Source organism: Oculatella sp. FACHB-28, from assembly GCF_014696015.1.
Lineage (GTDB): Bacteria > Cyanobacteriota > Cyanobacteriia > Elainellales > Elainellaceae > JAAUTN01.
This window is the reverse complement of sequence record NZ_JACJPJ010000099.1, coordinates 172,618-277,662: the sequence shown is the minus strand read 5'-3', so window position 1 is coordinate 277,662 and position 105,045 is coordinate 172,618. Positions and strand designations below refer to the sequence as shown.

At 50.1% G+C, this 105,045-nt stretch carries 95 protein-coding genes, 1 tRNA gene and 1 pseudogene (1 of these 97 only partly in view); 51 read left to right on the top strand and 46 right to left on the bottom strand.

Going from position 1 to position 105,045, the window contains the following annotated elements; all coding sequences use genetic code 11:
* Positions 1–270 precede the first annotated feature (270 nt).
* Complete coding sequence (locus H6F88_RS29245) at positions 271–750, top strand: GNAT family N-acetyltransferase (RefSeq protein WP_190646324.1); 480 nt, start codon at positions 271–273, stop codon at positions 748–750.
* A 101-nt stretch (positions 751–851) separates the two neighbouring features.
* Here H6F88_RS29245 and folE read toward each other — a convergent pair whose 3' ends face one another.
* From folE to H6F88_RS29210, 7 genes and pseudogenes are all read right to left on the bottom strand, one after another.
* A complete protein-coding gene (gene folE / locus H6F88_RS29240; protein WP_190646323.1) occupies positions 852–1,577 on the bottom strand; it encodes a GTP cyclohydrolase I FolE in 726 nt (241 codons plus the stop codon).
* A 62-nt stretch (positions 1,578–1,639) separates the two neighbouring features.
* Positions 1,640–2,365: an SDR family oxidoreductase gene (locus H6F88_RS29235; RefSeq protein WP_190646322.1), complete on the bottom strand. Its 726-nt coding sequence runs from the start codon at positions 2,363–2,365 to the stop codon at positions 1,640–1,642.
* A gap of 413 nt (positions 2,366–2,778) precedes the next feature.
* Positions 2,779–3,762, bottom strand: coding sequence for an acetyl-CoA carboxylase carboxyl transferase subunit alpha (gene accA / locus H6F88_RS29230; RefSeq protein ID WP_190646321.1), 984 nt, complete (start codon positions 3,760–3,762; stop codon positions 2,779–2,781).
* Positions 3,763–3,966: 204 nt separating this feature from the next.
* Positions 3,967–4,986: a long-chain acyl-[acyl-carrier-protein] reductase gene (locus tag H6F88_RS29225; RefSeq protein WP_190646320.1), complete on the bottom strand. Its 1,020-nt coding sequence runs from the start codon at positions 4,984–4,986 to the stop codon at positions 3,967–3,969.
* Between the two features lie 203 nt (positions 4,987–5,189).
* Complete coding sequence (locus tag H6F88_RS29220) at positions 5,190–6,923, bottom strand: ABC transporter ATP-binding protein (protein ID WP_190646319.1); 1,734 nt, start codon at positions 6,921–6,923, stop codon at positions 5,190–5,192.
* 101 nt (positions 6,924–7,024) lie between these two features.
* On the bottom strand, positions 7,025–8,224 hold the full coding sequence (locus H6F88_RS29215) for a Coenzyme F420 hydrogenase/dehydrogenase, beta subunit C-terminal domain (RefSeq protein WP_190646318.1): 1,200 nt from the start codon (positions 8,222–8,224) through the stop codon (positions 7,025–7,027).
* A gap of 198 nt (positions 8,225–8,422) precedes the next feature.
* Positions 8,423–8,728: pseudogene (locus H6F88_RS29210) on the bottom strand (Uma2 family endonuclease); the annotation flags it as partial.
* A 55-nt stretch (positions 8,729–8,783) separates the two neighbouring features.
* Between H6F88_RS29210 and H6F88_RS29205 the strand changes: the two are divergent.
* From H6F88_RS29205 to H6F88_RS29180, 6 genes are all read left to right on the top strand, one after another.
* Positions 8,784–9,293 carry a hypothetical protein gene (locus H6F88_RS29205; RefSeq protein ID WP_190646317.1) on the top strand — a complete coding sequence of 170 codons (510 nt, stop codon included), beginning with the start codon at positions 8,784–8,786 and terminating at the stop codon, positions 9,291–9,293.
* 90 nt (positions 9,294–9,383) lie between these two features.
* Positions 9,384–9,815 (top strand): DUF2358 domain-containing protein, encoded by a 432-nt coding sequence (locus tag H6F88_RS29200; protein ID WP_190646316.1) that lies wholly within the window; start codon positions 9,384–9,386, stop codon positions 9,813–9,815.
* Between the two features lie 235 nt (positions 9,816–10,050).
* Entirely contained in the window at positions 10,051–11,367 is a 1,317-nt protein-coding gene (codB, locus tag H6F88_RS29195) for a cytosine permease (protein ID WP_190646315.1), read from the top strand.
* A gap of 68 nt (positions 11,368–11,435) precedes the next feature.
* Complete coding sequence (locus H6F88_RS29190; RefSeq protein ID WP_190646314.1) at positions 11,436–12,083, top strand: DUF3386 domain-containing protein; 648 nt, start codon at positions 11,436–11,438, stop codon at positions 12,081–12,083.
* Between the two features lie 60 nt (positions 12,084–12,143).
* Positions 12,144–12,386: a NifU family protein gene (locus tag H6F88_RS29185; protein ID WP_190646313.1), complete on the top strand. Its 243-nt coding sequence runs from the start codon at positions 12,144–12,146 to the stop codon at positions 12,384–12,386.
* Positions 12,387–12,541: 155 nt separating this feature from the next.
* A complete protein-coding gene (locus H6F88_RS29180; protein WP_190646312.1) occupies positions 12,542–14,776 on the top strand; it encodes a glycoside hydrolase in 2,235 nt (744 codons plus the stop codon).
* Between the two features lie 123 nt (positions 14,777–14,899).
* On the opposite strand, the gene H6F88_RS29175 is transcribed toward H6F88_RS29180, so the two are convergent.
* Both H6F88_RS29175 and H6F88_RS29170 read right to left on the bottom strand, forming a co-directional pair.
* Positions 14,900–15,106 (bottom strand): hypothetical protein, encoded by a 207-nt coding sequence (locus tag H6F88_RS29175; RefSeq protein ID WP_190646311.1) that lies wholly within the window; start codon positions 15,104–15,106, stop codon positions 14,900–14,902.
* Positions 15,107–15,437: 331 nt separating this feature from the next.
* Positions 15,438–15,713, bottom strand: a complete 276-nt coding sequence (locus H6F88_RS29170; RefSeq protein WP_190646310.1) for a hypothetical protein — start codon at positions 15,711–15,713, stop codon at positions 15,438–15,440.
* Between the two features lie 1,026 nt (positions 15,714–16,739).
* Here H6F88_RS29170 and H6F88_RS29165 point away from each other — a divergent pair.
* Both H6F88_RS29165 and serS read left to right on the top strand, forming a co-directional pair.
* Complete coding sequence (locus H6F88_RS29165) at positions 16,740–17,690, top strand: pentapeptide repeat-containing protein (protein ID WP_190646309.1); 951 nt, start codon at positions 16,740–16,742, stop codon at positions 17,688–17,690.
* A 123-nt stretch (positions 17,691–17,813) separates the two neighbouring features.
* Positions 17,814–19,091 carry a serine--tRNA ligase gene (gene serS / locus H6F88_RS29160; RefSeq protein WP_190646308.1) on the top strand — a complete coding sequence of 426 codons (1,278 nt, stop codon included), beginning with the start codon at positions 17,814–17,816 and terminating at the stop codon, positions 19,089–19,091.
* A gap of 76 nt (positions 19,092–19,167) precedes the next feature.
* Here serS and H6F88_RS29155 read toward each other — a convergent pair whose 3' ends face one another.
* Together H6F88_RS29155 and H6F88_RS29150 are read right to left on the bottom strand one after the other, a co-directional pair.
* Positions 19,168–19,926: a carbonic anhydrase gene (locus tag H6F88_RS29155; RefSeq protein ID WP_190646307.1), complete on the bottom strand. Its 759-nt coding sequence runs from the start codon at positions 19,924–19,926 to the stop codon at positions 19,168–19,170.
* A 303-nt stretch (positions 19,927–20,229) separates the two neighbouring features.
* Positions 20,230–20,664, bottom strand: coding sequence for an HHL1-like protein (locus H6F88_RS29150; protein ID WP_190646306.1), 435 nt, complete (start codon positions 20,662–20,664; stop codon positions 20,230–20,232).
* Positions 20,665–21,047: 383 nt separating this feature from the next.
* Here H6F88_RS29150 and H6F88_RS29145 point away from each other — a divergent pair, with 383 nt between their 5' ends.
* A complete protein-coding gene (locus H6F88_RS29145) occupies positions 21,048–21,338 on the top strand; it encodes an HU family DNA-binding protein (RefSeq protein WP_190646305.1) in 291 nt (96 codons plus the stop codon).
* A 152-nt stretch (positions 21,339–21,490) separates the two neighbouring features.
* Here the strand turns inward: H6F88_RS29145 and topA are convergent, their stop codons facing one another.
* A complete protein-coding gene (gene topA / locus H6F88_RS29140; RefSeq protein WP_190646304.1) occupies positions 21,491–23,749 on the bottom strand; it encodes a type I DNA topoisomerase in 2,259 nt (752 codons plus the stop codon).
* 319 nt (positions 23,750–24,068) lie between these two features.
* Between topA and H6F88_RS29135 the strand changes: the two genes are divergently transcribed.
* Positions 24,069–24,857 carry a tryptophan-rich sensory protein gene (locus H6F88_RS29135; protein ID WP_190646303.1) on the top strand — a complete coding sequence of 263 codons (789 nt, stop codon included), beginning with the start codon at positions 24,069–24,071 and terminating at the stop codon, positions 24,855–24,857.
* Here H6F88_RS29135 and H6F88_RS29130 read toward each other — a convergent pair.
* Positions 24,854–26,191: an AAA family ATPase gene (locus H6F88_RS29130; protein WP_190646302.1), complete on the bottom strand. Its 1,338-nt coding sequence runs from the start codon at positions 26,189–26,191 to the stop codon at positions 24,854–24,856. The genes H6F88_RS29135 and H6F88_RS29130 overlap by 4 nt on opposite strands.
* A gap of 259 nt (positions 26,192–26,450) precedes the next feature.
* Between H6F88_RS29130 and H6F88_RS29125 the strand changes: the two genes are divergently transcribed.
* Positions 26,451–26,523 (top strand) — tRNA-Phe (locus H6F88_RS29125).
* 26 nt (positions 26,524–26,549) lie between these two features.
* Here H6F88_RS29125 and H6F88_RS29120 read toward each other — a convergent pair.
* Positions 26,550–26,993, bottom strand: a complete 444-nt coding sequence (locus tag H6F88_RS29120) for a DUF1810 domain-containing protein (protein WP_199333847.1) — start codon at positions 26,991–26,993, stop codon at positions 26,550–26,552.
* Between the two features lie 888 nt (positions 26,994–27,881).
* Here H6F88_RS29120 and H6F88_RS29115 point away from each other — a divergent pair.
* The 3 genes from H6F88_RS29115 to H6F88_RS29105 all read left to right on the top strand — a co-directional run bounded on the left by H6F88_RS29115 (position 27,882) and on the right by H6F88_RS29105 (position 30,366).
* Positions 27,882–28,088 carry a hypothetical protein gene (locus H6F88_RS29115; RefSeq protein WP_190646301.1) on the top strand — a complete coding sequence of 69 codons (207 nt, stop codon included), beginning with the start codon at positions 27,882–27,884 and terminating at the stop codon, positions 28,086–28,088.
* A 197-nt stretch (positions 28,089–28,285) separates the two neighbouring features.
* Complete coding sequence (locus H6F88_RS29110) at positions 28,286–28,798, top strand: hypothetical protein (protein WP_190646342.1); 513 nt, start codon at positions 28,286–28,288, stop codon at positions 28,796–28,798.
* 128 nt (positions 28,799–28,926) lie between these two features.
* The gene (locus H6F88_RS29105) at positions 28,927–30,366 is read left to right on the top strand and encodes an MFS transporter (RefSeq protein WP_242050755.1); all 1,440 of its coding nucleotides are present in this window, start codon (positions 28,927–28,929) and stop codon (positions 30,364–30,366) included.
* Between the two features lie 45 nt (positions 30,367–30,411).
* On the opposite strand, the gene H6F88_RS29100 is transcribed toward H6F88_RS29105, so the two are convergent.
* From H6F88_RS29100 to H6F88_RS29080, 5 genes are all read right to left on the bottom strand, one after another.
* A complete protein-coding gene (locus H6F88_RS29100) occupies positions 30,412–30,834 on the bottom strand; it encodes a DUF3037 domain-containing protein (protein WP_190646300.1) in 423 nt (140 codons plus the stop codon).
* On the bottom strand, positions 30,812–31,594 hold the full coding sequence (locus tag H6F88_RS29095; RefSeq protein ID WP_190646299.1) for a HipA family kinase: 783 nt from the start codon (positions 31,592–31,594) through the stop codon (positions 30,812–30,814). Before H6F88_RS29095 ends, H6F88_RS29100 begins: the two co-directional genes overlap by 23 nt.
* Before the next feature lie 165 nt (positions 31,595–31,759).
* Positions 31,760–32,245 carry a zinc ribbon domain-containing protein gene (locus H6F88_RS29090; protein WP_190646298.1) on the bottom strand — a complete coding sequence of 162 codons (486 nt, stop codon included), beginning with the start codon at positions 32,243–32,245 and terminating at the stop codon, positions 31,760–31,762.
* A gap of 114 nt (positions 32,246–32,359) precedes the next feature.
* Positions 32,360–33,001, bottom strand: a complete 642-nt coding sequence (locus H6F88_RS29085; RefSeq protein WP_190646297.1) for a 2OG-Fe(II) oxygenase — start codon at positions 32,999–33,001, stop codon at positions 32,360–32,362.
* Between the two features lie 4 nt (positions 33,002–33,005).
* Positions 33,006–33,926, bottom strand: a complete 921-nt coding sequence (locus H6F88_RS29080; RefSeq protein WP_190646296.1) for an RluA family pseudouridine synthase — start codon at positions 33,924–33,926, stop codon at positions 33,006–33,008.
* A 138-nt stretch (positions 33,927–34,064) separates the two neighbouring features.
* On the opposite strand from H6F88_RS29080, the gene H6F88_RS29075 reads away from it, so the two are divergent.
* Positions 34,065–37,535: a filamentous hemagglutinin N-terminal domain-containing protein gene (locus H6F88_RS29075; RefSeq protein ID WP_190646295.1), complete on the top strand. Its 3,471-nt coding sequence runs from the start codon at positions 34,065–34,067 to the stop codon at positions 37,533–37,535.
* Positions 37,536–37,752: 217 nt separating this feature from the next.
* Here the strand turns inward: H6F88_RS29075 and H6F88_RS29070 are convergent, their stop codons facing one another.
* On the bottom strand, positions 37,753–37,926 hold the full coding sequence (locus H6F88_RS29070; RefSeq protein ID WP_190646294.1) for a hypothetical protein: 174 nt from the start codon (positions 37,924–37,926) through the stop codon (positions 37,753–37,755).
* A 39-nt stretch (positions 37,927–37,965) separates the two neighbouring features.
* On the opposite strand from H6F88_RS29070, the gene H6F88_RS29065 reads away from it, so the two are divergent.
* The 5 genes from H6F88_RS29065 (at position 37,966) to H6F88_RS29045 (ending at position 46,313) form a co-directional block, all read left to right on the top strand.
* Positions 37,966–39,423 carry an L-type lectin-domain containing protein gene (locus tag H6F88_RS29065; protein ID WP_190646293.1) on the top strand — a complete coding sequence of 486 codons (1,458 nt, stop codon included), beginning with the start codon at positions 37,966–37,968 and terminating at the stop codon, positions 39,421–39,423.
* Between the two features lie 141 nt (positions 39,424–39,564).
* Positions 39,565–41,475 carry a ShlB/FhaC/HecB family hemolysin secretion/activation protein gene (locus H6F88_RS29060; protein ID WP_190646292.1) on the top strand — a complete coding sequence of 637 codons (1,911 nt, stop codon included), beginning with the start codon at positions 39,565–39,567 and terminating at the stop codon, positions 41,473–41,475.
* Positions 41,427–44,108, top strand: coding sequence for a CHAT domain-containing protein (locus H6F88_RS29055; RefSeq protein WP_190646291.1), 2,682 nt, complete (start codon positions 41,427–41,429; stop codon positions 44,106–44,108). The genes H6F88_RS29060 and H6F88_RS29055 overlap by 49 nt, the downstream gene beginning before the upstream one ends.
* A 50-nt stretch (positions 44,109–44,158) precedes the next feature.
* Entirely contained in the window at positions 44,159–44,923 is a 765-nt protein-coding gene (locus H6F88_RS29050; RefSeq protein WP_190646290.1) for an MBL fold metallo-hydrolase, read from the top strand.
* A gap of 85 nt (positions 44,924–45,008) precedes the next feature.
* Positions 45,009–46,313 carry an ABC transporter substrate-binding protein gene (locus H6F88_RS29045; RefSeq protein WP_190646289.1) on the top strand — a complete coding sequence of 435 codons (1,305 nt, stop codon included), beginning with the start codon at positions 45,009–45,011 and terminating at the stop codon, positions 46,311–46,313.
* A 62-nt stretch (positions 46,314–46,375) separates the two neighbouring features.
* Here H6F88_RS29045 and H6F88_RS29040 read toward each other — a convergent pair whose 3' ends face one another.
* Together H6F88_RS29040 and H6F88_RS29035 are read right to left on the bottom strand one after the other, a co-directional pair.
* Complete coding sequence (locus H6F88_RS29040) at positions 46,376–47,299, bottom strand: EamA family transporter (RefSeq protein ID WP_190646288.1); 924 nt, start codon at positions 47,297–47,299, stop codon at positions 46,376–46,378.
* Positions 47,300–47,315: 16 nt separating this feature from the next.
* On the bottom strand, positions 47,316–48,818 hold the full coding sequence (locus tag H6F88_RS29035) for an NAD(P)/FAD-dependent oxidoreductase (RefSeq protein WP_190646287.1): 1,503 nt from the start codon (positions 48,816–48,818) through the stop codon (positions 47,316–47,318).
* A 221-nt stretch (positions 48,819–49,039) separates the two neighbouring features.
* Between H6F88_RS29035 and H6F88_RS29030 the strand changes: the two genes are divergently transcribed.
* The 3 genes from H6F88_RS29030 to H6F88_RS34230 all read left to right on the top strand — a co-directional run bounded on the left by H6F88_RS29030 (position 49,040) and on the right by H6F88_RS34230 (position 50,247).
* Entirely contained in the window at positions 49,040–49,186 is a 147-nt protein-coding gene (locus tag H6F88_RS29030) for a hypothetical protein (RefSeq protein ID WP_190646286.1), read from the top strand.
* A gap of 469 nt (positions 49,187–49,655) precedes the next feature.
* Positions 49,656–50,084, top strand: coding sequence for a peptidylprolyl isomerase (locus H6F88_RS29025; protein ID WP_190646285.1), 429 nt, complete (start codon positions 49,656–49,658; stop codon positions 50,082–50,084).
* A 40-nt stretch (positions 50,085–50,124) separates the two neighbouring features.
* On the top strand, positions 50,125–50,247 hold the full coding sequence (locus H6F88_RS34230) for a hypothetical protein (RefSeq protein ID WP_277882248.1): 123 nt from the start codon (positions 50,125–50,127) through the stop codon (positions 50,245–50,247).
* A gap of 4 nt (positions 50,248–50,251) precedes the next feature.
* Here H6F88_RS34230 and H6F88_RS29020 read toward each other — a convergent pair whose 3' ends face one another.
* The 3 genes from H6F88_RS29020 to tmk all read right to left on the bottom strand — a co-directional run bounded on the left by H6F88_RS29020 (position 50,252) and on the right by tmk (position 52,781).
* Entirely contained in the window at positions 50,252–51,058 is an 807-nt protein-coding gene (locus H6F88_RS29020; RefSeq protein WP_190646284.1) for a glucose 1-dehydrogenase, read from the bottom strand.
* A 122-nt stretch (positions 51,059–51,180) separates the two neighbouring features.
* Positions 51,181–52,140 (bottom strand): DNA polymerase III subunit delta', encoded by a 960-nt coding sequence (gene holB, locus H6F88_RS29015; protein ID WP_190646283.1) that lies wholly within the window; start codon positions 52,138–52,140, stop codon positions 51,181–51,183.
* A complete protein-coding gene (gene tmk, locus H6F88_RS29010; protein WP_190646282.1) occupies positions 52,098–52,781 on the bottom strand; it encodes a dTMP kinase in 684 nt (227 codons plus the stop codon). The genes holB and tmk overlap by 43 nt, the downstream gene beginning before the upstream one ends.
* A 469-nt stretch (positions 52,782–53,250) precedes the next feature.
* Between tmk and H6F88_RS29005 the strand changes: the two genes are divergently transcribed.
* Positions 53,251–53,598, top strand: coding sequence for a hypothetical protein (locus tag H6F88_RS29005; protein WP_190646281.1), 348 nt, complete (start codon positions 53,251–53,253; stop codon positions 53,596–53,598).
* 148 nt (positions 53,599–53,746) lie between these two features.
* On the opposite strand, the gene H6F88_RS29000 is transcribed toward H6F88_RS29005, so the two are convergent.
* The 3 genes from H6F88_RS29000 to H6F88_RS28990 all read right to left on the bottom strand — a co-directional run bounded on the left by H6F88_RS29000 (position 53,747) and on the right by H6F88_RS28990 (position 57,717).
* A complete protein-coding gene (locus H6F88_RS29000; RefSeq protein ID WP_190646280.1) occupies positions 53,747–54,169 on the bottom strand; it encodes an FHA domain-containing protein in 423 nt (140 codons plus the stop codon).
* Positions 54,170–54,490: 321 nt separating this feature from the next.
* Positions 54,491–54,925, bottom strand: coding sequence for an FHA domain-containing protein (locus tag H6F88_RS28995; protein WP_190646279.1), 435 nt, complete (start codon positions 54,923–54,925; stop codon positions 54,491–54,493).
* Between the two features lie 335 nt (positions 54,926–55,260).
* A complete protein-coding gene (locus H6F88_RS28990) occupies positions 55,261–57,717 on the bottom strand; it encodes a heavy metal translocating P-type ATPase (protein ID WP_190646278.1) in 2,457 nt (818 codons plus the stop codon).
* A gap of 338 nt (positions 57,718–58,055) precedes the next feature.
* On the opposite strand from H6F88_RS28990, the gene H6F88_RS28985 reads away from it, so the two are divergent.
* Both H6F88_RS28985 and H6F88_RS28980 read left to right on the top strand, forming a co-directional pair.
* Positions 58,056–58,580: a pentapeptide repeat-containing protein gene (locus H6F88_RS28985; RefSeq protein WP_199333846.1), complete on the top strand. Its 525-nt coding sequence runs from the start codon at positions 58,056–58,058 to the stop codon at positions 58,578–58,580.
* Between the two features lie 200 nt (positions 58,581–58,780).
* Positions 58,781–59,620, top strand: a complete 840-nt coding sequence (locus tag H6F88_RS28980; protein ID WP_190646276.1) for a pentapeptide repeat-containing protein — start codon at positions 58,781–58,783, stop codon at positions 59,618–59,620.
* 166 nt (positions 59,621–59,786) lie between these two features.
* Here H6F88_RS28980 and dnaK read toward each other — a convergent pair whose 3' ends face one another.
* Entirely contained in the window at positions 59,787–61,709 is a 1,923-nt protein-coding gene (dnaK, locus tag H6F88_RS28975; RefSeq protein WP_190646275.1) for a molecular chaperone DnaK, read from the bottom strand.
* A gap of 142 nt (positions 61,710–61,851) precedes the next feature.
* Here dnaK and H6F88_RS28970 point away from each other — a divergent pair, with 142 nt between their 5' ends.
* Positions 61,852–62,100, top strand: coding sequence for a hypothetical protein (locus H6F88_RS28970; protein WP_190646274.1), 249 nt, complete (start codon positions 61,852–61,854; stop codon positions 62,098–62,100).
* Positions 62,101–62,146: 46 nt separating this feature from the next.
* Positions 62,147–63,235 (top strand): tRNA dihydrouridine synthase DusB, encoded by a 1,089-nt coding sequence (gene dusB / locus H6F88_RS28965; RefSeq protein ID WP_190646273.1) that lies wholly within the window; start codon positions 62,147–62,149, stop codon positions 63,233–63,235.
* Between the two features lie 5 nt (positions 63,236–63,240).
* Here the strand turns inward: dusB and chrA are convergent, their stop codons facing one another.
* Both chrA and H6F88_RS28955 read right to left on the bottom strand, forming a co-directional pair.
* Entirely contained in the window at positions 63,241–64,509 is a 1,269-nt protein-coding gene (gene chrA / locus H6F88_RS28960) for a chromate efflux transporter (protein WP_190646272.1), read from the bottom strand.
* 107 nt (positions 64,510–64,616) lie between these two features.
* Positions 64,617–64,922, bottom strand: a complete 306-nt coding sequence (locus H6F88_RS28955) for a PadR family transcriptional regulator (protein WP_190646271.1) — start codon at positions 64,920–64,922, stop codon at positions 64,617–64,619.
* A gap of 197 nt (positions 64,923–65,119) precedes the next feature.
* Here H6F88_RS28955 and H6F88_RS28950 point away from each other — a divergent pair, with 197 nt between their 5' ends.
* The gene (locus tag H6F88_RS28950) at positions 65,120–65,761 is read left to right on the top strand and encodes a DUF3318 domain-containing protein (protein WP_190646270.1); all 642 of its coding nucleotides are present in this window, start codon (positions 65,120–65,122) and stop codon (positions 65,759–65,761) included.
* Between the two features lie 201 nt (positions 65,762–65,962).
* Here H6F88_RS28950 and H6F88_RS34225 read toward each other — a convergent pair whose 3' ends face one another.
* Positions 65,963–66,088, bottom strand: coding sequence for a hypothetical protein (locus H6F88_RS34225; protein ID WP_277882247.1), 126 nt, complete (start codon positions 66,086–66,088; stop codon positions 65,963–65,965).
* On the opposite strand from H6F88_RS34225, the gene H6F88_RS28945 reads away from it, so the two are divergent.
* The 5 genes from H6F88_RS28945 (at position 66,087) to H6F88_RS28925 (ending at position 69,688) form a co-directional block, all read left to right on the top strand.
* Positions 66,087–66,494 carry a MarR family winged helix-turn-helix transcriptional regulator gene (locus tag H6F88_RS28945; RefSeq protein ID WP_242050754.1) on the top strand — a complete coding sequence of 136 codons (408 nt, stop codon included), beginning with the start codon at positions 66,087–66,089 and terminating at the stop codon, positions 66,492–66,494. The two genes, H6F88_RS34225 and H6F88_RS28945, sit on opposite strands and share 2 nt — an antisense overlap.
* A 20-nt stretch (positions 66,495–66,514) precedes the next feature.
* The gene (locus H6F88_RS28940; RefSeq protein ID WP_190646268.1) at positions 66,515–67,312 is read left to right on the top strand and encodes an ATP-binding cassette domain-containing protein; all 798 of its coding nucleotides are present in this window, start codon (positions 66,515–66,517) and stop codon (positions 67,310–67,312) included.
* Complete coding sequence (locus H6F88_RS28935) at positions 67,269–68,120, top strand: ABC transporter permease (RefSeq protein WP_190646267.1); 852 nt, start codon at positions 67,269–67,271, stop codon at positions 68,118–68,120. Before H6F88_RS28940 ends, H6F88_RS28935 begins: the two co-directional genes overlap by 44 nt.
* A gap of 419 nt (positions 68,121–68,539) precedes the next feature.
* Positions 68,540–69,040 carry a hypothetical protein gene (locus tag H6F88_RS28930; protein WP_190646266.1) on the top strand — a complete coding sequence of 167 codons (501 nt, stop codon included), beginning with the start codon at positions 68,540–68,542 and terminating at the stop codon, positions 69,038–69,040.
* Positions 69,041–69,112: 72 nt separating this feature from the next.
* Positions 69,113–69,688 carry a sugar O-acetyltransferase gene (locus tag H6F88_RS28925; RefSeq protein ID WP_190646265.1) on the top strand — a complete coding sequence of 192 codons (576 nt, stop codon included), beginning with the start codon at positions 69,113–69,115 and terminating at the stop codon, positions 69,686–69,688.
* Positions 69,689–69,702: 14 nt separating this feature from the next.
* Here H6F88_RS28925 and H6F88_RS28920 read toward each other — a convergent pair whose 3' ends face one another.
* Positions 69,703–70,731 carry a YhjD/YihY/BrkB family envelope integrity protein gene (locus tag H6F88_RS28920; RefSeq protein ID WP_190646264.1) on the bottom strand — a complete coding sequence of 343 codons (1,029 nt, stop codon included), beginning with the start codon at positions 70,729–70,731 and terminating at the stop codon, positions 69,703–69,705.
* A 406-nt stretch (positions 70,732–71,137) separates the two neighbouring features.
* On the opposite strand from H6F88_RS28920, the gene H6F88_RS28915 reads away from it, so the two are divergent.
* Positions 71,138–73,003, top strand: coding sequence for a tetratricopeptide repeat protein (locus H6F88_RS28915; RefSeq protein ID WP_190646263.1), 1,866 nt, complete (start codon positions 71,138–71,140; stop codon positions 73,001–73,003).
* Positions 73,004–73,121: 118 nt separating this feature from the next.
* On the opposite strand, the gene H6F88_RS28910 is transcribed toward H6F88_RS28915, so the two are convergent.
* The 4 genes from H6F88_RS28910 to H6F88_RS28895 all read right to left on the bottom strand — a co-directional run bounded on the left by H6F88_RS28910 (position 73,122) and on the right by H6F88_RS28895 (position 78,038).
* Positions 73,122–74,471, bottom strand: a complete 1,350-nt coding sequence (locus H6F88_RS28910; RefSeq protein ID WP_190646262.1) for an NAD(P)/FAD-dependent oxidoreductase — start codon at positions 74,469–74,471, stop codon at positions 73,122–73,124.
* A 242-nt stretch (positions 74,472–74,713) separates the two neighbouring features.
* On the bottom strand, positions 74,714–75,778 hold the full coding sequence (locus H6F88_RS28905; protein WP_190646261.1) for an LOG family protein: 1,065 nt from the start codon (positions 75,776–75,778) through the stop codon (positions 74,714–74,716).
* A gap of 339 nt (positions 75,779–76,117) precedes the next feature.
* Positions 76,118–76,441: a thioredoxin gene (gene trxA / locus H6F88_RS28900; RefSeq protein ID WP_190646260.1), complete on the bottom strand. Its 324-nt coding sequence runs from the start codon at positions 76,439–76,441 to the stop codon at positions 76,118–76,120.
* 433 nt (positions 76,442–76,874) lie between these two features.
* The gene (locus tag H6F88_RS28895; RefSeq protein ID WP_190646259.1) at positions 76,875–78,038 is read right to left on the bottom strand and encodes a GuaB3 family IMP dehydrogenase-related protein; all 1,164 of its coding nucleotides are present in this window, start codon (positions 78,036–78,038) and stop codon (positions 76,875–76,877) included.
* Between the two features lie 142 nt (positions 78,039–78,180).
* Between H6F88_RS28895 and H6F88_RS28890 the strand changes: the two genes are divergently transcribed.
* The 3 genes from H6F88_RS28890 (at position 78,181) to H6F88_RS28880 (ending at position 81,386) form a co-directional block, all read left to right on the top strand.
* Entirely contained in the window at positions 78,181–78,819 is a 639-nt protein-coding gene (locus H6F88_RS28890) for a histidine phosphatase family protein (RefSeq protein ID WP_190646258.1), read from the top strand.
* A gap of 15 nt (positions 78,820–78,834) precedes the next feature.
* A complete protein-coding gene (locus tag H6F88_RS28885) occupies positions 78,835–79,587 on the top strand; it encodes a TIGR04283 family arsenosugar biosynthesis glycosyltransferase (protein ID WP_190646257.1) in 753 nt (250 codons plus the stop codon).
* Between the two features lie 242 nt (positions 79,588–79,829).
* Positions 79,830–81,386, top strand: coding sequence for an adenylate/guanylate cyclase domain-containing protein (locus H6F88_RS28880; RefSeq protein ID WP_190646256.1), 1,557 nt, complete (start codon positions 79,830–79,832; stop codon positions 81,384–81,386).
* Positions 81,387–81,395: 9 nt separating this feature from the next.
* Here H6F88_RS28880 and H6F88_RS28875 read toward each other — a convergent pair whose 3' ends face one another.
* Complete coding sequence (locus H6F88_RS28875) at positions 81,396–84,686, bottom strand: ATP-binding protein (RefSeq protein ID WP_190646255.1); 3,291 nt, start codon at positions 84,684–84,686, stop codon at positions 81,396–81,398.
* A 239-nt stretch (positions 84,687–84,925) separates the two neighbouring features.
* Between H6F88_RS28875 and H6F88_RS28870 the strand changes: the two genes are divergently transcribed.
* From H6F88_RS28870 to kaiC, 3 genes are all read left to right on the top strand, one after another.
* Positions 84,926–85,837, top strand: coding sequence for a circadian clock protein KaiA (locus tag H6F88_RS28870; protein ID WP_190646254.1), 912 nt, complete (start codon positions 84,926–84,928; stop codon positions 85,835–85,837).
* Positions 85,838–85,919: 82 nt separating this feature from the next.
* On the top strand, positions 85,920–86,237 hold the full coding sequence (gene kaiB / locus H6F88_RS28865) for a circadian clock protein KaiB (RefSeq protein ID WP_190646253.1): 318 nt from the start codon (positions 85,920–85,922) through the stop codon (positions 86,235–86,237).
* Positions 86,238–86,340: 103 nt separating this feature from the next.
* Positions 86,341–87,903: a circadian clock protein KaiC gene (gene kaiC / locus H6F88_RS28860; RefSeq protein ID WP_190646252.1), complete on the top strand. Its 1,563-nt coding sequence runs from the start codon at positions 86,341–86,343 to the stop codon at positions 87,901–87,903.
* Between the two features lie 264 nt (positions 87,904–88,167).
* Here the strand turns inward: kaiC and H6F88_RS28855 are convergent, their stop codons facing one another.
* From H6F88_RS28855 to puuE, 3 genes are all read right to left on the bottom strand, one after another.
* On the bottom strand, positions 88,168–89,625 hold the full coding sequence (locus tag H6F88_RS28855) for a DUF4335 domain-containing protein (RefSeq protein WP_190646251.1): 1,458 nt from the start codon (positions 89,623–89,625) through the stop codon (positions 88,168–88,170).
* A 157-nt stretch (positions 89,626–89,782) separates the two neighbouring features.
* The gene (locus tag H6F88_RS28850) at positions 89,783–90,400 is read right to left on the bottom strand and encodes a DUF3038 domain-containing protein (protein ID WP_190646250.1); all 618 of its coding nucleotides are present in this window, start codon (positions 90,398–90,400) and stop codon (positions 89,783–89,785) included.
* 223 nt (positions 90,401–90,623) lie between these two features.
* Positions 90,624–91,532 (bottom strand): allantoinase PuuE, encoded by a 909-nt coding sequence (puuE, locus tag H6F88_RS28845; protein WP_190646249.1) that lies wholly within the window; start codon positions 91,530–91,532, stop codon positions 90,624–90,626.
* Between the two features lie 153 nt (positions 91,533–91,685).
* On the opposite strand from puuE, the gene H6F88_RS28840 reads away from it, so the two are divergent.
* Positions 91,686–92,081, top strand: coding sequence for a gamma-glutamylcyclotransferase (locus tag H6F88_RS28840; protein WP_190646248.1), 396 nt, complete (start codon positions 91,686–91,688; stop codon positions 92,079–92,081).
* Between the two features lie 109 nt (positions 92,082–92,190).
* On the opposite strand, the gene H6F88_RS28835 is transcribed toward H6F88_RS28840, so the two are convergent.
* Together H6F88_RS28835 and H6F88_RS28830 are read right to left on the bottom strand one after the other, a co-directional pair.
* Positions 92,191–92,430, bottom strand: coding sequence for a hypothetical protein (locus H6F88_RS28835; RefSeq protein ID WP_190646247.1), 240 nt, complete (start codon positions 92,428–92,430; stop codon positions 92,191–92,193).
* Between the two features lie 87 nt (positions 92,431–92,517).
* Complete coding sequence (locus H6F88_RS28830; protein ID WP_190646246.1) at positions 92,518–92,799, bottom strand: hypothetical protein; 282 nt, start codon at positions 92,797–92,799, stop codon at positions 92,518–92,520.
* A gap of 325 nt (positions 92,800–93,124) precedes the next feature.
* Between H6F88_RS28830 and H6F88_RS28825 the strand changes: the two genes are divergently transcribed.
* Positions 93,125–94,936, top strand: coding sequence for a nucleoside transporter C-terminal domain-containing protein (locus H6F88_RS28825; protein ID WP_190646245.1), 1,812 nt, complete (start codon positions 93,125–93,127; stop codon positions 94,934–94,936).
* Between the two features lie 67 nt (positions 94,937–95,003).
* Here H6F88_RS28825 and H6F88_RS28820 read toward each other — a convergent pair whose 3' ends face one another.
* On the bottom strand, positions 95,004–95,597 hold the full coding sequence (locus tag H6F88_RS28820; RefSeq protein WP_190646244.1) for a MarC family protein: 594 nt from the start codon (positions 95,595–95,597) through the stop codon (positions 95,004–95,006).
* Positions 95,598–95,881: 284 nt separating this feature from the next.
* Here H6F88_RS28820 and H6F88_RS28815 point away from each other — a divergent pair, with 284 nt between their 5' ends.
* Positions 95,882–96,442, top strand: a complete 561-nt coding sequence (locus H6F88_RS28815; RefSeq protein ID WP_190646243.1) for a hypothetical protein — start codon at positions 95,882–95,884, stop codon at positions 96,440–96,442.
* A 78-nt stretch (positions 96,443–96,520) separates the two neighbouring features.
* Here the strand turns inward: H6F88_RS28815 and acnB are convergent, their stop codons facing one another.
* Together acnB and H6F88_RS34220 are read right to left on the bottom strand one after the other, a co-directional pair.
* A complete protein-coding gene (gene acnB / locus H6F88_RS28810; protein WP_190646242.1) occupies positions 96,521–99,130 on the bottom strand; it encodes a bifunctional aconitate hydratase 2/2-methylisocitrate dehydratase in 2,610 nt (869 codons plus the stop codon).
* A 160-nt stretch (positions 99,131–99,290) separates the two neighbouring features.
* A complete protein-coding gene (locus tag H6F88_RS34220; RefSeq protein WP_277881941.1) occupies positions 99,291–99,413 on the bottom strand; it encodes a hypothetical protein in 123 nt (40 codons plus the stop codon).
* Between the two features lie 69 nt (positions 99,414–99,482).
* Between H6F88_RS34220 and H6F88_RS28805 the strand changes: the two genes are divergently transcribed.
* The 6 genes from H6F88_RS28805 to H6F88_RS28780 all read left to right on the top strand — a co-directional run.
* Positions 99,483–100,541, top strand: a complete 1,059-nt coding sequence (locus H6F88_RS28805; RefSeq protein WP_190646241.1) for a zinc ABC transporter substrate-binding protein — start codon at positions 99,483–99,485, stop codon at positions 100,539–100,541.
* A gap of 19 nt (positions 100,542–100,560) precedes the next feature.
* Complete coding sequence (locus tag H6F88_RS28800) at positions 100,561–101,403, top strand: metal ABC transporter ATP-binding protein (protein WP_190646240.1); 843 nt, start codon at positions 100,561–100,563, stop codon at positions 101,401–101,403.
* 74 nt (positions 101,404–101,477) lie between these two features.
* Positions 101,478–102,317, top strand: coding sequence for a metal ABC transporter permease (locus tag H6F88_RS28795; protein WP_190646239.1), 840 nt, complete (start codon positions 101,478–101,480; stop codon positions 102,315–102,317).
* Between the two features lie 344 nt (positions 102,318–102,661).
* Positions 102,662–103,735 carry a GDP-mannose 4,6-dehydratase gene (gmd, locus tag H6F88_RS28790; protein WP_190646238.1) on the top strand — a complete coding sequence of 358 codons (1,074 nt, stop codon included), beginning with the start codon at positions 102,662–102,664 and terminating at the stop codon, positions 103,733–103,735.
* 71 nt (positions 103,736–103,806) lie between these two features.
* Positions 103,807–104,751 carry a GDP-L-fucose synthase gene (locus H6F88_RS28785; RefSeq protein ID WP_190646237.1) on the top strand — a complete coding sequence of 315 codons (945 nt, stop codon included), beginning with the start codon at positions 103,807–103,809 and terminating at the stop codon, positions 104,749–104,751.
* Positions 104,752–104,895: 144 nt separating this feature from the next.
* On the top strand, positions 104,896–105,045 hold the beginning of the coding sequence (locus H6F88_RS28780) for a hypothetical protein (protein WP_190646236.1). The gene runs 300 nt beyond the window's last position; only the first 150 of its 450 coding nucleotides appear in the window; the start codon lies at positions 104,896–104,898; its stop codon lies off the right edge, out of view.

The window sequence follows — 105,045 nt, the reverse complement described above, 5'->3', positions numbered from 1 at the left end:
GCACAAGGTCATTCGTTGGGTCTTCGGGGTCTTGCATTCGCAGAAGCCCTTTGACCCCAAACTGACATAACTCCTCAACCTGCTTGACTTCAACCTACATGCACAGTATCTACACCAAATCGTGCTTCTTTACAAAACCGATTCGTATTAGCTCAAGCAAGCTATGCCAGCAAACTCACTATCTGCGTGGTGACAGAGCTAAACTACCAAAGCTTGTAGCATACTGTAGTTTGATGTAGTTCGTGCCGTTAATTTGGGGTTCATAGGAGAATGCAAATTGAACCATACGCCCCTAATCAACTTGATGCGGTTATTCAGCTTTCGCTTCGAGCATGGGAGCCAGTCTTTGATTCGATTCAAAACGCTTTAGATGCTGAGGTGTACCGCGTGTTCTATCCCGACAGTTGGCGTGTAAGTCAGCAAAAAGCTGTCGAAGATGTTTGCGCTGCCGAAGACACAAACGTATGGGTTGCGATCGATGCCGATTCCACGGTGGGTTTTGTAGCTGTGAAACTACACTCAGAGGACAACATGGGTGAAATCTACATGATTGCTGTCGATCCAGACTTTCAAAGTCAAGGCATTGGCACTGCTCTGATAGAATTTGCTCTTGCCTGGATGAAAGACGCTGGAATGGCGATCGCCATGGTCGAAACGGGAGGCGATCCAGGTCATGCTCCAGCCCGTTACACTTACGAGAAAGTCGGCTTTAGGCAGTTACCGATCGCCAGATACTTCAAGAAGCTTTAGCCGGTAGATTAGGTGAAGCTTTCTACATGAGGCTAGATGTTTTGAAAGGTGCCCCGTGTTCGCGGGGCACCTTTCAAAACATCTAGCCTTAAAGATTGGTATTAGAAGAAAGCAGGCTGATGGCGGATCAGGCTGAGGAACTCTTCACGGGTTTTGTGATCATCCTGGAATACGCCAACCATTGCGCTGGTGACTGTCCAGGAACCTGGTTTTTGCACGCCGCGCATCACCATGCACATGTGGCTAGCTTCCATTACAACCGCTACGCCGCGTGGCTCCAGAATGATTTGAATGGCTTCAGCAATCTGCCGAGTCAAACGCTCCTGTACCTGCAAGCGGCGAGCATACATTTCGACAATTCGGGCAAGTTTACTCAAGCCCACAACCTTTTCGTTGGGAATGTAGGCGACATGAGCTTTCCCCATAAAAGGCAGCATGTGGTGTTCGCACAGGCTAAACACGTTGATGTCTCGCACCAACACCATTTCATTGTGCCCTTCATCAAAAATGGCACCATTAACCAATTCTTCTAAAGATTGATGGTAGCCACCAGTGAGAAACTGCATCGCTTCTGCAACCCGTTTGGGCGTTTTCAGCAGCCCTTCCCGCTCTGGATCTTCGCCTACACCTATCAACAAGTCTCGCACCGCTGACATCATTTGCTCTTGGGTGTCTGGCGTTGGCTGTTGGGGCTTGACCGTCTGCCCCCTGGCAGTGTTGCGGTCAGGACGAATTGGCAGCCGAGAGGCTGTATCTGCCTCAATTGAGGAATCGGGCTCGATCGGAGCGTCGTTACTGGTGTAACCGTTAGAAGAAACGATAGTCATAGTGGTTTGAGATGATCTTGGATGAACTGTAAATCAAGCAGTAGAGTCACTGTAGAAGGGGACTACAGCGCTCCAGCACTGGGCATCAGTGTCAGCTCTTCGATGACTGCCTGGGTGGGTAGCAAAACTGTATGCAAAATAGACTCGGCAACCGTTTCAGGGGTGAGCATTTTGGAACGATCGAAATCAGCATGAACGAAGTCGGTATCCCACAAGGCGGTGTTGACCGCACCGGGGGAAACGGTGACTACTCGAATGCCATTCGATCGCTCTTCAGCTGCCAAGGTTTTAGAGAGGGCAAGCAATCCTGCCTTGCTGACGTTGTACGCGCCCCAGTTGGGAAAAGCCTGGTAGGCAGCAATTGAGGCAACGTTAACGATCGTTCCTGAGTGGCGATCGCGCATCCCTGGCAGAACCGCCTGAATGCACTGCAAAACACTGGTCAAATTCAGCGTTAAGACCTGCTGCCAGTCTTCCAGGGAAGTTTCTAAAATGCCGCCGGTATAGCCTACTCCGGCGCTGTTGATCAAAATGTTGATTGGGCCATGGCGCTCTGCAATGCGGCTAATTTCGGCTTTGACCTGGGCGATCGCTGCCAAGTCCACAGGACAAACCTGTACCTCTACACCTATCTGCCTCGCTTCTGCGGCGACCGCGTCTAGCCTGGACTGATTGCGGCTGACCAAAACTAGATCGATTCCAGCTTTTGCAAAGGACAGGGCAGTGGCTTTGCCAATTCCACTGCTTGCCCCAGTAATTAGGGCACGGTGTTTTAGATCAAGAGTCATGAAATTTCCAAAATTCTCAGCCGATTGAGCCAGTGCGCCGACCTACGGGGCTGATGGGACTGTTTGATGTCCCAAAGCAGTAAGGTGAAGGATTGGCGATCGCGTTAAAACCAACGCTACAAAGTTGAAACTGATACTAAAAACAAAAGGTTAAAGACAACAAGGCTGACCAAACAGCGTCAACTCTCTCCAAATCGTCGCCGAATCGGCACGTTTGAAGCGGCTACCTGCGGTTTCAACAGGGGAGCATACGCAAAAGAGCATAAGGTTAAAAAACAATAACAACCAGTTCAAGCTCCAAGCAATCTAACGCTCTAAGCAGCGCACCGATCGCCTAGTGCAGTAAATGTGAACAAATGTTTCTTAAGAGATTATAACACTAGCGATCCCAGCAGGAGCGATCGCCTTCACCTCTATGCTGGAATCTCGGTAAACATACCGATACTGCGAAACTTTTGATAGCGCAAATCTCGCCGCTGCTGTGGAGTCATCTGGCTTAGCTCCGCCAAATGATTAAGCAATGCTTGCTTGAGCGTTTCGGTAGTCTTCAATGGGTCGGCATGAGCTCCGCCAATAGGTTCTGGTAACAGCTCATCTAGAATGCCCAGATTCTTTAAGTCCAGTGCAGTGATTCGCAGTGCTTCAGCCGCTTGAGGAGCTTTTGCAGCGTCTTTCCACAAAATTGCAGCACATGCTTCAGGACTGGCAACGGTGTAAACAGAATGCTCAAACATCAGCAGGCGATCGCCCACACCCACACCCAATGCACCACCAGAACCACCTTCGCCAATCACCGTACAGAGAATCGGCACATCTAAACGGAACATTTCCCGTAAGTTGTAGGCGATCGCTTCTCCCTGCCCCAGTCTTTCTCCCTCTGGTCCAGGAAATGCTCCGGGGGTGTCAATAAAGGTGATAATCGGCATGCCAAAGCGGTTTGCGTGATTCATCAGCCGCATAGCCTTGCGGTAGCCACCCGGAGAAGCCATGCCAAAGTTTCGCATGACGTTGTCTTTGGTGTCTCTGCCCTTCTGGTGCCCTAACATCACCACCGGACGGCCATCTAGCCGAGCAACGCCACCTACCAGAGCCGGATCATCTGTGCCTGTCAGGCGATCGCCATGCAACTCCAGCCAGTCATCGCTCATCGCCTGAATGTAGTCCAACGTACTGGGACGGCGAGGATGGCGAGCGACCTGAAGCCGCTGCGCTGGAGACAAACTATTAAAAATTTCTTGACGAAGCTGCACGGCACGGGACTCAAGCAGACGAATTTGATCAGAGAGATCGACGTTATTTTCCTCTGCTAGTTCACGCACACGGATAATATCTGCCTCTAACTTCACCAGAGGCTTCTCAAAATCAAGCAGGACAGGTCTACGTTCAGGAGTTGCCATAAGGGGGTTAGGATTTAGGAACTGGGGGATTAAAGGTGAAGGGGCTGGGGACTGGGGTTAGGGGTTTGTTCCATCCCCAGTTTCCGGTTTGCTCGTTTTGCTCGTTCCCAAGCTAGAGCTAGGGAAACAAGAGGACATCCAAGAGGAAAAATTACTTTCCTACTTACCAACTTCCCCTTGCCCCTTGCCCCAACCCCTAGCCCCTCAAACTAGCAGAGGACGAAATCCGTGCTTGACCGATACCTGACCGATCAAGTCCATCTTTTCTAGCGTAATCTGATTGCGGCCCCAGGAGAAATTGGTATAGAGCTTTTCAAATTCCAGCAGCATAGATTCAGCAAAGCAGGCAAAGAGTTGGCGAGCCGGCACGTCCATGTTGACGATGCTCATGATTCGCCAGTCGATGTCCAGGGAGTGTTCGACGATTCCGCCGTTCAAGACGTGTACGCCGGGATGCTGGAGCAAGTTTGCCAGGTTTTTGGGATAACCGCCGTCAATCAGCAAGCAAGGCTGCTTTAGCGTGGTGGGATCAATCTCCACGCCTTTGGGCATGCTGGCAACCCAAACGACAATGTCCGCCTGGGGCAACGCTTCATCCAGACTCATGATCTTGCCGCGCCCCAACTCTTCCTGAAGAACCTGTAATCGTTCCTGGTTGCGGGCGACTAACAGCAGCTCGGCTACGTCAGTACGGGCATCGAGCCAGCGGCAGATGGCGCTGCCGATGTCTCCTGTTGCCCCGCAAACCGCAACCGTTGCTTTGGAAAGTTCAATTCCTAGCTTTTGGGAAGCTTGCTCGACCTGACGGCAAATGATGTAGGCCGTGTGAGTGTTTCCGGTAGTAAAACGTTCAAACTCTAGCTTGACATTTCGCACCTGGCGAATCTGCTGGAGGTTGAAATTCTCGAAGATGATTGAGGAAAAGCCGCCCAGAGCCGTGATATTGATGCCGTGCTTTTGGGCATGAGCCATCGCGTTGACGATTTTGCGAGTGGCGGCTTTGATGCGTCGAGTCGCTAGCATTTCTGGTAAAAAGCAGGATTCGACGTATCGACCTTCAATTTGTTGACCTGTGACGCTAGTGACTTTGATGGTGTCAACGATTTGAGGTGGGGCGCTGCACCAAAAATCTAATCCCTGGTCGGCATATTCGGGATATCCAAGTTCTCTAGCGACGGATTGGGCGTGTTCTAGGCTGGTGAGGTGACCGATTAAACCAAACATGAATGGCTCTACGCTATGCCTGCTATTTAGGCGAAATGGGGGATATGAAGGCGAAAACAGAAGTAAACACTCTTAAAAATACTACATGAAGCCATGAACCAGAAGAAAAACTTGCTGGCGATCGTCGATAGAACTTGAGCGAGTGTTAACCCAGTATTGCAATCCTATCGGAATCGTCTGTGGATTGCCATCAGACCGCCGAACTATCGAGACAATAAGGGCGCAGCCGCGAGGAGGGTTTTGGTGTAGGGGTGTTGAGGGTTAGAAAAGATTTTTGCGGTGGCTCCCAGTTCTACGATCTGCCCTGCGTTCATTACGGCGATGCGATCGCACAAAAACCTTGCCACCCAAAGGTCATGGGTAATGAACAGGTAAGTCAGGTCAAATTCGCGCTTGAGTTCTAGCATCAGTTCCAGCACCTGCGCCTGCACGCTGGCATCGAGCATACTCACCGGTTCGTCGCAAATCAGCAGTTTGGGCTGGGTGATCAGGGCACGGGCGATCGCCACCCGCTGCTGCTGTCCGCCCGAAAGATCCCCCGGATAGCGATTGTAAAATTCTGTCGCTGGCGTTAACCCCACCCGCTCCAGCATTTGCAAAACTTTTTCCCTTGCAGCGGTGGCATCTGCCAAGCGGTGAATTAGGAGCGGATCAGCAATGCTCTGCCCTACAGTCATCGAAGGATTCAGGCAAGCATGGGGGTCTTGAAAGATCATTTGAATCTGTCGTCGCTGGTGCCGCATAGAAGCGCCAGAAAAAGCAGTCAAATCCTTTCCTAGAAACTCTACCCGCCCACCGGTCGGGCGAATCAGTTGCAGAATAGTGCGAGACAGCGTGCTTTTGCCACAACCGGACTCCCCAACCAGTCCCAAGATCTCACTAGGATAAAGCTCCAGGTTGACCCCATCAACCGCTTTAATCGTGCGATCTTCAGCCGGGAAGAACAGCTTGGCAACAAAATTTTGCTCCAGCGTGTAGTACTGCTTCAAATCCTGCAATCGCAGCAGCGGCTCACCTGACTTTGTTGCATTAGAACGCTCCTTCTCACTCCCCAATTCCGCTATCCCCCCACTTCCCTCCGTCGGAACTGCCTGAACATGCAGCGCTGCCTTCAGCAACATCTGCGTGTACTCATGCTGAGGATTTTGCAAAACCGCTCGAGCGGCTCCGGTTTCGACAACCTTGCCTCGATACATCACGGCAATGCGATCGCAATATTCGCCAATCATCGCCAGGTCATGGGAAATCAGCAGCAGCCCCATCTGCCGTTCCTGACAAAGGCGGGTAAGTTCGCGCAAAATTTGAGCAGAAACGGTTACATCCAGACTGGTGGTCGGTTCATCCGCGACGATCAGTTTGGGGTTGAGCAACAGGGCCAGGGCGATCGCCACTCGCTGTCTCATGCCGCCACTAAACTCGTGCGGATACTGATTCCAACGGCTTGCGGGAATTTTGACCGCTTCCAGGGTGGCGATCGCCTCTGTCTTTGCTGCCTGCTGGGAAAGCTGGGGACGGTGGGCGCGGAGTGTTTCAACGCAGTGATCGCCAATCGTCATTAGCGGATCAAGGCGAGTCATCGGGTCTTGGAAAATTAGCGCGACTGCTTCGCCGCGAAATCGCCGCAGTTCTTCCGGGGAAAAGTTGAAGAGCGATCGCCCCTCAAACGTAACTTTGCCCTCTATGCGAGTCGAAGCGGACAGCAGTCGCATTGCCGCTCGTCCTAAGGTTGACTTGCCACAGCCCGATTCACCCACCAAGCCCAACCGCTCTCCCGGCTGAATCGTTAGCGACACGTCATCAACCGCCCAAAGGGTCGAGAAATAGTCTGGGGTACGTTCCGAAGCAGAATCTTGATCCGTCGCTGCTGCACCGTTTCCACTGCGATGACTGGGATAGGCAACTCGCAGATTTTCAATGCGGAATAGGGCTTCGGTCATGTTTAAAGGGCAGTGCCGTGGCTCTGACGTTTGATCGCTATTATCCTACAGCCGTTCCTGGTTAGCTGAGAGAATGTTTAAGGCTAACCCAGCTTACGAATTTACGAATCAGGTAAGTCGTATTGCCCCACAATTTGCTTGGCGTAGTCTGGGACGTGTGCCTCCAATTTCTCCGGGTGATTGCGCTTGACGTACAGGTAATTGCGGGTGAAGTGAGAGTCGATTGAGAAGCGGGCGTATTCCAATCCTTTTGGCCCAACCTTCTCGATTACGACACCCATCAGTTTGGCAGCCCACATTGGCAGGGTGACTCCCTTATCGTAAGCAGGAATGCTTTGCTGAACAGCATTGTGGCGATCGCCCTGACTCATCACAGGCTGCGTCTCAATTTGGTCCCAAACCAGATCGAGCATCGTCTGTCCGTGATCGTTTCGCACAACAATCCACTGCCAACCAAAGGGTGCGCCCATGTAGCCAACCACTAAATCCGCCAACGAATTGACGTAATCAAAACAGCTCATACAGGACGGAGCAAACACATCCTTAAGCTGATTGGTTTTCAGTCCAAAAAAGGGCACCGTTTCGACCGAGCCATCTTCGTGCTTGAAATGCACCCGAAAGTCCTGCATGAATTCGTAATGCACAACAGTTTCGGGCGATCGGCTCGTCGTCTCCAGGAATTTCTGCAATCCGGCACGATTGACGTTATCCACGCAAGGTGTGCCCAACACATAAAGCTTTTCTAAGCCCAATTCTTTCTCAACTGCCCGGAGTGCTTGAATTTGACAGCCTACCCCAATTACCAGGAGTCGCTTCATCCCAGACTGCTCAATTTGCTCCAGTACTGATAGATTGGGCGATAGTGTGGGCTTATTTACCCGTGCCGCCAAAATTTCTTCGGGTGTGCGAGCAATTACGGGCATCGGCTGAAAGCGGTCTTCTTTCGTGTTTTGCACACAAACTACGCCTTCGACCATGCCCCGATTCAGCATTTGAATCGCGATCGAACTCACAATTCCCGTCCACTGCGCGCCTTCGATTGGCTCAGTTTTTCGCGCTGCCATCATGCCCTGACTTACGCCAAAGTACCAGTCATCAGGATTGTCGAGATCGCGCGATCGCCCGTGGGTCTGTTCTTCCAACTCGCCAATCTGCTGATTCAGAAAAGCGCAGGCTTCTTTTACATGCTGAATGTAGTAGGTATCACATAGCCCACACTCGCTACAAAGTTCTTTGGCAGGACGGATACTACTCGGCTTGAGGGCTTTGGCTTTGCGCTTTTGGGAATCTGTCAGCGTCATCGTAAATGCGGTTCATCAAACACAGCTTTTCTTAAAATACCGTCATGGCAGCGGATGTGGATGCGATCGCCCTACTCATGACACATTAATTATGGTTTCGCTTTCCTGCTGGGGCGATCGCCCAACTGATTCCCCAATTCATTCAACGCGCTAAAGCAGTTAGAGTTACGCAAGCGCTAGAAGAATTTGAAAAATCAATCAGGGCATGATGTCATTCAGGCTGAGATTTATCTCAGGCAAGAGGGGTGAGGCGATCACTTGCCCTAACCGATATTGCTGTTGTTGGTACTCACCACTCACCAATTGGCAGACTGTAAAAGTAGGCTGTTTTGGCTTTCCAATAAACGCAAGTCCACCCAAGCCCCGAAAATCCGCAATCCAATATTCTGGGATTCCTAGCAGCGCATATTCCTCTACCTTCCGGGCATAGTCATCCTGCCAGTTCGTACTCACCACCTCTGCCACCAGTCGGATCGCCTTACCACTCGTTAAAACGGGCTGTTTCTAGGGCTACTAATTTGGGAACCTTGCTAATTGATATATTTTGCAAGCCAGTATTATGCAGTCACTTCATTCCTTAATTGATGGAAACTTTTCGCACCCTAAATATGGACGCTTGTTGCATCGTTGTGACTCTCAAAATCCCAGTATTTTGCACTATTCTGTTCAACTTAATGATTCAGAATCTTTGGCATGGGAGCCTATCTATTGCAATCGCCAAAAGGACATAGGAAGAGTAGCGATTTGGCAAGTTGATTGGAGCCGTTTTCAACCTGCAAAATGGGTGAAGCACCTAGAGAAAGAGCAGATTAAAAAGGCGTTACACATTTCTGTCAACCAACTTCACGAACACTGGCAATACGAACTGTTCCGGTTCAACTGCGAACACTGGGCACGTTTAGTAACAACTGGAGACTGTCGCTGCTTCCAAATTCAAGAGTTTAAGAAATTGCAGCATATTCCAGCTATGGGCATCGTCGTTGTAGGCATTGCTGGATTGATTACAGGTGCATGGGAACATAATGGTTATGCTCAAGAGCTGATTGAGGAAGGAATGGGTGCAGGCTAAGACGATCCTCAAGGGAGAGGATTCAATTACCTTTAAGCATTTCACACTTATAATGCTTGTAATTAAGGTTAGCCACAGTAGGTTAATGCTTTGAAAACGGAAACTGATCAGGCTCAGATCGAACACATCATTCAAACGCTCAAGCAAGATTTGCCGACGTTGTTTGAGCGAGATATTACTTACGATATTTATTCTCAAGATATTCTTTTCAAAGATCCGATTAGTCGATTTAAGGGAAAGTTTAACTATCGAATTATCTTTTGGACGCTGCGATTTCACGGTCAGCTATTTTTTACAGAACTGTATTTTGATTTGCATGATGTGTATCAGTCTGAAGAAAACATCATCTTGGCAGATTGGACAGTAAGCGGAACTTTGAGGCTGCCCTGGAAAGCAAAGATATTTTTTAACGGTCAGTCTTGCTATCGGCTGACTGACGAGAAGCTAATTTACGAACACATTGATACCTGGGACCGCAAACCAAGCGAAATTCTGCGCCAGTTTTTTCGCAAGGGCATGTAGGGGGATTCAGCAAAGGTACGATCTAAGCAGTTCCGGCAGGTGGTTTTATGGCGATCGCCCTTCCCCATTTCCCCGATCAGCAACTCAGTCTGACCAAAATCTTTCCGGGACAAACTAATATCCAAGGAGCTTCATAGTGTCTGGTGGTCTATGATACCGTTCACGTTGCTCAAGAAGCCTGAGAATATGCCCCATCTAAAAAACTATGAGATTCTCATAAAGGGGCTTGCCAGCTATGAGTGTGACGAACTCGCAGGATTCGCAAACGGTTGACCAATCGCAGGCAGAAGAAGATTATCCCTTAACTGCAGTGCCCCTATATGCGCGAAAGTCTTTCCTCTCAATGGCTTTCATGCTGCTGGGGTTTACCCTCTATTCAGGCACCTTCTTTGCTGGAGGGTTAGTAGGTCCAGCCTTTCGATTTTTCCCAGATTTGGTTGGTCTGCTGGTTGTTGGCAACCTGATCTTGGGTGGATATGCCGCTGCTCTGGCCTACATTGCTTCTAAGACGGGGCTTTCGACAGTACTAATGGCGAGATTTAGCTTTGGCAGCGTTGGTTCTCGCTGGGTTGACTTCCTTCTAGGGTTCACACAGGTGGGTTGGTATGCCTGGGGTTCAGGGCTCATTGCCGATTTGCTCAATCAGCTGGCAGGTGTACCAGAATCGTGGAACTGGCTAATCATTTTATTTTTCACCTATTTCTTTTGCATTACTGCTTACATTGGCTATCGAGCAATGGACTGGTATAGCCGCATTGCCGTCCCCGCCATCATCATTTTGATGCTGTGGAGTTTGACCATTTCAGCAAACCAGATCGGCGGCTTTGAGGGCTTGCAGGCGGTTCAGCCTTCAGGCGAGTTGGGTATTGGGGCAGCACTGACGATTATCGTCGGTACGTTTATCTCAGGTGGCACTCAAGCAACCAACTGGAGCCGATTTTCTGACTCTCCTCGCACAGCAACGCTCTCCACGCTGGCGGCTTTCTTTATTGCCAATGGCTTTGTGGTTTTTGGTGGTGCTTTTTCAGCTCTGGTCTATCAGAACTCTGACATGGTGATGGTGATGGCACGTCAGGGGCTGCTGGTGGCTGGCTTCATTCTGCTATTTCTCAACATGTGGAGTACACAGGACAACACTATCTATGCGTTTTCGATCGCCTTCTCTCACATGTTTCGCACCAAAAAACGCACTTTCTTTGTGTTGATCGGAGCCACGATCGCCCTCGCCCTCGCCTGGGGCGGCATTTACGAAAGTTCTCAATTTATCAACTTCTTAATTCTGCTAGGTACGTTTATTCCACCTGTGGGTGGCGTAGTCATGGCAGACTATTGGCTCTATCGTCGTGGTCAGTTTCCTTCCCTGGATGAACCGCAGCCTGCGTTTAACTGGGCGGGAATTGCAGCTTATGTCATAGCAGCGGCGATCGCCTACTTCACCGGCAAGGCAGGCATTGGCATTGCTCCAGTCAACGGCATCATCATTGCGGCAGTGCTGTACCCGATTCTGACCAAAGTGATTCCTCAGCCAACCGGCACGACAGCCCTCAAGTAGGGATACCCGCTTTCCACAGTCAAGAATGGCTATCCTAGACTAGAGACTGATGCTAGGAGAGTTTTTAGATGACCGAACAAACAGCGCGTGAATTGTTTCAGGCTGCCTACGAAAATCGCTACACCTGGGATAAAAATTTCCCTGGTTTTACAGCCGACATCGAGCTAAAGCAAGGGGACCAAGTCTACAGAGGTAAAGCCCAGGTTAATCGCAATCTCAGTGTTGAGATAATCGATGTGGCAGATGAGCAGGCAAAGCAGGCGATCGAAGGGCAACTGCGTGAGGTGGCGATTCACCGGATTCGTAGAAGCTTTGATGAAACGCACGGCAAAAATACCTTCGCGTTTGGTGAAACAGATGACACGGGCGCGGTCGAAATTCTGGTGAGCGGCAAGTCAGAGGGCGATCGCTACAAAGTTCGCAATAACGAAGTTTGTCTGGTTCATCGTCACATTCACGGCATTGTCGTCACCATCAACACTGCTAGCAGCCATCAGACCGAGTCTGGCTATCTCTCCCACCGTTATGACTCGGTTTACAACGACCCTAAAACGGGCGAGCAAAAAGGCAGCGCTGAGCATGAAGATGAGTACGAAAAAGTTGGGGATTACTACATCCTGACTCGTCGCTTGCTCAAATCAGAGGATCAAGGCAAGCAGACCGTTGATGAGTTTAATTTCTCCAACGTCAAGCTGCTTCAGCCTGTTGCAGTTTGATTAGGCTGAATTTTGCAGTCTGATAGAATAGAACTAGTGCGAATCTCCGTAAGGTGAACTATGCCTCAAACAATGGAACTCACGCCCGAGAATGTGGAAAAGGTGCTGGATGAATTGCGCCCTTACCTCATCTCTGATGGCGGCAACGTAGAACTGGTCGAGTTAGATGGCCCAATCGTGCGGCTGCGGCTCCAGGGAGCCTGCGGTTCCTGCCCTAGCTCCACGATGACCCTGAAAATGGGCATCGAGCGCAGACTCCGCGAATATATTCCTGAGATTGCTGAGGTTGAGCAAGCTTTCTAAGTCAGGCTCATCCGGTTGTTTCTCGCGATCGCACCTTTCAAGTTGATATGTGAAATTGCGATCGCCAAAATTACAGTTACCGATTACTTTTAGAGCAGGGAAAATTTACGAGCTTTCCCTGCTTATTTTTATTTCTGTGGGTCGCCTCCTGGTTTATGCCTTATCCTCTCTACGTCGCCTTCATTTGGCATCAGCATCAGCCGCTATACAAAAGCCGCACCGTAGGTCACTATCAGTTGCCCTGGGTGAGACTGCACGGCACAAAAGATTATTTAGATTTGATCCTGCTGTTAGAGCGCTATCCCAGGCTGCACCAAACCGTGAATTTGGTGCCTTCGCTGATTCTGCAAATCGAAGATTATGTAGCGGGAACAGCGTTTGATCCGTACCTGTCTCTGGCGCTGAAGCCCGTAGAGCAGCTTGAGGTAGACCAGCAGCAATTTATTATTGAGCATTTCTTTGACGCAAACCACCACACGCTGGTTGACCCGCATCCCCGCTATGCTGAGCTATTTTATCAGCGGCAGGATAAGGGACGTGCCTGGTGTCTAGATAACTGGGCCGCGCAAGACTACAGCGACCTGCTGGCATGGCATAACCTGGCGTGGATCGATCCGCTGTTTTGGGATGACCCCGAAATTGCCCAGTGGCTAGAGCAGGGGCGCAACTTTAGCCTGAGCGATCGCCAGCGAATCTATTCCAAACAGCGACAAATCCTCAGCCGCATCATTCCCCACCATCGGCAGATGCAGGAAAGCGGGCAGCTAGAAGTTATGACTACGCCGTATACGCATCCAATTTTGCCGCTGTTAGCAGACACCGATGCCGGACGAGTCGCCGTTCCAAACATGGCGCTGCCGCAACATCGGTTTCAGTGGGCAGAAGACATTCCGCGCCATTTGCGAAAAGCCAAGCAAATGTATAAAGAGCGCTTTGGTCGCGATCCGCGAGGCTTGTGGCCTTCAGAGCAATCTGTCAGTCCTGCAATTTTGCCCGATGTAGCGGCTCACGGGTTTGAATGGCTCTGCTCCGATGAGGCAGTGTTGGGCTGGACGCTAGGTCACTTCTTCCATCGCGATGGTTCAGGGACTCTATTTGAGCCGGAAGTTCTCTATCGCCCCTATCGCCTGGAAACTCCTCAGGGCGATTTATCGATCGTGTTTCGCGATCACCGTTTGTCTGACTTGATTGGCTTTACTTACGGGTCAATGGAGCCACGTCAGGCGGCTTCTGATCTAGCGGGACAGTTAGAGGCGATCGCCCGCTCCCTCAAAGCCCGTCAATCCGACGGTAGCACCACCCTAGAAAATCCCTGGCTGGTCACGATCGCCCTTGACGGCGAAAACTGCTGGGAATATTACCAGCAAGATGGCAAACCTTTCCTGGAAGCGCTCTACCAAACCCTGAGTGACGACCCCAATCTGCAACTCGTCACCGTCGCCGAATTCCTCGACAAATTCCCCGCTACCGAAACTATTCCTGCCAACAAACTGCACAGCGGCTCCTGGGTAGACGGCAGCTTCACCACCTGGATCGGCGACCCCGCTAAAAACCGCGCCTGGGACTTGCTCACCGAAGCCCGACAGGTGCTAGCCAACCACCCCGAAGCGACCGAAGAAAATAACCCCGAAGCCTGGGAAGCCCTCTACGCAGCGGAAGGCTCTGACTGGTTCTGGTGGTTTGGCGAAGGGCATTCCTCTAACCAGGATGCGATGTTTGACCAGCTTTTCCGAGAACACTTAGCGGCACTGTATCAAGCATTAAATGAGCCAGTTCCCTTCAACGTGCGCCAACAGGTTGAAGTTCATGCTGAAAATGGCGATCGCCAACCCCGCAGCTTCATTCACCCGACTGTAGATGGACGCGGAGACGAGCAAGACTGGGACAAAGCTGGACGCATTGAGATTGGTGGCGCACGCGGTACCATGCACCGCAGCAGCCTCGCCCAACGGCTCTGGTATGGAGTTGATCACCTAAATTTCTATCTGCGTCTCGACTTTAAAGCAGCTACTCGCCTCGGAGTAGACATTCCCCCGGAGCTACACCTGCTCTGGTTCTATCCCGGTCGCACCATGCACAACAGCCCAGCACCGTTGGCAGAATTGCCGGATGAGCCACCCGCAAACTATCTGTTTCACCATCATTTAGGGGTAAATCTGCTTACACAATCGACCTGGTTTCAGGAAGCTGGAGAAAATTTCCAGTGGAATTCGCACCCCTGCCGCGCTAAAGCTGCCGTTGACTCTTGCCTGGAAATTGCTGTGCCTTGGGCAGACTTGCACACCGTTGAGCCGGACTGGTCTTTGCAGCTAGTTTTGATCCTGGCGGAGGACGGCTGTTATCGAAACTATTTGCCAGAAGATACTCTGGTGCCGCTGCAAGTGCCTTAGGATCGTGGACTAAATAACCTGCACAACCGTCCTACTGTAGGGGCATGGCAATGCCATGCCCCTACAACTTGTGAGGTGGATGTCCCACCCGTCTGGACGGGTAAGATGCCCATCCTACAGTACTTAAACCATGATGCGATTGAGAACACACATCACCTTATCCGGGTAACGGGGAACTGGAATCGGTTTGCTCCAGGCGCTTGCTTCGGCAACACCAAGGGTATGTTGCCGAAGAATGTGTGCTTTGACATTGTCTTCAGTGCCGATCACAAGTGTAGTGAGAATGCGCGGATCGGGGTTAATTTGAATCAGAGCAGAATTATCAGTCATGGCAGTTTTACTCCACTAAGGAAACGGGTTGAAGAGATACCCAAAACCAAAGCCACCCTGCTGCTTTTTTGCCATAGCAAAGTTAGGGTGGCTAGTGGAGTGATAAACTGCCCTCTAGCCCTCCGAACTGTGTCCGCAGTTTTGAGGGTTAGTCGCCTGTTGTTGTTGGTCGCAACAGCAGGTGACGCTTTGATACTGAATATGTTTTTGTACTGAGGAACCAGACTACTTGAGAATAGAGCTTTTCGCAAGTGGTTCTTGATACAGGTTTACAGGCTTGAAGTTTTGAATGGGGCGATCGCCTAGCTCTTCAAGAGAACTAACCTACCACTTAGAGATGGGTTAATACCAGGATGCCGCGAATGTGATTAGGCATGACCACAAATGTATCCAGATTAAGGTTTGAAAAATGGAAAGGTAAGCGTTGCCAACAGGCGTAAACCCTTTGACCCAATTGATTCAACCGCATCTCACTATTGATGATTTCACCAAACAAACAGTTCCGCTGGTAGGGACAAATAGTAATGAAATACGTGCCTGCGGCGGTGTAATCATATCCTTCCAGCCGAATCGATCGCCGATGATGTTTGTCCGGGTCATATTTCATGAAATTCACCAATGCATCCGATCGGTAGAATTCCCAGTTAGGAGAGGTGATATATCGACAATAAATTGAAGTTATTTCAGTCTATTCTCTAACACCATGGGTTTGAAGTAACAGTAGAAAAGAATGCTTTGTCACCTGCTACATCCAATAATTTTAATGTTTATGCAGTGCGTCGGTCATGAACTAACTGAGTTGATGTAATTCAATTGGTGAATACATAAGTTAACTTCTGGTTGCATTGGGTCAACAGGCGATCGCAGCCCCAGCAAGGCTATCTGTAACTATCGAATTTCGCCGTTGAACTGCCTCATTTCTAGGCAGGGGCAAGTAGATGTAGGCTATAGCCCGCATGTGTCTCAGTTCTATTGGGTCAAGCATTCGCTTTACTCAGGCTACTACTTTTGTAAAGTATATTCAATACGAGTATGAATATATATCAAAACTGATGCTGTTTTTTGATTGAATGTTTCACAATTAAAGCAAAAGATGGCTTTGGAATAGCCAGCTTATAAATTAACTAGCGCGCTCTAGAAAAGCCGTTCTTCCTATGTTTTAAACTTGGGAAACGGCAGGTGTAGAGGAGTGTGAATGCGATCGCCCACAAACGACTGCTCACAGCAAAGATCAGATCTGATTTTTAATTTCTTCAGCAAGAAAACATAGAACTTAACGTCAGCAGACTGTCGAATTGACGCTACAAGACTGGTTGACTGGCAAGCCTTCTAGGATGCCTATTTGCTCGAAAATCTACAGAACATAAAACGGCTTTTGACCGTTCTGGTGGAGGCAGAACGCTGTGCAATTCGCGTTTATCCGAAATCTGCAACATGACTTTTGGCATTCATCGCACTTATGAACTGGCGCTAGCGATCATAACGTTCATCAAGTTCAACTAGGTCTGATGGTTGTGTTGTTTGTGGATGGAGGCGTTCTCACGGAGCATCTCTACTGTGGCTAGCATGAGCGATCGCTAAATCAACCAGATTAATGCATTCATTAAAAGAATTTTAGGTTAGAGGTAATAATATGGACGCTCATGAACTCCTGGAACGATACGCTGCTGGGGAGCGCAATTTTGACACTGTAGACTTGAGCGGAACCTACCTGAGCGGCGCAGATTTGCGCGGTGTAGATCTTAAAAAAGCAATCTTATGTGAAGCAGACTTGAGCGGTGCCTATCTCGTTGGGGCAGAGCTAAACGGAGTTGTTTTGCGAGAGGCGAATCTAAGCGGCGCTCGCTTGAGCGGTGCACATCTAAATGGAGCAGATTTATCCAAAGCCAATTTAGTAGGCGCAGATTTGAGCAGCACAATGCTGTGGAGAGCAGTCCTGAAACGGGCAAACCTTGCTGGCGCAAACCTCAACCGAGCTAGCCTCAACGAAGCAAACCTGGCAGAAGCAAACCTGGCTACGGCAGACCTAAGAGATGCAAAATTAACCGGGGCCAATTTGACCGGGGCAAACTTAAGCGAGGCAACGCTGGTAAAAGCTACCCTATGCAAGGCAAAGCTGGTGTTAGCCAGCCTGTGTGGCGCTAACTTAGAGCGGGCAGATTTAGCTGAAGCGAATTTGTCAGATTCAGATTTGAGTTGGGTGAATCTGGATGGTGCAAATTTGCGGGCGGCAAATCTAAGTCGGGTCAACCTGGGAGAAGCGGAGCTAACAGGAGCTAACCTATATCGAGCAAATTTAACTGCTGCAAAGCTAATTGTGGCAATCTTACGCGGGGCTAACCTGGAGCGGGCAGAGCTAATTAGTGCAAACCTATCAAGTGCGGATCTGAGTTGGGCAAATCTGGATGACGCAAACTTGAGCGGGGCCAACCTACATCGAGCCATTTTGGAAGATACGCGACTGAGTTCAACCATCTTGCGCGGCGCAGACTTAAATGAAGCAAAGCTAAATTCAGAAATTCATGCTCTCAATTTTTTGGATTTTAGCTGGGCAACTATGCCCGACGGTGCAGTTCACAGCTAAATTGGAGTCTAGGTGTCATTAGTCCTTTGTCCATAGGTTATTGGTAGCTTTACAAATCACCCATGACAAGGGACAAAGAACTAATGACAGAAGACAAACCGTTTAAGAAGCTGAGAAAAATCTGTGCTTGACCTGAAGCAAATCCGGGAAAAACCAGAGCAGATTCAGGAACGTCTGAATTTGCGAGGAGGTTATGATCTAAAGCCAATTTTGGAACTCGACCAGCAGCAGCGAGAGCTAGAAATGAAGCGATCGCAGCTTCAGGCTCGAAGCAACGAAATTGGCAAACTGGTGGGTCAGAAAATGAAATCGGGTGCTGACCCCAAAGGCGAGGAAGTTCAGGCACTCCGAGATGAGGGAAACCAGGTTAAAGCACACTTGAGTGAACTGGAACCTCAAGAAAGAGAGCTGAAAGCTCAGTTAGAAGCGTTGCTGCTGACACTACCCAATTTGCCCAGCGAGTCTACCCCCCTTGGCAAAAGCGAGGATGAGAACGTCGAGATTCGGCGTTGGGGCGACGAATATTTACCTAAAAATCCAGACATCCTGCCTCATTGGGAAATTGGCGAAAAACTGAAGATTCTTAACTTTGAGCGATCGACTAAGGTGGCTCAAAGCCGGTTTGTGACGCTGATTGGAGCAGGGGCAGCGTTAGAGCGGGCGCTGATTCAGTTCATGCTCGATCGCCAAATTCAGGCGGGCTATGTGGAAGTGATTCCCCCGTTTCTAATCAACAGCCAGTCACTCACGGCATCGGGCCAGTTGCCCAAATTTTCTGAGGAAAGCTTTAAGTGCGATCGCGACGACCTCTGGCTCACCCCAACCGCCGAAGTTCCCGTCACCAACCTCTATCGGGACGAGATCCTCTCTGCTGAAGAGTTGCCCATTCACCATTGCGCTTACACACCCTGCTTTCGTCGTGAGGCAGGCAGCTACGGGCGAGACACTAGAGGCTTGATTCGCCTGCACCAGTTCAACAAGGTAGAGCTATTCAAGTTTGTTCACCCCGACACCTCCGAGCAGGAGCATCAAACCCTAACGCAGAACGCGGAAGCAATTTTGCAGGCGCTTCAGCTTCCCTATCGGGTCGTTGAGCTATGTACGGGCGATCTGGGCTTCGCTGCTGGAAAAACCTATGACCTGGAAGTTTGGCTGCCCTCATCGGGCAAATACCGGGAGATATCAAGCTGCTCCAACTGTTACGACTTTCAGGCGCGACGGGGCAACATTCGCTTCAAGGAACCTGGTAAAAAGGGAACCCAGTTTGTTCACACGTTAAACGGCTCCGGCTTAGCGGTTGGTCGCACAATGGCAGCTATTCTGGAGAACTACCAGCAGCCAGATGGCACAATCCGTTTACCAGAAGCACTACAGCCCTATCTGGGACGTGAAACGCTGTAGGGGCAGGTTTAGCAAATAAAACGACGGTTAAGGGCAGAGATTCTGGTAAAACCTGCCCCTACCGAAGCCTTTCAAACTAAGGCAAACTAAGTCTGTGGTGGCTTTGCTTCGTCCCAGACCCTCGATAGATCCGCTCAGATTGCTCTGGAGGTAGCCATCTCGCTCCAGGGAAATGAACTTCAGGAGTCGCTTCATCCTCGACGTAAACCGTAAACTGACTTTGCGGCGGCACGTAGGCATGGTGAACCGGATCGTAAGCAAAGACTTCGCCTGTTTCAATATGGTAAATCCAGGCGTGGAGGCTGAGCTTATCCTGATAGAGCTTGGAGCGCACCACCGGATAAGTCCGCAGGTTCTCAATTTGGGTGAGCACGTTTTCAGCGGTCGCCAACTCCAGCAATTCCTCGCCGTGGCGATCGCTGTAATTTTCTTTCAGTACTCGCCGCGTTGCCTCAGCGTGTTTTAGCCAGTCGCAGACCAGAGGCATTTCTTCCTCAAGCTCGTTTAGCTTCAATAGCCCCTTCATTGCGCCACAGTGAGAATGTCCGCAGACGATGATCTGCTCAATTCCCAGGGCGTGAATTGCATATTCAATGGCGGCTCCTTCGCCCCCATTTGCTGCCCCATAGGGAGGAATAATATTGCCCGCATTGCGAACTACAAACAGTTCACCCACTTGAGCTTGAGTAATCAGATTGGGATCAACCCGTGAATCAGAACAAGCGATAAACAGCACTCGCGGCTTCTGACCGTGCGCGAGTTGCTCAAACAATTCCTGGTGCTGGCTAAAATAGCTGGTCTGAAAATCACGCAGACCTTTAATCAGTTTTCTCATGGCCCTCATTCCCCGTAGGAGTCCATCCTACCGTTTTGGCACGGCATTTATCCGTTTATGTAGCGAATCGTAGGAGCAGATTTTGTTCTACCTCCCATAACAAAAACGGATAATCCTCCAGTTGCCCTTTAACTAGGTTGCCAATGTAGGCATGATTCACGGCTATTTATCCAAAAACTGTAGGGGCGTTTCGCGAAACGCCCCTACGAGATTTACGCTTTTCCAAAAGGCTGTCTTGCGAGGAGGGGGATGTGGTTCTAGCCCACATCCCCCTCCCTACAAAATGGCTTGATTGAAGCTGTCCTAGCTGCGCTTAAGCAGGGACGAAACGCGGCTTTTAACCTGATCCAGGGCAGCCCCAATTCCGCTGGTCACGCTAGGTTGGGGCGGCACTGCTAGCTGAATCGGCTCATCCTTAAATTCTTTGAGGCGATAGCCATATTCCAAGTGCTGCTGATGCTTCCGCAACACAGGGTAGAGGCGGAAAGCTCCCTGAAGCAGGTCTGCTTGACTACCAAAAATAGCCTCGCTGATCTGACTGGAGCGCTTGACGGCGATCGCCCCCACGGGATACCAGCCTTTCTTGCCTTGAATGCGAATATAAACCTCAAATTCTGGAATTCCGTCAGCCCGCATCCGGTCAAGTTCCTGAGCCGCTTTAGCGCGTTCTTGCGATCGCTTAGAGGCTTTAGCTTGCGGCTGAGGCTGCGTTTTTCCAAATCCAAGATTGGTTGTCATAATTGCTATTCTATAAACCTTAATAAAAGTTTACAGCCTTTTCAGAAAAAATTACCCAATCCAGTTGCTCGATCATCAGCCATTAAGCGATCGGCAACTTTACCTTGAAGTGTTGGTGAAATGATATCTTGCTCGTTCCAATGCAGCAGACGAGCTTCTCTACGTCCCGCATATCAAGGCTTTCAGAGGTTTAGTTGCTTAATGTGTCGTCGGTTATTAGTAATGAGCGATTACAAACAACTTATCACTGATAACCATTGCCCCCAGTCAAAAGTAACTCAAGCCCGCGCTATATAAAATTTTCTGCGGAAAGTGAGTCATTTTTGTACATTTGCACTACAATTCACTTCAAACAGTTGAAATGCTTGTGAGGACTGTATTTCATGAATAAAGGTGACTTGATCGACGCGGTTGCAGAAAAAGCAGGTGTAACCAAAAAAGAGGCCGATCAGATTTTGACGGCTTTGTTTGAGACCATTCAGGACGCTGTAGCCGAAGGTGAGAAAGTGACACTAGTTGGCTTTGGCACCTTTGAACCTCGCGATCGCAAAGAGCGTGAAGGACGTAACCCCAAGAGTGGAGAAACAATCAAAATTCCAGCAACCCGTGTTCCTGCATTCAGTGCAGGCAAACTGTTCAAGGAGAAAATCTCCTCGAACGGAAAAGTTGCATAACATTCGCTGTTTTAGGATTGCTCCAGTTGCCATTGCTTCAGAAAAGCAATCTTCCTAATCTGGAGTTTCCTAATGCAGCTTCAAAGCTGGTTTATGAGAAGGGGGATGCTGGCTAAGCCAGCATCCCCCTTCTCACTTCAATACAAATTCGCTCAGGTATTTAACACACCAAACTTGGGCGACCAAAAGCCATCCTTCCCCTGAAAAAAGGCTACATCCTTACACTTCCCTCTGCGGTTCTCAATTAAGGAACAGCGCAACATTACTTTTGCTTGTCCTTCTCTAGTGTAGGTATAGCGCTCTAGTAATGCACCACAAACTGGACAAGGATAGTCTGTAAAGGATTCTGGATCAGGAGTGCGTTGACTGTAGGGCAACTCATATTTCTTAGCTTTTGAGTTCCAAAACATGACAGTGGCACAACCTGGTTTGATGCACTTGAGAAAGTGATTAGCCTTCAACTTTTTGGAGCGAGAAGGGACTTTATGCATTAGCTCACCACAGCCTGGACAGGCAACCTTAGAAACCTGCTGAGCTGTTTTCGTTTGGGCTGTTTTCGTTTGAGCTGTTTTCGTTAAAGATTTCTCAGGTTGAGCAGAAGAATTCTGCCCGGAGGGAGTCTGCTGTGCTTCTTTAAAGTGAGTTGCTTTAAGATGAGTCGCTTTAAAGTCATTTGACCCGATCGCCTGTCGTGCTTTCACGATTGCGGGTGCAAAGTAATCTCGATGCCAACTGGTGAGATAGGTTTGCCAGTCTTGCTGCCCAGAGGCGATCGCATCTAGCGCCGTTTCCATTTGCGCTGTAAACGCGGGTTGAATCAGGTCAGGCAAAAGCTTTTCTAAAGCAGCATCCAGATCTAAGCCCAATGCGGTTGGCTGGAGTTTGCCCTGCAAAAGCTGTACATAGTCTCGCTCTCGAAGTGTTTTGATGGTCGGTGCGTAGGTGCTGGGTCGTCCAATTCCCTGGCGCTCCATTAACTGCACCAGTTTTGGTTCGCTGTAGCGGGGTGGCGGTTGGGTTTGCTTTTGATCTGCCTGAGCTTTTTGAAGCTGTAACACTTGCCCGGTCTGAAGTGGCGGCAGTTGAGCGTCAGCACTGAGGTTATTCCAATAGCGGGTATAGCCTGCAAACTCTAAAACTTGCCCTCTAGCTTCCCAAAAAGCGGTGCCTGATTGCGTCACCACACGAGTTTTTTGTAAACGCGCCGGACAGCACTGAGAGGCGATCGCCCGATTCCAAATTAGCTCATATAGGTTCGCCTCATCTGCTGACGCTGCAAGCGGCGGAACGCGATTCACATCTGTTGGACGAATGGCTTCGTGGGCTTCTTGTGCGCCCTTAACAGCACGATGTTTTGCGGTGCGTTGAGGCACATTGGTGGGATCATGCTGCTCTAGGTACTGCCGCACTGCCTGACAAAAAGGTGCAGCAAGGACGACCGAATCGGTTCGCATGTAGGTGATGTAGCCCGCTTCATAAAGTGACTGCGCCACTTTCATCGTTTTTTCGGGGCTAAATCGCAGCTTAGCGCCTGCTGCCTGCTGGAGGGTAGAAGTGATAAAAGGTGCAGGGGGTGATTGATAGACGACCTTTCCTTCTACCTTGACAACCTGGTGAGGCGTAGAGCGGGCGATCGCCACCAGTCGGTCTGCTTCTGCCTGAGTTGTGACTCGCTCCGACTCCTGTTTAGGCTTGCTGTCCTCATTGGTAGAAGCATCGTCTGAAGATTCTGCTGGAGGCTGACTTGAGGCTTGTCCAACTCTGCGCTGAGCCGTAAGCTTGCTGCGATAAAAAGCCCTAAACCCTTCCTGATAACTCACCCAAACACTCCAGTAGTCCTCAGGCTTAAAGGTTTGGATCTCTCGCTCTCGCACACAGATCAGATGCAGCGTCGCGCTTTGTACCCGCCCCATCGACTTCGCGCCATTGTTAAGCTGCCACACCACGTGCCTGCTGCCTTTGTAGCCCACCAGCTTATCTAAACAGTCACGAGCACGACCTGCAGCAATTAAGGCTTGGTCTAAAGTGCGGGGATGGGCGATCGCCTGTTGCACTGCTGCTGGCGTAATTTCGCTGTATACGACCCGCCTGGGGTTCTTTAGCCGCAATTCTTGCTGGAGGTGCCAGCCAATTGTTTCTCCCTCGCGATCGGGGTCAGTTGCAATGTAGACCGCATTCGCCTGCTTTACCGCTTGCCGCAGTTCAGCCAAGACTTTCTTTGCGCGGGCATCTCTTGGTTCATAGCGGCAGTGAATTTGAGCTCCCTCTAAATCAAACCCCAGCGCGTCCTCTCCATCGTTTGCCAACTCTCGAATGTGCCCCATACTGGCTTTCACGATCCAGTTGGGTCCCAATATCTGACCTAGCTTTTTCAACTTGCCAGGACTTTCGATTAGTAGCAGATTTGCCATCTTCTCAACCACTTAAACCTGTGGCCTGACTCACTTGCCTTCGTAAAGCTGCTTCTAGAGATGAAACGAATCACGTTCCTACGATTTGGGGACTTGCCCAATCGAAAAGCTAGTAAAAGTAAGTTCACCTGTACTATAGCATTCTGAACCTGATCAGGAATGAACTTGCAGAATGTTTCTTTGCAGCAGATCCAGTTGGGCGGGAGGCGAATTCTATTCGCCTCTTTCCCCAATCCCAAAACGCACTCGATCGCCACTTGGATAGGTGTGATTTGTTGGGGAACAAGGCAGGATTAGAAGTAAAACTTAGTTGCAGCATATGAAAGCATCTTCATCCAATCACTCTGGAATGGGACTGGCGATCGCCACGCTCCTTGCCATTCTTGCCACACTCACCGTGAATGCTCTATCAAACTTCTTTCCACCTGAGGGGTTAAACATTGGTGAAATTGCCAATACTGTCCTGCAAGGGGTACAAATCACGCCAGCAAACTATGCCTTTGCGATTTGGGGACTCATTTACCTGGGGTTAATTACCTATGGCGTTTACCAGCTTCATCCGAGTCGCCGGAGTGAACCACGGATTCGTCGTGCCAGTGGTTTTCTGATCGTTGCCTGTCTGGCTCAAATTATTTGGGTGTATCTGTTTACCACACAACTGTTTTGGTTGTCCGTGGTTGCCATGTTGGGCATTTTGGTGTCACTCATCGCTGCCTATCTCCAGTTGGGAATTGGTCATATCAGAGCTTCCAGAAGTCACAGATGGCAAGCATTTACACCTTTTAGTGTTTATCTTGGCTGGATTTCGGTAGCAACGGTGGTGAATGTTGCCTCTGCGCTCTACAGCAACGGTTGGACAGGATGGGGCATCAGCGATGTGAGTTGGACGGTGATTATGCTGATCGCGAGTGCGATTATTGCTGCTATTGTTGCGGTTCAACGTGCAGATGTTGCTTTCACTTTAGTGTTTGTTTGGGCATACGTGGCGATCGCCATTCGTCAACTCAATACTCCTGCTATTTGGATTACCGCAGTAGTGGGAGCGATCGCCCTGATCGGGTTACTCACCTTTAGCAGAATGAATAGGCGTAAACTGGTGAATCACTAGTAAATAAATAGCCGCTGAGCAGCCCGTGTTACAGCAACATAGAGTAACTGATTGCGTTCTCTAATGTTGCGATTCCTCAAAGCGTTAGGCACATCCACAAACACGTTTTGAAAGGTCGAACCTTGTGACTTGTGAATCGTTAGACAGTAGGCATAACTCAAGTCTGCGAACAGTGCCTTCAAATCCCAAAACTCACGCCAGCGCTTTTCCTTGGCATAGAAATCTAGTTTTTGCACAAATTCAAGCTGACTCAACTCATGTAACACGGTTAGATTTCTCTCTTTGCCTTCATCCGTGATGACTTGCAGATACCAGACATGCCACGGGCCGTCCTTTCCTGCTGCAACCCCCTGTACCTCACATTCACCAGAGTTCTGTAGGAGCAGGCTGTCATAAAACATATAAGGCGCATTGGCAACCAGTCGTTCTCCTGGCACAAATCGTGCTGCATCCGCACCATAAATTGCTGCCCGAATCTTTTGGTTTAGCTGATCTACTCTGGCGTTGGTGTAAGCCACTGCCCGCACATAATCCGGGTCTTTGCGGTAAGACTCACTTTGAAATGCTCGAATCAACAGTTTTTCCCACTCTCTCGCCTTCACCACAAACACACCTTCGGTGCGATCGCCATTGGTATCTGTCTCAAACCGGGGAAGCTGTCCACAAGTTAAGTCATTGCGAATCGTCTCAGCTAGAACGGCGATCGCACCACCATAGCGCACCACCTCAGTTAGTTCTGAACGCTCATAGATTTTGCTGAACACCAGTGATTCATGTTCATTGATGGGTGGCAACTGAGCAATGTCACCCACAAACAAAATTTGAGTCCGCTTATATAAATTGGTTACTGCCTCCATTAACAGCAGCCACATGTCCTCACTGATCATGGAGGCTTCATCCACAATCACCAAACGATACTTATCAAAATTATTTTCACCGTTGTAGTCCGGGCGAAAAATCTGTTTTCCTGTGTTCTGGTCAATATCTGGCTTTAACCCCAGCAGTTTGCAGCAGGTCATACAGTCAACGCCCAACCCCCACTGGTCAGACATTCGCTCCAATACCTTCGTCGCTTTGTTGCTAAAGGCTGTAAAGACGATGGTGTAGGGTTCACGCTGCTTTTTTTTGAGAGCGCCTTCCCGAATGCGTTTGATCAATGCCTGAAGCAGCGTTGTCTTTCCCGTTCCGGCATAGCCCGTCAGCAAATAGAGCTTTCGCTTACTGCACACAAAATCTTCCAGGTCTTGCAGCGCCTGCCACTGCTCCTGATTGAGCTTGACACCGGACAAAACTTCTGGAATCTCTGTCGATAGCTGCTCCGTTGGCTCAGACATTTCCCTGGCTTAGAACGTTCTTGACCGATGATGCTACTGACTCAGTTGAACAAGCTTGCTTGACGATAGCAAGCTATCCCAATTTAAAGCACAAACTGCTCAATGGACTTTTAAGCCATCACCAGAGCAATCCTGTCAAAAATCTAAGATTTGGGATGGCAATTAGATGAGGCGATCGCCCGTGTTAAATTTTTTGGGCGCAAACTCTTGCTAAGCATTGGCAAGTTTGTTACCCTAGTTAGGCGCTGAAGAACAGCTAGCCGGGATAGCTCAGTTGGTAGAGCAGAGGACTGAAAATCCTCGTGTCCGGGGTTCAAATCCCCGTCCTGGCATATTCAAGTGAATTAGAGCAGGTTGATTAGAGTAAGCGAAGCGTTTTGTCGTCCCGTTCGCCTTGGAAAAATCTGTCAAGCAGTTGGTCAAACACCGATTTTTCAGTCGAAACATACGCAAACAGCGTTGCGCAAGATTTTAGCTTCATATCGTCGGGAGAACCGAAGATCTCGTATGCAGTTCGTCCCTCTACACTCAGAACTGCCTCAGCACATTCAATCAAGCGTGAGCCGAGAATAGGGTGGCTCAAGTATGCCTTGGCTTCCGCAACGCTTTTGATTGAGTATCTCTTGGAGGTTGGACTGGACCCTAACCCATCAAACTGGGGAAAAACGTACCACATCCAGTGCGATCGCTTTCGACCACTTTTGATTTCAGAGAGTGCCTGTTCGTAGTTGGCTTGCTGGGCTTGCAAAAAGCGGTTCAAATCATAAACATCATTCATTGCACCAAATTTAATATCTGTCATAAGCATCTCCTAGCATCTGATAACTAATCTTTCGCCAGCTTGCATGACGAAAGGAAAGAACAATAGACGGATTTAAGTTGTCAAATGTTTAAGCATAGTGACGCAACATGTTGAGAACAGTTTGTGGATTATCTATCATAACTCTTCCTCTAAATGACGAGTGTTTTAACACTTTCCGTCTTATACCAATTCTCCAGATTTAGATTACACATAGATACTTCTGTAGGGGCGTTTCGCGAAACGCCCCTACCCAATCTGTTGCTCTACTTTAGAGGATTGGTATTAGGAGAATGCGATCGCCCTCCATCCCTTACCTCTCAACCTCAAAACACAAATTTCCAACTTCAGAGCACGGAAGTTTGACTTCAAAGCATGAAACTTTGACCTCTGAGCCCGAAGTTTTGACTTCTAAACACGGAACTTCGACTTCAAAGCATGGAATTCCGACTTCAAAGCCTGAAACTTTGACTTCAGAACCCGAAGCTTTGACCTCTGAACTTGAAATGCCGGGATCAGAACTGCGCTCGCCGAGCTCAAAACTCCAAGCCTGTAAACCTGTATCAAGAACTACTTGCGAAAAGCTTCATTCTCAAGTAGCCTGGTTCCTCAGTACAAAAACATATCCGTTATCCAAGCGTCACCTGCTGTTGCGACCAACAACAACAGGCGACTAACCCTCAAAACTGCGGTAACAGTTCGGAGGGCTAGAGGGCAGTTTATCACTCCACTAGCCACCCTGACTTTGCTATGGCAAAAAAAGCAGCAGGGTGGCTTTGGTTTTCGGAGGCAAATCTCAGGGGTTAGGAACTGGGGGTTAGGGGTTAAAGATGTTCTCCCTGGCTCACGGTTCCTAGCTCCTAGTCCCTCAACCTGGAGTTTTACACTGCCATGACTGACCATTCTGCTTTGATTCAAATCAACCCCGATCCGCGCATTGTCACTACGCTTGTGATCGGCACTGAAGACAACGTGAAAGCACACATTCTTAGGCAACATACCCTGGGTGTTGCTGAAGCAAGTGCATGGAGCAAACCCATTCCAGTTCCCCATTGCCCTGATAAGGTGATGTGTGTTCTCAAGCGCATCATGCTTTAAGGGACCCTATTGAAAGCTTGATGTCTCTTTATCCCTCTCCAGGCTTAATCCAATGAAGTTGGCTTTTAGTGAGCTATATCTACAGTGCTTTAGTTTCGGGCTTCACGCTTTCGATAGACGTAATTGAGGAAGCAGAATCATTAAGTTGTTGCTAGTTCCTCGTAATTTAATTGAGGTAATTTAATTAAGGTGAGATGATGAATTATCTTGTTGCTGTTTTATCCGATCGCATTCAAGCTGAGGCAGCTTATTCTGCTTTAGAGAAAGAAGGTTTAGCCAATACTCAAGTTGATATTTTGGGTAATGGCTATAAAAGTGCAGACGAGTACGGACTCATTAACCCAAATCAGCAAGCCCGTAAAGGCGCAAAGCGATTGGCGTTCTGGTCAGTTCCGTTTGGATTTGTCGCAGGTTATGCATTTAATGTTCTAACAGGGATTGAGATCCTTTCAACGTCTCCTCTCTTGAACCACATTATTGGGGGACTGTTGGGAGCCGGTTCCGGTGCGTTGGGAGCCTATTTTGTGGGGGGTGGAGTTGGCTTAACCGTGGGCAGCGGAGATGCATTGCCCTATCGCAATCGCCTTGATGCAGGCAAGTACCTGATTGTGGTGAAAGGAACGGAAGAGTTAACTCGTCAAGCTACTCGTATACTGCGCCAGTTTGAGCCTGAGAACATTCAAGGATACACTGAGCCAACTAGCGCATAGCCTGAGTGACTTAGATGAGGTTGTAGCAAGTTTGTACTGTCTGTCTAACACGTCTATCTAACACGTTCAACAGTTGACTCAGTACCCCACTACCTGGTTTTCTTCAGGTAGCACTTAATCACAACCTTATGAGTCTCAATCCATCCCCTTCAGCATCTCCCCAACCCACCCCTGCTAAATGGTGGGTCATGTTAGGGGTTGGGTTGGGCGTTTTAATGTTTACCCTGGATACCAGTATTGTCAATATCGCCTTGCCGACACTGGTGCAAACCTTTCAGACCACGTTTGCCACCATTCAGTGGATTGTGTTGAGCTACCTGCTGGTGGTTACTACTCTGGTCTTGGGTGCAGCGCGGCTGGGAGATATGATTGGCAAAAAGCGACTCTATCTGGGCGGGCTAATTGTATTTACCATCAGTTCACTGTTGTGTGGGTTAGCTCCAGATGTAGGCTGGTTGATTGGTTTCCGGGCACTACAAGGGATGGGAGCCGTCATGATTTCTGCCCTCGGAGCGGCGATCGTTACAGAAGCATTTCCAAGTTCAGAGCGGGGGCGGGCGCTGGGTATTATTGGCGCGGTCGTATCCTTGGGCATTGCGCTTGGACCGACGGTTGGGGGTCTGCTGATTGGGCTGTTTGACTGGCGCATGATTTTTTTAGTCAACGTGCCAATTGGTATCTTTGCTAGTTTTGTGGTTGTCCGCTACGTTCCCGCCAACCCGCATCCCTTTGTTGGGCAACGGTTTGATTGGATTGGGTCGATCATGATGACAATCGCCCTGGTTGCCTTTGCACTAGGAATGACCCACGGACAGGAGGCTAGATTTGTTAACCCAGTGACTTTGGGGCTACTTGCGATCGCCGGCATCAGTCTGGCAATTTTCCTCTGGCTAGAATCCCATATTGCCTCACCCATATTAGATTTACACCTGTTCTACAATCGTCAATTCAGCCTCAGTTTGTTGACTGGCATTCTCGTATTTATTGTCATTGCCGGAACGATTTTTATCATTCCTTTCTTCCTAGAACTGGTGTTGGATTACTCTACAACTCATACTGGCGTGTTGCTGGCAGTTTCCCCCATATTAGGTGGCATCGTCGCCCCATTTTCTGGGAATCTGTCCGATCGCTTTGGCACCCGCATCATCAGTTTGGTGGGATTGGTGCTGATGGTACTGGGTTGTTTGTGCATCAGTACATTCAATGCTCAAATGACCGACCTGGATTACATTATCCGCGTCGCTCCATTTGGAATTGGGTTGGGGATGTTTCAGTCGCCCAACAACAGTGCTATTTTAGGGTCGGTGCCTGCTGAACGGCTTGGGATTGCGTCGGGCTTACTGTCCCTGACTCGCACACTGGGGCAAACGACAGGCGTTCCACTATTAGGAGCCATTTTTGCCGGAATGGTGTTGGCGCAATCTTCTACTGCAATGGTGACGGATGCTCCCGCTGAAGCATTAGTGTTTGGGGTGCAAAGCACATTCAGGATTGCTGCTGCTATTCTGGCGATCGCAGCTTGTTTAATGTTTGTGTTGTGGCGATCGCAATTCCAAAAGACCGAGTGATAGACCTAATCAGCGATAGAAACCTGTAGGTCTAGAACATCACTGCTAAATCGTACGGGTTACAGTCGTTTTGTTTTGCTTGCACGGTCGCACCATTGTATCGAGGAGATGCTCAATCACATTGGGCAAGTTTGAGCAAAGCCCCGTATGAACTCGCGATGTCTGGATCACAGTGCTGCGAGGAGCCACAATCCAGTAAAAGCGCTCCCTGTGAGGGAGTTGACCAATGGGGCCAGATAACTCTCCCCCCGCACAAATCAGTGGAATAGCTGCGAGATAGTCTCGAATAGTTTCAATATCAATGGTGGGGTCGAGTGCCATCAGCCGTTGCTCATCAAGCTCAATCCGAGATTCTAGGAATTTGTGGCTCGCGCATGAAACGACTACCCCAGCGTTGACAAACTCTTCACGCTCGACCCTGGGAACCACGCGGATAATGGCGTAATCATACGTTAAGAGCTTGTGCACGAACTGCTTCCTCCAGAAAAACGCGCGGTGCTTCCAACCGCTTCATTAAGTACTCGATGTAAGCTTCTCGATATTGATCACTGTCAACAAATCGAGCATCTCCCTCCAGCCAAGCCTCAGGAATCAGTTGCACGATCTGCTCGATGATGCTTGATGTCAGCCGCTCAGTTATTTTCGCATCTACCTCTTGAAGAACGCTAGCGCCGTGGAGCAAAACATGGTCTTTGATCGCAGGAAAAGGAGAACGGCTACGTTCTAAATAATTGCTCCAGGTGTGATGGAAGTAGAGGGCAGCACCATGATCAATGAGCCACAGTCGTCGGTGCCACATCAGCATATTTGTGTTGCGCGCTGTCCGATCGATGTTCGTCACGTAAGCGTCAAACCAGACAATTAAAGAGGCGAGAGCAGGGTCAGGTTTCGCGGCAATAGGGTCAAATGTGATCGAACCGGGCAGGTAATCGAGTGCTAGATTCAGACCCACACTTGCTCGAATCAAATCCTGTATTTCTGGGTCAGGTTCAGTGCGGGCAAGTTCAGAGTCGAGGCTGACCAAGACGATCTCAGGAACGAGCAGTCCTAGAGTCCGGGCAATTTCTCCTGCAACTAGCTCAGCAATCAGAGCTTTCGCGCCCTGTCCAGCCCCTCGAAACTTCAGCACATACATACCGTCATCATCAGCTTCCACAATGGCTGGCAGCGATCCACCTTCACGTAGGGGAGTGACATATCGGGTAGCAGTAATGGTTCGTAAACTCATCTTTTGTAACAACGCTCCAAGCTATCTTTGGTAGAGCAGTCAACTCATTAATGCAGCTTTAACAAGAGTGAAAGTATGAATTTCGTAGGGGCAATGCAATGCAATGCCCCCATAGAGGGAATTGAGATTCGTGAATCATACCCGCATTCGGCAACGCCATCTCTACTATCTGCGATCGCGATCCCAGCGGTAAATCGCATTTTGTAAAAGCTGGAGCCGATTTGAATTTGGGTTGCGCTGCTGCTCATATTGAATCAACCTTTCCACCAGCTTCTTATCCCCTTTTGCTCGCCTGAGAAGCTGCTGCTGGAGCTGTTTCTCCATTCCCCCGCTGCTGCTAGCGCCGCTCTGAGTTACAGCGTAAACAGCGCCAACCGCTAGAGCAATTAGAGGAATCACATACCAGCTCCAAGTAAACCCTTGAGCGGATAGAAAAGCTACCAGCAGAAAAATTGCAACAATGGCTATCAACCCTCTTTGCCAGGTCTTGGACTGAGAATTTTTATCCTCATCACCCCTGTCTGGAAGCAAATGCATGTAGCTTGCAGCTTCAGACCAACCTGTTTCCTTATCCGAACCACACTCAGGGCAAGCACGAGCCTTAAGTGGCACATCCGCTCCGCAGTTAGGACAGGTGAAGTATTTTGACACGCTTACTCGCGCTCCCTGATCAATTTCTGGTAAACGTTCATCTATTCCTTAGCATAATCTCCATTTGGTTCAAGGATTGCTATTGAGTAGGTTTCAAGAGCGATCGCGCTTCAATTACCTTTCAGATAGCGATCGCCGCTTCTTTCCACTCACTTTTGCAGCTTGGGGAATAGCTCTTGACTCTAGCGTGAATTCCGGAATGCTTTGCCGTTCAGACTCACTGAGGCTGTATTGTTCGCAAACTAGACTGAGCCGATTTGTGGAACTGGTGACTGGATTAATCGAGTGTGTCAGGTCACCCTGAAACCATAGCAACATATTGGTTTGTGGCTGAATTTGGGCAACTTGACGTTTACCATTCTGCAAGACCAACTCACCGCCCTGTAAATCCTGGGGCACTCGCACATACAAAACGCTCACCAGGGCGGGTGGCTCAACCGTCTTGCAATAGGAACGTAGCGATCGATCGATGTGTGGATCGACTCGTGAACCTGCTTTGAGTAAGAGGGGGTTGAGGTAAAAAGCATTGCACTCGGGTTGAAGGGCGATCGCCAAATATTGCTTAAAGAATGGAAACCGTTGCTCTACTTCTGCTAGACCAGAACGCTGAAACACGAGTGAGAATCCTTTGGTGTTGACGAAGTCTCGGTTCAGGTTGTTAACCGCAAAGTAAGGACAGGCGCGAATTTGCCCCTCTAACTCACTCAGGTAGCTAACCGGAAAAACTGAATGTTGCTGACGATAGTAAGTGTTCATTCGATTAACTCAAGGCAGATGGGGCAGGGCAAGTGTAGCTTACAGGTTGACCTGTTGTGGGGTGAACAAATGATAACTGTAGCGCATGAAGATGATAGCCGCAGTCGCCAGGAATAGGTCTACTGTGGGTCGTCGAGCCTGAATCGGCTAACGCAGAGGATAGGGGAACACCACCAACACCGTATAGTGGGTCGCCTACTAACGGAAAGCCGCTTGCTGCCAGGTGAATGCGAATTTGGTGGGGTCGCCCTGTGAGAATGGTGACTTCGAGGAGTGTATTGTTTTCGTTGCGTCTAAAGACATGGCACTCACTGTGAGCAGGCAATCCGTCTGGGGTTGCGGCATAAAGATAGCCCAGCAGAGGGTAAGGAATTTTGCCAATCGGTTGGGTGATGGTGAAACAATCTGGCATGGTCGTTCCACTCGCCAGAGCACGATAGGTTTTACGAATTTGACGATCGCGCATTTGCTGACTTAGACTGGCTCGTGCAGAGGGCGATCGCGCCAACAACATTAACCCTGAAGTTCCCCGTCCTAGACGATGAATCGGTACGGGTGGCGAATCTAGATAGCGCTGCTGAAGCTGCCACAGGAGTGTGTTTTGCAGGAATCCGCCTCCAGGTAAAACCGGCAACCCCGATGGCTTGGCAATCACCAGCAAGTCTGCATCCTCGTGCAGCACAGCAAATTCTAAAGGAACTTCTGGTTCCTGCCAGGGTGGACGATGATAGGTGAGTTGATTTCCCGCTTTCAAAGTGGCTGTAGCGGTTGTTGGCACTCCGTTGAGCAACACCTGACCTGACACAATTCGCTGTTCCCATTCGGTGCGGCTGGAATGTTGATAGCGCTGGGTGTAATAGTCCAACACCGATAGGCTCTCGGTGTCGCGGTTGATGCGATCGCAATAAGTCCAGCCTTCGTTCACCCAAACAACTCTCTAACGCTTACCCTGCTTCAACCATTTTTAACGCTCTAGACTACCTAATTTTACGCCTTGCCTATATTCTGATGATCAGTGCATCGGGCTGGTCACATTAAATACCGTCATTTTGAGGTTGCCAGAATGCGTCATAGCGCGAGTAAAAGAAACGGTAGACTAGAATTTGCGCGTGTTTTGGCGATCGCCACCAGCATTATTATCTCTGCCGGAGGGATAGTTGATGATCGCGTTCTGGCTCAAATTACACCCGATAACACCTTAGGTTCTGAAAATTCTCAGATTTTTCGCGATGCCTCTGGTCGGCTGATTAACATTGGCGGCGGCGCGGCTCGAGGCGCAAATTTATTTCACAGTTTTACAGAATTCAACGTGGGCGGACGGCAGCAGGTTTATTTCACCAACCCGGTTGGAATCGAAAATATTCTCAGTCGTGTCACCGGAAATGATCCTTCCGAGATTTTAGGTACACTGGGGGTCAACGGCAATGCCAACCTGTTTTTGCTCAACCCCAACGGCATCCTGTTTGGACGGAGTGCCCGTCTGGATATTGCAGGTTCTTTTGTTGCCACCACTGCCGATCGCTTCTCCTTCAACAACGGATTGGAGTTCAGCGCAGTTGATCCAGAATTGCCGCCACTCCTGACGGTCACGTTAAATCCAGGTGTACAGTTGGGTAGAAGTGTTGCAGGCGGCACGATCACCAACCGAGGCAGCTTAACTGTCGGGCAAGATCTGTCACTCATTGCAGAAACTCTAAACCTGAGCGGACAACTCCAGGCAGGTAAAACACTCACTTTGCGAGCGTTAGATACTGTTTGGATACGCGATCGCCCCAGTCAACCCTTCCTTGCTTCAGCACGAGGAAATTTGCAGGTACAGGGCGATCGCCGAGTCAACATCTTTGCACTCAATCACTCCAACAGCGGCTTTTTTGCAGGTGAAGATTTAGTGTTACGCTCTGCCAATTCCGTTCAGGGAGACGCTCACTATACCGCAGGCAATAACTTCCGCATTGAACAGTTAAATGGGCAGTTGGGCAGTTTATCTAGCCCCTACGATCCAGTCATTCGAGCCAATGGAAATGTAAGTTTTACCAGCTACACAGGTGCCTCTCTACACATCTTTGCAGGCGGCGCAGTAAACATCGGCAGGGTTGAAATTACGGGTGCAGATGCAACAAACTCGATTAATGAAACGGTAGTTCTCTCTGACGGCTCCACTTTACAGGTGAATGGCGCGGCGCAGCCTACACTGGATATCCGTGCAGGCACCACGGCAGTTGGAACTCCTTTAGGTGTGACAGGAATACCCTCTCCTACAGGGTTAAACTCATCTACTGCTACATCAGCCAATATCACTATTGACGAAATTATCCTGAATCAACCTGACGGATTGATTTTTCTCACTAATCAATATCAGCCCAACAACTCACTCAATGGCACGATTGAGATCGGATTTATTAATGCGATCGCCCCAACCCTCGCCAGTTCCGTCACTGTAGATGCTCGTAGTGGGATTGTTCTAAATAATGTTGTAGATGTATCTGGAGTCGATCCAGCGACAAACTTTATCACGGGTGATGGCGGTAATGTGACATTTCTAGCGGCTGGTGATATCCGCTTGAATGAAGGGGCTGCCATCTTATCGGAGGGGCTATTAGGGGGAAATATTCAACTCAACAGTGAAGGCGCACTCACGATTCGTGGCACTGGCGACTCTACCACTTTTGCGATCGCCAGCAACACGTTTACAGATGTAGCTGGAGCAAGCAGCGGTGATATTGAAATTACGGCTCAGTCCCTTTCTAGCACTAACGCTGGAAACATCGCCGCAATCACCTTTGGTGCTGGAGAAGCCGGAAACATCACAATCAACACCGATGACTTTGTCTCCCTCAACAACAGTGAGATCGTTAGTGTTGTTGAACTAGGAGCAACAGGTAGCGGTGGTGATATCAATGTGATAACGCGATCGCTCTCCCTCAGCAACGTTTCAGGCTTAGTGGCAGTCACACTTGCGGATGGACAGGCCGGAAATGTCAATATCTTCGCTAGCGAATCCACTTCGCTCAATGACAGCCAAATCGCCAGCTTTGTCAATCCTGAAGCAACCGGACAGGGAGGCAGCCTAAATCTCAACACCCAATCTCTTCTCGTCACCAATGGCGCTCAGGTCAACGCTAATACATTGGGGCTAGGAGATGCGGGGCAAGTCAGAATCAATGCGGCTGACTCCATTGTTTTAGATGGCATCAGTGCAAATGGAACTGTGAGTGGTGTGTTTAGCAATGTCTTTAATGAAAGAGATGAAGCTGGAAACATCGTTGGACTAACAGAGGGAAATGGCGGCAATATTGATATCACGACGCGATCACTCTCCGTTCTGAATGGCGCTCAAATCAACGCCAGCACTGAAGGTAGAGGCGATGCAGGCAATATTAATCTTGATGCCAACTCCGTTCTCGTCACGGGAAGTGGGTTTGACAGTTTTCAAAACATCCTTTCTCCCAGTGCAATCGTGAGTGAAGTGTTGTTTGACGCAGACGGCGCAGGCGGCAATATTGGAGTAACCGCAGCCAATCTTGAAGTGTCCGATAGCGGTCGAATTAGCGCCAGTACCGATGGCTTTGGTAATGCTGGAAGTTTAGATCTAGATATTACCGATTCTGTTACCTTAACAGGTGCAACCAGCGGACTTTTTGCAGATACCATTGCAGGTTCTAGTGGCAATGGCGGCAGCATTTTTCTCACCAGTCGCCAGGTGCTGATTCGAGACGGGGCAAGCATCGCAGTTGGCAGTGAAGGATTTGGCGTTGGCGGCAATATTCAACTTGAAGGCAACTCGCTATTTCTCAACAGGGGCTTAATTTCTGCTCGAACTGCCAGCACTACAGGGGGCAACATCACCCTGAATTTGGCAGATACAGTTGTGTTGCGCCGTGAAAGTGAGATTTCCACTACCGCAGGCACGGCACAGGCAGGCGGAGATGGCGGCAACATCACAATCAACACAGACTTTTTGGCGGCAGTGGCTTCTGAAAACAGCGATATCACCGCCAATGCGTTTCAGGGACAAGGCGGCAACATCAACATCACGGCGATCGGCGTGTTTGGCATTGCTCCCCGCGAATCGCAGACCGAACTCAGCGACATCACCGCCAGTTCAGAGTTTGGCGTAGACGGTGTAATCGAGATTAACCGCCCTGATGTAGACCCGAGTCGCGGCACCGCAGAACTGCCCGCTGATGTAGTGGATGCCTCCCGTCTCGTCGCCCAGGGTTGCTCAGCCGGAAATACAGCGATCGCCAACCAGATCGGTGAATTTACGATCACTGGACGGGGTGGCTTACCTCCCAGCCCTACCGAGCAACTCAACAGCGACGCAATTCTGGCAGATTGGGAAACGCTGGAAGAACCCACCAACCTTTCAACCACAAGTTCACCCATTCCCCCGACCCATTCTGCATCAGCCTCCACGGAATTGGTAGAAGCTCAAGGCTGGGCGATCGCCTCCAATGGTCAACTCATCCTCACCGCCCAAGCAACCGCGGTTCCTCATTCTCCCTGGGTTAATTCTGCGACCTGTCGGTCATAGGAATTTGGGATTTGGGAATTAGCAAAGATTTACCCAACCCCCAACCTCTAACTCATAAGCTCCGACGTTTACGAAAGCTTTAAAGGAACGAAGTCAATTGTAGTCTTTCGCTGAAGCTCAGTATTAACACTGGAACATATTGTGAAAATGACGTAGAAATGCAATATGTGAATCCGTGTATACGGCAATAGGCTTCTGCATTTACCGCTTCAGTTTTTTAATTTTTCTGGCAGGCGATCGCCCAATTGCATCGTTTCGCCAAGCAAACGCAACCCCATACGAAAAACAGACTTTGACCTAAAGCGTTAACTGACAGCGCTTTTTGATATCTATTGCTGCGATCGCCCTTCGTCTGGCAGATGGCATCAGATTGGTGCGTTTGCTCATCCACATTTTATCTCCTCTCTTCATCCTGTTAAGGAGCTTTACCGTGAGAAAACGCGACATAGTTAAAGTGGCGATCGCCACAACGGGTACAACGGTGGGACTCGTCGCACTCCCTACATCCGCCGAAGCAGTCACCTTTGACTTCAGCGATTTTTCCGATACCTCAAGCCTGACGTTTAATGGCAGTGCAACAGTAGTAGACAATGTTTTACAGCTAACCCCTGAACTTCAAAGCCAAAGAGGTAGTGCTTTCCTGTCCAATCCCTTTAGCATTACGGCAGATACTTCCTTCTCAACTCGCTTCGACTTCTCCATTACGGGCGAGGGAGACGATAATTTTGGCAGCGGCGATGGCTTTACCTTTATGGTTCACAACGACCCAAGGGGCAGCAACGCTTTGGGCGTAGGCGGAGGTGGGTTAGGTTATAGTGGCATCTCGCCCAGCGTGGCGGTAGAGTTTGATACTTATGTTAATTCTGCAGTGGGTGATCCAGGAAGTGTGCATGGTTCCTCATCTAACGATCATGTTGGCATAAACACCAATGGCTCGGTGAGATCTTTAAACCTGATTACCCTTCCAGAATCTTTTAATTTTGATCAGGCAGGAACATTTACAGCCAACATCAACTACAACGGACTCACTAACCTTCTTGATATCGTCATTGCCAATGATGAGGCTCCTCTGCAACAGCTTAGTAGCACCATTGACCTGTTTGATCTAGTCGGTTCACAAGCCTACTTTGGCTTCAGCGCGGGAACTGGCTCAGCGACAAACACTCACAGCATTCTCAACTGGACACTAGATACCGATGTGTCACCCGTTCCGCAACCCACCGAACGCACATTTGAATTTTCAGGGACTTTTGGCGAAGATGTCTTCGACACCTTTGAAACTTTCAATGGTGACACTTTTGCTGGATCATTTTCCTTCTTCACCAACACGCCCGACTTAAATAATGCAGTTGGACGAGGCACCTACGCTTTAACGGATGTCAAACTCACCATATTTGATGATGAGAGCGGCGACGAAACAGATCTGATATTTGGCGAGACAACTGAGGCATTTATAGATTTAGACAGCTATATCCTTCGGGTACGTCCGGCAAGGGTAATTCGTCGTAGGGCTCCCAGGAGAACATCGTTTGCACTCCCACTCACAGCAAACGAAAATTCAAACTCTCAAACTTGTACAGCTGACACTGAGCCTGACTGGGCGAGTTTCGTGCTCACTTTTGATGATAATTTGGAAAACCCAGATGTGCCGCCTACCCGCCCCCCTCAAGGTAATTTAGTGCCGAGCCAGTCCTTCTTCGAGTTTTTTGGAGAACTGTCTGGTCCAGACGATCTGTGCTTGATTGATCGAGTAGAAGTCGTTGAAGTGGACGTGACCGATCCAGACGCAGAGCCAGAACCCGTACCAGAGCCAGGAACCGCTTTGGGCTTAGGCGTGTTAGGTCTGGGCTGGGGTTTAAGGAAGCGGTTTGGACGCGCCAAGGGCTAATCAACAGCTATTGCCGTCGCTGCAGCTTAAGAACACCAAAATTCTTACCTCTTCCCTCTATACGAACTCTGCCTTCCGCGTTTATTCTGATAGCGATGGTACTGAGGTTCATTTAGATACTGGGAACCAGTGGGAGGAAAAATGCCTCGCAGCGGTTGGCAATGGCGATCGCACTACCTCAGCGGTCTGGCGTTTGTTGTAGTGGGAACCACTTCAATTGAGCTATCTGAAGCAGGTCATCCTATTCAGCTAAATTTTGCTGCGCGGGCGATCGCCCAGGTAATTCCCGATACTTCAGCAAAGGCTGAGTTACCCAAAGCAAATTCATTCCCCACTCAAGAGGGGAAACCAGAATTTTGGCTTCCTTCTCTCAACGAAGAAGAGTTGGAGACGAGGGTAAATGATGCCCATCAGCCAATTGAGTTAGCCCAGGTTCCTGAGCCACCTTCCGTGGAACCGTTGCCCGAGCCTGAACCGCTTCCACTCCTGCCGCCGCCCGAAGAGTTACTGGAAACACCTCCCGCGCCTGCCCCGGACGAGCTACCGGGAGAATTGCCAGAAACAATCACGGTCAGTGCTTTTGAGGTGGTTGGTAGCACCGTTTTTGATGAAGAAACGCTAGCGGCTGCAACTGCGCCTTTCACCAATCGCCCCATTTCCTTTGCCGAATTGCTTCAGGCGCGATCGGCAGTGACACAATTGTATATTGACGCGGGTTACGTCACCTCTGGGGCACTGATTCCACCTCAGACTTTGGAGGATGGAGTCGTAACCATTCAGGTGATTGAAGGCAGCCTCGAAGAGATTGTCGTAACCGGAAATCGCCGTCTCAACTCCAGCTACGTTAGAGAACGATTGGAGCTGGCGGCTGAGCCACCGCTCAACGTTCCTCGATTGCTAGAAGGACTGCAACTACTGCAACTTGACCCGCTGATTCAAAACATTTCAGCAGAGCTATCGGCGGGTTTGCGTCCGGGCACCAGTCTGCTCCAGGTGGAAGTAACAGAGGCAGACACCTTTGGGGTGCAGCTAGCGTTAGACAATGGGCGATCGCCCACCGTTGGCAGCGTTCGCCGTCGTATCCAGGTGAGTGAGGCAAATTTACTTGGCTTGGGCGATGGCTTGAGCATTGGCTACAGCAACACTGAAGGTAGCGATGGACTGGATGCCAACTACACATTGCCGCTAAATCCTCGTAACGGCACGCTCAACTTTAGCTATGGCACCACGTCGAGCGAAGTGATCGAAGATCCGTTTAACTTTCTCGATATTCAGTCAGAGTCGCGCTACTACGAAATTACCTATCGCCAACCGCTCACCCTCACACCAACTGAAGAATTTGCCCTGAGCCTGACCGCCTCTCGCCGCGAAAGTGAGAGCGAATTTTTGGAAGAACTAATCGGAGAACCACTTCCCTTTCCTTCTCTGGGGGCAGACGAGCAGGGAAGGACACGGGTTTCAGCTTTGCGATTTTCCCAGGAATGGACGCGTCAGGAGAGCCGCCAAGTGTGGGCAGCGCGATCGCAATTTAGCCTGGGACTGGATGCGCTTGACTCCACCGTTAACGAAAATGCACCCGACAGCCGCTTTTTTTCCTGGCGAGGACAGGGGCAATATGTGCGGTTGCTGGCACCCGATACGCTGCTGCTGGTGCGAGCAGACATTCAGCTTGCAGATGAGGGTGTAGTGCCGCTGGAGCAGTTTGGCATCGGTGGTCAGCAAACCGTGCGGGGCTATCGGCAAGATTTTCTACTCACTGACAACGGCGCGCTGTTGTCGGCGGAGGTGCGTCTGCCCATTTGGAGAGTCCGCGACATCGACGGACTGCTGCAAGTGGTGCCATTTTTCGACATCGGCACGGGTTGGAATTCGGGCAGTGAAGATCCCGATCCGAACACGCTGATTGGCTTGGGTGCAGGTTTGCAGTGGCGGCAGGGCGATCGCTTTACCGCTCGGATTGATTTTGGGCTTCCGCTGGTTTCAGTTGACTCTAGGGACGTGACATGGCAGGAAAGCGGAATTTATTTTTCGATCGTTTACACGCCATTTTGAGCGGGGAAAGGGGAAAGGGCAATCGCATCCTCTCAACTGCCCCGATCGCCCGTTACTTTCTGCTGGCTATTCTGACGGCCCTTTGTGTCATTGTCTTCCCGATTGCCAAATTGCCGGGAACTGCTGCTGTTGGGCAAGATTTGCCCGGTCAGAGGCAAGGTTTCCCCACTGAGCTAGTACAGGCTGAAAGCCTGGTGCAGCAAGGGCAACGTCTATATGAAGCGGGGCAGTTGAGCGAAGCGGTGGCAGTGCTTCAGCAAGCGATCGCCGCCTACCAAACGGGAAATCCGCTGGGTCAAGCGATGGCGCTGCGAAATTTGTCGCTGGTCTATCAGCAGTTGGGAGACTGGGGAGCGGCAACGGAGGCGATCGCTTCCAGTCTCAGCTTGCTGGAGTCAAACGATGAGCCCAACTATCAGGCAGCATTGGCGCGATCGCTCGACATTCAAGGACGTTTGCAGTTGAGTCAGGGTCAGGCAGAAGCCGCCCTTGCCACCTGGGAGCAGTCAACGACAATCTATCAGGAGCTTGGGGATCAGGTTGCTGCGCTGCGGAGCCAAATCAATCAGTCCCAAGCGCTACAGTCGTTAGGATTTTATCGACGGGCGATCGCCCTACTCACGCCACTGACGCAAACGCTGGAGGAACAGCCCGATTCCTTAACCAAAGCGGTGGGGTTACGAAGCCTGGGCGATGCACTGCGGGTAGGCGGAAATTTGCCCCAATCCCGTGAGGTGTTGCAGTCCAGCCTGTCCGTTGCAGAACGGTTGCAAGATTCAGAAGCGATCGCAGCCGCACAATTTAGTTTAGGTAACACTGCCCGTGCTCAGCAGGAATTAGAAGTTGCTCTGGAGTTTTATCGGCAGGCGATCGCCACCTCCCCTTCTAACCTGACCCGCGTCCAGGCACAAATCAACCAGTTCAGTTTGCTCGTTGAAACCGACCAGATTCCAGCGGCACAAGCTCTGATCCCACTAATCCAATCTCAGTTAGGTGAATTACCCACTAGCCGCGCCAAGATTTACGCTCAGGTCAACTTTGCTCAAACTTTGAGCCATTTGGGACAGACGGAATCCACACAGCCCAACACCTATCCCGCTCAACTCTTAAGTATTGCTCGCACTGAAGCTCAGAATTTAGCAGACACTAGAGCCGAATCTTTTGCCCTGGGCAGCTTGGGGGCACTGTATGAGCAGACCCAGCAGTGGGCGATCGCCACCGACCTAACCGAGCAAGCATTAGGCCTGGCGCAAAATGCCTCAGCCTCAGACATTGCCTATCGCTGGCAGTGGCAGCTAGGACGAATTCTCAAAGCTCAGGCTGATACCGAAGGGACGGAAAGCCAGAAATATGCAGGGGCGATCGCCGCCTACAGCGAAGCCGTTAGCACCCTGCAAACGCTGCGAAATGATTTGGTTGCGATTAATCCAGAGGTGCAGCTTTCTTTCCAGGAAAGCATCGAACCAATTCACCGAGAACTGGTCAGCCTGCTGCTGAAGCCGGGCAGCGGCGATGCGAATCCGGCAAATTTAGAGAAAGCCCGAACCGTAATCGAATCGCTGCAACTGGCAGAGCTAGACAATTTTTTGCGTGAAGCCTGCCTGGATGCCCAACCTATCCAAATCGACGAAATCGATCGCCGTGCCGCCGTAATCTACCCAATTCTGCTGGCAGATCGGCTAGAAGTTGTCATTAGCCTACCAGGACAAACCTTACGCCACTACAGCACGCCCCTTTCCAACAGCGAAGTAGAAAGCGTCGTAGGACGGTTGCGCCAAGCGCTTGTCGTTCGCACCAGTCGCCAGTTTTTGCAGCTTTCCCAACAGGTTTACGACTGGTTGATTCGCCCCGTCGAGGCAGATCTAGCAGCCAGCGGGGTGAAAACCCTGGTGTTTGTCCCGGATGGCGTGCTGCGAAATATTCCAATGGCGGTACTGAACGATGGTGAAAAATTTCTAATTGAGCAGTACAGCGTTGCCCTGACTCCGGGTTTGCAGTTGCTTGATCCGCGTCCAATTCAACTCCAGCAGCTCACCGTTCTCACCGCAGGGCTGTCTGAGTCACGGCAGGGATTCTCAGCATTGCCCAACGTTTTGCCGGAGCTAGAGCAGATTCAGTCGGAGGTTCCCAGTCGCATCCTGATCAATCAAGAGTTTACCAGCAGCGCATTTCAGCAGGCGATTAACTCAGCCCCGGCACCTGTGGTTCATCTGGCAACGCACGGCAAATTTAGCTCGGAGCTAACCGAAACTTTCATTCTCACCTGGGACGACCGAATTAATCTCAACCAGCTTAATAGTCTGCTGCAAGCCACTGACTTAGGCAACGCAAGACCGATTGAGCTACTCGTTCTCAGTGCTTGCCAAACGGCGGTGGGCGATCGCCAAGCCGCACTGGGACTAGCCGGAGTAGCTGTCAGAGCAGGCGCACGCAGCACCCTGGCAACTCTATGGCAGGTCAGCGATGAGGCAACCGCTCTGCTAATGAGCCGCTTTTATTCCGAACTGGCAAACAACACCGTTACCAAAGCCGAAGCCCTGCGCCGCGCTCAGCTCTCCATCTTGGAAATTGAACGCTTCCGCCGACATCCCTTCTACTGGGCACCTTACGTCATGGTCGGTAACTGGCTATGACACGTCGTAACAATTCCTTACAATAGAGTCAGTTACTTCACGAAAGCGTTATGCACTTAACCTGGTTAGACAGCAATTCCTGGCTGATTGAGATGGGCGGAAAGCGAGTTTTGCTTGATCCCTGGCTAGTTGGTCCGCTAGTGTTTGGCAATATGAACTGGCTGTTTAAGGGAGAGCGGCGATCGCCTCGCCCCATTCCTGACTCCATTGATCTGATTTTGCTGTCCCAGGGGCTAGAAGACCACGCCCATCCCGCCACACTTGAGCGGCTCGATCGCCAAATACCCGTCGTTGCTTCTCCCAGTGCCGCAAAGGTTGTGCAAGGTTTGGGCTATACCCAGGTGACAACTCTAGCGCACGGAAAAACCACAGCAGTCGAAAATCTGGAAATCCGCGCGACCCCCGGTTCACCCATCGGTCCTCTGCTAACTGAGAATGGCTACTTGCTAAAAGACTTAACCGCAGGCACCAAGCTTTACTACGAACCGCACGGATACCACTCCCCTTCGATCAAAGAATTTGCTCCCGTTGATGTAGTGATTACTCCCGTCGTCACTTTAGAAATACCGCTGCTTGGTCCCGTCATTCAAGGTAAAAAGACTGTTTTAGAGGTTGTGCAATGGCTACAGCCCAAAGTGCTTTTACCCACAGCAGCAGGCGGAGATGTCCAATTTGAAGGCATTTTACAGTCGCTCTTGCGCGCAGGTGGCAGCATTGAAGAGCTGCGATCGCTCTTAGCCCAGCATCAGCTCTCTACCCAGGTAGTTGATTTGCAACCGGGCGAGCGGTATGAGCCCTTGGCGATCGCTGTCTAGAAAGAGTTACAGGGTCACAACCATAGCCTCGTCCGTTTCACCCATAGTTGCGTAAGCTCTAAAGGAATGGACTTTCTTCATCGGCATGACTTTGTCTCCAAAAACAGTATTTTCTGGCATTGCCAGCGCGTTGATTGCCATCTGTCTCAGTGTTTGTCTGATTGCTCTAACGAGCTGTGCAGCGACCGACCCTGATGCAGATGGCGTGATTCACCTGACACTCTGGCACGGGGTTAACCCGCCACCCAACCGAGATGTGCTGCAAGAGTTGGTAGACGAATTTAACCAGACTCATTCAGACATCCAAGTGGAATCGCTCTATGTTGGGCAGGGTGACCAGCAAATGCCCAAAATTCTGGCGGCTGTCGTGGGCAATGCGTCGCCCGACATGCTGTGGTACGCGCCAACGATTACGGGTCAGCTGATCGAACTGGGAGCGATCCGGCCGATCGAGGAATGGTTGGCGGAGTCGCCCATCAAGGAACAGATCGATCCGGCGCTGTTTGAGTCGATGCAGCTAGAGGGACACACCTGGTCTGTGCCATTTGGGACAAACAACGTAGGAGTTTTCTACCGTCCCAGTTTGTTTGAAGCGGCAGGAATTACTGAGCTACCGACGACTTGGGAAGAATTCCGGCAGGTTGCTAAAACGCTGACTCGCCAGGTGAATGGGCAAACGCAGCACGGTATCCTGCTACCTCTGGGAAAAGGGGAATGGACGGTATTTAACTGGCTGCCGTTTATGTGGAGTGCTGGCGGTGACATTACCGCTGACGATGCGGCTGATTTGGATCTGGTGAATCCGGGGGCAATCGCCGCTCTCCACTTCTGGCGCGACCTGATCGACGACGGCTCAGCGATTCTCTCGCAGCCCGAACGCGGTTATGAGCTAGATGGCTTTTTGGCCGGACGAGTCGCCATGCAGTTGACTGGCCCGTGGACACTGGGTCAGCTTCAAGCAACCGGAGTCGATTTTGCAGTAATGCCAATCCCAGTGCAGGAAAGAGCAGCAACCAGCGTCGGCGGAGAAAACTTGTTTATCTTTAACACCACACCCGCCCACGAACGAGCCGCTTTTACCTTTGCTGAATTTGTCGCCAGTGAGCAGTTTCAAACCCAATGGGCAATTGGTACAGGCTACTTGCCCGTAAATTTGCGATCGCGCCAAAGTCAGCCCTATCAGGAGTTCATTGCTGAGCAACCCGCCGTTGACGTGTTTCTTAAGCAGGCTGAGAATGGGCGATCGCGCCCCATTTTTGCAGGCTACAGCCGGGTTTCTGAGAACCTGGGAAGGGCGATCGAGGCAACGCTACTAGGACAAAGCACTCCCGAAGCTGCGTTAGAAACGGCACAGCGGCGACTAAATCTGCTTTACAGCAATTCTAGGTAGCATTGTGCAACTAATCTGACCAGGAGCGATCGCCTTTATTTCCCAAATTAGCGCTGGCATCATTACCCAAACAGCAGCCAAACCCCGCCCAAAGTGATCAAAACGCCCAAGATTGCTCGTGGACTGACGCGATCGCCCATCCACATCGCCACGGGGATCACAAACAGCGGACTAGTAGCACTGAGCGCTTGAGCGATCCCAGCGGCAGTAAATTTGAAAGCGGTTTGCTGAAGCCAAATCGCCAGATAGGTACTGAAGAATGCAGCAAGGGTCAGAATTGCTAGCAAACGGGGCGATCGCAGCGGTCGAAAACCCTGCTTGCCACGCTGCTGAATCACTGCCCAGACCAACAGCACTACTACCCCCGCCACCAGCCGAATCAACGAACTCCAGAGCGGACTAATTTCCGTTCCTGCCAGAGCAGCTCTAGACATCACAGAACCGCCTGCCTGCCCCAAAGCTGCAATCATGCCAAACCCTATGCCTCGCAGCAGACGAAAGTTACCTTGCCCTCTGTCGGATAAACGTTCCACTCTATCGGGCACCCGTTCCACGATCACCCAGGAAACGCCTGCAACTGTCAGTCCAATTCCCAAATAAGACAAAGCGGTTAATTGTTCGCCTAAGAAGATCAGCGCCAGTAGCGCTGTGAGCGGGGGTGCCAGTGCCTCCATCAGTAAACAGCGTCTAGCTCCGAGGCAATTCAGCGCTTCAAAAAAAGCCGTATCGCCAAACCCAATTCCGATTACTCCACTTAGAATCAACAACCCCACAGCCGCAGGAGTTGTATCAGGCAAAAAATCACCGCGCAGTCCTAGCGTCAGCAAAATCAGTACAACGGCGATCGCACTTTTGCTCAGATTCAGCACCAGCGGCGACAGTTGCTTGCCCAAGCTGATGTAAACGACGGAGGCGAGCGCCCAAATCAAGGCTGCACTGAGAGCAGCCAGTTCACCCCGAAAATCAACAATAAGCGAATTTAACACTGCAACCCTGACTGAATTAGTGAAGCAACTCTGCGGTTTGCTGCGGCTTGACCAGCGTGTTAGCGCAGAGAATCCCAGAAGCGGCTACCGCTGGAACGCCGATTCCAGGCATGGTGCTGTCACCGACACGATAAAGTCCAGGAATTGGGGTCTGATTGCTGGGAAACATCCCCTGTCCCGCAGCGATCGCCGGACCGTATGTCCCCTGATGCCGACGCAAAAACCGAGCATGGGTCAGCGGCGTACCGATTAGCTCTAGAGTAATTCGCGATCGCACATCGGGAATCACTTGCTCTATCGCCTGAAAGAGAGATTGCGATCGCTCCTGCTTTTGCGCCTCATAGCCTTCGCCCCGTTGCCAGTTCGTGTAAGGCTCCAAGGTGTAGGCATGAATTACATGATGTCCTGTTGGCGCAAGGCTAGCATCCCACACCGAGGGAATCGAAATCATGCAGGTGTTTCCGGGGACGGTGATGTCCTGCTCAGCACTGTGGACAACCACATGGTGTCCCGTCAAGTCTTCCAGTCCGTCTGCCCGAATTCCCAGGTGCAGGTGCATAAAGCTATCCACTGTTGGCGTGGCGAGTGCCGCACGACGGTAATCGGCAGGTAAGTGTTCGGGCTTCAATAGTCTGGTGTAGGTGTCCCACAGAGTCGCGTTGGAGATCACGATGGGCGCTTTGAGCGTTTCTCCTGACTTGAGCCGAATTCCAACTGCCTTGCCCTGTTCAACTAGAATTTCTTCAACGTGAGCATTTAGCCGCAGTTTGCCGCCCCAGCGCTCCAGTCCACGCACGAGTGCCTGCACGATCGCCCCACTGCCGCCCACCGGGTAATCAATTACAGAGTGCGATCGCTCCCCAAACATAAAAGCAACTTCAGGGGCGATCGTGCCGTGCGCCTTTAGCCCCGACAGCAAAAAACATTCCAGATCGATCAGTCGCCGCACCCAGGGATCGCGCACCGCTTGATCCATTAAATCCCCAACCGATCCTTGAATTACGCCAAGCTGGGGCAATAGCTTCAGCAATGCCAACGGATAACGACTCAACAGCACCGGAATCAAATTTAGGTCTGCCCGTAGTGCCAAAGTAGGAATTTCGCGCAGCGCTTCATAGAGCGAAAGCAGCCGCTGTTCTAATTTGGCGAACTGCTGCGCCCCGGAAGGTGTGACCTGGGCGATCGCTGATCGATAGCGCTCTGCATTGCCGTATACAGGAAAGGTGCCATCAGGAAAATGGTAGTGACCGAGTGGGTCATAGGGAACAGCGGCTACTGGCTCCTCCAAGGCATCGAGTACCTGACGCAGGGGATTAAGAGAGTGGCGATCGCTCAGTCCACAGTAAAACGACGGCCCAGAATCAAACTGAAACCCCTGCCGTGAAAAACTGTGAGCCGCACCACCCGGAATTGCATGGCTCTCACACACCAAAACCTTTCGCCCATAACGCGACAGCAATGCCCCAGCGACCAGTCCACCCACACCGCTACCAATTACAATTACGTCCGCGTCCTGCATACTCCTCAGTGGTTTGTTTCCCTTTGGGATTGTAACGACATCGGCACACTACCCGCACACAGGAATTCGTCAGTAATTTATCGGCAAAAACAGCTTGTAGTTCCTGGCTAAGTCCAAGGTTCGTGCAATTACCACTAACTCTTTTCCTAGCTGACTCAACCTAAATCGAAGCCAACTCAACAAATAGCAAAGCCAGCCTAGCCAGCGACGAAGCCAGCCCAATGAACCGTGAAGATAGCTTAGTCAAAAGTGAAGCTAGCCTAGTCAGAAGTGAGGTTAGCCTATCCAACGACGAAGCCAGCTTAGTCAGAAGTGAAGCCAGCTTAGTCAGAAGTGAAGCCAGCCTGACCACAGATAAAGCTGGTTGACTGACAAATCTTCTGATGTAGGTTGGGTAAAACAACGTGAAACCGAACACCCACCTGGATTCTGTCGGGTTACGCATTCGCTTCACCCAACCTACGATACGCCCATAGTTTCGGGAGTTTTGTCAGTCAACCAGGATAAATCAAGCTCACGGGTGGTCAGTTTGGCAATGAAGCGGCTCAACCCCCTTTGTTTCAAGCAAAAATGAGCAGGACCTCAAGAAATATCAGCGTTCTGTCAAGACACTGTTAGCTACCCTTAACTCAAGTAGCATAAGCATTTCCAATTCGCAGAAGCTCAGCCTTAGAATAAACCGATGTGCCCGCTAGGTGAGAATAAGCACATCTAACGACATCCAGACTACGCAACTCTTTAAATTGACATTAACGCAACTAGGAATTATTCACTTCCTTCGTTAAGGTGGTTGGAATGTTTCGACGTTCAAAAACTCCAGGACAAGGAGAAGAGTCCATGACACACGCAAAGCAAGGTGACACTGTAAAGGTTCACTACACAGGCAAGCTAGAGGACGGCACAGTTTTTGATTCTTCGGTCAATCGTGAGCCACTAGAGTTTTCCATCGGCACAGGTAGCCTCATTCCTGGATTTGAGCAGGCTGTCATTGGGATGACCCCTGGCGAATCCAAAACTGAGCACATTGCGGCGGAGCAAGCCTATGGGGAGCATCGCGAAGATATGGTCTTGGTTGTCGATCGGCAGCAGATGCCCGAAGATATGCAGGTTGGGGTCGGCCAACAGTTGCAAATCCGCCAGCAAACCGGACAAACCATTCCCGTTGTAGTAACTGACGTTTCTGATTCACAAATTACGCTGGACGCAAACCACCCGCTCGCTGGGGAAGATTTAACCTTCGACATCCAGTTGCTTGAGATCGCTTAAGAAACCAAGATTAAATAACTTGCGTAGATTGAGTTGAAGAATGAAATTCAATGTCCTGGGGATGTTGGGTTCCACTTTGCTTCACCCAACCTACCAATTTTGTACGGTGGGGGCGAACTGCCGTTCGCCCTTACGCTTTCTAACGTTGACCGTTCGCCCCTAATTTTTTAGGCCGACCAAGGGGTGCGGAAATCGGCGTAAAGAGTCAGTCCACCGTCTACAAACAGTGTTTGCCCAGTCACATAGGCTGCTTCATCGGACGCTAAGAATGCTGTAATTGCTGCCATTTCTTCAGCGGTGCCTGCCCGTCCCATTGGGATGTGACTCTCTACGATCGCCCTTTCTTCAGAATCGTTAACCCAGGACTCGTTAATCGGAGTAATCGTTGCACCAGGAGCGATCGCATTCACCCGAATTCCGCGATCGGCGTATTCCAGCGCTAACGAACGGGTCATATTCTCCATGCCTCCTTTGCTGATCGAGTAGCTCAAGTAGAGGGGACGAGGAATAATTTCATGGACGCTGGAGACGTTGATGATCACTCCAGGTCGTTGGTGCGCCAGAAAATGTTTCAAGGCTTGTCTGGCACAAAGATAGGCTCCACGCAGGTTCACATTCAGCACTCGGTCAAAGTCAGCCGCTTCGATTTCGTGAGAAGGTGACTCGGTTTGAATACCGGCATTGTTGATAAGAATGTCAAGGCTGCCCAACTGCCCAACTACTTCGTCTACCATTTCGATGATGTCTTCCTCTTTGGAGACATCTCCCTGCACCGGAAAATCCTTGACTCCGCAGCCTTTGACCTGACTGCACACGTCGTCAATCATGGCTTGCGTTTGTTCTGCATCTTCTGGGCTTTTGCGGTAGTTGAGCGCGACGTTTGCCCCTTCCTGAGCAAACCGAACGGCGATCGCTTGCCCAATTCCAGACGTTGCCCCCGTCACCAAAACATTTTTGCCTTTCAATCCCTTCATAAAACGGCTCCTCAAATGGTTGGCCACAAGGTACTTTGACGTACCTCGGCAGAGTAGCCTTTTTGTATAAGACTGCCATCTTTCGCAGGGGCAAGTTAGAAAGGGCAAGTTAGAAACCCTGTTTAGAGATCCACCATTGCCATCAGCGTCACCTCCCAAACCAGACGCGGCTGGACGCTGTTTAAGAGGTGACGACGGGCTGTTTCTAGCTGCTGCAACAAACCTGGCTTAGCTTGAGCCTGCCAGTAGCGATGCTGAAGATAGGTAATCAGCCAAAGCTGGGTTTCAGTATCTAACGTTTTGTCAATTTGCCGCGCCAATTCTAAAGCTGCCCGCACCGAACGAGGAATCTGGGTGGCTGCGTCGAGCAATTCTGAGGGGATAGCTTGGAGCTGCTGCCAACTGGCGATCGCCTCTCCGGGACTGCCTTGGGCGATCGTTAGCACCTGTGGCTGCTGCAAAATTTCTGCTTGTCCCGCTTGAGTCAACACCTGAGTCAGATTTTCCTCGCTCAGTCGGTAAAACGGAATCCTCTGACAGCGAGACACCAGCGTCGGCAACAAAGCATCAATGCTGGGCGCAAGCAAAATCAGCGTTGCCTGTCCTGGCTCCTCCAGCGTTTTCAGCAACCCGTTTGCCGCAGCTTCTGCCATCGTTTCTGCTTGATTTAGCACCACCACTGAGCGAGGCGCTTCTAAAGGCGGACGACCCAGAAATTGAGCAATTTGCCGCACCTGCTCCAGCCGAATCACAGGTGGACTCTTGCGCTTGAGTCCCGCTTCGGCTGCCTCAGCCGGACTCAGCAGCTTACCCTGATGCAGATAGGTCGGCTCGACCCAGAGCAAATCTGGGTGGTTGCCCTGCTGAATGCGATGGCGCAGGGAAGCAGTAGACTTCTGCGGATTAAACAGCAGTAATTCAGCAAAGCATCGTGCCGCCAAACTGCGCCCGACCCCCTGTGAGCCAGCAAATAAGTATGCGGGAGCAATGCGGTTCTGCACCACCGCACGGGTCAGTAGCTCAACTGCTGGAGCCTGACCTATGAGTGGAGTAAAAGCGCTGGATACCACTGCATTAACCATCTCTGTAACACCGCCTGAACTTGTTCACTGACTTCCGCTTCGCTGCGACTCGCATCGATCCGCACAATTCGGTTGGGGTTGGCGCGAGCTAGTTCGGTGAAGCCCTGCTGCACCCGTTGATGAAATGCCAGACTGTCTTGCTCGATCCGGTCGGCAGTACCCCGGAGTTTAGTACGCGCTAACCCTTGCTCTACATCCAGATCAAACCACAGGGTTAGGTTGCTCTCTAAGCCCCCTGTGGCAACTTGATTAAGCTGCTGAATCAGGTTTAAGTCCAATCCCCGCCCATAGCCCTGGTAAGCCACTGTGGAATCAGTGTAGCGATCGCATAGAATCAGCGCTCCCTGCTGAAGCTGGGGTCTTAGCGACTCTTCGACATGCTGGGCGCGATCGGCTGCATAGAGCAATAGCTCAGCCCGATCTTGAATCGGGGATTGGGACGAATGCAGCAAAAGTTGGCGAACTGACTGCCCCAAATTAGTACCGCCCGGTTGCCGAGTGACAACCAGGTGAGAAACGTAACCTTGAGTTTGTAGCCGGTTGAACCAAGGGCTATCCAGCAACCAGGACTGCGATCGCTGCAGTTGCGTTGTTTTTCCACTCCCTTCCACTCCCTCAAACACGATTAGTTTGCCTTGCATTTGATCATCAGCACTTGTTTAAATTCATCAGCCCTCAGTCCACTAGCTTCAGCAACTAGACAGAAGCGTAGTTGAACAATTTTCGCTAAGGTCATACAGAAGTAGTAGCTTAACCGATCGAAAGAACCTAAATTCTTTAGAAACTTGCTGCTAATTAAATTAATTAGTAGCCTGAAGAGCAAGCTTGATGAATGTAAGTTTTTTATAGCCCTTGAATTGTCTCTAGAGCAGCCAGACAATTTGCAAGGCAAATCTCCCCCAAAAGGGGGATGTCTATTAGAGTTTGTTCGCCTGTTTTCCACATCCCTATTCATAAGGATCAGGGGCTAGTATGCTATAAGTGGCTTCAAGCCATTCAGCAAATATCGGGAAAAACCTGATTTTGCTTTTGTTATGTCTGACTCTTGACTATAATCTTGAATTCAGGCTCGTATGAGTTGTTTACGTTGTCGCACGCCCGGGGTTTCCTATGGCTCGCTACACAAGTCTATTTACAATCGAAGTTCCCTTTGAGCACCTTCGGCAGTTGCTGACCGACATCCTAACCTCGTGTAATTTGGATGTGATCTATGACACAGGAGACTATCTGATGGCGCGTGAAGTGCCGGGTGGTGTTTCCTTTGCCAAATTAGTGACGGTAGAAGTGCTGATCGACAGATTTCCGACCACTGAGGAAGAGGTGCGGATGAGTTTTGTGGTCAAAAACGAGGAATTGCCTTTACAGACAAACAATCACTGTCGGCAGATGTTTGACCTGGTCAACCAGGCGATCGCCAATAACGGAAAGTGGCACTTGGTTGAAAGTGCCGCAAGCTAAATGCATCAATTAAAGTGCATTAATTTAAGTCAAAAAACGGGCAAGCTTTAATACCGCTGTTAAACATTGCCTCAAGTTGTCCTAAAAACAAGCATAAAAATAGTTCAGGCATTAATGCCTGAACTCGCTTAGTTTAAATTTTTAATCCTTAGTCCTCAGGATCTCCAACCATGCCAGGGCTGATCAAAGTAATATCATACTCATCGGGCGGCACCGTAGAAATTGCGTCTCGCTTAAGCAAGTAATAGATGGCATGAACATTTGGGCCAAACACGATCTTATCTTCGTCTGTCAGATCATGCGCCTGTAACTTTCGTCCATTGATCAGTAAGCCATTAGCGCTTGGCTTGCCCTTAAGATTGCCGTCCACAATTCGGTAATAGTAGCTGCCATCCTCATTGGGAAGCTGTACAAGCGTGGCATGACGACGAGAGACAAACTGAGAAACCAATCGAATATCGCACTTGGGATCTCGACCAATCGAGTAGACGGGGCTGTCTAGAGTAAACTCCCGCCGACCCTTGTCGTCTTCAATAATCAGTAAATGGTTTTGGTGTGGTTCTGAAGCCATTGAAAAATCGGTAGTGCGACTAAATATATTTCAGGAACACAGAATTTGCCAAATAGGTAGACCTGGAATAAACGGCTGAACCGAAAAGTAAAGAACTTTTATCCTGACTTATCGATTACTTGTAACTACCAGCCCAGTTTAAACGGTCAAACCCCTTTCAAGCCAATGTTTAGGCTAAGTAGTGTAAACAAGCATTGAAATTCCCCTTAATTTGACCCAAGGGTGAATGCAAAGTAGAACTACTTCAGCAAAGGTGAATCGTCGAAAATTGTTGAAATTAGACCGTCAAGATTGAGCTGTCTGAAGTTTGCGGTTCTATCGTTAACGAGCAGCATCTTCAAGCTCACCTGCCGTGCGCGGGTTGATCAAGGTAATGTCATCAAACTCGCCCGGAGGAATCGTCATAATTGCATCCCGCTTGAGTAAATAGTAAATTGCATAGACTTGTGGTCCGAAAACGATTTTGTCTTCGTGCTGCAAGTCTCGCTTGGGTAGCCTGCGCCCATTGATAAAAATACCGTTAGAGCTAGGCTTTCCCTTGAAGTTGCCGTCCACGATCTGGTAGGAGCAGGTGTCATCGTCATGCATCACCCGTTTAAGGGTGGCATGATGACGCGATACAAAATGCGAAACAAGCCGAATATCACAACTTGGATCTCTGCCAATCGAGTAAGTCGAGCCATCTAGATGATATTCTTGACGACCCTTATCATCCTCAATGATTAACAGATGGATTTGTCGCGGTTTTGAAGCCATTGAGAAATTGCTAGCGTGACTAACGAGTTAGGACAGAAAACCAGGGAAAGAGGTGCCAGGTTGGAAGTTGATATTTATGAAGCTAGATGCCGTTCTTCTGTTACAACCCAGTTAAGCTTGCTGAATTAGCTTACTTTCTCTACTCAATTCGTGCTATGGATTCCGCAGAGGGACAAACTTCAGAGTTTCCGAAATTGTTTAACCGTAGTTATATCCATTTCTGATCTAGAGTTCAAGTCTCTCAGCCGGATTGCCCTTGATTCTCAGATTAGTCTAACTGCCAGACGCTTACATTTAGAGTTAATTCCCGTTAACGTCTGCATTCTCAAAAACTACTAGATATTGCGGGTAGTGCGGCGTAGCAGCAGAGAGTTAGTGACTACGCTAACAGAACTAAACGCCATGAACGCTCCCGCTGTAGCAGGACTAAGAATTACTCCTAAAGAGGGTAACAAAACCCCTGCCGCAATCGGAATACCCAGAGTGTTGTAGGCGAATGCCCAAAACAAATTCTGACGAATTTTATTGAAGGTAGCACGGCTGAGCTGGATTGACTCGACGACATCTATCAGGCGATCGCGCATCAGCACAATTTCAGCCGCCTCAATCGCCACGTCGGTCGCTGAGTTGAGCGAAATTCCTACATCTGCCTGAGCCAAGGCTGGAGCATCGTTAATGCCATCACCCACCATTGCGACAAATTGTCCTTCAGCCTGGATTTGGGCGATCGCCGCTGCTTTACCGTCGGGTCGTACCTCTGCCAGCACATCTTCAGCTACCAATCCGAGAGGAATGGCGATCGCCTCAGCCACCGCTCGCTGATCGCCTGTTAACAGCACCACCCGCAACCCCATTTGTCGAAGCCGCTCGACCGTTGCTTTTGCATCCGGGCGCAGCGTATCTTGAACGCCAATTAGCCCCGCTAATTGGCCCTCTATCGCTACATACACAACCGTCTTGCCTGCTGCTGCCAAGACTTGCGATCGCTGTTGAGCCGCATCAGTCACCTCAACCGACTGCTGAGTCAGCCAACTTTGAGTACCTAAAACGACCTGTTGTCCCGCCACTTGAGCAGACACCCCAAATCCTGGCTCAGTATAAAAGTTTTGGGCAGGCAAAGATGCAACTCCTTGCTGCTGTGCCTGCTGCTGAATCGCCTCAGCCAGAGGATGTCGTGCGCCGCGCTCAACTGCTGCTGCAACCTCCAGTAGACCAGCCTCCGAAATCTCTGATAGCGGCAAACAGTCTGTCACGATTGGCTGCCCAGTGGTCAGGGTGCCAGTCTTGTCGAATACAACGGTCTGCAACTGATGCACCTTTTCCAGCACATCACCGCCTCGAATCAGTAAGCCTCGCTCAGCCCCAATTCCCGAACCGACTAAGATTGCCGTCGGTGTAGCCAATCCCAACGCACAGGGGCAGGCAATTACCAGAACCGCGATCGCCAGCTTTAAGCTCAACAGCAGCGGAGATGCCGCCGACACAGCCTGAGCCATCGACGAATGCGCCATTCCACCATGTCCACCCATGACCCATTGCCCATTCCCCATTCCCCATTCCCCACCCCATAGGGGAATGCCAACGAAATACCAGAACAAGAAGGTCAACAGCGCGATCGCCATCACACCGTAGGTAAAATATCCAGCAACGGTATCAGCTAATCGCTGAATCGGGGCTTTACGGGTTTGAGCTGCTTCAACCAGGGCAATGATTTGCGATAGCGTCGTGTCTTTGCCTGTACGAGTTGCCTTCAGGGCGATCGCACCCGATTGATTCAAGCTGCCAGCTATTACTAGATTACCGGGCTGCTTTAATACGGGCATTGCTTCACCCGTCAACATCGCTTCATTGACCGTCGTCTGCCCAGCCACAACCTCGCCATCGACCGGAATTTTTTCGCCCGGCAAAACCTGTAGCCATGCGCCAACCTGCACCTGCTCAGCAGGAATCTCAATGCTATTTTCAGGATGCAAAGCAAAAACAGCAGAAGATTCGGGTGCAGGCTCAGAGATTTGCGTTGTCCGTTCGCCTGTGTCCTTAATCAACCTCGCCAAGGTCGGCTTCAACGCCAGTAGAGACTGAAAGGCGATCGCCGCTCGGCTTCTAGCCTGCTGCTCTAGCGTTCGTCCCAGCAAAATGAAGCCCAGCAGCATCACTGGCTCATCAAAAAAGCACTCCCAGCCCAACTGCGGAAAAAACAGCGCCACCGTGCTAGCTGTGTAAGCCGTAAGCGTGCCCAAGCTAACCAGCGTATTCATATTAGGAATGTTGTGCCGCAGCCCTTTCCAGCCATCTATCAAAATTGGGCGGCCGGGAAAGATCAGCGTTAGGGTTGCCAGCCCAAAATGAAACCAAATATTGCTAAGGAGAGGAATCGTACCCCAACTAAAGTGGTCAAGATGCCCGATCGTGGACAGCAGCAGCAAGGTTGCCGCGATCGCCACCCGCTGGAAATGCTGTCGCGTTTCTAACCGCTGCCGTTCGGCTAAGTCAGGAAGATTCTCAGAAGAGGTGCCTGCTGTCCCTTCGACTGCACGAGGTTGAGTAGGAAAGCCAATTTCTGTCACCCGCTCTGCTAGTTTTGCAGGGTCTACCTGTCCTGGCTCACACTCTACCGTCGCCACCTCCGTCACCAGGTTGACAGTTGCCGAAACAACACCAGGGTGCTGAACAAGCTGATTTTCGACTGCTTTGACACAGCCTGCACACTTCATCCCACTGACATCTAGAGTCACCGTGTAGCGAGTATCAGAAGCAGTTGTGGTAGTAGACAGGGGTGGGCTAACTTGCATACTCAACGCAATGAGGGTTACGCCCCTGTGAAATTACAGGGTTCTCTTTGAGAGTAGGCGAATTAGCGCCGAAATGACTACTGCATCGCGATTTCTTCTAAGTTAGTTAAGAATGTTCTGCTGAATGCTCTACGGCAAGTTGGGTCGGCTCGGCTGAGCGATCGCTTCAAGAAATCCGCAAATCTAAAAAGAACGTTAACCTTAGCGCTGAAGCTGCTTGTGTTTCATAAACTATTGCAAATAAGTACAAATACTTAACTTCTGTTTTGAATGAGCAGTTCCATCTTCCTTAGGGGAGGTGGTAGTTGTGTGCCCAAAAAGCTTTTAGTATGCGTAGGATGAGTGCTGAGGAGCTGTTAGCTGAATACGCTAGTGGCCGACGAGATTTTCGGGAAGTAGATTTGAGTCAGGCTTACCTCTTTGAATGCAATTTACAAGATGCTGACTTTCAAGGAAGTAACTTAAGCCGTATTTACATGCCTTATGCCAACTTAGGTCGAGCCAATCTGCAAAAAGCCATCCTGCATGGAGCTGAACTCAGTAATACCAGATTTCAGTCCGTAAATTTGACAGATGTAGACCTGACACAAGCGAACCTATTTCGTGCCGATTTACGCAACTGTCAATTACAGCGGGCCAACCTATTCAGCGCTAATTTTCAAAGTGCTGATTTGCGTAATGCTGATCTCAGCTTTGCTGACCTGTGTGGAGCAAACCTAGATAGTAGCAACTTAGACCAAGCAAAACTGATTGGCGCAAAGTTGAGCCGCTGTACCCTGTTTCGGGCTCAATCCGTTGACTTGGATGGGGCTGAGGTAGACAGCACAACAGTTTTTCCGGATGGACACCGGTTTGAATTTTGAGGCTTGAATTCTGCGCCTCAGACGCAGAGTTAGCGAAATCCAGCAAACTTCCCGAAATCCAACGCAATTCCTTGTAGAACAACAAAATAGAAACGCAAACGCGCCAAAATGAAAATGCGGGCGATCGCCCCGTCAATTGGGGCAACATAAGAGCAACATCACGTTCAAGGTGGTGTTTTGAGTCACGCAGGGCAGTAAGTATGGATGCTGAGGAGTTGCTAAGCCAGTATGCAGTCGGGGTAAGAGACTTTCGCGAAGTCACTCTGGTTGGGGCAAATCTGAGCGGACAGGACCTACGCGAAGCGAACTTGCGACGGGCTAACCTGAGCAAAGCAGATCTACGAGGCACAGACCTAAGTGCGGCTAACCTACGCGAAGCCAATCTGTTTGGAGCAGATTTAACTCAGACGATTTTAAATGAAACCAATTTGATTGGGGCAGATTTGACTCAAGCAGATCTGACTGAAGCAGATTTGACCGAATCTGGACTAAGAGGCACAAAACTCAATGAAGCCAACCTCAACCATGCCAACTTGGCAGGCGCAAATTTGGGCGAAGCAAGCCTGAACAAGGCTAATCTACGGGAAGCTAACCTGAACGAAGCCAATTTGAGTCGGGCAAAACTCATTGCCGCAGATTTGACTAGCGCGATTCTAGAAGGCGCAAACTTCACCAACGCGATTTTGAACGAAGCAATTTTAGAAGGGGCAAATCTGATTGGGGCCCTGTTCAACGGAGCTAGTTTAGAAGAAGCAGATTTACGGAATGCAGATCTAAGCCGTGCCAGAATGATGAGCGCAAATCTAATTAACGCCATACTGACCCACACCAGTATTCGGGGCGCAAACTTGAGTTGGGCATCTCTGCGAGGTGCAAATCTGCGAGGCGCAAATTTGTATCGAGCCAGATTAAGCTGGACAAACTTGAGCGAGGCAAACCTGACAGAAGCGGTTTTAATCAATGCCAATATGACTCAGACGAATCTGCATAATGCCGATTTGACAGGCGCTATTATGCCAAACGCCAGTACTCATAAGTAGGCTAGCTACAGGTACACAAAAAAGGGAGGGCTGAGCCCTCCCTTTTTTAATTCAAGCGCTCAGCGTTACGCCAAATCCAAGAATTAGGATTACAGATAGAAGGGCACCCCGCGAAGCGGGGTGCCCTTCTATCTGTAGCCTCTTTATTAGAGAAACGCTGTTACGACTACTTGGTTTCTGAGAATTCAGCGTCGATCACATCATCGTCGCCACCTGTAGGAGGTGGGACATCCGCACCATCGGCACCGGGAGCACCACCGCCTCCAGGAGGTGTAGAGCCATCACCACCTTGCTGCTGGTAGAGGTTACTGCTGATGCTGTAGAAGGTTTGCTGAAGTTCACTGGTGAGTGTCTTGATCTTCTCGTAGTCTTCACCTGCACTGGCTTCGCGCAAATCCTTAATCAAGCCCTCAACCTTAGTCTTATCAGCCGCAGGTACCTTGTCTCCAAGGTCAGCAATTTGCTTCTCGGTTTGATAAACCAGCGAGTCTGCCTGGTTCTTAATGTCAATCTTCTCACGGCGCTCTTTGTCTGCCGTTGCATTAGACTCAGCCTCGCGTACCATCCGCTCGACTTCATTTTGAGGCAGGGTGGAAGCACCCGTGATGCTGATGGACTGTTCTTTGCCAGTCCCTTTATCCTTGGCGCGAACGTTAAGGATACCGTTTGCGTCGATGTCGAAGGTTACTTCGATTTGGGGAACACCACGAGGCGCAGGGGGAATGCCGTCTAGACGGAACACACCCAGGTCTTTGTTGTCGTTTGCCATTTCCCGCTCACCTTGCAGGACATGGATTTCAACGTTGGTTTGACCGTCTGCTGCGGTGGAGAAGACCTCTGACTTCTTGGTTGGAATGGTGGTATTGCGAGGAATGATCTTGGTCATCACGCCGCCCAGCGTTTCCACACCCAAGGAGAGGGGACTTACGTCAAGGAGCAGGATGTCTTTCACTTCGCCTGCCAACACACCCGCCTGAATTGCCGCACCAACTGCAACCACTTCGTCTGGGTTAACAGTCTGGTTCGGGTCTTTGCCCAAAATTCGTTTGACTAGATCCTGTACAGAAGGAATTCGGGTAGAACCACCTACTAGTACGATTTCGTCGATCGCACCCTTATCCAGCTTGGAGTCACGTATGGCTGCTTCCACAGGGACGCGGCAGCGATCGATTAGGTCAGCACAGAGTTCTTCAAACTTGACGCGAGTCAGGGTCATGTCCAGGTGCTTTGGCCCGTCCTGAGTCGCAGTTATGAAGGGCAGGTTGATCTCCGCCTGAGTCACGCTAGAAAGCTCAATCTTCGCTTTTTCTGCAGCTTCGGTGAGACGCTGTAGAGCCTGCTTGTCTTTACGCAGGTCAATTCCTTCGGTTCTTCTAAATTCTTCAGCCAGGTGGTCTACGATTTTCTTGTCGAAGTCGTCGCCACCAAGGTGAGTGTCTCCAGAAGTTGCCAGTACTTCAAATACGCCGTCACCAACCTCTAGGATGGATACGTCGAACGTACCACCACCTAAGTCAAAGACGAGGACTGTTTCATTGCTCTTCTTATCTAAGCCGTATGCCAAGGATGCAGCAGTTGGCTCGTTGATGATTCGGAGGACTTCAATACCCGCGATTTTTCCTGCGTCTTTAGTAGCTTGCCGCTGGGAGTCGTTGAAGTAAGCCGGAACGGTAATCACCGCCTGAGTCACGGTTTCACCCAAATATTTGCTGGCATCTTCGACGAGCTTGCGTAACACCTGAGCCGAAATCTCTTCGGGTGCAAACTGCTTACCAGCGGTCGGGCAGTCAATTTTGACATTGCCATTGACGTTGAGGATTTTGTAGGAAACCTCTGTCGCTTCGTGAGTAACTTCGTCAAACCGGCGACCAATGAACCGCTTCACTGAATAGAAGGTGTTCTCAGGGTTCATCACTGCTTGACGCTTAGCGATCTGACCGACTAGGCGATCGCCATTTTTTGCAAAGGCAACAACCGAGGGAGTAGTCCGAAAACCCTCTGCATTGGCGATTACAGTGGGTTTGCCACCCTCCATTACTGCCACGCATGAATTGGTTGTTCCTAAGTCAATGCCAACAACTTTTGCCATAATTTACTCCAGTTCTACGATGGGGTCTGGTCAATTCCAGATTCATTAAGGGTTTTCAGTTCCCTCGCTTGAGACTGGGGAGATCCGCAGTCACCCCCAACTCTCCTCATGCGGCACAGGTTCATTACTCTATATACTGCGTATGTTTTCCTATTCTCATGAAGGCGTATTTACCGAACCAAGGCTTGGACGGTCGTGCCGCATTGCACCAAGCGAGACACTGGGAGACAGAGGAATAACCCTGCTTAGCGCTCTCAATGACTTCAGTTTAGATGCTGCGATCGCTAGCCGAATTGGGGCGAACCGTAACCAGACAGGTGTGTTTGCCGCCAATTTCCAAATTTCAGAGGAAACTCAATGGCAAAGTCAGGTTGCGATGCCAAAACAGTAGAATTGATCTGGTGAAAACAAACGCAGCGTGCGGTCGCCGCCCCCTCATGGTTCATTTGTCTCCTGAATTGAAGTCCCGACTGTCCACCCCTTTGAGCATCGGCTCCTTTGAGGTCAACAGTCGCGTTTTGCAGTCGCCCTTATCGGGCGTAACCGATCTCGTGTTTCGGCGGTTGGTACGACGCTATGCACCCAGTTCAATGATGTACACCGAAATGGTTAACGCCACTGGGTTGCACTATGTGAAGTATTTGCCCAAGCTGATGGAAGTTGACCCCGACGAACGCCCAATCAGTATTCAGCTTTTCGATTGCCGTCCTGACTTTTTGGCAGAAGCGGCGCAGATGGCGGTTGATGAAGGAGCAGATACCGTGGACATCAATATGGGCTGTCCAGTCAACAAAATTACTAAGAATGGCGGCGGTTCCTCTCTACTACGAGATCCTGAGACAGCAGAAGCGATTGTCCGGGCAGTAGTGAAAGCCGTCAAGGTGCCTGTCACCGTCAAGACCCGCATCGGCTGGACAGAGAAAGAAATCAACGCGGTCGAGTTTGGTCAGCGAATGCAGAATGCAGGCGCACAGATGCTCACCTTGCACGGACGGACTCGCGCCCAGGGCTACAACGGTCCTGCTAAGTGGGAATGGATCGGTCGCGTCAAGGAAGTGCTTTCGATTCCGGTGATTGCGAATGGAGACATTTTTTCGGTCGAAGCAGCCGTTCGTTGTTTAGAGCAAACCGGAGCCGACGGTGTAATGTGCTCACGCGGAACGCTAGGATATCCGTTCCTAGTGGGTGAAATCGACCATTTTCTCAAAACTGGGGAGTTGAGGGAGCCACCAACCGCTACAGAGAGGCTTCAGTGTGCGCGAGAACATCTGCAAATGCTGTGGGAATATAAGGGCGATCGCGGTATTCGTCAGGCCCGCAAACACATGACCTGGTACGCCAAAGGTTTTCCAGGAGCAGCCGAACTGCGCGGTCAGTTGTGCAACATTGAAACCGTTGAGCAAGGCTGTAGGTTAATCAATCAAGCGCTAGAGCAGCTTGCAAAAATTCCTACTCACTACGACGAGAGTTTTAACGAATTAGCTAACCAAGCAGAAACTGATTCTCCACTGGCAATTGCAGGGTAAGGGAACTACAGGAAAGCCCCTGCAATCAGTCCCACTAACGCACCTGCTGGAACTAACTGCCAGGTCGGGCGCTTGAAGCGAATCAGGGCAATCAAGGCAACCACGCCGACTACCGCTGCAACAATCGTTCGCCCTAGCGTTTCTTGTAGGATTGCTGCCTGGGCAAGAGGAATGGCAGCAGCAGCGATCGCCCCCAACACAGCAGGCATAACACCTTTCAAAAAGCTGCGAATCCAAGGATTGCGCCGAATTCGAATCAGGAACGGAGCAGCCCCCATAATGAACAGGAAGGATGGCGTGAAAATGGCGATCGCCGACACCAATGCACCTAAAGCCCCCGCCACTTTGTAGCCAACAAATGCAGCAGTAATCACAACTGGGCCAGGCGTGAGTTCACCAATGGCAACCCCATCAATGAACTCGCTTTGAGTCAACCACTGAAACTGGTTGACGACCTCAAACTCTAGCAGGGGGATGATTACCAAGCCACCGCCAAAAACAAAGCTGCCAACTTTGAGAAAGAATAACGTTAGCGGCCAAAAATATTCCTGAATTCGTTCCAGTCCCCAAAAGCTGGACAGCACCAAAGTTTCAGCAGGTATGGCGGCGCTCGGGAATCCCTGCATAATCGGAATTAGGGGAAATAGCCAGCCGCTCGTGCGATTAGAGGGAGCAGCAGGGGGAGATTCAGGTCGGTACACGGTTAGACCGACGATACCTGCCAGGATAAATTGCAGCAGAACGTTGGTCTGGAAGAGTAATGTGACGAGGAGAACGGTGAGGGCGATCGCCACGCCTTTCCAATCCTTAATTCCCTTTTTGGCTAATTTCCAGCAAAACCCGAAAATGATGGCGATTACGACAGGCGAAATGCCCAGAAACAGATCATCAATCTGAGGCACACCCTGAAAGCGAAAGTACGCCCACGACAGCGTTAGCACAATTAAAAAAGCAGGCAAGATGAAACAAATGCCTGCGACCAGTGCCCCCAATTGCCCCGCCCGTATATAGCCGGTGTAAATTCCCATCTGGGTCGATGCTGGCCCAGGCAACATTTCACAAACCGCAACTCCTTCAAGAAATTGCTCTTCTGTGAACCAGCCTCGCCGCACGACTGCCTCATCGTGAATCATGGCAATGTGCGCTTGCGGTCCGCCAAAGCCAATGGTGCCAAGTCTTAGAAACAATCGAGCCAGTTCCTTCAGTCGGGCAGCCAGACTGGATGCAGGCAGGCTAGCTTCTGCCACAGAGTCGTGATTGGTATGGTGATCCATTGCTGCGAAACCCTTAGAGGTAATTTACTCGTTGCCATCACAAAATCTTCACAGAAGCAGTGTATCGGATTTCGATAGCGAAAATCTAGACCTCTTCCGAACGAGAATTACAGTTCCTCGAACAATTCGCCAAACAGTTCCCGCACCTTCTTTTTGGCATCTTCTAACTGCATTTTTCCTAAGTCGGTTGCCCGATAGAGCCGTCGATTTTGCCGTCCCGATCGCTCCTCCACGGAAGATAGATATCCCTTCCGCTCCATATCGTGCAGCATGGGGTAGAGCGTTCCAGCACTAAGCTTGTAGCCGTGACGGGCCAGTTCTTCCATAATGCCTACCCCAAAAATCGGCTCCTGAACTGCGTGGTGGAGAATGTGAAGCCGGATTAAACTGGAGTAAAACTCTCGACCATCCATTGGGCAGGCTTTGCTAGATTAAGTACGGTATAAAACGAATTTCCCTCTAAGTAGGTAGCGATCGCACCATTCGTGTGCTGATGAAGACCGCTATACTCCAAATTAGTACCTTATCAATTTGTGTAACTAGTCAGACTAGTTAGACTGGTTTTAGACTAGTTAAATTAGATCTATATTGAATATCCCAAGGCTAGATCATGACCTCATTTGCCACCTCTACTGTCAGAGCTGACCTGGGCGAGTTGCGGCGGTTGAAAACCCTGCTGCCTCCCGAACTTAGAAGCTGGGTTTCTATTGAAGCGTCTACTGCTGTCAACCCACCGCTGATTACCTGCGAAGAAATCGGCAAAGACCAGGTTGAGGTTCAGGTAGATCTAATCAAGTGGGATCAACTGGCGCTAGACCAGAGAAATCTGCTGTTTTGGCATGAAATTGCCCGCATCCAGAACGACACGATTCCCAGAGATGGTTGGGAAATGGCAGCTCTGGCAATCGGTCTAGGTGGTGCCGTGGGTGAGCTTTGGGTGCAGGATGGTCTGCTACTGTTTTTGGCACTGGTACTCTGTGGCGTTTCTGGCTATCGCCTCTACCAGCGCAACAGTGGTGAGAAGGTGCTCAATGAGGCGATTGATGCAGACGAAAAGGCGATCGCCCTTGCAACTCGCTTTGGCTACACCCTACCCAATGCTTACAAGAGCCTCGGTAGTGCGCTCAAGATCTTGATTGAACAAACCCCCAAGAAACGCAACCGCAAGAAATACGAAGCTCGCCTCGAAGCGCTGAAGCAAAGTGCAGCTAGAGCAAAGGCAAGAGCCAAATCAATGCGAACTGACGCTTAGTATTTTTGAACTGCCTGTTCATTTGATTCTAAAGATTTGAGGGACACAGCAGTGCTGTGTCCCTTTGCTTTGGGTCCGCTCCAGCGGACCTGTTTAACAGTCGTTAGTAGCCTCTAGGAGGCTGAGGATTAACTTTCACTACAAGTTGTCTGACTAATAGTTAGCCTAGCGAAATGTTTGCTAGGCTATCTAACAGCTAGCTCAATTGAGTTGTATCGGTTCAGCTTTAAGGGTTTGTTCTTTGAGTCCTGTTCTTTCGATAAGGTCGCGATCGCCCTCCCCCATGCTCACTACATCAGCCTCAGAGCAATGCGCCACGAAAATCATGGAAGTCGTTCCAGGAGTGATTCGTTTTATTCGGGCAGACATGCGGCGACAGGGGCAAGCCTCCGTCTCTCTCTCACAACTGCGCGTTTTGTGGTTTCTCAACCGTTGCCCCCAGTCTTCTCTCTCTGAAGTAGCTGACGATTTGGATGTCACTCGTCCCACAATGTCAGCGATGATTGAGCGGCTAGTACAGCGGGGCTTTGTAAATCGGGTAGAAGACCCTGAAGAGCGCCGTCGCGTTCTGCTAACCCTGACTGCTACAGGTTCCAAGTATTTAGAACAAGTCTCTGAAGCAACTCGGTCTAAAGTGGCTGGAGTGTTGTCACCGCTCTCCGACACCGAGCTTCAGCAACTCATGCAAGGCATTGCCCTATTAGAAAAAGCATTCCGTGATGTTAAAGACTGAATCCATGCAGAGGAGGTGCGATGTCCATTATTGAGACCCGTCAACTGACAAAGCAGTTTAGACAGACAGTGGCTGTTGATGCTTTGTCCATCGCCGTTGAGCCAGGTGAAGTGTTTGGGCTGCTTGGCCCAAATGGTGCAGGAAAAAGTACCGTCATCAAAATGCTAACTACGCTGTTGCCGCCTACCTCTGGTGCCGCTAGTGTGGCTCAATTTGATGTCACCCGACAGATGCCGCTAGTGCAACGGTCAATTGGCTATGTCCCGCAAGCTCTTTCTGTAGATGGGACGCTGACTGGCTACGAAAATTTGCTGATTGTGTCCAAACTTTACGACATTCCTCGCTCTCAACGGCTGAGCCGGATTCAGGATATTTTAGGCTACGTCGGACTAGAGGATGTTTCAGATCGATTAGTGCGAACCTACTCTGGCGGCATGATTCGGCGATTGGAAATTGCTCAGGCGTTGCTGCACCGTCCGCGTGTGCTGTTTATGGACGAACCGACTGTAGGGCTTGATCCCGTTGCCCGCAATTCCATGTGGAATTTGGTGAAACAGCTTTGCCACGACTACGAAGCCACAATTTTTCTGACGACTCACTTTATGGAAGAGGCAGATAGTTTGTGCGATCGCCTTGCCATCATGCACCTCGGAAAAGTCGTCGCAACAGGCACTCCCGATCAACTCAAAGCTTCGATTAACAAACGAGATGCCAGCCTCGACGACGTATTCATCTACTACACCGGGGATTATTTAGCATCAGCAGGAGACTACCGTGACACCTCAAAAACCAGGCGCACTGCTCAGCGGCTCGGCTAGACCGACTCAGACTCACTCAGCTAACCCCTTTTCTAGCCTCGGCAACTTCATTTACAAAACGCTGACGGTGACAGAGCTAGAAGTTCGCAAGCTGCGTCATGATCCGACTCAATTGATGACGCGAGCGGTACAGCCTTCTTTGTGGCTACTGATCTTTGGACAAGTATTTAGCCGGATTCGGGCAATCCCAACCGGGGATCTGCCCTACCTGGACTTTATGACACCCGGAATTCTTGCCCAAAGCATTCTATTTATGGCAATTTTCAACGGGCTGTCTGTCATTTGGGAGCGCGATTTGGGCATTTTGCACAAACTGCTAGTTAGTCCGACTCCCAGAGCTGCGCTAGTAGTGGGGAAGGCGATCGCCGCTGGGGTGCGTAGCCTTTCTCAGGTCATCTTGATTTACATCCTGGCTTCCCTGCTTGGCGTTGGAATCGATTGGAATCCATTCGCTCTGCTGGGAGTCCTAATCGCCACTCTGCTCGGGGCTACCCTCTTCTCCACGCTGTCGCTGATCGTTGCCTGCATCGTCAAAACCCATGAGCGCTTTATGGGAATTGGTCAATTTCTCACCATGCCGCTGTTTTTTGCTAGCAATGCTATCTACCCAATCGAAATCATGCCGCATTGGTTGCAGGTGATTTCATACGTTAACCCTTTGACCTATCTAGTAGATGTCTTGCGAAGTCTGATGCTCACGAGTGAAACCAGCACCTACCCGATTGCAACAGATCTAGGCATTTTGTTGGCTGCAACTGCCCTTTTGACTATAATTTGCGCTCGTCTTTATCCCAAGCTCGTAACTTAGGAATGTGAATTAATTAAACTACTTAATTCCCCTGCTGTAAGGGCTTGGCAGTGCCAAGCCCCTAACTGAAATCCCGCACTTTACTAGATTCATGCTCCTTGATGTCCAGTTTGGTGAGTTTGTGGAGTGTAAAAAGCTTTAAATCGCTCTTTCAAAAAAACAAGCATCCAGCTCGATTAGAGAAGCGTACTTATTCAAAGGGCGAATTTTAAGCAGAGATCTATCAGATTGGGTTGTGGAACTTAGTCCCTTAGTCCGCAGTCTCTAGGCTCAAGCAGTTTAGTGTTGGTCAAACCGTCAGCAAACGTTTCGACCCTTCTGAATGCATCTCGTTTCAACTTTGCTAGACAAGCTTGACTGCATAACTAAGACGTCACTATTTCGCCCATCACCCACAAACACAATATTCATTGCTGACTATGAAGATCCAACCGCTGGCAGCAGGGGTGTTAGGGCTGATCGCAACTGGAGGCATTGTCTATGGTGCAGTCAGTTCTGTCCAACCTGCATCAGATGCTCCGACATCGAACACAGCCAGCTCTGACTCCTCATCACCGTTGCCCTCGGAGTTTCCAATCCTAGAAACTCCAGTTGCTTCCGCACCTGCCGATGATTCCTCTAGCGCTTCCGCACCAGAGCCAGAGCAGTCTCCAGACACGCCACTTTACCAGCAGCTAGAAGGCACCTGGTCATCTGACATGATGACAGTAACTTTCAGTTGGGATCAAGGAGTTTACTCAGGCGTGTTGCTAGATCAGCCGTTTACCAAATCCCTAGAGTTTGTCCGAGAACAAGAAAATGCCGTGGTTTTCAAGGCAAGTGGCAGTGAAATGATCTGCGAGTTTCAGGCGGATGGAGCGATCGCCCTGGTGACGCGAGGCGAGGACAATCCACCCATTGTGTTAAGAAAATCTAGCTAACTCATCTATTAACTCATCCGTAAGTTCTGAAGCCAAATGTAGAATTTACAGATGCACGGGTGAGGAAACGCAATGCAGCCTAACAAGACCGAAAAGCAAAAAATGTTGGCGGGTGAACTGTACTGGGCTGTTGACCCAGAGCTAGTTGCAGGGCGACGGCGAGCGGCTCGGTTGACTCGTGACTACAACGCAACGACCGAGGAAGAACAGGAACGGCGATCGCACCTCTTACAAGAGCTATTCGGACAAGTAGGACCAAAGATTTACATTGAGCCTCCGTTCCGTTGTGACTACGGCAGTAACATCTATGCAGGTGAGAATGTGTACATGAATTTTGGCTGCATTATTTTAGATTGCAGCACAGTTCGATTGGGTGACAATTTGCTCTGTGCGCCCAATGTGCAAATTTATGCTGCCCATCATCCAGTAAGTCCGGCAGAGCGCCTAACGGGGCTAGAGCTAGCGTCTCCTGTAACGATTGGCAATAACGTTTGGTTGGGCGGTGGAGTGATCGTTTGCCCCGGTGTGACAATTGGCGACAACACCACTATCGGCGCAGGCAGTGTCGTCACGAAAGACATTCCCGCTAATGTGGTGGCGGTGGGCAATCCCTGTCGGGTAATTCGGGAGTTGGGGGTTGAGAATTAGGGATTGGGGAATTTTTACCGGCGCTTTCTTCTGGGATTGTGGGGGAATGGGGGACGGTGGGGCGATCGCTTCATGCGGCGGTTACCTCGATGATCGCGATCGATGCGGTCTGCCTCTTCCACCATTTCTTTGGAAGGAATGCCCTGTTCAGCCCGCGCATCATCCGTGATAGCGACAGCGTGGTCGTCGGGGACAATCCTAGAACCGTAGCGTCTGGCATAGACCTGCGTTAGCTCTGCCCCAAAAAATAGAATTTGAGCAGAGTAATAGACCCACGCCAGGATGATAATCACCGAGCCAGCCGCGCCGTAGGCTGAAGCAAATCCGCTATTACCCAGGTACAACCCGATGAGGTACCGACCAATGGAAAACAGCAATGAAGTCAACACCGCCCCAATGGCAACGTCTCCCCAGGTAATTTTCACGTCTGGCAAAAATTTGTAAATCATTGCAAACAGCAAAGCTGTCACGCCAAACGAGATGAAAAAGTTGACCAGTTGCCAGAGTCCATCAACCCCTGGCACTAAGCCGCTCAGATAATTGTTTAGGGCAGCCAGAACCGCACTGATGACGAGCGACACGAGCAACAAAAAGCCGATGCCAAGCACCATGCCAAAGGACAAAACTCGCTTACGTACCATTTCAAATACATTGCCATCGGGTCGTTCTGTCACTTCCCAAATGGTGTTCAGTGCGTCTTGAAGCTGAGAAAACACGCCAGAGGCACCAAATAGCAAAATTGCGATACTGATGATCGAGGCAAGGAAACCAGTGTTTTCTCCAGGCTGGTGGGCATTGTTGATCGCCGTCTCGATAAATTCGGCTCCTTCTCGACCCAGCAATCCTTGAATCTGCCCTACAAGTTGTCCTCTGGCAGCTTCTTCGCCAAGTACGGCTCCGGCGATCGCAATCACGATAACTAGTAGTGGCGCTAGGGAAAATACGGTGTAGTATGCCAGAGATGCGGCTAACCGTGATGCTTTGTCCTTATTCCACTCTGAAAATGCTTCCTTTAAAAGTCTCCAAATTTTCTTTAAGCTCACAGCCGCCCATCCTTTGAGGTGAAATAAGCCTTGGCAAAAATTGCAATCCCTCTGGCAATTGACCTATACCGTTTTTGTATAAAGCCATGTATTCGGAAGCGTGCCCTGCGTACGCGTGACACACTTCAAAACACACAGCTAAAGAAAATTGGTATTGAACCTCTTGCAAAAGGCTGAGGATTACAGTTCTTGTCTGTCTCCTATTTACTACGAGGTGCCCACTAGAAGGATCTTCCGCAGGAGCGAATGCATCAAAATCCTTGCTAACTTAAGACTGGTTTGGTTGAGATGAGTTGAGACTATCAGCCCAAGTTATCGAGCGGGGTAATGCCCCTCTTGTAGCTTGTCGTGTAGGAGTCTCAAACTGCTATGCAATAATTTTCACAGTGCCAGGGTGTTAAAGATAGTGAGCCAACTATTGGGTGGTCGTTATCAATTCATCAAAATTTTAGGATCAGACGAGCTAGAGCAAACTTATCTGGTCGGGGATACGCAATTTCCAGGACATCCAAAACGGGTTGCCAAACATCTACAGCTTCCCGACCGTAATCCCAGGACGCTCAAATTTGTATTAATTCTGCTGAAAAAGAAAGCAGAAGCGCTACAAAAGGTCGGAAAGCACGACCAAATTCCGCAAATTTTAGATTTTTTTGAGGAAAATAATAATTTCTATCTAGTTGAGGAATTTATCCTCGGTCACCCCCTCAGTGACGAAATTTTGCCGAAGCAGGCATTGTCTGAACTGTGGGTTTTGCAATTTTTGCGCGAGGCGATGGAGATTTTGGTGGTGGTGCATCGCTGGGGATTCATTCACCGCCGAATTAAGCCCTCCAACCTACTGCGTCGCCATTCTGATAGCCGTCTGGTGCTGACGGGCTTTGGCATCTTTAAGGAAATTAGTGCTGAGGTGATGCGATCGCCCGAATACGCTTCTCCCTTTGGCACCAATGGCGCTTCTGCTTACGTTCCAAATGAGCAAACCCAGGGACAACTTCAGTCTAATAGCGACATTTACGCAGTTGGAATGATTGGGATTCAGGCAATTACTGGACTGACTGCTCCCGAATTGATCAAATTGCAGGATGCCGGACGATTTAGCCAGGGCGAAATTTGGAATGGTCGCACTCGAATTAGCCCAGAGCTAGCAACCATTCTCGATAAGATGGTACATCCCGATAGCAGCCAGCGCTATCAAGAGGCAACAGAGGTGTTAGACGACCTGAATCGGCTGGTTTCAGGTGAAGAAACTGTGCCGATTTCACCGCCGCCCCGCCCCCCACGATTGAATTTATCTGTACCGCCAGTGCGCCGCTCTTTAATCCCTGTGGGAATCGCTCTGGCAGTTCTGGGCGGGTTGGCGATCGTCCTTTATTCACGCCTTCCCCAAACGCTGATGTCCAACCATTTGCTCAACCGGGGATTGGAGCAGGAAGAACAGGGCGACGATCAGCAGGCGATCGCTCGCTACGACCAGGCCATTCGCACTAACCCCAGCAGTGAGGCGTACTTCAACCGGGGTGTCGCTCACTCTCGTCTGGGCAACCAGCAAGCTGCTTTAGAGGATCTGACCCAGGCAATCCAACTGAATCCCAATCAGCCTGAGTCTCACTATTTTCGGGGAAATGTGCGCTACGAATTGGGCGATCGCCAGGGAGCGCTTTCAGACTATACCGAGGCAATTCGGCTTGAGCCCCAATCTGCCCGTGCTTACGCAAATCGGGGCAGTGTTCGAGCTGACCAGGGAGATGACCGAGGCGCGATCGAAGACTACACGCAGGCGATTCAAGTTGATCCCAACATGGCAGCGGCTTATCTCAATCGCTGTTTGTCCCGCTCTAATCTAGAGCAGCATCGAGAAGCAATCGATGACTGCACTCAAGCCATCAGCTTGCAGCCTAACTCAGTCGCAGCGTACCAAAACCGAGGGCTAGTGCGTCGTCGTTTGGGAGATATCACCGGTGCAATTGAGGATTTCAACATTGCAATTCGGCTTGATCCCGATGATGCCGATCCCTACTACAACCGAGGGGTGGCACGATCAGAGTATGGGGATGAAAGGGGGGCGATCGCCGACTACAGCGAAGCGATTCAGCGCAACCCCAACCATCCATTTGCTTATTACGATCGGGCCTTGTCGCGGGTAGATACCGGAGATCAAGAAGGGGCGATCGCCGACTTTCACCAGTCTGCCAAACTCTGCCTTGATTCGGGGAGAACTGGCTGTTATGAAGATGCTCAATATCAAATCGAACAGCTTCAGGGAGCAGAGTAAATTCTGCTAGAAAGCCGTAGATGGGCAAAGAGCAATTGCTCTTTGCCCATCTCACAACTTTATGAGCTTAGGATAGGCACGCTTTGCTTTGCCCATCCTGCGACTTTCTGGGAGTTCCCTAAACATTCACCACCGATTTATCGGGCATGACTGACGCAGGTGTAATCTCTCCCAGCAGTTCATCATCTTCACCCGTAATTAACCGAGCGCCTCGATTTTTGGTGAAATAGCTCCACGCCCACTGAGTCATGACGATCAGCTTATTGTCAAACTCAACCAGGTAGTAGATGTGAACGAAAATCCAAATCAACCAGGCGGGTAAACCAGCAAACTTGAGCTTACCCAGGTTTGCCACTGCTGCATTGCGCCCAATCACCGCTAAACTGCCGCCATCAGAATATTGGAAGGCTGGCACTGCTTGACCCTCAAGCCGCTGCTTGATCAGCTTGGCAATGTAGCTGCCCTGCTGCATTGCGACAGGTGCTACACCTGGAAGGGGTTTGTCACCCTGATGGGCAAAATGAGCCAGATCGCCCACCACAAAAATGTTTGGATGTCCCGGCACAGACAGATCCGATTCCACGATTACCCGACCGACGCGATCGAGTTCTGCACCTGCGCGCTCTGCCAACACTTTTCCCATCGCGGAGGCCTTGACTCCAGCCGCCCAAAGGATTGTGCGAGATTGAATCTGTTCGGTGCGATCGCCCTGCTTCATCGTCACCACATTGTCATCAATATTGGTAACCAGAGTGCGCGTCTGCACCGTCACACCCAACTGAGTCAGCGACTTTTCGGCTTCTGCTGACAACTCAGGTGGATAAGGAGGCAACACCCGATCCAGCCCTTCCAGCAAGAAGATGCGGGCTTCAGTCGTGTCGATGTTGCGGAAGTCGTGCTTGAGCGTCGTGTGAGCCAATTCTGCCAGTGCGCCTGCAAGCTCTACGCCGGTTGGACCACCCCCTACTACCACAAAGGTCAACCAGGCACGCCGCTTCTCAGGATCAGGCTCCTTCTCAGCCGCCTCAAATGCCATGAAGATCCGTCGCCGCATTTCCAACGCATCTTCGACGGTTTTTAAGCCTGGAGCAACGTTTTCCCAGGCATCGTTGCCAAAGTAGTGATGGCTTACGCCCGTCGCTACGATCAGGCTGTCGTACTCTAAAGTCTGGTTTCGCAGCGTCACCTGTCGCTGCTCAGAGTCAATATCCGTCACCTCATCCATCAGCACCTTGACATTGCGGCTACCGCTAAGGACTGCACGCAGAGGTGAGGAAATGTCTCCGGGAGATAAGCCACCCGTTGCTACCTGATAGAGCAATGGTTGAAACAAGTGAAAGTTACGCTTATCAACCAGCGTCACTTCTACAGGAGCGCGACTCAGCGCTTTGGCTGCATACAGTCCACCAAAACCACCGCCAACGATCACAACCTTGTGGGGGGATGGACGATTCTCTGCGTCTGACATCAGCTCCTGCTCCGCTTGAATAGGTTTTGCAATGGTGTTCACTAAACAAGCTGTATGACTGTAGATTTCGACAGCTTGTTTCGGTTTCTCTGTCTAACTATTTTTACACAACTTTACACTATAACCACCACTTTTGCACAGGTTCACTGAGTATTTATACACAGCAGCGATCGCTACATCTAATATTTGCGATCGCCCCCTTGTCCTTAATGCAATGGGCTAATACAGCGAATGACTTTTAGTCATTTCTTTTCAGGATGATCGCTCTCACCGGAAGGCGTACCCAGTTGATTGATTATCTTGATCATCTGGTACAGTCGCCCCAAATCTCGCTGATTAAAGCTCATGACTAAGCGTGGTAGCTCTGCCATTTCACCGTTGATTTTTTCGGGTACTGCCGGACTTTTCTCAATCTTTCCCTCTAACAAAATATCTGGGAAAGTTTCGTTGAGGTAATCTACATCTGCGTCAGAAAGTTCGCACTTGAGCCGTAGCACCAGCTTCCCCTGCTTATACCGGCTGGAATGGAAAACGCGGTAAAAGCTAATGATCGCTTCATAAGCCACATCCAGACGATCGGTGATGGTGTAGAGGCTCAAATCATCTGGGCTAATCAGACCATTTCGCAGCAGTTGATTCTTCACATAATCCTGCCAGCCCAGCCAATACTCGCCCTCTGGACGATCAATCAGTACTAGCGGCAGCAAATCGGATTTACCCGTTTGAATTAATGTGAGGCATTCAAAAGCCTCGTCCTGAGTGCCAAAGCCACCTGGAAACAGGACCAGAGCATCGCTTTCCCGCAAAAAGAAGAGCTTACGAGTAAAGAAATACTTGAAGTTGATCAGCTTGCGATCGCCCTCAATGTAAGGATTAGCGCCCTGCTCAAATGGAAGCTGGATGTTTAAGCCAAAGGAGCGAGCGGCACCCGCCCCCTCGTTTCCAGCCTGCATGATGCCACCGCCCGCCCCCGTCATCACCATAAACCCTTGCTGAGTGATGTATCGGGCAAACTCCGCAGCCATCTTGTAATGAGGACTCTCTGGCAAAATCCGAGCTGAGCCAAAAATCGTCACCTTACGTACATGACGATAAGGATAGAATCCTCTGAATGCTCTCTCCATATCTTGCAGAGAAGCATTCAGAATCTTCCAATCCAGCCGATCCGCCTCAACCTCTGCCATGCGAACCAGCGTCATGATTGCCTGCTGAACCAACTCCCCATGCATCATGTCTGGCAATTGGTCGATTAGGTTGTTGACCTCTACCCGCAGCGAGTCAAGCGAATGGGATGAAGAAGATACCATGAAGTTCTTTAACGGAAGGCACTCTATTTTACCGAGGTTTCGGTCGGGTTGCCCTTAAACCAGACAAAATCACCCTTTCGGGTACACGGATTTTGCCCTACTTAAAATCTTTGAAAGTTTGCCCCTAAACGGCACAAACACAAGAACGAACTCGTCAGTACATACGAAGGGGATCTGCCAAAGAAGATTTGCGCTGTTCAGAATCATCTTCCTTCAGGCTCTCCCTTAAACTCACTAGCAAAAAAGACTAAACAACCCTGAAAGGAGAGAGTTCTTCGCTCTTCTCCGCTCAAGATTGCCTTAGTCTTATGCAATTTTCAGAGATGTTTTCCCTTAGGTTTAGAGATATTTCTCTAGGGTGTTAGCTAGCGTTGTCTTAGGAACCGCACCAACAACCATATCGACTCGTTGTCCTCCCTTGAAGATCATCAAAGTCGGGATACTGCGAATGCCATACTGACTTGCAACGCTGGGATTCTCGTCAGTATTAACTTTAACGACTTTAATCTGTCCGGTGTACTGCTCAGCGATCTCGTCAACGACAGGTGCAACCATGCGGCAAGGGCCGCACCAGGGTGCCCAAAAATCTACTAAAACGGGAACTTCACTATCAAGTACTTCTTGCTTAAAAGTAGAATCCGTAACTTGCGCGGCTGCTGACATGCCTGAAAAATCCTTGCCTACGTGATCTGTCAAAATCTTACCATAGTGAAACGAACCGCCTTCGACCAAGAGATGTATATCACTAGATACAACTTAACGAAATGTTGAAGCTACTCATGTCTGTGTCATTTCTGATTTAGCAACGTAGGCGTTTGTATGTTGCTCATCTTCAAACTTCAGCTTGATGAACTAGAAGAATTGAAAGTAAAGATTCAAAATTTTTCCGCTAACTATTCTGGATTGACTGCTTTGGTGAAGTAGTTCCTTTAAAAGAGGAACCGCCTGAACGGTAGTCCAGGCGGAGTGTGGTGTGAGGAGTGAACGGAAACATGCGTCTCCGCTACTTTCTATTGTAGGCGATAGTTATAGTTTTTCCAGCAGTTCACCCAAACGGAAAGGATAAACTTATTGAAATAACTTGACAAAACTACGCTTACTTGCCCATGCCTAATTGTTGCGCTTTTTGGTAAACCTTACCTTCAGTGAGCAGAGAGGGTGCAATTACAACTTCTACCTGCTGCATTTCTCGAATGTCTTTAGCACCAAGGGTACCCATACTGGTTTGCAGAGCCCCCAGTAGGTTGTGAGTGCCATCATCAAGCTGGGCAGGACCACGCAAAATTTGCTCTAGGGTGCCAGTCGTGCCGACGCGAATTCGCGTGCCTCTGGGCAGGACAGGGCTGGGTGTCGCCATTCCCCAGTGATAGCCGCGACCGGGAGCTTCTTTTGCTCTAGCAAAGGGAGAACCAATCATTACACCATCAGCACCGCAGGCAATACATTTACAGATGTCTCCACCTGTAACAAGTCCGCCATCTGCAATTACAGGGACATAATTTCCGGTTTCCTGATAATAATCATCTCGTGCTGCGGCACAGTCTGCGACTGCTGTGGCTTGAGGTACGCCCACTCCTAGCACGCCGCGTGAGGTGCAAGCTGCACCTGGGCCAATGCCAACTAACACTGCTGCTGCCCCTGCTTTCATCAAGTTGAGGGCAACTTCGTAGGTGACGCAGTTACCCAGCACGACCGGAATTGGCATTTGTTGGCAAAACTCTGCCAGGTCGAGCGGTGTGACCGCTTCGGGCGACAGGTGAGCGGTTGAAACGACGGTTGCCTGGATAAAGAACAGATCTGCCCCCGCCTTAGCGACAGCCGAGCCGTACCGAGTTGCTCCAAGGGGAGTAGCACTGACCGCAGCGATGCCACCCTGTTGCTTGATTTCTTGAATTCGCCGTTCGATTAGTTCTGGCTTGACCGGTTCTGCATAAAGTTCTTGCATCAGCGGCACAAATTCGGTGGTGCCAACTGAGGCAATGCGATCGAGGATGGGGTTGGGGTCTTCGTAGCGAGTCTGAATTCCTTCCAGGTTGAGTACGCCCAGTGCGCCCATTTGCGAGAGCTGCACTGCCATCTGTACATCAACGACTCCATCCATTGCGCTGGCGATGATGGGAATTTCACGTTCAATTCCACCGATGCGCCAGCTAGTGTCTGCCAATTTTGGGTCTAGCGTTCGCTGTCCAGGGACGAGTGCGATTTCGTCAAACCCATATGCCCTACGGGCCGCTTTGCCCCTGCCAATTTGAATGTTCACGCTTTTAATTCTTCTATAACCCGTTAAGGCTAGACTATCAAATCTAGAACAAAATTAATGCAGCCTAACTATTAAAAACCGAGGGAACACCCTTCCAGGGGAACTCCCCAGTTCTATTCATTTGGCGATTGGAGGAATTGAGTTGAGTCTGACGCTGTACTTACTTCGACATGGGCAAACCGATTGCAGTCGCGCCAATTTGTTTTGTGGCTCGATTGACCCAGAGTTAACGCCCGAAGGAATGGAAATGGCTCAGGAGTTTGCGGCAGCTTACCGCAATACAGCTTGGGAAGCAGTTTTTGGTAGCCCAATGCGGCGAACCCAGGCGACGGCTCAGCCACTTTGTGAGGCAATTGGGCAATCTATTCAACTGCGAGATGGGTTGAAGGAGATTAATTACGGCAAGTGGGAGGGGCAGACGGTCGAGACAGTCAGACAGGATTATCATGATGACTATATTCGCTGGCTGGCTGATCCGGCATGGAATCCACCGACGGGAGGGGAGGCAGCGATCGCCATTGCCAACCGTGCCCTGGGTGTCATTGAAGAAATCCAGCAACGCTATCCTCAGGGCAACGTCCTGATTGTTTCTCACAAGGCAACGATTCGGATTATTCTCTCTAGCCTTTTGGGAATTGACGTGGGGCGGTTCCGATATCGGTTGGGCTGTCCAGTGGGTTCGGTTAGCGTGGTTGAGTTTGGCTCTCACGGACCATTAGTCAAGGCGGTTGCCGATCGCCTTCACCTGAGTGAACGACTGCGCAACCTACCGGGAACTTGAAGTAGGAACTTAAAGATGGCTCGCGTTTCGATTGTGATGCCAACACTCAATGAGGCAAGCTGCTTAGGACGCACTTTGCGTCACTTGAGTTTGCTTGACCCTGCGGCAGCAGAGGTGCTGATTGTAGATGGGGGCAGTACGGATGAAACGCTAGCGATCGCTCGTCAAACCCAGCAAGCCTTTCCTCAGACAGAAATGCGTATTCTGTCAACGGAGCAGTGTGGGCGATCGCTGCAAATGAATCGAGGAGCAGAGGCTGCAACGGGTGATATTCTCTGCTTTTTACACGCAGATACTCTGGTTCCAGATGATTTAGTCACCGTTGTGATTGACACTCTGACTGATTCGACTGTTGCCTGTGGGGGGTTTATCTCGCTCATGGCTGGCACTCAGACAACTCGCTGGGGCGTATCACTGCACAACTATTTGAAAACATATTACGCGCCGCTGATTTTTCGTCCCCATTTGTTCCTGAAAGGGATGCGGCTGCTGTTTGGCGACCAAGTGATGTTTTGTCGGCGGGAGGATTTTTGGGCGTGTGGTGGCTTTGATGCAGCAATGCCGATTATGGAAGAGGCGGATTTGTGCTTGAAGCTGACGCAGCGTGGACGAATTCGGCAGGTCAATCGGGTGGTGCAATCGTGCGATCGCCGTGTAGCAAAATGGGGGACACTCAAAGCAACTGCGATTTATCTCTACATTGGGTTGCTCTGGGGCATTGGTGTTTCGCCTGCATACCTGAAGCAGTTCTATGAAGATGTTCGCTAGGTCACAAAACCACAAGAGTTTGATAGAGCCTAACCCTAGGGCAAAAAATCATGAGGTGTGGATAAAAGCTTGAGTCATCTGTCTAAAAGCCCTGGTGATTTCAACCGATAGTCAGGATACTTAAACAAGGACTCTGCTGACCTTAAATAGAAACGGATTGTGGGAAACTTCGTTGGGAGCATCCCACCTTTGTGTTTTTATAGTGGGCGGAAAAGCGCAGGACAGGAACAGGCAAAACAGACGTGAGCAAAGCAGACGCAAGCAAGACGGGTGAGGGCAAGGCAGACATTTTGGTCGTGGATGACCATCCAGCCAATCTTCGGCTGCTCTCGGCGATGCTTGAGAAACAGGGATATCAGGTCAGGAAAGCACTCAGCGGACAGCTTGCTCTAGATTCTGTTGAGGCATCTCTGCCGGATATTGTTTTACTCGATGTCAATATGCCTCAAATGAGCGGTTACGAAGTTTGCGCCAAGCTAAAGGCAGCAGAACGGACTCGCGACCTACCGGTAATTTTCTTAAGTGCTGCTTCAGAGGCGCTCAATAAAATTTATGCGTTTGAGGTGGGAGGTGCAGACTACATCACCAAGCCATTTCAGTTAGAGGATGTGCTGATTCGGGTAGAGAATCAATTGACGATTCAGCGACAGAAGAGACAGCTTACCGAGCAAAATACTCGGCTTCAGCAAGAAATTCGCGATCGCCAACAGGCAGAAGCCGCCCTGCGTCGCAGCGAAGCCCAGAACCAGGCTGTATTGGCAGCCATTCCCGACTTGATGTTTCGCGTTCGTCGAGACGGGGTTTATCTAGACTATTTCCCAGCTAAAGGGTTCCATGAACCACTATCGCCTGAGATGGAGCGGATTGGGCGAAAAATGATGGATGTGATTCCCGCAGAAATGGCGCGGCGACAACAGCAATATATGGAATTGGTGCTGCAAACGGGTGAGATTGAGGTGTATGAGCAGCAGTATGAGGTAGATGGCAAACTCTTTGAGGAAGAGGTGCGCGTTGTTGTCAGCGGCGAAGATGAAGTTTTGTTTATCGTGCGGGATATTGGCGATCGCCGCCGCATTGAGCGAGCGCTTTACGAAGCTCAACGCAAATCTGAAACGTTGCTGCTGAACATCTTGCCTAAAATCATCGCGGATCAACTCAAGAAGAATCAAGACTCTGTGAATCAAGAGAATGGGGCCATCGCAGAACAGTTCAGCGAAGCCACAATTCTGTTTGCTGACATTGTTGACTTTACCTCTCAGGCGGCGCGGACTCGTCCAACAGATCTAGTGAATCTGCTCAACCAAATTTTTTCGACCTTTGACCAATTGGTTGAACAGCACGGCTTGGAGAAAATTAAGACCATTGGAGATGCCTACATGGCAGTGGGCGGGCTGCCAACTCCAAGGGATGACCACGCCGAGGCGATCGCGGATCTTGCCCTGGATATGCAGCAAGCAATTCAGCGGTTTCATCGAGATCAGGGTGAGCCGTTTCAACTGCGGATTGGCATCAACACAGGAGCTGTCGTCGCAGGTGTGATCGGCATCAAAAAATTTAGCTATGACCTCTGGGGAGACACCGTCAACGTCGCTTCTCGGATGGAAACCCAGGGTGAAGCCGGAAAAATTCAGGTGACGGCAGAAACCTATCAGCACCTTCAGCACCGCTACCAGTTTGAAAAACGAGGGGCGATCGCCGTCAAGGGCAAGGGGGAGATGACGACCTACTGGCTTTTAGCCAAAGCTTCTAACGATGAGCCGTCAATAGCAGACGCAGAACTCACTGCACAAATAAATTAGGATGCAGCCCTATCGTCTGACCAGAGTTTGATTAATTTGATCGAGCAACTCTTTCATCGAAAGCGAGGGAGGGAGGACTTGAGCGGCGATCGCCTCCAGCACTTCGCCTATCGCCCCCATTTCAAACGGCTGGGGTTGACAGTTCCAAACCAGAATGGGTGGTTTAGTACCGACCTGAGCTAGAGTTTGCAGTGCTTTCAGCACCGATGGATGCGGTTCAGCATGGCGCACGCACAACAGCAGCAGATCAACGCTCTGATGCTGGATTTGCTCCAACACCTCTGACCAGGAACGACTGATTGAACTACGAAAGCCCGCAGCTTGAAAATATTGCATTGAGGCTTGCAGCCATTCTGCCGCGCGCTTAGCGCTGGGATCAGGTGCTGTCCCCTCTACCCAGTCAGACTGCGGCGATGAAACCCAGTCTTGCTGAAGTGCCGCCACATCAACAACCAAAACATGCGGTGCCCAACTCATTCCAGCAGCGACCTGAATTACCTGAAGTAGTGCTGAGTCTGCATTTGAACTAGCTGTCTCATCTGGCAAAGGCGAAGCCAAACAAGGAAAAACTGTTAGCTCTGGCAGTTGGTTTGCAGCTTGCGTAATCTCTGCGGTGAGCGTTACCAGCGGCAGGGCTGCTAAAGCTGGATATTCACTCAACTGCTTGAGGTAGGTCATTGGATCAGAGATGACTCCATCCAACAACATCACATTAGGCTTCCAAACTTTTGCTAGCAAATCTGCCTGGTCTAGATCGTCCACTTCTAGCATCCGGCAGTTGTGAGGATGCAACAGGCTATTTAGGTGAGTCGCTAGATAATGCTCTGATTGGGCAGACAGCTCCTGCCCGTCTACGTTCAGGTGCAGGATGGTGAGACTGGTCGCTGTGTCTTGTGGCTCAGCCGCTTTGTGAGTTAGAGGTTCCAGACTTTGCTCCAACGCATCGGGCTGAATCGGTAAGCTAAGAAATCCATTTGCTCCATTGCGCTGAGCCTGAGTTTTTTCCAGGTGGCTGGCAGTCACAATCACCGGGATATGACGGGTTTCAGCATCCGATTTTAGTAGGGTCAGGACATCCCAACCAGACAGCAGGGGCAAAGCCGGATTTAGAAAGACCGTCGCCGGCTGAAGCCGTCGCACTTTTTCTAGGGCTTCCGTGCCAGAGCGGGCGATCGCCACCCGATAGCCCAGCCCAGCCAACTGATGGGTCAAATCTTCTAAAAAGCGGGGCACTACCTCGACCACCAGCATCAGACGGTTGCTGTAAGTTTGGGCAAGCGGCTTGACCGACGATTGCGTTTCAGTTGCAGTGGCTTGAGGAGGGCTGGGCGGCAGCAAAATAGTAAATTGGCTCCCCTGCCCCTCAACGGAGGTAAATGTCACATCGCCGCCATGCAGTCGCGCTAGCCGCTGGGTCAATACGAGTCCCAGTCCGGTTCCTTCGTATCGCCGAGTCAGCGGATTTTCAAGCTGCTGAAACTTTTGGAAAATCAGGTGTTGCTTTTCATCGGGAATACCAATTCCGGTATCCCACACAGTGAAGGCAATCCAACCTTCCCAGGCTTCCACGGTTAGCCCTACTTCGCCGCCCACTTCTGTGAACTTGAACGCATTGGAGAGGAGGTTGGTCAACATTTGCCGTAGCCGTAGCTCATCGGCAATCAAGGTTTCTAAACCGGGCTGCACGGTCAAGTCAAAATGAATTTCTGATGCTGAAGCGCTGATCTCCATGCCAGAGCTTTCTTCCCGGGGCTGCAACCGACGGGCTTGCTCATAAGCGCGATCGCACACCGTTTTAACATGAACTGGCTCCAACGTTAGCTCCAGCTGTCCCGTTTCAATTCGGGTCAAATCCAGGATGCCATTAACAATTAGCACCAGATGTCTACCGCTCTGGTGAATCAGTTGCGCGTAGCGAGTCTGACGATTGTTTAGCTCACCCAACGCCTGGTCTTTGAGCAGCGTTGATAGCCCTAAAACCGCAGTCAGCGGTGTCTTTAGTTCGTGGCTAATGCAGGACAGAAACTCATCCTTGAGACGGTTAAGCTGGACAAGATCTGCATTTTTAGCAGTTAGCTCTTTGGCAACCCGGTGCTGCTTGGTAGTGTCCTGAGCCATCACCAGCCATAGCTCCTGAGAATGGGCTTGAGCAGGATGATCTGGCTCAGCAGCGAAGTCAGATATCTCATGGGACTGGAAGCCAGACTGGGTACGACGGCGAGATTCCACCACCGACAAAAGAGCCGCCATGCTGAACTGTGCGTAAGTAGAGCGGTTTCCCAGCGGAATTTTGAGAAACTGCCAGGTTCGCTCCTGTCCGTCTTTCATGGGACAAGTACAGACACAAGTATCTAAGTCAGCCCCTAAATGACAAAAACTGAAGCGATCGCTAATCGCATCAATCGAATTCACTACACTCCAGGGCTCAGACAAATGAGATCTCTGGGCTGCATTGACGAACAACGGAGGTTCAAAGGAAGATTCGGTAGATAAAGCAGGTTGGCTACGGTGCAGCACAGGCGTAGCGGCTTCTAGCAGTAAAGCAGCTTCTCGACCTACGGTGCTAGGATCTTGCAACTCACCGAGCTGTTCCCGCCAAGACAAATTGCGAGCAACGACTTCCCCAGTGCTGGTTTGTAGCATCATGGGCAAGGGCAGTCGCTCTAGCAAATCAATTAACAGGTCTGCGGAAATTGACTCCGTAGAAATCGACTCAGCAAAGGTTGGCTCTACTGAGGGCGATCGCTTTGGGTGCTCAAACGCGATCGCCTTTTCACCTAACTGTTCCAGGCTTTTTTGAATCTCTGCCATCCCTGACGATCGTTTCTGCAAACTGGGCATGGGGTTTAACACCAGAAACTTGAGCAGTTGCGTTTGGTTTAACAGCCCCAGACAGTCGCCGGACTCATCAATCAAGGCATATTGCCACTGCTCCAGGTCTTTCAGGTAAGGAGCAAGCTGGCTGATTGGCAAATCTGCAGATAGCTCAATTAGCGGCTCATAGAGCGGCTGATCGACAAGAAAGGATAATTGCTGAAGGGTGTGCTGCCAGGGAGCGATCGCAGTCTCAGAGTAATTACGATCTACGACTTCTGTTGTCTCTTCAACTTCTGCGGTCTCTTTAGATAGAAAGTCTTTAAGGCAATGAAGGGTCAACGTTCCCACTAACCGCTGTCCATCGGTAACAATAACCCGCTCACAGCTAATTTGTTGAAATAACCCTAGCACCGCTGGCAGTCTGGCAGTTTGAGCGCAGACTGGCGTAGGTTGGATAAATTCCCTGACAGAAGCAACATACATGTATTACGAGAAAGCAGGCCCCAGTGAGAATTTTATCAACAAGCTAGCGATCCTAGCTCAATTATGGCCGCATGACAGAAGAAGTAAAGGCGTTTGCAATTACAATAAATGTTAAGTATTTTAATGCTGCTTAGCGATCGCCCAGTTTTCGCTAGGATTCTTGACAAGTCTACTCCTCTCACTATCAGTTCAGCTTTATAGATCTTCTTGCAGTTATTGTCCTTTTTGTAGTCATAGCTTTGCGTCCTCAACTGTTTATCTGTTGCCTGATCTCTTCTGATGCACTAGCGCAATCCCTCAAGCATTCTCTTCAGCGAGGCTCGTTTGAGGGTGCGTTAAGTGGACAGTACAGCCTGACTCAATTTGCGGTTGAGACTGAATTCCTCAGTTTTATTGAGCGAGAAAAGCAGTTGGACTGTTTAATTCTGCAAGATACTGCAAAGCTTTTGGCAACACTTGGACATTTGAGAGAACGGGCCATCTTCCTGCCAACGGTGATTTTAGACTCAGTCACCCCGTCGTCTGTCCAAGACTCACCTATCTTGGCAGAAGCTGATCTGTCAGATCTGGCTGCTCTCTACCATACGGCTGTCCTGAGAACATCAGTTGATCAGCTGCATCAGATCGACCAAACCATTGATCGAGCGATTGATCAATTCTTGACGCTATCGCTTTCTTGCCCGCTCCCTGAACAGGACTCAACCCCTGGCTCCTTGGCAGCCCTGACTACCCACACGTCTCTCGTTGCGCAACAAAAACGCCTGTCTGACAAACTGAAGGAACGGCTAGGATACCTCGGTGTGTACTACAAAAGGAATCCCCAAAACTTTCTCCGACACTTGTCCTCATCTGAGCGAAAAGAGCTCATCCAGCAGCTTAAGGAAGATTATCGGGAAATTGTCTTGAATTATTTTGCCCGAGAAGACAATCTCAACGAGAGAATTGATAATTTTGTCAATGTGGCTTTTTTCGCTGACATTTCAGTCTCGACCATTGTAGAAATGCACATGGAATTGATGGACGAATTCTCTAAACAGCTACAGCTAGAAGGACGCAGTGATGATATCTTGCTGGACTATCGGCTGACCCTGATCGATGCGATCGCCCATCTCTGTGAAATGTATCGTCGCTCCATTCCTAGAGAGTCTTGAAAACTCTTATAAGCGATCGCCATCAGCATTTACAATCCTCATTGTCGTCTCGTCAAAAAACCGAATTCCTCATCGGAGATCCATGAGCCCACTGAAAAAGACTTACATTTTGAAGCTTTACGTCGCTGGGAACACCCCCAACTCGATTCGTGCTTTAAAGACTTTGAACAACATTTTGGAAAAAGAATTTCAGGGTGTGTATGCGCTGAAGGTGATCGACGTTCTCAAAAATCCTCAGCTTGCTGAAGAAGACAAGATTCTCGCGACCCCAACCCTATCCAAAATCCTGCCTCCGCCCGTGCGAAAGATCATCGGAGACTTATCGGATCGCGAGAAAGTTTTAATCGGACTAGACCTTTTGTACGACGAATTGCGAGAAGATGAACGGGAAGAACAGTAGTTCAATCCAAAAACCTTATCCATCCCACATCCCACATCCCACCGCACATTTCACACCATTGAACTAAATTTAAAAACTCTTTTGGTAAGCTGTTGACAGATTTATGAATAAAGCTAATCAAACTGGGCAAGCCATTGAATCGACCTCAGCAGGTATCCAGAAGATTCGTACCCTAATTGAAGGCTTTGATGATATTAGTCACGGCGGTCTGCCAGTTGGTAGAACTACTCTAGTCAGCGGCACCTCTGGAACTGGAAAGACCCTGATTGCCGTCCAATTTCTCTACAACGGCATCACTCACTTTGATGAAGCTGGGGTATTTGTCACGTTTGAAGAATCTCCGGCTGATATCATCAAAAACGCTCACAGCTTTGGCTGGAATTTGCAGCAGCTAATCGATCAGGGCAAGCTGTTTATCCTGGATGCTTCCCCTGATCCCGAAGGGCAAGACGTAGTCGGCAACTTTGACCTGTCTGCGTTGATCGAGCGAATTCAGTACGCGATTCGTAAATACAAAGCTAAACGAGTTTCGATTGACTCCGTTACGGCGGTCTTTCAGCAATACGATGCAGCTTCAGTCGTGCGACGCGAAATTTTTCGGCTGGTGGCTCGCCTTAAGCAGATGAATGCCACAACGATCATGACCACGGAGCGAGTCGAGGAATACGGCCCGGTTGCCCGCTTTGGCGTTGAGGAATTTGTCTCTGATAACGTGGCGATCGTCCGCAATGTGCTGGAGGGAGAACGCCGTCGCCGCACGATCGAAATTCTCAAACTGCGTGGCACAACCCACATGAAGGGCGAATATCCCTTCACCATCACCAATGATGGCATCAACATCTTCCCACTCGGAGCCATGCGCTTAACACAGCGATCGTCCAACGTCCGCGTTTCCTCTGGCGTAAAGACGCTGGACGAAATGTGTGGTGGCGGCTTTTTCAAAGATTCGATCATCCTGGCAACGGGAGCGACAGGTACAGGCAAAACGATGCTGGTCAGCAAGTTTTTGCAAGATGCGTGCAGGATTGGCGAACGCGCTTTGCTATTTGCCTATGAAGAATCTCGCGCCCAGCTTTCCCGCAACGCCTATTCCTGGGGGATTGACTTTGAGGAACTGGAGCAAAAGGGCTTGCTGAGAATTCTCTGTGCTTATCCAGAGTCAGCGGGTTTAGAAGACCATTTGCAGATTATCAAGTCTGAAATTGCCCAGTTTAAGCCGTCTCGAATTGCGATTGATTCGCTTTCTGCCCTGGCGCGGGGTGTAAGTAACAATGCATTTCGTCAGTTTGTCATTGGCGTGACGGGCTTCGCTAAGCAGGAAGAAATTACAGGGTTCTTCACCAACACGACCGACCAGTTTATGGGATCGAACTCCATTACCGATTCCCATATTTCTACAATCACCGACACAATTTTGATGTTGCAATATGTCGAGATTCGCGGCGAAATGGCACGAGCCCTGAATGTCTTTAAGATGCGCGGTTCCTGGCACGATAAGGGCATTCGAGAATACACGATCAGCGCTCAAGGTCCACAAATCAAAGAATCCTTCCGCAACTTTGAAGGAATTATCAGTGGCTCCCCCACTCGAATTGCCGTTGATGAGAAGAATGAGCTTTCGCGGATCGTACGCGGCTTCCAAGAAAAATCTGACGACGATGCCTAACTAGCAGGATGGGCAGTACTCACCTTTAATCTTGTTCTCAGGTAAAACTCGGGAGGCATTGCTGATCTGAGGTATGAATTTCGTAGAGTCATGGCAATGCCATGACCCTGCAGAGGGAATTGAGATCCGTGAATTATGCCCGCATTCAGTAACGCCAAACCTAGAAATGTCTATAGTAAGGCTTTGCCTCATAAAGAGTACAAGAAGCAGAGCCTTTGGTTGGCACTACGAGACGGAGCCTCGTAACGAGGAGAGCTGGAGGATTCAAGGGCTTTCCATGAAGGTTTGGACTCTGCCGCTGGGGTCGAGAACAATGCGAATTTGGGGATTGCCACCATTCTCAACGGGAGAGACAAAGGGTTCGCCAGGGAGGGGCATTCCGGTGCGATCGATGTAGTCCCCAGCAGCCCGTCCGAGGGGAATAATTCGCTGAATTGTACCGTCAGCGCCTAATTGCAGTCGATATTCCAGCGTTTGGTCGAGGCTTTCGGGCGGTTGCCAGCGTTCCTGGAAAAAGGCGCGGGCTTCTGCGACTTGGGGAATGGTGTCAAAGGCAGTGCTGCCTGGGTTGGGGCGATCGCCTCCTCCTTCATCCGACAGTGCAGCCTCCGACGAAGCAAATGCGTCCCCTTGCCCTGACGAAGATCGCGCTGCGCTCGAAGGCGCATCTGCCGCTTCTGATTCCGTTGGAACTTGCAGTTCAGATGGATTGCTGCCTGTTCCAGGTGCATCCGATCGCTGCTGGGAAGGGGCGATCGCTACATCGGGGAGATTGGTGGGAGCGCTGGGAGCACTGGAAGTGTTAGGAACAGGAGCATTCGGAGTTGGGGTACGAGGCACCCCAACCGACGGCAATCCGGTACCCGGTGAAGGGAGAGTATTGGCATTGGGCGGCGGTAGCGGAATATCGAGCGGTTGAGAGTTAGGAGGGGTTGTGTCTTTACCAGACGGAAGAGGGGTAAGCGCAATGTCTTGCGGATCTTCGCTAAAGGTACCTTCTGCAGTTTGGATTTCGTTCGTGTCTTCGTTAGCAGCGGTGATCGTAGACTGTCCGGCGTAAGGATCGACAAAGCGAACGATCGACGCTGTCACCCCAACTGCCAGCACTAGGACAGCGGCAACCTTTGCCCAGGCAGGCGTAGCGTTAAGCCAGGTGGGACGGTTAAGCGTGGGGAGAGCGATCGCCTCCGCACTGTATTCATCCAAAGCATTTGCCAGATCAAATAGCTGCAAAGCGCTTAGCCGCACTACATTTGACTCACCTGTGGACAGTTCCCCCAGGCAAAGGTCGTGGGACAGCAAGCCCTTTGGCTTGAGATAAATCTCAGTTGCGCTCCCAGTTGCACCAGTACCATTACCCTCCTCAGGTTGCATTACTGCTGTACCGTTTCCTACCCTACTAGAAGCAGCACCCGGCAAAGACTCTAGCTGGTCAAAGGATGCCAACAGGGGAGGAGATTGCCCTGGCGTAGGAGCGGTACCTAAAACATTTTGCACATAGCGCTCGACTGCTTCACACAGTGCTTCTAACTGAGCGCGATCGCCTGTAATCTGTACCTGCTCTTCTGGCGGTAAACGTGGGTCATCAAAGCTAAGCTGAAACCGCAACTGCTTCAACACAGGGCGACCTGCCCAGCGAGACAGAGGCGACCCTTTTGCCGCAATTTCCAGTGTGCAGGTAGGGGGAGTATATCGACGCAAAACGGAGTTGGGCAAAGACATGGTTAAGGAAGAGAGGTTTGGCTTTCTTCTAAAGACACACGGATAGATCCACAGGTGAACAGAAGTAAGCTGTTTTGTGGAAGCAAGAATACGACTCAATCACCGAAATTATAAGGATACTGCTGAGATAAAGCTTCGTCTCTGCGGTATATAAAGCTCATAGCTCTGGCTTTGAAGGATGAACTGGCGCGACACCAGTGCGATCGAGCAGTGCCATCCAAAGCCGCCGAGAGCCATTAGGAGCGCTATAAAACAACAGATCAATCAGCAGTTTCAGCGCCAGGTGCGTCAACTGGTCGGGCGGTGTGTTTTCGCCGTCTTCCATCCGTTCCTGGTAGGCATTGCTGAAATTATCGAGGTAATCCCCCAATAGCGCAGCCTGGTGAGGTTCACGGTTTTGTTCAGCAAGTTGTTCTAATAGCCCCACTGCACGGCGAATTAGCTCTTGATGCTGGTTTGCCAGACGACAGGCAATCAAGACAAGCGATCGCGCCTCCTCTACATCCAACCGCTTACGTCCCTGCCCCTTTCGCAAAGGGCTAGACTGCCTCAACCGCCACAGCGAAACGCGATCTGCCACGACATCTGCCAGGTTTAGCTCTGCCGCCGTTCGCAACATTGCTTCAGAGCCAATTCCAGCTAACGCCTCCAGCGCCAGCAACACCAAATCCAGTTGGGCTTTGATGTTGTCCAACTGAGTCGGGTCTGGCTGAATGCCTGAAGTTAGCTCCTCCCAGGCAGCATTTGAATTGGGTGACTTAACGGTAGAAGGCATAAGTCTAAGTTACGGCACGAGACAAAGTTTGGCGAAGCAGTTACAGGACTTGAAACAAGACTACTTAACTCTAGAGTAAGTTTCTTTCTACCCTAAAAGTTGGTTATTTCTGATACATCCCCCAATGGGACAGCTTCTGCAATAACAAATCATTTGCGCCTTAAATAATCTATTAGCCCATCTGCTAGAGCAATCTTATTAAGCGGTTTTTACGGAAAAACTACTAACTTACCTTATGGTGTTCATGCCAGTGTTTAGCAATGTCAATCCGACGGCAAAGCCACACTCGTTCATGCTTTTGCACATAATCTAAAAACCGTGCCAGTGCCACCGCTCTACCGGGTCTGCCGACGAGCCGACAATGTAGCCCAATGCTCATCATTTTGGGTGCTGTTTCACCCTCAGCATAGAGACAATCAAAGGCATCACGCAGATAGGCAAAAAATTGGTCACCAGAGTTAAATCCCTGTGGGGTGGCAAACCGCATGTCATTGTTGTCTAGCGTGTAGGGAATCACCAGGTGGGGCTTGCCATATTCCTGTACCCAGTAGGGCAAATCGTCAGCATAACTGTCGGAGTCATAAAAAAAGCCACCCTCCTCCACAATCAGGCGGCGCGTATGGGGACTGTTGCGCCCTAAGTACCAACCCAGGGGACGACTGCCTGTGACCTGAGTGTGGAGGGCGATCGCCTTTTCCAAGTGCTCTCGCTCTGCCGCTTCCCCAAAATACTTGTAGTCAATCCAGCGATAGCCGTGACTGGCAATTTCCCAATCTGCTTCCAGCATGGCAGCCACCGCCTCTGGATTTCGTTCTAGCGCCATCGCCACTCCATAGACGGTGATCGGAATGCCTCGCTCCACAAATAAGCGGTGCAAGCGCCAGAATCCAGCCCGACCGCCGTAATCGTAGCAAGACTCCATATTCATGTGGCGCAATCCTTGCAAGGGAACTGCCCCAACGATTTCAGACAGAAAAGTTTCTGAAGCCTGATCGCCGTGCAGAATGCAATTCTCTCCCCCTTCCTCGTAATTAATCACAAACTGCACGGCAATCCGGGCGTGATTGGGCCACTGCGGGTCAGGAGGGGTCTGTCCATACCCAATCAGGTCTCGCGGATACGGTGGGGTCATAAGGTTGAAGTTGCCTATTTTGTCCAGATTCTTGAGGGGTTAACATTCTGGCTACCCAAGACGCTGAATACGTCCGTCAAAGACATTACCTTAATATCGCTACCGGCTAAGATACTGTATCTACAGACAAAATTCAGGCATTGCTTCACGTCTATGACCTCCCCTAACAAGCGAGTTTTCATTTGTGGTTCTGCGCTGCGAGGGCAACCTGACCACCAAAATCTTCAGTCTGCTGAGTTTATTCGTCCAGCAAAAACTCAACCGATTTATCGGCTCCATGCGGCTGAGAATGGCTGGCATCCCGCGATCTATGAGGTGACAGAGGGCGGTATTTCGATTCCGGGTGAGGTATATGAACTAACTCAGGAGCAGTATGAATATCTGTTAGCCAATGAGCCACCCCATATGTATCCCGGTGATGTGGTGTTGGAGGATGGGGAAGTTTTGACGGCAATGCTCTACCCGCGTGAGTTAGTAGAGCAGCACAACTGGATTGATATCTCTAATTATGGAGGTTGGGCAGCTTACAAGGCGGCTGTAGTGAGTTAGCTGCAATCTACAAAAATCTCCAGCAGGGGCAAACGATCGTTTGCCCCTGCCGGAGGTTCTCCTATTAAATTTTTAATCTGTATATCGGTGTTTCCACAACGAGCTCGGCTTACATTCTGCCGTTCTGCATAACCTGCTGAAGGTGCTGACGAATCTCTTGTGCCTGCTGTTGGTCAGAATCCCGTAGCTTTTGGAATAGCTCCACACAAGGCTGCGAGTCCATGCTTTGAGCATCCTGAATGTAGGTTTCGTAAGCTTTTACTGCTTCGGCTTTATTTTGCAAAGCTGTAATCAGGTCATACTCTAGATTGCTGACGGCTCGGTTTTGGCTACTTTGGGTATTAACCATTGGTTTCACCTCTGTGAATGTTCAATCTCACAGTGACTCACCTTTAGGGACAATTCATCTGCCCAAAAGCGTAGGGGTTGTAACTGATTAAAGTAGTCCCCCGTCGCCCCAAGACATATCAGAGATGTCCCAGCTTTTCAGGTCGGTTGGTGGGCGATCGCTACTCCACGCCCACCAGGAAACACCGCAGGTACAGAGATAAAACTCCTGCCACCTTTTACGATGTTCTTCGGTAAAAACGGGCGATCGCCGATTAATCCAAACCTTTTCTGCTTCTACACAAGCGGTGCGGCAGGTCGGGCAAGAAAATTCGTGAACGTGAATAGCTGAATTTGTCCAGTCAGGTGGAATTGGAGCAAACGCATCCATGAACTAAAACTGAATAGCATCTGCTACCCATTATTAACGGTTTGTTTACGAATCGGGTGAGCTAAATAACTGTAGAAACCTAATCAGAATCTCAAATCTAGGTAAAAGGACAGTTTTCTAGTTTAATTGAGAACATTCACTGTGCCAGAATTTCCACCTTTAGGTACTGTCTGGGATGAAATTCGTAGTAAAACTAGAGCAAAACTGAAAGCTATAGTCTTTCAATCTTGAAGTTCTCAGTTTTACATTGCCTGCTCATTCAAGGCTAGAGTTCAAGTCTCGGATAATCTTGTAGCCTCACCTCTCCACAGGAAGGATGACCTCTATGACAGACAATCTTCTCATTCTCAGGGTGATCTCCCTGATTGGGATCTTTGTATTGTGTGCGATCGCCTGGTTATTTTCTGAAAATCGCAGTTTCAAGGTCTTCCCGTGGCGACTGGTGATCATGGGAATTCTCTTGCAGCTTGTTCTGGGCTTTTTAGTCTTTCAGTTTCCACTCACCCGGCTTATTCTTCAGGGCTTTAGCAACCTCCTCAACGTCGTGCTAGATGCAGCCGACTACGGAGCGCAATTTGTGTTTGGTAGAAACTTGGTGCCAGAGCCACCTCGCAATAACCCAATTCAACCCATTTTGCTTTCACCGCTTGCTGCGGGCGGCGTTTGTGCGCCCAATACAGCCGGAGAAGTCATTCCTGGATTTTGTGGTATCAGACTTGGCTATGTTTTTGCCTTTCGGGCTTTACCCGCAGTTATCTTCTTCTCTGGTTTTGTAGGCTTGCTCTACAACTTGGGGGTTATTCAATTTATTACTAATATTTTTGCCAAAATCTTTTACTCGGTGATGCGGCTGAGTGGTGCCGAAGCTCTAAGCGGTGCCGCCAATATTTTTGTTGGAATTGAAGCGGCGATCGTTGTCAAACCGTTTCTGCCCAAAATGACGCGCAGTGAGCTTTGTGCCATTCTTGCCTGTTGCTTTGGCACAGCCGCTTCGTCAACCCTGGCAATTTACGTCAACTTCCTCAGACCTGTCTTCCCCAATATTTTGGGACACCTGGTTTCGGCGTCCATCATGGCAATTCCTGCCTGCTTTGTCCTATCAAAGATTCTGGTGCCAGAGACAGAAATTCCTCTGACGGCAGGTGGTATTCCAGATGAACGGGCTTTGAGACATAGTCCTGACCCAGTAGATGAGCGGGTCGAGGAAGCCGACTTTCAAGATGCCCCTAGGGAAACGGTTGCTGGAGAATCGATTGAGCGTGTTAGCCCCTTGGACGCCGCCATTTTAGGTGCGTTAGATGGAGTCAGAATGGCAGTTTCGATCGCCGCTGTCCTGATTCTGATTCTGGGACTGGTTTATCTGGTCAATCAACTTTTTGTTGGATTGGCAAGTTTGCAGGAGTCTGAGATTGCTGCCTTACAACCGATTGGTCGCTTCTTTAGCGTTGTCTCTTTGGCGAATATTTTAGGCGCTTTGTTTTTGCCACTGACGGCGCTAACAGGCGTCTCTCTCAGTTGGCAAGAGCTATGGGAATCCTCGGTGATCATCGGGCGACGCTTGTTTGAAACTGCTATCCCGCCTTATCAAGCTTTGGGTGCAGCAGCAGCTTTGCCGGTAGGCGAAAGAATCATTAGCGATCGCGCTGTCCTGATTGTCAGTTATGCCCTATCCGGTTTTGCTCACCTGGCTTCAGTTGGCATCTTTGTAGGCGGCACAACCGCCCTAATTCCCTCTCGCCGCAAAGACATTTCAGAACTCGGCTGGAAAGCTCTGTTTATTGGGACGTTGGCAACCCTAATGATCGCCTGCGTCGCTGGTGTTTTTGACACGGGTGATTATTCTGGCATTCTAGGCGCACCTGCCCCTGAAGCGGCTCCCCTAACTGCTCCGTCGCCCAGCCCTGAAGAAACGCCAAAGGAAAGCCTGGAGGAAGAGAGCCCAGACGCCTCTCCTGTTCCAACTGAAGCCGAATCACCTGAGGCAGAAATTCCCTCCCCTAGCCCAACGGCTCCTGCTGGTCAAGTTCCTGCTGGTCAAGCTGCTCCACCTACCGCCCCAACAACTAGCCCTTCTCCGGTAGATAGCCCAACACCACTACGGACTTCACCATCTCCGTCTCCTTCACCGACTCGTTGATGAACTGGGATTTTGGGTGGTAGTCAACCAAAGCTGATGAGAGAGGGGGCGATCGCCCCCTCTCTCATCAAACTAAAAAGAGCTCTCGAATTCCGGCACTGCCGATCTCTACCGCCAAAGCCGCCAACAAAAAACCCAAAATCTTGGTAACAATAATTGCGCCTTCAGCCCCCATCCATTTATCGATTCGGGAAGACTGACGCACAATGAACCAGGTGACAGCCATTGCCGCCACGATTCCCGCTACTACGCTTAACTGAGCCGCCTGCGATTCCGACATCATCAGCATCACTGTTGTCAGCGTTCCTGGACCTGCCAGCAGCGGCAATGCTAACGGCGTAATCGCAACATCGCGCCCCTGCTCTATCACAGGCTCATCCATCTCACCTTTCAGCATATCCAGCGCCACCAGCAGCAGCAGCAAACCTCCCGCAACTTGCAAAGAGGCAATACTGATATGCAGATAATCCAAAATCGCTTGTCCTGCAAAAGCAAATCCCAGAATTACAGCAGTAGCGACGAACGTAGCGCGATCGACAACCCGGTTTCTTTCATCTATTTCCATTCCCTTAGTAAGCGCCAAAAAAATCGGTGCATTACCCAGTGCATCTGCCAGCACAAAAACCGCGACAAAAGTTCTAACCAGAATTGAGATGTCCACAGATAGAAGCTCAAGGAATTTCCCCTCAACAGTATCTTGAGTGCTGCCAGATTGCCATCCATTCAGCAGAAGAAAATCCGAAAGGCTCTGCCAATTCTATTTCAGTAAACCTCAGCCTGAATAAATAGATTTTTGACAAATTTTATACAGACTTTTATCTCTATTGATGAATTTCGATCCTTTGTAATCTAGATAACATTACAGGTATGGAGAAGGACGGCTACTGCCTATCCCTAATTCCCACCCAACAGGCTTTTGTCGTTTTTTGCTAAGAGGCTTTCAATATGAAACGTTTATTAATCAGCAGTCTTTCACTTCTACTACTGGGAACTGCGGTCATACCCGTAGCTCAAGCACAGTCCCAGTCAGGTCAGTCAAGTCCAGACAGCATGCAGCAAAACCAGATGGATCAGGAGAGCCTAGAGAACTCAAACCAGAATCAGCGCGCTACCCCTTACGAGGACGGATCACCAGCCTCCGTTGAAATTCAGCAAGACAACTCTTCTGAAAATCAGCAAAACAACTCTTCTCAAGATAGCTCCCAACCTGCTGCTAACGAAGGCAATCAAAACACCTATGCAGCTACAGGAAACTTTGTTAGCCAGTATGAGCCCACACCTTTTGAGATTGTCAGTCTTGCCCGTCAAGGGTACCTACAGAATCAAGGCATTCCCAGCTACGCTACACTAACCGACAACTACCGAACGCGCGATACCACTCCAGAAGACATTGTTCAAGCTGCGGTTGATGCAGGGCGCTTACCTGCTAGCCGAGTTGACGATGCTGCCTACACTTATGGAGTTCTTACTCAGTTGAGAGGGCTAGACCGCAACTTCCGGGATTAATTTAGCTGTTGAAGCTATAACAATGGGGTGGGCAATGCTCACCCCATTATTTAATGAAAGTTCTACAATCTTGTACAACTACCGACTCGCAGTAGTCGGCCTTCCTAAAATGTCCTCAATCCGAGGCATTTCCTCTAGTGGAATTACCCGACCTTCATCTTCAAAACCAGCAATCTGGTCAAAGTTGAGGTAGCGATATAAGTCGCCTGCAAAAGGATTCAGCTTGTTTGCCACAATGTCCGTGTATTCCTCCACTGTGGGAATGCGTCCCAACAGGGCACAAGCGGCGGCAAGCTCAGCAGAACCAAGGTAAACCCGTGCATCCTTACCCATACGGTTATTGAAGTTGCGAGTTGAAGTCGAAAAAACAGTTGTGCCGTCTTCAACTCGTGCCTGATTCCCCATACAAAGTGAACACCCTGGCATCTCAGTTCGGGCTTTTACTGCTTCAAAGGTTTCGTAAATTCCCTCTTTGCGAAGTTGGCTTTCATCCATGCGAGTCGGAGGGCAAATCCATAGCCGACCATTAACCGCAGGTTGAGCTTCCAGCACTTTTGCTGCTGCTCGATAATGCCCGATGTTTGTCATACAGGAGCCGATGAAGACTTCCTGAACCGGATCGCCTGCCACCTCTGACAGCAACTTTACGTTATCTGGATCGTTGGGGGCCGCTATGATGGGCTCTTTGATCTGGTTTAGGTCAATCTCAATAATCTCAGCGTATTCTGCATCAGCATCGGCTTTCATTAGTACCGGATTTGCCAGCCATGCTTCCATCTTGGCGACTCGACGCAGAATAGTGCGGGCATCCTGATAGCCCCGTGCCACCATATTCTTCAGCAAAGCAACATTTGAGCGGATGTATTCTGCTACCGTGTCAGGACTGAGTTTAATCGTGCATCCAGCGCAGGAACGTTCGGCAGTTGCGTCGGTTAGCTCGAAGGCTTGCTCTAGCTTCAGATTGGGCAGCCCTTCGATTTCCATAATGCGTCCAGAGAAGATGTTTTTCTTGTTTTGCTTCTCGACGGTAAGCAACCCTTTCTGCATTGCCACATAGGGAATGGCGTTGACTAGATCCCGTAGGGTTACGCCAGGTTGCAGTTCACCCTTAAACCGAACGAGGACAGATTCGGGCATGTCTAAGGGCATTACACCCAGAGCAGCAGCAAAGGCAACTAGTCCTGACCCGGCAGGGAAAGAAATGCCAAGCGGGAATCGGGTATGAGAGTCGCCACCTGTCCCTACAGTGTCGGGTAACAGCATTCGATTGAGCCATGAGTGAATGATGCCGTCACCAGGACGTAGGGCAACGCCCCCTCGCGCGGCAAAGAAATCAGGCAGATCTTTGTGGGTCAGCAAATCGACGGGTTTAGGATAGGCAGCAGTGTGACAAAAGCTTTGCATGACTAGGTCAGCACTGAACCCTAAACAGGCAAGCTCTTTTAGCTCGTCGCGAGTCATAGGACCAGTAGTGTCTTGGGAACCTACGGTTGTCATCAACGGTTCGCAAGATGTGCCTGGACGGACGCCAGGTAGACCACATGCTTTGCCAACCATCTTTTGCGCCAGGGTGAAGCCCTTACTGGAGCTTGCCGGAATGCTGGGGCGGGTAAACACTGGGCTTGGCTCTAGTCCCAACCCAGTTCGAACTTTGTCGGTAAGAGTGCGTCCGATCAGCAGTGGAATACGTCCACCTGCACGAACTTCGTCCAGAATTGTTTCTGGCTTGAGTTTGAATGTAGAAATTACTTCTCCAGCTTCGTTGGTGATTTCGCCTTTATAAGGATGGATCGTGATCACCATGCCTGTTTCCATTTGGCTGACGTCACACTCAATGGGTAACGCACCCGAGTCTTCAGCAGTGTTAAAGAAGATGGGAGCGATCGCCCCTCCCAGGATAAATCCACCCGATCGCTTGTTTGGCACAAACGGAATGTCTTGCCCAATGTGCCATAGCACCGAGTTGATCGCCGACTTACGGGAAGAACCTGTACCCACGACATCGCCCACATAGGCAACCGGATGTCCCTTTTGCTTTAGCTCAGCAAGGGTTTCTAACCCACCGGGCGTTCGCGACTCCAGCATTGCCAGCGCATGAAGCGGAATGTCGGGACGAGTTGTCGCGTGAACGGCAGGAGAAAGGTCATCTGTATTGGTTTCTCCAGGTACCTTAAAAACCGTGACGGTAATTTCCTCGGGCAAAGATGGGCGACTGGTAAACCAATCTGCTGCTGCCCACGACTCGATTACTTGCTTAGCATAAGAATTGCTTTCGGCTAGCTCCTCCACATCATGGAAAGCATCGTAAACCAGTAGGGTTTTGCTCAGGGCGATCGCTGCCGCGCCTGCAATCTCGGCATCTTCTACCTTCAGCAAATCAATCAACGATTGCACGTTATAGCCACCCATCATCGTTCCCAGCAATTCCACTGCCTGCACCGGAGAGACGAGCGGACTAGTCGCTTCACCCTTGGCGATCGCTGTCAAAAATGCCGCCTTCACATACGCCGCCTGATCAACCCCCGGAGGAATGCGATCGCGCAGCAGTTCCAGCAGTGTTTCTCCCTCATCTGCCGGTGGAGACTTTAGTAATTTACATAGCTCGGCCGTTTGTTCAGCAGTCAACGGTAACGGTGGAATACCCAGCGCCGCTCTCTCTGCAACTTGTTGACGGTAAGATTCCAGCATTTCAAGATTCTCCAGACACGATTAAGACATCAAAAATAGTTGAAATTTTTTAGGCTGCAATTCGGTTCGCAGCAGTTAAACTCCAGCACTTGCTGCCCGTTCCGCTCTACCTCACCGCCCCTGCCTCAACTTCATCATTTTTAATCTCAAGCATATATTCCTACGGTAACGTGCTGCACCATTGACTGGGATTGCAGCCAGATTTACGTTTTTTGCGATCGCACAGCTTCAATCCACCCGCATCTGGCAGAATTTTGGCAGAGCGTAATAGAATAAGATTCATTCTCAAAAAGAAATTGAGATCATTCTCGTTTTGCGTTACCCCCCAAACCTGTTAAAGGAGATCTGCGTCATGCACCCAATTTTGCGTCGGCTGCTGATTGCCCTGCTACTACTACCCGTTGCCGCTGGATGTAGTACTTCTGCTCCTGATGCTCAATCACCAGATGTCACTACTGAAGCTTCAGATGAAAAACTGCAAGTTCTGGCAACATTCTTGCCGATGTATCTATTTACAAAAGCGGTAGCTGGAGATGCAGCAGATGTGGAAGTCTTAATCCAGCCTGGAACAGAGGTGCATGAATATCAGTCCACCCCCGACAATGTCCGGGCGATCGCCGAAGCAGACGTGCTGGTACAAAACGGCTTGAGCATGGAAGAGTTCCTGGACAGCACAATTGACAGCGCTCAAAACTCTGACCTGGCTGTAATCAACGCCAGCGAAAATATCGATCCAGTTGGAGAATTATCTCCAGTTGTTTTTCCGGGTGGAGAAGTTGAGGAAGCACACGGGCATAACGAAGATGAACACGGTCACGATGAGGAGGCTGCAACAACTAGCGAAGAACATGCAGAGGATGAACAGGCTCACGAAGCTGAATCATCGGGGGAAACTCACACTCATGCTGAAAATCCTCATGTCTGGCTTGATCCCGTACTGGCTATCCAACAGGTGGAAACCATTCGAGATGGTTTAGTTGAAGCAGACCCCAACAATGCCGAAATCTACGAGGCAAACGCAACCGCTTATATTGAGGAATTGCAGGCACTAAATGCTGAATTTGAGCAGCGCTTGGGAACCTATAGCGATCGCACCTTCATTAGCTTTCACGACGCTTTCCCCTACCTGGCGCAGCGGTATAATTTACAACAGGTGGCGATCGTTGCGATTCCTGAAGACAGCCTTTCCCCTACAGACATTCAGCGGACTGTTGAAGTCGTAAAAGAATATGATGTCAAAGCCTTATTTGGTGAACCAGGAGTAGATAATAGACTACTGCAAAGTCTCTCCCAAGATTTAGGTATAGAATTGCAGACTTTAGATTCCCTAGAGTCTGGTGAACTAGATCCGCAGTACTACTTCACTGCAATGAGCGAAAACCTGAAAATCCTCGAAACTGCGTTTCAATGAATTTCAATGAATTGGTGTGATGAACTCTGACCCCCCTGATGCTGCGATCGCCCCAAGCTCCCACCCCAAGGAAATTACACCTGTTCTCAAAGTTGAAAACCTGACTGTTTACCAGGGAACTTACGCCGCCGTTGAAGACGTTTCCTTTGAGCTTCCGGTAGGCACCAATACTGCGATTGTCGGGCCCAACGGTGCAGGTAAAAGTACTCTGGTTCAAGCCATTTTAGGCTTATTGCCATTTGAAGGCGCGGTTCAAATCTTGGGATGTCCGCTCAGTCGTCTGGGTAATTTGCGTTACCAGATTGGCTACATCCCTCAAAACTTTGTATTTGACCGGGGCTTTCCCCTATCTGTAAGTGAGTTAGTTGGCTTGGGCTGGGTTGATCATAATCTGAGCAATTCAGCTCAACTGCCCGTTTTTCCTCAGTGGCGAATTACCTTACCCTGGAAAACTAACCCTAGAAAAGCACCTGCGATCGCCCAAGCAATGGAGCGAGTCGATATCTATCACCTTCGCAATCGAGCGATCGGTAACCTTAGCGGTGGGCAACTCAAACGAGTTTTATTAGCCCATTGTCTGGTCATGTCTCGACGGCTCCTAGTCCTTGACGAAGCACTGGCAGGCGTAGACTTGCAGGGAGAAGCAGACTTTTACACTCTGCTCAATCAGCTCAAGCGAGAACATGGTTGGACAGTGCTGCAAGTCTCCCACGATCTAGACATGGTAAGCCACCACTGCGATCGCGTCCTCTGTCTCAACCGTCGCCTCGTCTGCCAAGGGCAGCCCGAAGAAGCCCTCTCCCCCCAAAATCTGCTAGATGCTTATGGTCCTTCCTTTAGCCGCTATCAGCATCATCATTAAATTCCTGAATTGAAGTAAGCGGTGAAGAGGTCACCGCTTACTTCAATTCAAAAAACTAAAATCCCCTCTCCCCTATGGAAAACCTGATCGAACTCCTCCAATTTCCCTTCATGCAGCGGGCGATCGCTGGAGGAATTCTGCTTGGGCTACTGGGGGGACTGTTGGGTTGCTTTGTTACCCTGCGGCAACTATCCTTTTTCAGTCATGCCGTCGGTCATGCCGCTCTAGTTGGAATTGCATTGGGAGTACTGCTACAGCTTCCGCTCAATTCAATGCTGCTGCCTTTTACCCTGGTCTTCGGGCTGGTCGTGCTTTACCTGATTGACCAAACTGACCTCTGGAGCGACAACGTACTGAGCATTGTGCTATCAGGCGCACTGGCGATTGGAGTCATTCTTACCAGTTTCATCCAGGGCTATCGGGGCAACTTGATGGGTGTTCTATTTGGCGACATTTTGGCGGTTAACGGCGCAGATCTGATTCTGACCGCTCTGCTGCTTCTGGGTAGCAGTATTTTTCTGCTTCTGACACTGGATCAGCAGATTCTCTTGACTTTAAATCAGGCGATCGCCAAAGTTCAGGGCGTTTCCGTCCAGCTACACCGTTATTTGTTTGTCATCCTGCTATCCCTGGCAGTCGCAGTTTCCATCAAAGCCGTTGGCATTTTGCTTGTAAATGCATTCTTGGTCATTCCTGCTTCAACCGCTAAACTCATCAGTCAGCGATTTACAAAATTTCTATGGCTCTCCTTAATCTTGGGAGTCTTGAGCAGCATCACTGGAATGCTGGTATCTGGCATTTTTGATTTTGCCTCTGGCCCCAGCATTGTCCTCGTACAGTTCACGCTCTTCCTGACTTTTCTAGGATTTTCAAAGTTAAATCGAAAAAATTCGGAAATCCTAAAGAAACAGTGAAAGAAGTAAGTGATGAGGGGCATACTCCGGTTGGCATTGCAGTTAAACCCTGCCTAAATGTCACCATGCTCTGGTGTATTTAAAGCGAACAAAACCCGTTTGATCAGTAGGAGGAACATTGAGATTCTTTGCAGAGAATATACAGTTTCTTGATGTTTCGCGAAAAGTTTCGGGTTAACGTTAGTGAAGCAATCTGAGCATTTCTCTACCTCTGGAGATAAATCCAGGTGTTATCTGGAAATAAATTCAGATGTTAGAGCTGATTTCTAGTGGTGGTTAGCTGATGGCGATCGCGGTCTGCCCTTGCTACCTCCATCCACTCAACTCACAAGGAATTACTGAGGATGACGCAACAGAAACGAGCACTGATCACCGGCATTACAGGTCAAGATGGTTCTTATTTAAGTGAGCTTTTGTTGGAGAAGGGCTACGAAGTTCATGGCATCATCCGGCGAACTTCTACGTTCAACACCGACCGGATTGATCACATTTACGAAGACCCTCACAACGACCAGGCTCGGCTGTTCCTTCACTACGGTGACCTTACAGACGGCGCAACAATGCGGCGAATTCTAGAAGAGGTTAAGCCGGCAGAAATTTACAACTTGGGCGCACAGTCCCACGTTCGAGTTAGTTTTGATTCCCCTGAATACACCGCAGATGCAGTAGGCATGGGGACGCTTCGTTTACTAGAAGCAATCAGAGACTATCGCCATCGCACTGGCATTGAAGTGCGGTTTTATCAGGCAGGTTCCTCTGAAATGTATGGGAAGGTTCAGGAAGTTCCCCAAAAGGAAACCACTCCTTTCTATCCCCGCAGCCCTTATGCCTGCGCCAAAGTCTACGCACACTGGCAAACCGTAAACTACCGTGAGTCTTACGGGATGTTCGCTTCTAATGGCATCCTGTTTAACCACGAGTCACCTCGTCGCGGCGAAACCTTTGTTACCCGCAAAATTACCCGAGCAATCGCCCGTATCATTGCAGGTCGCCAGAAGAAGATTTATATGGGCAACCTCGACTCCAAGCGTGACTGGGGCTATGCCAAAGACTACGTTCGAGCAATGTGGTTGATGCTTCAGCAGGACCAACCCGATGATTACGTTGTTGCCACAGGCGAAACCTACTCAATCCGTGAATTCTTGGATATCGCCTTTAATTACGTCAACTTAGATTGGCAGAACTACGTCGAATTTGACGAGCGCTATCTACGTCCTGCAGAAGTAGACTTGCTGATTGGTGATCCAACCAAAGCTAAGCAAAAATTGGGCTGGGAGCCTTCCGTTACCTTTGAGCAACTGGTTCAACTAATGGTAGAGGCAGACCTGAAGGCACTGGGTCTAACTTCCAGTAATAGCAATGCATCTCATGCTGCTCTAGAAAATGCCACGATCCGGCAAGAACTGAGCAACGTTTAATTCTCGTCTCACTGTCCTCACTATAGAAGGGCAAGCTCACCTTGCCCCACCTGACAAAGGTAATTTCAACTATGGCAACTTTGAACCTTGAGCATAAGCGAATTCTGGTCACGGGCGGGGCGGGTTTTCTAGGTCGCCAGGTGATTGCTCAACTCGGTCAGGCTGGCGCCGACCTGGAGAAAATCACCGTTGTGCGATCGCGCGACTGTGACCTCCGCACCTTAGAAAACTGTAAAAGAGCCGTCGATCAGCAGGACATCATAATTCACCTGGCAGCTCACGTCGGTGGCATTGGTCTAAACCGCGAAAAGCCTGCTGAACTGTTTTATGACAACTTGATCATGGGAACGCAGTTGATTCATGCATCCTATGAAGCAGGCGTAGAAAAATTTGTCTGCGTTGGCACAATCTGCGCTTACCCCAAGTTCACCCCAGTTCCGTTTAAGGAAGACGACATCTGGAATGGTTATCCAGAAGAAACCAATGCTCCTTACGGAATTGCTAAAAAGGCTTTGCTAGTGCAGCTTCAAGCCTATCGACAACAGTACAACTTTGACGGAATTTATCTACTTCCAGTCAATCTGTATGGACCTGAAGATAACTTTGATCCTCGCAGTTCCCACGTCATTCCAGCGCTAATTCGTAAAGTTCACGAGGCCCAGCAGCGTGGCGACAAACAGCTTCCCGTTTGGGGTGACGGCAGCCCGACTCGTGAGTTTCTTTACTCAGAAGACGCTGCCAGAGGCATTGTCATGGGCACTCAGCTTTACAGTGATTCTGAACCTGTCAATTTGGGCACAGGCTACGAAATTTCCATCCGCGATTTGATTACTCTAATTTGCGAGCTAATGGAATTTGACGGCGAAATTGTCTGGGAAACTGACCAACCCAACGGTCAACCTCGCCGCTGTCTGGATACTGAACGAGCAAAGCAAGCTTTCGGCTTCACTGCTCAGGTTGATTTCAAGCAAGGCTTGAAAAACACCATTGACTGGTATCGGCAGCACGCTGCATAACAGCAAAGTCAAAATTTTCAAAGCGAGAGTGTTGGTACTGCCAACGCTCTCGCTTTACTTTAGAAATCAGCGATCAAAACAACTTCTAAAATGTTGCTATGCCGTTCCACTTAAGTTTGATAATCAAAGCAATTAGAGCTTAAGATGTCTACTCTTATTCATCGTCGAGTCGAGGAAGCACGTCAGGGAGTTAATCCAACAGTAATTTGTCGGGTTCCATCAGGTTGGGTAGTGCTTGGCGATATTCAATTTTTGCGGGGTTACTCCCTTTTGTTGCCCGACCCAGTTGTGCCC

Bases quoted from the DNA above. Each gene is read 5' to 3' on its own strand.
- H6F88_RS28925 (WP_190646265.1), top strand. From the start codon at position 69,113: ATGCAGCCTAACAAGACCGAAAAGCAAAAAATGTTGGCGGGTGAACTG.
- H6F88_RS34230 (WP_277882248.1), top strand. From the start codon at position 50,125: ATGAAATTCAATGTCCTGGGGATGTTGGGTTCCACTTTGCTTCACCCA.
- H6F88_RS29185 (WP_190646313.1), top strand. From the start codon at position 12,144: ATGCCTCAAACAATGGAACTCACGCCCGAGAATGTGGAAAAGGTGCTG.
- H6F88_RS28830 (WP_190646246.1), bottom strand. From the start codon at position 92,799: ATGGATGCGTTTGCTCCAATTCCACCTGACTGGACAAATTCAGCTATT.
- H6F88_RS29115 (WP_190646301.1), top strand. From the start codon at position 27,882: ATGACTGACCATTCTGCTTTGATTCAAATCAACCCCGATCCGCGCATT.
- H6F88_RS28785 (WP_190646237.1), top strand. From the start codon at position 103,807: ATGGCAACTTTGAACCTTGAGCATAAGCGAATTCTGGTCACGGGCGGG.
- codB (WP_190646315.1), top strand. From the start codon at position 10,051: ATGAGTGTGACGAACTCGCAGGATTCGCAAACGGTTGACCAATCGCAG.
- H6F88_RS34225 (WP_277882247.1), bottom strand. From the start codon at position 66,088: ATGATTTTCGTGGCGCATTGCTCTGAGGCTGATGTAGTGAGCATGGGG.
- H6F88_RS29205 (WP_190646317.1), top strand. From the start codon at position 8,784: ATGCAGTCACTTCATTCCTTAATTGATGGAAACTTTTCGCACCCTAAA.
- H6F88_RS28930 (WP_190646266.1), top strand. From the start codon at position 68,540: ATGAAGATCCAACCGCTGGCAGCAGGGGTGTTAGGGCTGATCGCAACT.
- H6F88_RS28905 (WP_190646261.1), bottom strand. From the start codon at position 75,778: ATGGTATCTTCTTCATCCCATTCGCTTGACTCGCTGCGGGTAGAGGTC.
- H6F88_RS29235 (WP_190646322.1), bottom strand. From the start codon at position 2,365: ATGACTCTTGATCTAAAACACCGTGCCCTAATTACTGGGGCAAGCAGT.
- H6F88_RS28985 (WP_199333846.1), top strand. From the start codon at position 58,056: ATGAGTGCTGAGGAGCTGTTAGCTGAATACGCTAGTGGCCGACGAGAT.
- H6F88_RS34220 (WP_277881941.1), bottom strand. From the start codon at position 99,413: ATGAATCTTATTCTATTACGCTCTGCCAAAATTCTGCCAGATGCGGGT.
- H6F88_RS28990 (WP_190646278.1), bottom strand. From the start codon at position 57,717: ATGCAAGTTAGCCCACCCCTGTCTACTACCACAACTGCTTCTGATACT.
- H6F88_RS29120 (WP_199333847.1), bottom strand. From the start codon at position 26,993: ATGACAGATATTAAATTTGGTGCAATGAATGATGTTTATGATTTGAAC.
- H6F88_RS29215 (WP_190646318.1), bottom strand. From the start codon at position 8,224: ATGACGCTGACAGATTCCCAAAAGCGCAAAGCCAAAGCCCTCAAGCCG.
- H6F88_RS29085 (WP_190646297.1), bottom strand. From the start codon at position 33,001: ATGAACACTTACTATCGTCAGCAACATTCAGTTTTTCCGGTTAGCTAC.
- H6F88_RS28840 (WP_190646248.1), top strand. From the start codon at position 91,686: ATGACCTCCCCTAACAAGCGAGTTTTCATTTGTGGTTCTGCGCTGCGA.
- H6F88_RS28815 (WP_190646243.1), top strand. From the start codon at position 95,882: ATGAAACGTTTATTAATCAGCAGTCTTTCACTTCTACTACTGGGAACT.
- trxA (WP_190646260.1), bottom strand. From the start codon at position 76,441: ATGTCAGCAGCCGCGCAAGTTACGGATTCTACTTTTAAGCAAGAAGTA.
- H6F88_RS29170 (WP_190646310.1), bottom strand. From the start codon at position 15,713: ATGAAATATGACCCGGACAAACATCATCGGCGATCGATTCGGCTGGAA.
- H6F88_RS28995 (WP_190646279.1), bottom strand. From the start codon at position 54,925: ATGGCTTCAAAACCGCGACAAATCCATCTGTTAATCATTGAGGATGAT.
- folE (WP_190646323.1), bottom strand. From the start codon at position 1,577: ATGACTATCGTTTCTTCTAACGGTTACACCAGTAACGACGCTCCGATC.
- H6F88_RS28835 (WP_190646247.1), bottom strand. From the start codon at position 92,430: ATGGTTAATACCCAAAGTAGCCAAAACCGAGCCGTCAGCAATCTAGAG.
- H6F88_RS29020 (WP_190646284.1), bottom strand. From the start codon at position 51,058: ATGAAGGGATTGAAAGGCAAAAATGTTTTGGTGACGGGGGCAACGTCT.
- H6F88_RS28850 (WP_190646250.1), bottom strand. From the start codon at position 90,400: ATGCCTTCTACCGTTAAGTCACCCAATTCAAATGCTGCCTGGGAGGAG.
- acnB (WP_190646242.1), bottom strand. From the start codon at position 99,130: ATGCTGGAATCTTACCGTCAACAAGTTGCAGAGAGAGCGGCGCTGGGT.
- dnaK (WP_190646275.1), bottom strand. From the start codon at position 61,709: ATGGCAAAAGTTGTTGGCATTGACTTAGGAACAACCAATTCATGCGTG.
- puuE (WP_190646249.1), bottom strand. From the start codon at position 91,532: ATGACCCCACCGTATCCGCGAGACCTGATTGGGTATGGACAGACCCCT.
- gmd (WP_190646238.1), top strand. From the start codon at position 102,662: ATGACGCAACAGAAACGAGCACTGATCACCGGCATTACAGGTCAAGAT.
- tmk (WP_190646282.1), bottom strand. From the start codon at position 52,781: ATGCAAGGCAAACTAATCGTGTTTGAGGGAGTGGAAGGGAGTGGAAAA.
- H6F88_RS29050 (WP_190646290.1), top strand. From the start codon at position 44,159: ATGCACTTAACCTGGTTAGACAGCAATTCCTGGCTGATTGAGATGGGC.
- H6F88_RS28955 (WP_190646271.1), bottom strand. From the start codon at position 64,922: ATGGATGGTCGAGAGTTTTACTCCAGTTTAATCCGGCTTCACATTCTC.
- H6F88_RS29190 (WP_190646314.1), top strand. From the start codon at position 11,436: ATGACCGAACAAACAGCGCGTGAATTGTTTCAGGCTGCCTACGAAAAT.
- holB (WP_190646283.1), bottom strand. From the start codon at position 52,140: ATGGTTAATGCAGTGGTATCCAGCGCTTTTACTCCACTCATAGGTCAG.
- H6F88_RS29030 (WP_190646286.1), top strand. From the start codon at position 49,040: ATGAACCGTGAAGATAGCTTAGTCAAAAGTGAAGCTAGCCTAGTCAGA.
- H6F88_RS29000 (WP_190646280.1), bottom strand. From the start codon at position 54,169: ATGGCTTCAGAACCACACCAAAACCATTTACTGATTATTGAAGACGAC.
- H6F88_RS28885 (WP_190646257.1), top strand. From the start codon at position 78,835: ATGGCTCGCGTTTCGATTGTGATGCCAACACTCAATGAGGCAAGCTGC.
- H6F88_RS28875 (WP_190646255.1), bottom strand. From the start codon at position 84,686: ATGTATGTTGCTTCTGTCAGGGAATTTATCCAACCTACGCCAGTCTGC.
- H6F88_RS29110 (WP_190646342.1), top strand. From the start codon at position 28,286: ATGAATTATCTTGTTGCTGTTTTATCCGATCGCATTCAAGCTGAGGCA.
- H6F88_RS29060 (WP_190646292.1), top strand. From the start codon at position 39,565: ATGCCTCGCAGCGGTTGGCAATGGCGATCGCACTACCTCAGCGGTCTG.
- H6F88_RS28855 (WP_190646251.1), bottom strand. From the start codon at position 89,625: ATGTCTTTGCCCAACTCCGTTTTGCGTCGATATACTCCCCCTACCTGC.
- H6F88_RS29135 (WP_190646303.1), top strand. From the start codon at position 24,069: ATGAAAGCATCTTCATCCAATCACTCTGGAATGGGACTGGCGATCGCC.
- dusB (WP_190646273.1), top strand. From the start codon at position 62,147: ATGGTTCATTTGTCTCCTGAATTGAAGTCCCGACTGTCCACCCCTTTG.
- H6F88_RS29105 (WP_242050755.1), top strand. From the start codon at position 28,927: ATGAGTCTCAATCCATCCCCTTCAGCATCTCCCCAACCCACCCCTGCT.
- H6F88_RS29220 (WP_190646319.1), bottom strand. From the start codon at position 6,923: ATGACCGAAGCCCTATTCCGCATTGAAAATCTGCGAGTTGCCTATCCC.
- H6F88_RS29150 (WP_190646306.1), bottom strand. From the start codon at position 20,664: ATGACAACCAATCTTGGATTTGGAAAAACGCAGCCTCAGCCGCAAGCT.
- H6F88_RS29025 (WP_190646285.1), top strand. From the start codon at position 49,656: ATGACACACGCAAAGCAAGGTGACACTGTAAAGGTTCACTACACAGGC.
- H6F88_RS29035 (WP_190646287.1), bottom strand. From the start codon at position 48,818: ATGCAGGACGCGGACGTAATTGTAATTGGTAGCGGTGTGGGTGGACTG.
- H6F88_RS29155 (WP_190646307.1), bottom strand. From the start codon at position 19,926: ATGAGAAAACTGATTAAAGGTCTGCGTGATTTTCAGACCAGCTATTTT.
- kaiB (WP_190646253.1), top strand. From the start codon at position 85,920: ATGAGCCCACTGAAAAAGACTTACATTTTGAAGCTTTACGTCGCTGGG.
- H6F88_RS29165 (WP_190646309.1), top strand. From the start codon at position 16,740: ATGGACGCTCATGAACTCCTGGAACGATACGCTGCTGGGGAGCGCAAT.
- H6F88_RS28950 (WP_190646270.1), top strand. From the start codon at position 65,120: ATGACCTCATTTGCCACCTCTACTGTCAGAGCTGACCTGGGCGAGTTG.
- H6F88_RS29180 (WP_190646312.1), top strand. From the start codon at position 12,542: ATGCCTTATCCTCTCTACGTCGCCTTCATTTGGCATCAGCATCAGCCG.
- H6F88_RS28910 (WP_190646262.1), bottom strand. From the start codon at position 74,471: ATGTCAGACGCAGAGAATCGTCCATCCCCCCACAAGGTTGTGATCGTT.
- H6F88_RS29045 (WP_190646289.1), top strand. From the start codon at position 45,009: ATGACTTTGTCTCCAAAAACAGTATTTTCTGGCATTGCCAGCGCGTTG.
- H6F88_RS28970 (WP_190646274.1), top strand. From the start codon at position 61,852: ATGTTTTCCTATTCTCATGAAGGCGTATTTACCGAACCAAGGCTTGGA.
- H6F88_RS29175 (WP_190646311.1), bottom strand. From the start codon at position 15,106: ATGACTGATAATTCTGCTCTGATTCAAATTAACCCCGATCCGCGCATT.
- H6F88_RS28795 (WP_190646239.1), top strand. From the start codon at position 101,478: ATGGAAAACCTGATCGAACTCCTCCAATTTCCCTTCATGCAGCGGGCG.
- chrA (WP_190646272.1), bottom strand. From the start codon at position 64,509: ATGGATCACCATACCAATCACGACTCTGTGGCAGAAGCTAGCCTGCCT.
- H6F88_RS29225 (WP_190646320.1), bottom strand. From the start codon at position 4,986: ATGTTTGGTTTAATCGGTCACCTCACCAGCCTAGAACACGCCCAATCC.
- H6F88_RS29145 (WP_190646305.1), top strand. From the start codon at position 21,048: ATGAATAAAGGTGACTTGATCGACGCGGTTGCAGAAAAAGCAGGTGTA.
- H6F88_RS29095 (WP_190646299.1), bottom strand. From the start codon at position 31,594: ATGAGTTTACGAACCATTACTGCTACCCGATATGTCACTCCCCTACGT.
- H6F88_RS28800 (WP_190646240.1), top strand. From the start codon at position 100,561: ATGAACTCTGACCCCCCTGATGCTGCGATCGCCCCAAGCTCCCACCCC.
- accA (WP_190646321.1), bottom strand. From the start codon at position 3,762: ATGGCAACTCCTGAACGTAGACCTGTCCTGCTTGATTTTGAGAAGCCT.
- H6F88_RS29005 (WP_190646281.1), top strand. From the start codon at position 53,251: ATGGCTCGCTACACAAGTCTATTTACAATCGAAGTTCCCTTTGAGCAC.
- H6F88_RS28805 (WP_190646241.1), top strand. From the start codon at position 99,483: ATGCACCCAATTTTGCGTCGGCTGCTGATTGCCCTGCTACTACTACCC.
- topA (WP_190646304.1), bottom strand. From the start codon at position 23,749: ATGGCAAATCTGCTACTAATCGAAAGTCCTGGCAAGTTGAAAAAGCTA.
- H6F88_RS28940 (WP_190646268.1), top strand. From the start codon at position 66,515: ATGTCCATTATTGAGACCCGTCAACTGACAAAGCAGTTTAGACAGACA.
- H6F88_RS29245 (WP_190646324.1), top strand. From the start codon at position 271: ATGCAAATTGAACCATACGCCCCTAATCAACTTGATGCGGTTATTCAG.
- H6F88_RS29130 (WP_190646302.1), bottom strand. From the start codon at position 26,191: ATGTCTGAGCCAACGGAGCAGCTATCGACAGAGATTCCAGAAGTTTTG.
- H6F88_RS28825 (WP_190646245.1), top strand. From the start codon at position 93,125: ATGACAGACAATCTTCTCATTCTCAGGGTGATCTCCCTGATTGGGATC.
- H6F88_RS28945 (WP_242050754.1), top strand. From the start codon at position 66,087: ATGGAAGTCGTTCCAGGAGTGATTCGTTTTATTCGGGCAGACATGCGG.
- kaiC (WP_190646252.1), top strand. From the start codon at position 86,341: ATGAATAAAGCTAATCAAACTGGGCAAGCCATTGAATCGACCTCAGCA.
- H6F88_RS28980 (WP_190646276.1), top strand. From the start codon at position 58,781: ATGGATGCTGAGGAGTTGCTAAGCCAGTATGCAGTCGGGGTAAGAGAC.
- H6F88_RS29055 (WP_190646291.1), top strand. From the start codon at position 41,427: ATGGCAGGAAAGCGGAATTTATTTTTCGATCGTTTACACGCCATTTTG.
- H6F88_RS29075 (WP_190646295.1), top strand. From the start codon at position 34,065: ATGCGTCATAGCGCGAGTAAAAGAAACGGTAGACTAGAATTTGCGCGT.